The organism is Haoranjiania flava (assembly GCF_025631005.1).
GTDB classification, from domain to species: Bacteria; Bacteroidota; Bacteroidia; order Chitinophagales; family Chitinophagaceae; genus Haoranjiania; species Haoranjiania flava.
The window spans coordinates 1-115,343 of the sequence record NZ_JAOTPL010000003.1 but is presented as its reverse complement, the minus strand read 5'-3'; the positions used below and the strand labels follow the sequence as shown (position 1 = coordinate 115,343).

The following is a 115,343-nucleotide window of genomic DNA, read 5'->3' as shown; positions in this document are numbered from 1 at the left end:
CAAAGGATATTATTACTTTAAACGCCATGATAAAAGATTATGCGCAAAAGAATAATATTACATATGTAGACTATCACAGCGCCCTGAAAGATGAGCGCGACGGGTTACCGGAAAAATATGCCGGGGACGGTGTGCATCCGAACAGCGATGCATATTTAATCATGGAAAATCTTGTGCAGAAAGCGCTGGCAAACAAACCGCCCGAGAGCACAAAAAAACAGAAAAAAGAAAGGCAATATTTATTTCAAAGAAATAACCATAAAGATTAAGTATCTACACCACCGGCGATAAGTATAAAATATAAAATACAGGTTATTCCATGTGGGCAATTCTAAAACAGCTGCGAAGCAGCGTACTGAAATTTATACACATACAATAACCATAAAGATGAAGCATCTTTACGAACCGGGAATGATAATAAAGAATTAAGGTTTTGGCTACTCCATGTGCCAACTCAAAACCAAATAAATATATACACGTGAATAGAGAAATAATATATTTCAATGGATATAGCAGTCCTATGGAACGCACCAGCTAACCTGTTTTCTACACACATACGATTCCTGCGGAATCATACAACAAAAAAATCATTTCTTAGCCAACGATACATTATCAATAACACACGCTCAATTTTGGGAATGGTAAAATACCAATGATATTTTAGTAAGCAACCTTTCAAGCAATGCATGATAAAATTCATAAAAAACAGAGTTGAAATCTGGCTATTTTTGTCCATAATTTTTCCGCATGAATAACCCTCAACCTGCTGTCGTAAATAAAAAAGCAATTGCCACAGAAGACTGGGCTGTAGTGCTATTAGGATTTATGCTTATTGCACTGGCATTGTCGGGCCTTGTTTTTCCAACTCCTTCTTTTTCGTGGAAAGGCAATAGTGAACTTTTCAGTAAGGTTCTATCGCAGGACAACCTGTTAAAGATCGGGTTGCAGTTTTTTATAGTCATGCTTACTGCCATACTTGGCGGATGGCTCACAGGTAAACAGGTAAAAAAGATAGCCATTGTTTTTCCTGTGATTTATTTGCTGACAGTAGTCGCCCTGATCATTGCAGGCAGCAGTGTTATGAAAAGCCTCAACCTCGAGGCTGTGATATTCAGCCTGGGTATTGGGCTGCTCATCAGCAACACCATGAAACTTCCTGGATGGTTTAGCAAAGCACTTACTTCAGAAATGTTCGTGAAGATAGGCCTTGTGCTGCTCGGCACCACCATTATTTTTTCCGATATCCTGAAAGATGGCGGCCTCGGGCTTCTTCAATCCCTGATCGTTGTTCTGTGCGTGTGGTACTTTGCTTTTTATGCATGCAGGTTTTTGAAGATTGATAAGGAGATGGGGCTGATGATCTCAAGTGCAGTTTCCATTTGCGGCGTATCTGCCGCTATTGCTACATCAGGAGCTATCAAAGGCGACAATAAAAAATTATCTTACGTAATATCCTTAGTGCTCATTGTGGCCGTACCGATGATGATCTTTATGCCCTACCTTGCTGAATGGATGGGCCTCTCACAAAAAGTCACAGGCGCATGGCTGGGCGGAAGCATTGATACAACGGGGGCTGTGGTAGCATCGGGTTCCCTGGTTGGCGATGAAGCGCTGAAAACCAGCACCATTGTTAAGTTCTCACAAAATGTATTGCTGGGCATAGCAGCTTTTGCCATTTCTGTTTACTGGACCTACATCAATACACAAAAAGGTGAAAAGCAGGAAAAGCCAACTTTGAAAATTATCTGGCAACGCTTCCCGAAATTTATCCTCGGCTTCGTGGCAGCCTCCCTTTTATTTTCGTTTGCGCTCTCCGGTGAGCAGGTGGCCCTGGTAAAAGAAGGCCTGAAAAACCTGCAGGGCCTTTGGTTTGCGCTGGCATTTACCAGCATAGGGCTGGAAACAAAATTTTCAGAATTGTTCAGGCAGGATAATAAAAAACCGCTCTATGCTTTTTTAATTGCCCAGCTTTTCAACGTAGTGCTTACACTGCTCATTGCGTGGTTGTTGTTTAGCTGATCATGGCAAATGATTGTAGTCCTGCAATAAAATATACAAAAACTGCGCTGGTTCCTCTTTGCGGTGTATGTTCAGCACATTTTCTATTTTCCTGGCAGCTTCTGCCGGCAGGTAATAACCTTCTTCACGGTGCTGCATCTGCAGAACTTCTTTTATCAGCAGCATATCCTGCGCAGACAGGTTAGCTACTTCCGGATAGCTGATCACATAATCATTGGCTACGGGCACAAACAAGGTATGCTCCAATCTTCTCGGCGGCCGCATGTTAACTACAGTAGTATTGGCTACCATATCGCCCAGCCGCTGGCCTTTATTGCTGATGGCCACGGCAATTACCGCGATCACTCCCTGCGAAAACGTTACATCTATTAAACGGAATATCCACCGTAGCAGGTATTGCCGCAGCGAGGGTTGCCCGCCATCGAGGCTTATGACTTTTATATGCATCAGCTTCTTCCCGATACTCTGCCCATTCATGAATGTTTCTGTAAGCAGGTAATACAAAAACACCGGCAAAATCACGATGACAATAAAGGCTGTTTCAGAAATACGCTCATCTATACCTGTAAATCTTAGTACATAAAATGCTACCAGGAAATATGCTATAAACAACAGCATATCTACCATGCAGGCCACTATACGATGACCTAAACCTGCCAGTTCGTACTCCACATCAATATTCTGTGCTGTTTGTATAGATATAAAAGACATGACTATTTACTAATAAATTATTCGTTATAATGCAAAAGAAACTAAATTTACAATACCGGTTGATTATTCACTTATATTTTTTACCGAAACTTATGCGGGAAAGTATTTTTTTAAAACAAAATGCCGACAAATGGAAACAGATGGAAGCGAATGCCCGCAACCCGCAGGGCTCAGCTGATGAGCTTGCTCAGCATTTTATGGAAGTGACCGATGATCTCGCCTACGCTAAAACATTTTTCCCGAAAAGTAATGTTATCGGCTATCTCAACGGGCTGGCCTCTTTGTATCACCAAAAAATTTACCGCAACAAAAAAGAAAACAAAAAACGCATAGTATGGCTTTGGCTATATGAACTGCCCTACCTTTTTAAAGTTTATCAAAAAACATTTTTATATGCGTTCCTGTTCTTCCTGGTATTCTTACTCATAGGTATTTTTTCCGCCAGGCACGATCCGGATTTTGTACGGCTCATCCTGGGAGACAATTATGTAAACATGACTTTGGAAAACATCCGCAACGGCGATCCCTTTGGCGTTTACAAACAGGCAGATCCTGTGAAAATGTTTTTGGGCATAGCTTTCAACAATATACGCGTTACCTTGTTTGTGTTTGCCAGCGGTATATTTTTTTCGGTAGGATCGCTGGTGATAGCATTTAAAAATATCGTGATGCTTGGCGCATTTGAAACGTTTTTCTTCCAGCAGGGCCTGGGCCTGAAAAGCATTTTGGTTGTCTTTATTCACGGCACACTGGAGATTTGGGGAATCATTATTGCCGTGGCTTCAGGGATGATCCTTGGCAACAGTATATTGTTTCCCGGCACTTACAGCCGCAAAGATGCTATGCTGCGCGGCGCCAGGGACGGGCTTAAAATTGTTTTCGGGTTAATACCTTTATTCATTGCCGCCGGTTTTCTGGAGGGCTTTGTAACGCGGCATACGCACATGCCCATAGCATTAAGCATAAGCGTTCTTGCTGCCAGCCTTGCTTTCATCGTATGGTACTTCATCGTTTATCCAAACATCATTTACAAAAAAATAAATGCCGCTGAAAACGGCAACAGTATTGACATTCATCCAAATTTAAAAAGATGGTTAAGCCAAAAACAGAGTTAAGAAAAGTAAGGTATTTCGGAGACATCATCAGTGATGCGCTTACGTTTATAAAGCAGGAGTTTAAGCCGCTTACCAAAAGCTATATCCTCATTGCAGGCATTGCTATATTGTTGTTTGCCGTATTATTCGGGCTTACGCTTGGCAAATTTTACGGCGGCATTTTTGATACAGCCACGAAAGGCGGAGCAGATGTGCTAAGCAATTACGATAATTTTTCTATTCCGCTACTGGTGTCAATGTTTATCGTGGCAATTTTTACTTCTGCTGCAATCATGACAGTGCCTAACGTGTATATGAAATTGTACATGCAGAAACAAAATCAGTCGCCTGCATTCAACGAAGTGTGGGAAGGCACAGTAAAGTATATATGGAAAGTGCTTCTCTTCCATGTATTGTTTGGCTTGTGCCTGGCGCTGGTTGCAGGCCTGCTGATCGCTGGCGGCATGCTGATTTCACCAATAGTGGGGGCAGTGCTTATTGTCTTATTGTTGATACCCTTGATCTACATCGGCATCTGCATGACCATTGCATCGCAGGTGATCATCTTCGAAGAAGAAACCTCATTCATAAAAATATGGCAACGATGTTTTTACCTGGTGAAAGACAACTTCTGGAGCAGCTTCCTGGTTTACGTATTATCCTCAATCATCATCAGCTTTGCATCGGGCGCCATCGGGTTGATCACAGGCGCGCTGTTCGGCGGCGCCATGTACCTTACCACCAAAGAGATCGGTTCGTCGATAGGTACGCTTTATTCCATATTTTATTTATTCACTTATATTTTTTATGTGTACTTTGTAATAACCGTATCGCTTAACTATTTTTCTTTAGTGGAGAAGAAAGAAGGTACCGGCCTGCTGCAAAGAATACAAAACATTGGCAGCAGCGCTGATAGGGGCCTGCACGATACCGAAGAAAGATATTAATGAGGCTGCTGCTGATCATATTGTTGTTGCTGCCTTTGCAAAAAACATACGCGCAGGCAAAATCTGTAAGCGACACCACTTCCGTTATCCATGTGCGTGCGGTAGCCGCAAGTAAAATGGCCGGTTGGAAAAATTCCAAAGCATTCAGGTATGACAGGAATGAAAGCAAACTCTCCTGGTGGAGCAGGTTAAAGATGCGCTTCTGGCAATGGCTACACTCTTTTTTCAGCAATGAAAATAATGAGCGCGGCTTCTGGATAGGACTGCTAAGCATCTGTGCCATAGTTATTGCTTTTGCTGTTTATAAGCTTTCGGGCATGAACAGATCGGGCATGTTCGAACGGAGAGATATGGAAGGCAAGGCTTATACAGAAGGTGAAGAAAATATTCATGAAATAGATTTTGCGGATGAGATAAAAAAGGCTGAGCAATCAGGCAACCTCCGGCTGGCCGTACGTTTCAGGTATTTGCAATTATTAAAATTCTTATCAGACAAGGAGCTGATCCGCTGGCAACCCAACAAGACCAACCATGCGTACATAGCTGAGATGCAGGCAGCGGCTTGGTTTGCAGACATTACCCATTCTTTTGAATACATCTGGTATGGCGAACATGGCATAGATACAGAGGCGTATGAAAATATAAAATCTAAATTTGAGCAACAACAAAAAGCAAGCACAAACTGAAAACATATAAAGCATTTATAATAATTTTTGTTCTGCTTTTAGGCATTTACATTTATGCAGAAGTTACTACACCCAAGCCGGTTGACTGGGAAGTCTCTTTGAAGCAAAGTGATAAAAACCCTTACGGCGCTTATATCCTGTACAATTCGTTGGCTGATTATTTCCCCGGTGCCACCATCAACTCTTACCGGAAGCCGCCTTATAATGTGCTAACAGAAGCGCATGCTCCAGGAAAAAATACATCAGCCTATTTTCTGCTGGCGCCCAAACTCAATCTCTCCAAACAGGACATCAACGAGTTGCTGCGGTTTGTAAAAAGCGGCAATTATATTTTTATCGCTTCCCTAAATCCCGGCAAATTGCTTTTAGATACCCTGCAGTTGAAAACTACTTTTTATCAAGCGCTGCAAAAAGATTCTACGGTTATAAACTTTACCAATCCTGCGCTCCGCAGAAACGGCGGCTATACATTTACCAAATACACTATCGATGATAGTTTCACCTGGATCAACAAAAAAGATTCCGCAACCGTGCTGGGCATTACCCAACAAAACACCAGCCCGAATTTTGTACAATTCCGTATGGGCAAGGGCGCGTTGTTTATACATGCCGCGCCGCTCTGTTTCAGCAACCATTTTATGCTTACCGGCGATAATGCTGATTATGTAAACAAAGCTGTCTCTCATATTCCATCAAACATACAAACTGTTTATTGGGATGAATATTACAAACTCGGTCGCGAAGGCGCTGCTACACCATTGCGTGTGCTGCTCTCCAACTTCTGGACAAGGTGGGCTTTGCGTATAGCCTTACTGCTGATGCTCACTTACATTTTATTTGGCATGAAAAGAAAGCAACGCATTATACCCATCCTGAAACCGCTGGAAAATAAATCGCTGTCGTTTGCCGAAACGGTTGCTGCGCTTTACTATAACAGGAAAGAAAATGAACTGATCGTGCGTAAGAAGATGAACTTCCTTACAGAATTTATCCGGCAACGCTATGCGCTCTCAACCAACAAACCGGATGATGCGTTTGTAGAAACGCTTGCCCGGAAAAGCAATGTAAATAATGAACTGATCAGCGCTATTTTTTCACGGGCTGAACATTTACAGCTAACCGCCACAGACGAAGCGCTGGTTGCATTCAATAAACAATTAGAACAATTTTATCAACAGGCAAAAGCATAACTATGGAAGAAAAAAATGAATTAGCTCCACTGAACACCGCCATGCAACACATAAAACAAGAGATCGGCAAAGTGATCGTGGGACAGGAAGCAATGATAGAACTGTTGCTGGCAGCCATTCTCGCAGAAGGGCATGTGCTCATAGAAGGTGTACCGGGTGTAGCCAAAACGCTCACTGCAAAACTGCTGGCACGCTGTATTGATGCACCTTTCTCACGCATACAATTCACGCCGGACCTGATGCCGAGCGATGTGATCGGCACTTCTGTCTTTAACCTGCAGCAGGGAAGTTTTGCATTCAGGCAAGGCCCTGTATTCAGCAATATTGTGTTGATAGACGAGATCAACCGCTCGCCTGCCAAGACACAAGCCGCGTTGTTCGAGGTAATGGAAGAGCGGCAGGTAACCTACGACGGCATTACACATAAACTGCCGGAACCATTCATTGTGCTGGCTACACAAAACCCTGTAGAGCACGAAGGCACTTACCGCCTGCCTGAAGCACAGCTCGACAGGTTCCTGTTTAAGATCACCGTGAACTATCCGTCCCCTGAAGAAGAAGTAAAGATCCTGGAGCATGCACACAAAGGCTTTACCACACACTTCAATGAAACGGTTCATCGCGTAATTTCCGGGGAAGCAATTGTAGCATTCCGCCGGCAGATAAAAACAATCCACGTAGAAGAAAAAGTATTGAAATACATTGCAGACATTGTGAGTGAAACCCGCAACAATGCCTCTCTCTTCCTCGGCGCCAGCCCGCGTGCATCGGTGGCTGTGCTCAACGGCAGCAAAGCTGTTGCAGCCCTGAACGGTAAAGATTTTGTTACGCCTGATGACGTGATACGCGTACTGCCATCCGTGCTGGCACACAGGATAATCCTGACGCCGGAACGCGAGATGGAGGGCGCCACACCGCACGACGTGATTGAAGAGATCATTAAAAAAATTGAAGTTCCCAGGTAAGCAGCGTGAAAAACTTTTTTAAAAATTATATAGCCGCACTCTACTTTACGACCCGCTTTTTTATGGCAGGTGCAGTGGTCGTCAGCCTCATGGTGATTCGATTTTTTGCGTCGTGGCTGAGTATTATCCCTTTTATTGCCCTGTTGTTATTTGCCGGTATTTTTATTGTGGAATATATACTGCTGTTCAGAAAAAGAAACGCAGTTTATGCACAGCGTGCACATGCAGAACGCTTCAGCAACGGCGACGAGAACGAGGTAAAGTTATTCATAGAAAATAAATACCCTTTTCCTGTATACGCAGATATAATAGATGAAATACCCATACAATTTCAAAACAGGAACGTACATTTTTACACCCGTATTCATGCGGGCAAAACATCGGTAATTGATTACACACTCCGCCCTGTAAAGCGCGGCAGCTATGACTTTGGCAAGATCAATATTTACATCTCTGCATTTGCACGCTTCATCGAAAGAAGGTTTTCATTGGACCGTGCAAACAGTGTGGCGGTCTACCCATCGTACCTGCAGATGAGAAAGTACCAGCTCATGGCTATCAACAACCGCCTTTCGGAAGCCGGCTTAAAAAAGCAGCGCAGGCTTGGCCACAGCATGGAGTTTGAACACATCAAAGAATATGTTACCGGTGATGATTACCGCACGGTAAACTGGAAAGCTACGGCCAGGCGCGGCAGCCTGATGGTAAACAATTATGTAGAAGAAAAGAGCCAGCCCGTGTACTGCGTGATTGATAAGGGCAGGCTGATGGAAATGCCTTTTGATGGCTTAAGCCTGCTGGATTACTCCATCAATGCATCGCTGGTATTGAGCAGCATTGCTGTGCAGAAAGAAGACAAAGCCGGCATTATTACTTTCTCCGACAGGATGGGTACACTGTTGCCGGCAGACAAGCGTGCCTACCAGATGCAAAAAATTCAGGAAGTGTTGTACCGCCAGAAAACAAGATACCTGGAAAGTGATTTTGAAAAACTGTATATTACTATACGCAATAAGATCAGCCAGCGAAGCCTGATAGTATTATTCACCAACTTTGCTTCCCTGAACGGCATGCAAAGACAAAAAGCCTATCTCAAAAAAATTGCAGAGCGGCATTTGCTGGTAGTGGTATTTTTTCAAAATACAGAAATGAAAAAAGCATTGGAGAAGGAAGCCGCAAACCTGAAAGACATTTATATACAAACCATCGTAGAGCAGTTTGAGTTTGAAAAAAAACTAATCGTGCAGGAATTAAAACAGGAAGGTATATTTACCATACTTACACCGCCGCAGAACCTGACCGTGCAGGTGCTGAACAAATACCTGGAAATCAAAGCCAGGCAGTTGTTGTAATATCTTCAAACCTCATTGCCACCTTTAGTTATTTTCTTTGAGCCACAGCAAGGCATGCTGCAGAAGATTTGGCGGCGAGGGCTTTTCTGGGTTTTGCTTTTGAAGAAATTCATTAAAAAAATACTTTGCTCTTGCTTTATCTGCCGCCTTGGTTCGTGCGTACATCATACCATTCCAGAAAAGGCTTACAGGATTATGAAATAAATAATAGGCAGTATCCCTGTAACTTTTTGCCAGCTCAAATTTGCTTGTATGCTCAGCATATTTGGCAATCTGCAGCCAATAAGATTCTACATTAGGCGATAACCCAAACTCTATAGCCCTTTGAATAAAATACCTGCTGGAATCGAAATTTAATTTTTCTCCATAAGCTATACCGAGAAAATAAAACACCTTTTCGTTTAGTATACGCTTATCAAGCAAGCTGTTAGCAAGCACAATTGCTGAATCGGTTTTATTAGAATAAATATACGCTTTTATAATAAGGGCATTGGTATTAACCAGAGAACCGATCTTACCAAAATATTTACCGGAAAGTTTTGTAATGGTGTCATACCGGCTTCTTGTATCTGCTACTTTTATCATCTTATCTATGATCTCTGTATTCATAGAGTCCACGGCAAAGTAGGCATACAATATATCTTCGCATGCATCATATTGTTCTGTTTTGATAAGGTAGTCTGCATAGCTTGCTACAACAGCAGGAATCTTTTTGCCATTGTTGTACGCTTTTTCCAGGTACACTTTTCCTGAATCAATATCATCCTGCGCCAGGTAGATGTTGCCTAATTCCCTGTAGAGTAAAGCATTGTTTGCCAAGGTGTCTGCCAGTCTGCGTAAATACGGTATGGCGTTTACATAAGCGTTTTGCAGTTCATAGATATTTGCCATAAACCTGTTCGCTGTTATATCATAAGGGTTTTTCTTCAGGGTGTTTTCCAGCAGCTTTGCGGCCCGGTTATAGTCTTTCATAAAGTAATAAGAGCGCGCCAGGTCATTTGCCAAACCTGCATCAGCAGTATCTTTCAGTATCTTCTCCAGATAGCCGGCTGCCTGATCATAGAGCTGATTATCCAGCCAGAAATATACTTTGTAGCGGGAAGTATCCTGGGCTTTCAACAGAGAGGGAACAAAAACAATGAGCAGGAATAATATTGTATAGTATTTTTTCAACATGATACAGTTTTATTTCAATTGCAATATAAACTAAGTTTTTAATTTGACAATTAATTTTTTAATTTTTATGCTGTACCTATTGTAAAAGATTTATAAGAATTTGATTTTTGTTTTTCAGAGCAGGTAAATATTCCGAAATTTACACCTCAATTTTTAGACATGATTTTACAAAGAAGAAACAGGATTCTGAGGCGCAATGCCGCTATCAGGAGCCTGGTAGCAGAAACAACTCTAACAGCCAACGATTTTATTCTACCCGTTTTTATTGATGAAGGAAAAGATGTGGAGATTGAAATCCCTTCCATGCCAGGCATTTACAGGAGGTCGCTTGATAAAACCGTAGCCGAAGTGAAAGATTGCCGGAACCTCGGCATTAAAAGTGTACTGCTGTTTGTAAAATGTGATGATCAGCTGAAAGACAATACCGGCAGGGAAAGCTGGAACAAAGATGGGCTGATGCAGCAAAGCATCAGGGCTATAAAAGATGCAGTGCCTGAAATGGTAGTGATGACCGACGTAGCGCTGGATCCTTATTCTGAATATGGCCACGACGGCATTGTAAAAAATGGCGAAATTGTAAACGACGAAACCGTGGAGGCCCTTACAAGAATGAGCCTCTCTCATGCAGAAGCAGGCGCAGACTTTATTGCACCCAGCGATATGATGGACGGCCGGATCGGCGCATTACGTATGGCGCTGGAAGAAAACAATTACAGCCACGTAGGCATTATGTCTTACAGCGCTAAATATGCCAGTTGCTTTTACGGCCCCTTCCGCGATGCGCTCGACAGTGCACCGGGTTTTGGCGATAAAAAAACTTACCAGATGAATCCGGCCAACAGGCTCGAGGCCATCAATGAAATGCTGCAGGACGAAGACCAGGGCGCTGATATTGTGATGGTAAAGCCTGCCATGGCTTACCTCGATATTATCCGTGAAATACGCGAAAACACTACGCTTCCCGTAAGCGCCTACCACGTGAGCGGAGAATATGCCATGATAAAAGCTGCCGCAAAGATGGGCTGGCTCAATGAAGAAAAAGCTGTACTGGAAAGTTTACTGTCCATCAAAAGAGCGGGAGCAGGCCTCATTGCCACTTACTTTGCCAAATATGCAGCAAGGTTGCTGCAGGAATAAGGCAACGCTTATTTTTCCTTACTTTCCCTCTCTATTTCGTGCATCACAGATGGCGGAAGCTGCAGGGATGGCTTCTCTGTAATGATGGTATTATCACCACGTTTAGAAATGATCACGGTAATATTGTCATTGGGAATATCGAAGAAAATATTTGTTTTATAAATGTTGCAGCGCCGTGTTTTGCATGCGCTTACATTATAAATGTTTCCTTCCTTTACTTCAAAAGGCTCTTCCACTATCCAGTTTTCCTGCAGGTTTGCCATCTCGGTCTTGCCAAGCAGCGTTTCAAGCCTGTTCCTGATTACAGCGAATTTAAATAGCTGCACATCGCTGGCCTTCTTACCTATAAACCCTTTCAGGAAGCCCATTTGCTGTTTAGTGCTGTCGAATGCAGCCGAGGGTGTGTCTGTCATTTCATAGCTGCCGATAATAGATGCCTTGCCGATACAGAATTTAGCAAGCACATCTTTATCCCTGAACCTTGTGGAGAAAACATCTAACGTTCTTCTTTGTTTCTGCGGAAGCATAGCTATGTACATCTGGGCCGTATCTATACCGGTGGTGATGTAGGTAAAAAGCGTATCGTTGCGTGTAACTGCTTTGGTGGTGAGTGAACAGCTATCCTTCCCGCCGGACATCACGGTAATGAAGTTGAGTAAATACCGGCCTTCCACGCTGTCTTTTCTTATTTCCAGTTTTATCCTGAGCCCTTCTGGGGTAGTCTCTGTAATGCTGGGGTTAAAATATTCTCCTACAAAATCAACCGGGCCTTTCGCTTTCGGGGGCAATGTATCGGTAACCACTTCGTCAGTTGAAGGTACATCGTTGTCTCCGCAACTTGTGAAGTATAGAGCCATAAGCATTATCAGGCAAAGCTGTTTCATTTTATTTATCTGTTTAACCGGCCGTATGGAACAGATCGCGCGTAGCGAGTACACTTTGTACGATTATTCCTGCGACACTATTTTTCTCCGGCAGTTTTGAAGAAATAGTTTACTAAATCCGTTGTTCTTCGGAATAGGCTAAAATAATAAATTAATCATATACCTCAATACATTTTACCCGTCTTTTTTTCCAACTCTATTACCCGGCAGTTTTTTACCTGCCTGGCGTCGATTTCAAACTTCACCAGCGTCTGCACTTTATGCCATCCCTGTATGCCGCATGCACCGGGATTTATGTGCAGGCATTGCAACTTATCGTCGTACATGATTTTTAGTATGTGCGAGTGGCCGCTGATAAAAAGCAAGGGCCTTTCGCGGATAATGGTTTCTTTAACGCCCTGCGCATATTTGTTGGGATATCCTCCGATATGCTTCATGTAAACTTTTACCTCCTCACACATAAAAATATTTTCCAGCGGGAACTCAGTGCAAATTTTCGGGTTGTCTATATTGCCACACACGCCTCGCAAGGGCTTGAAGTCTTTCAGGGCATCTATCAGCCCCGGGCTGCCGAAATCGCCGGCATGCCACACCTCATCACAGTCTGCAAAATGCTTAAAAACACCGTCAGGCAAAAAGCTATGCGTATCCGATAATAAGCCAATAATTTTCATCAAACGAAGCTACGCAATCTGAATAGTAAAGTGGAAGGTGGAGAGAGAAAAGTGGAGAGAGGAATGTGAAATGTAGGGAGTGAGAGGTGAGAGGAGGAGTAAATAGTGAGAAGTTAAGCGTGAATCGTGATTAATAATTTATGATTTGTGAGAATTTGCAACCTTAATTTGAAATCTGAAATCTGTAATCGCAATTCCTCTAAAGAAAGCCTGCCTTTTTGGCGCAACTAATTTTTTTGCATAAAATTTGAGTTGTAAGTTTGAATATATTAAAAATGAAGCCTGCCTTCATCACAAGATAAAAAAACAATCATATGGATTTAGGAAAAGAATTTGAAAAATATGCAGTGAAAGAACGCCGCATCAGCAGCGCTACCCTGCATAACTATGGATATAATTTCACCAACCTTACACCGTACATTATTGAGGAACGTCCGCTGAACGTGGCGTCAATGGATGTTTTCAGCCGCCTGATGATGGACCGCATCATCTTCATGGGAGAAGCGGTGAACGATTATGTAGCCAATATTGTTACTGCGCAGTTATTGTTTTTAGACAGTACTGACAGAACACGCGATATTCAGATGTACATCAACAGCCCCGGCGGCAGCATCTATGCAGGCCTGGGCATTTATGATACTATGCAGTTTGTAAGCCCGGATGTGGCCACCATCTGTACCGGCATGGCAGCCAGCATGGGCGCGGTGCTGATGGCAGCCGGCGTAAAAGGCAAACGCAGCGCACTGAAACACAGCCGCATCATGATACACCAGCCGAGCGGCGCCATCGGCGGCCAGGCATCAGATATACAGATACGCGCACAGGAAATCAAAAAGCTGCGCAATGAACTGGATGAGATTATCTCCTTCCACAGCGGACAAGACGTGGCAACCGTGGCTAAAGACCGCGACCGCGACTTCTGGATGACGGCGCAGGAAGCTAAAGAGTACGGGTTGATAGACGAAGTGCTGGTAAGCAACCCGAGGAAATCTCAAGAGTAGAAGAAAGAATTTAATGGATAATGGATAATGGAGAGTCAAGAGTGGGGAGGAGAATGTGAAATGTAAGAAGTGAGCATGGTAAATGGTAAATGGTAAATAGAGCGAGGGGAATTATCCGTTTATACGCTGTAATCTGTAATTTATAATCTGCAATTTGTAATTTTAAAAAAATAAAAATGAACCTGTTATATAAAAACCCGTTTCTGAGTGAAGGCGATGACGACGACAATGAAGACAATCCCGATGAAATGGAAAGCAATGTAAAACCCGATCCGCAATCTTCCTTTATCTTAAAAAAGCAGGAAGAACTTTTCCTTAAGAAAAGAGATGTGTACCTTTGGGGCCCGGTAGATGATAAATCTGCCAGGGAAATTGTAGCTAAATTGCTCCTGCTTGATGCGGACAGGCCCGGCGAAGAAATAAAGTTTTTCATCAACAGCCCGGGAGGCATAGTTACCAGCGGCATGGTCATCTACGATACCATTAAAATGCTGCAATCGCCTGTAAGCACCATCTGCATGGGACTGGCTGCCAGCATGGGCTCCATCTTACTCAGCGCCGGCGAGAAAGGAAAAAGGTATATTTTTCCTCATGGCGAAGTAATGATACACCAGCCGAGCATTGGCGGTTATTTCCAGGCAACCTCTGCCGATATTGAAATTCAGGCAGAACAAATAGAAAAGACCAAGCAATTGAGCGCAAGGATATTGGCGGAAAATTGCGGCAAGCCGGTAGAACAGATACTGAAAGATTTCGACAGGGACTTCTGGCTTGATGCAGAGCACGCGATCAGCTACGGCATCGTAGACGCCGTGCTCGAAAAATTATAAAATAAAAAATGGCAACGAAAAAAAATATTTCCTGCTCCTTTTGCGGAAGGCCGCGCGCAGAAGTAAAAATACTTATTTCAGGCATGGACAATGCCCATATCTGCGAGAACTGCGTGGAGAATGCATCGGAGATCATTACCCAGGAACTGGAACTCAACAATAAATTAAAAAAATCTTCTTTAAAGCTCACCATACAAAAACCGGTAGAAATAAAGAAATTCCTTGACCAGTATGTGATTGGCCAGGACGATGCTAAGAAAATACTTTCCGTGGCCGTCTACAATCACTACAAAAGAATATTGCACAAATCTACTGAAGATACCGATGAGGTTGAGATTGAGAAATCAAACATCATCATGGTGGGCGAGACAGGCACAGGAAAAACATTGCTGGCAAAAACCATTGCACGCTTACTGAACGTGCCCTTTGCCATTGCAGACGCTACCGTGTTTACAGAAGCCGGATATGTGGGCGAAGATGTGGAGAGTATGCTTACCCGCTTATTGCAGGCATGTGATTATGATGAGCAGGCAGCCGAGCGCGGCATCGTTTTCGTAGATGAAATTGATAAGATTGCACGGAAGAACGACAACCCGTCTATCACCCGCGATGTAAGCGGCGAAGGCGTGCAGCAGGGGTTGCTAAAAATGCTGGAAGGCACCGATGTGCTGGTACCTCCGCAGGGAGGCAGGAAGCATCCCGAGCAAAAAATGATCAAGATGAACACACGCAACATTCTCTTTGTTTGCGGCGGCGCCTTCGATGGCATCGAGAAAATTATTGCAAGAAGAATTAATACCAACGCTATAGGTTTTGGCGTAAACAAAGAACAACAGGAGCAACAAAAGAAAAACCTGCTGCAATTTGTAAACCCTACCGACCTGAAATCCTATGGCCTCATACCTGAATTGCTGGGCCGATTACCGGTAGTAACACACTTGGACCCGCTCGACAGGAACGTCCTGCGCCGCATCATCACCGAGCCAAAAAACAGCCTGATAAAACAATACACCAAATTGTTTGAGATGGAAGGCATTAAGCTTACCGTAGAAGATGAAGCCTTGGATTTCATGGTAGAGAAGGCGCTGGAATTTAAACTGGGCGCACGCGGCCTCAGAAGCATTGTAGAGTATACGCTCAACGATGCCATGTTTGACCTGCCCGGTACGGATACCAAAGATTTCCACGTAACTTACGACTATGCCAGGCAGCAGTTTGAAAAAAGCAAGCTCGGCATGTTGGGCGCGGCATAAGCCATATAAATACGTATTATCCTGCGAAGCGCATCCCTGCTTCGCATTTTTTATGTATTGACTTTGGGCAGCGTGCTGTAGTTTGATAAAGCTTAATGCCGGACAGCATCTCCGTTACCCTACTCAAAAAAGCATGGGATTGCCATGCTTTTCTTTTTAATCATAACTATCCGGATGACAAGCAACCGAAAATATGTATCCGGGCCCATTATTAAAAACCACAATCATCCAAGCCTGGCGTAAGTTTGCCGGCCCATCTCTTGTTTCATATGAAATCTATAGTACCATTGTTAAACTTTTATATCTTAATAGTTGCTTCCTTAGTAGCCCGGATTCTGTTTAAGAGCAGGATTTACGGCGATTTGCTGACTTGGGAAGGCATAAACCAACTCTTTCGGCTTGCCCGACTCTGGCTTAGTCTCCCAGCTGCCCAAAAATTTATTGTATCTGATAAGGTCTTGTCTTCTCCAACCTTCCCAGTACAATTCGCGTCCTCTTTCGTCTAATAAATTGTCTAAGGTAAGAGATAGCAATGCTGCAGCACCCCTGTTATTTCTAATACCATTCACAATAGCCAATGCCTCGGCAGCGGTACCCGCACCGCCCCTAAGGATAGCTTCTGCTTTCATCAGTAATACATCAGCATAGCGGTATATCACCCAATCATTATTTTTTTGACCTGCTTTTGAAGCATAATCATATGCATATTTCAAAACTCTAATACCTGCCGTTTCTAAAGTGCTTCCAGATGTTCTCAAAGTAATTTCCGGAGTGAAACTAAGGGTTTGCGTTGACGGGTTTCTGGCCATAAGCGGCGCTCCTGTTGTTAAGTTGTATTGCTGTCCGACTAAAAAACCGACTGTCTTATTTTTCGCAGGATTTGGTTTATCGAAGCCTGTATAACGGTAGTCAAAGCCAAGCCTTTCGTCGCCGGCACTGAATTTATTGTAGAAGGCGCTTAAAGTGGCCCAACCATTCCAGCCTCCGGGATTCATATTGTAATGCGCAATTGTGTTGTAGGTATTTCCCACACTTCCTCCCCGTACACCTTCTTTATTATAGAGTGTAAAGATATTTTCGGTAGATTTTTCGTCGTTGTCTGGGGCAAAGTTATCAAAATACTTTCCCGGCAGAGAGATGGTGTATCCGGTAATTTGGTTTGCTAATTCAATCACTTTGTTCATGTCATCCGGTAGAAAACTTGGAGACTCACGGTTTAAAAAAGCTCCCCGGTTCAAGTATACTTTCATCAAAAGCACTCTTGCAGCGTTTTGACTTGCTACAAATGCAGGGACGCCTGATGGCAGGTCAGGCATTATCTCGTTCACTTCTTTTATTATAAAATCCAAGCCCTCTTTAGCCTCTAAGATTATAGGATCTAGTTTGAAGTTTATAAGGTCTTCGCGGTAAATAGCCTTTCCCCAAAGGTCCACCATATCAAAGAGTGCTAATGCACGAATAAATCTTGCTTCCGCTGCCTGCTGCTTTGTTGGATTGTTTCTTAAAACGTTGGATGATTGGAATACTGCTGCTCCAAAAGAATTAAAACAACCACTTAAATAATCATTATCTGCATTCCACGTATGCAGATGTATTGCGCGGTGTCTTCCGTTATCGTCCCAATCGCCACCTCTTGTTGGCGCAATAGCTTCATCTGATGAAAGCTCTTGCAAACACCAGCGGCTTCCCTGCTGATAGGGGCTGTTCAACATATTGTATGCTGTCACTAATAATTCTGCTGCAGCAATATCATCGCCTTCTTCCAGGTTGCTTCGAAACTTTTCATTGAGTTTGGTGCATGAAAAAAATAAAAGAAAAATCAGCAAATAGCTATATAAGTTTATATATTTCATAAATTCAGTCTTTATCGGTTAAAGAGAAAAATTAATTCCAAGTAAAAAAGTTCTTGCTGAAGGGTATGGAATGTATTCTATACCCAAAGATGGAATACCATTTGTTTCACCATTCGTATTAACTTCAGGATCAAAACCACGGTATTTGGTGAAAACCAACAGGTTTTGGCCTGTAAGCGATATGCTTAAATTCTTAATAGCTCCGTTAGCAATATTACCAACATTATAGCTGAGCGTAGCATTTGCCAGTTTTAAGTAATCGCCTTTTTCCAAATAACGCGTTGATGGCGCAGCCGAATTAGAGGTAGACTCTTTTAGTTCGGGTTTAAAGTAAACGGGAGATATATTTTTGCCAGAGAGATTGTTGATGCCTAGTACCGTCGCTAAAGTGTTATTGAATAAATAATGCCCGAATGCACCATTCATGTTAATCTGCGCAGCAAATTTTTTATACGAAGCCTGTGTTGAAATACCCAGCAATGTTTTGGGATTGGGGCTATGAATGTAGAATTTATTTTGCGCAGGATCAACATCCGAACCTGAATGGCCGTCTTTACTCAGATACATGCTTCTTCCGTTTGCAGGATCTATTCCTTCAAATATGGCGAGATACCAAACATTAAGCGGGTGCCCGGTAACCATACGCTGACCTACTACATTTGAAAACCCCTGGCCGCGCAGAACAGCTGTTTCATAAAACCCCGGCAACCCGGTTACGTTATTCTCAAGAAATGTAGCATTAGCTGCAAGGTTCCATCTCCATATATTGTTTCTGATTATATCTCCGCTAACAATTATCTCAAGGCCTTTGTTGACTACTTCACCATCAAGGTTCACCCAAATTTTGCCGGCAGGGGCGGGTTGTGCAATAGTCCTTTCAAATAAAGCATCTTTTGTTGTTTTATAAAAATAGTCAATTGAACCTGTGATCCTGTTATTTAACATCGCGAAATCAATACCTGCATTCAAGGTAGCAGATGTTTCCCATTTGAGATCGGGGTTTCCAAAATTTGTTTGTTCCTGGCTTTGCATCCCAAATACGTACCGGTTTCTGGAAGCTCCGGAAGGAAATTCGCTATTCCCGGTTTGTCCGTATCCCAAACGTAATTTCAGAATGTCCAGAAATGTTTCTCTGAGAAATTCTTCATTAGATATGTTCCAGGCGAAAGCTAAAGAAGGAAAATTTGCATATTTATTGTTTTCACCAAACTTTGTGGATCCATCTCTCCGTATTGTACCAGTTAATAGGTATTTGTCTTTGTAATTGAAACCCAAACGTAGAAAAACAGATTGCAATTCATTTACAGGCGACCGCTCTGAATTAATATTACGGTTTGAAGCCACCGAGTACCCCAGATAGTCATAGAAATCAATTCCCTTATTGGTAAAACCAGAGCCCAATTGGGAATTCCAGCGTGAATCATAACTTAAATATTCGTACCCGGCCACTGCATTCAGGTTCAAGTCATTTGTCAGATCTTTATTAACGTTTAAGGTATGTGTAATTTGCTGATCGGTATTGGTATTATTATTAATAAATGCCATTCCTTTCTCATTATGCGTAGGATTTATCTGCAACCTGTCGTACATGCCTGTACGCAGCCCCGTTTGCCGGGTTAAACTGTAAGCGAGGCGATACTGTAGCCAGTCAGTGATTTTATAGGATGGAGCTATATTAGCGATGATGGTGTTAACGTTAGTCTTATCTTTGAAAGCTTCCAAAGAAGTAAGAGGATTAATGATTGTAGGGCTAACCCAGGTAAGTTTCCCATTTTCATCTTTCAAAGTCCTGGTCGGGTTCCAGTTCAATGCCTGTGATACCACGTTACCTTCAAAACCTACTGCCACATCAATGGGAGCTACTCTTTCACGCGTTTGTGTAAAGAAGAGGTCCACATCCAGGCCCAGACGCTTGCTTTCAAGAAATTTAAAGCTTGAGCTTAAGTTTGCTGTTAGCTTGTTGAGCTCGCTGGTTTTGATAATGCCTTCCTGGTTCAAATAACCCAGGGATAACCGGTATCTGCCACGATCTGTGCCGCCGGTAATAGCTAAGCTGTGATTATGGATCATTGCGGTTCTTAATATTTCACTAAAAGCATCCACATCACTACCAAAATCTGCACTAGTTGTCTCACCGGGAGTATACGTTTTTAAAGCTTCTCTAAACTGTGAGGCTGACAATACTTCCGGCTTCCTTAGCAAATTGGATATTCCTACAGACGAATTAATATTAAACGTGGGTTCTCCACTTGCACCTCTTTTGGTGTTAATAATTACCACTCCATTTGCCCCGCGCGAGCCGTAAATAGCCGTAGCAGAGGCGTCTTTGAGAATATCTATGCTGGCGATATCATTGGGATTAAGATAGTCCAACGGATTTCCTCCGTCAGATCCAAATCCTCCAGAACCTCCAGGACGCGCTGACTTTCCGGATAAAGCTATACCATCAAGCACAAATAATGGATTATTACTGGCTCTTATTGAAGAGTTTCCACGTATGCGTACAGTAGTAGACCCCCCTGGCTGCCCTGTATTATTAATAACCATTACACCAGGTGTTTTACCCTGGATAAGCTGGTCCGGAGCCACGTTTATGCCTTGATTAAAGTCTTTGGACTGCAATGTTACAATAGAGCCTGTAACATCTTTCTTTCGTACAGTTCCGTATCCCACAACTACCACATCTCCCAGGCTTTCATCATCTGCTTTCAAGCTTACAATAATGGTGTTGGGAGCATTTGCTTTCAAGGTATAGCCGGAAATACTTCTTTTTTCGTAGCCGACTGCACTGAAGTCAAAATTATACTGGCCGTCAACAGGCAGGTTACTGATGGTGAAATTTCCGGCCGAATCTGCAATAGCCTGGTACGTTTTCTGTGTATTGATGTTTTTTGCAGATACGGTGACAAAACCCACAGGGTTGCCTGTTCCATCGGAGATCATACCTTTAACCGTTGCATTTCTTTCCTGTGCAAATAAGCCGGCGGTACTGGTTAATAATACTACATACAGTATTATAAAATGCAGGTATTTTTTTAGCATATTTATTAACTTAAATTTATGTGAATATGGTATAAAACGTACGTAAGTAAGCTTATCCCCTAATCAATTGGCAACTTATCTGTAAATAATATATTTATTGGCATCTATATTACTGATTACGAACCCGTTAAGCTTGGTAATATTTTTCAGGATTTTTTCAATGGGTAACCTGAATCTACAAATATGTGGTCGCCTTTTGGGTATTCTTGTATTCTCTGGCAACAACACTTTTTCTGGGCTTTACAGGAGGCATCGTGGTATTGTTCACAGATTTCAATCCATCGTCCAGCCGCAAAAATGCCTGTTGTACCCAGTAAACCGTTGCAAGGGCCGGCGGAACCTGGCTAGAATATATAGCAAAGCGTTTGCCTTCAAATATTCCAGAATGTCCTGCTGAAAAAATCCGCTGTCAAACGTAGGAGCCCTACCGTTTTTATTGCCTGTTTTGGACAGGGTGCCGTCCTGAAAAGATAGAAAATGTTTTGAAGACGAACTAGTGCCACTTCGCAGCCATATGTTGTCAACACTACATACACGTCATTGATAAGCAATGAGCGGGTGTCAGAAGGCGACGCACCTTGCTGATTTCCGGCACTGGGTAGTCATTATAGAATTAAAATCCAGCACAATTCGGTCAAATTGCCTTTCTCCATCAACCAGCAATAGAATGTTGGCAGCGGCCATTTGATCGGACTGCATAAACTTGCCAAAAAACCGTTTGTAAGCATCCTGCTTTTGATTTATTTCTTTCCCATATCCTTGTACATGAGGAACAAGTGGGCAGCCGACCAGCTGAAATGTGATGCTTTAAGCCGTTGGCCCGTATGAACATCATAATTTTCATGAATAGGGGCATCGCCATCCAGTCCCTTAAGGCGGCCGAATACCTGCCGGGTATAAGTATCTGCCTCCTGAGTATAGCCATACTTTCTCAGACCCGCTATGGCAAAGTAGACCTGATCAAGCCATATAGGACCTCTCCAGTAACCCCGTGAATTAAACTTAGGATTATCGGCCGCCGCAGTAGGGAAAGGTATATAGGTAGAAAACTTTTTAGGATCAAACATGATTTTTGCAACCCGTTCAGCCTGCTGTTTGTTCGCCAGCCCAGTCCAGAGCGGCGTCCATCCTTCGGGACCATACACCTCAATAAAATCTCCCTTTAACGTCTTATCGAAGAAATAGCCGTGCCGGTTGCTAAAGAAGTATTTTTGCAGTACTGCTTTCCGGTCGATTTCCTTAAAAGGAACAGACAGCACTTTGGCGAACTTCTTCAGCAGTTCATACTCAAGATGCAGGTAGGCGTTTAAATCCACCGACTCCTGATCCATACTCCATGCATTCGGGCTATTTTTAAGCATCATCGTTCTGTCAAAGCGAATGGCATTATCCATCCCGCTTTCCCATTTAGCAGCTTCCAGCGTGCCGTCGGTAGCGCCATATTCACAAATGCCGTTTTTGTCATGATCGCGATAGGTATACCACCATTGATAGTACTTCAGCAGTTTAGGGTACATCTCCTTCAGGAACGCTTTGTCGCCGTCTGCTTTATAGATAGCGTCCACGGCCCACGCTGCCAGAGGAGGCTTTGAGTCGCGGTAGTTGTTTTCGGCAGAATCCGTATAGATACAATCGGCAATCATGCCCGTCTCATCCTGATAGTCAAACATCGTGCGCATCTGATCTTTTGCAAGCTTATTATCGATAGACGACAAGGCAACCGCATGTTTCCAGGAGTCCCAGGCCCAGAAGCCTACAAAATAGTCCATTGCATGCGAGGGTACCAGGCCCGCATGATACAGGGCGCCTTTAGGACTACGCCAATTGCTGATAAGCGTCATGATGCTTTTCACCATTACTTTATTGTTTTTCAGAGGCATATCGCTGCGCAGGTTGGCACGGATGTAGCCATTCCACCTGTTGCTGTTAGCATCGAATTTTTCATTAGCCCTCTTAAGTATCCCTGCAGCTTCAGCCTTACGCCGGGAATGCTCCTCACTGCTGTTGAAATAAGAAACAACAACATTTAACTGTCTGACACAGTTTTTTGAGCTAGCCGTATACGCCTTGCCGCTCACATCCAGACTTACATTTCCAGGGAAACTAAGCATGATGATCTCTCCCTTTTTTAAGGTTGACAGTAGAGAGTTACCCTGCCTGGTCCATACCATCGGTCCAGACAGACTTCCTTCAAGTTTGAAGTATACGTCTTTTGCCGAACTACATTTAAGCAAAGCATGATTGGCGGTTATGAATACAAGCGCCTGGTCAAGCTTTTCCAGGCCAGACGAGGATTTCATTAGCAGCTTGCCTGGATAATAAATCGCTGTATCCGGCTTATAAACAAGCTCCTGCCTGTTTTTGTTCAGAGCCGATAGCTTAAATACAGATTCGCTTACCCAGGTACGGTTGTCAAGGTCAAAAGGGCCGCAGAATCCGTTATAAGAAGCTCCCCTGGCCGGTATGGTAAAGCCCATCCATGAGCCCATATCCGTAAACATGCCCTGCCCCTGCAGCCTTCCCGAATTTGGCGTGTAGACCACATTCAGCAAATTGGGATAGTCCATCCTGTAATCTTTCTTCCCCTGCGCAGGGTTCTGCCCCGCCTTGCACGACTGTAAGAGTGCAGTTGTACCAAGCAGGAAGGCCACTGTCAGGCCAAGTTTTTTCGATTTGCTTATAGTTGCTGGCAGCATTAAAATTTCTTGTTTAAATCGGCCGCACTAATACCCTTTCCAAAAGGAATGATAGTAAAGCCATAGGTCATATCAACCGGTGTAATTGTATATTCAGGATGCGTTTGGGCGCCCCAGGTATTATCTCCGCCAACACCCATTTGCAGGTAATCAATGTTAAGCCACACCATATCCTGCTTCTGTATACTGCCTCCATGCTTGCGTTGTATCTTAAACGGGACGTACATAAGCTCCGACATCGGAAAATTCCAGGCGCTGATGTTTAGGGGTTGCTTACCCTTTACCAATATACCTTCGCCCCTGGCATTTGCCAGTTTAAACCAGCGCACGTCCGACTTATTACCCGTTTCCTGAGGCCGCACATAAGGGTGAAACTGGCTCCATACATCGCTTTTGTACAAGTCAACCAAAGCCGAACTCTTTCTGTCCCAATAGTTTTCGTGAGGTCCCCTTCCAAACCACTGCATCTGGTCGTACTCCCCTTTAAGCACCATGTGCATGCCTACTTTGGGTATTTCCGGAAGCGGCTTGCTGCCGGTGAGTAGCTTATAATTCACATCGATCACTCCCTGAGCATCAATTGAAAAGTCCATATGTACTTTTGCATCCTGTTTAGCAAGGTCATACACCACATTCACCAACATTTGATTGCCGCTTTTCGCATGAGTGATGCGTTCAAGTGTCATATCCTGCGTTGCATCTCTCCACGTTGCACAGCGCTGCTGCAACCCGTTTGATACATCATTATCCGTCAGAGGCCGCCAGAAATTAGGCACTAAGCCTTCTTTTAACAGCTCGTTGCCTCCCTGTTTCATAGAAAACAGCTGCCCGTTCTTTTTAGAAAAAGCGACTTCAAAGCTATTTCCCGATATCACAATCCTTTCCTTGTGATCACGTACGTTTAAAGGCCCTTGAGCCGGCTTTCTTGCCATAAGCAATTTTTCCACCGGCAGTAAAAACTGTTCATAAGCCTGCAGATGTCCAGCCGGGATGAGCGGATGATTACCCTTGTAATAAGCATTAATATGTAAAAAATACTCCCTGCCAGGAGCAGGAGTCAGCGAAGGCAGGTCCAGTATAACCTCGCGCGACTGATGTGCTTTTAACCCTTTTATGGAAAACGGCTTTTTACGCAAAACTTCACCGTCGGCCTTAATCTGCCATTCAAAATCGTAGTCGTCCAGACTACTGAAATCAAAACGATTGGTTACACGGATCTTCCTGTCAGACAAGGAAACCGGCTCAAAATGCACAGGTTGGTACACTTTTTTTACCTCCCATATATGCGGATGCAGTGAGCGATTCGCTGAAACCAGTCCGTTTGCACAAAAATTCGAGTCGTTGGGCACACCCACATAGCCCATATCGCCTCCATAAGCCCATATGTCATTGTTCTTTTCATCTTTTATCAGGAAAGTCTGGTCTACCCAGTCCCATATAAAGCCGCCCTGAAGTTGATCATACTTCCATATAAGGTCCCAGTAGTCATTCAGGTTGCCTACGCTGTTGCCCATGGCATGTGCATATTCGCAAAGGATGAGAGGCTTCGGCTGACGCTGGTTCACATGCTCTCGCAAATGATATACCCGGGCATACATGGGGCAGTAAATGTCTGAAATACCCGTTCTGCGCGCACCCTCATATTGAACAGGGCGTGAAGAATCATACTTTTTAAGCCAGTGGTACAACGTTTCAAAGTGCTTTCCATAGCCAGATTCATTGCCAAGTGACCAGGTAACAACCGAGGTGTAATTCCTGTCGCGCACGGCCATGCGCTCCACGCGTTCCTGAAAAGGTACTATCCAGTCGGGATGATTGGCCAGCGTTTCCATTTTGGTTGATTCCATTCCATGCGATTCAAGGTTGGCCTCATCAACCAGGTAGAGGCCATATTCATCACACAGTTCATACCAGTCTTCAATATTCGGATAGTGGCTGCAGCGCACCGCATTGATATTGAACTGCTTCATCAGTTTAATATCCTGGATCATGCTTTCCTTTGTAATGCTTCGTCCGGTAAGCGGATTGAACTCATGCCGGTTTACACCCTTTATTTTAACCGGCACGCCATTGATTAAAAACAATCCGTTCTTCATTTCAATGCTTCTGAAGCCAAAGCGATGAGAGAAGGCTTCCGTTACCCGGGCATTCTTATCCAGCGTGCTTACAGTAAGTGTATATAAATGAGGCGACTCAGCTGTCCAAGATTTTACATTGCTGAATGAGCTTTCCATATCAAAAGCCATATCTGCCTTTCCTTTCAGTTGCCGGGTATTTGTATAAATAAGTTCGTCTCCGTCAGAAACTTCCACTTTAACCGAAGAGCCTTCAAAAGAAGGCCCCTTTTTCATTTTAATGGCCAGTTTAAAAAGCCCGTCTTTATAGCCATTGTTCAGCTCCGCTTTAAGACCAAAGTCTTCAACCCGCGTTTTAGGGCGGGCAATCAGCGCAACATTGCGTTCAATGCCGCTAAACTTCCAGTAGTCCTGTCCTTCCAGGTAAGAGCCATCGCTGTAGCGGTATACTTCAACAGACACGTCATTTAAGCCGGGTCTCAAATGTTTGCTTATATCGAAATCTGCCGGAAGCCTGCTGTCTTCACTATAGCCTACATACGCTCCGTTCACCCAGCAGTAAAAGGCCGATTCAACCCCGCTGAACCGTAAGATGACGTCCATTCCTTTCCAGTCGGCAGGAACAGTGAAGGTACGCTTGTACGAGCCTACCGGATTATAATCCTTAGGTACATGAGGAGGGTTAGGAGGGAAGGGATAGGATACATCCGTATAGATCGGTGCATCAAAGCCCTGTAGCTCCCAGCTTCCGGGTACAATGATCTTGCTCCAGGCTTCCATTTTAAAGTCTTTTTTGTAAAACTCGGCCGGGCGCGATGCAGGATTTTTGGCATAATGAAAGTTCCACGTTCCGTTCAGCAGCAGCTCCCTGCTATTTTCCTGCAGCCTTTTCATAGCGGCTTCTTTAGCGGCATACGGTTTGAAAAAGGCATGCATGGGCAAGCGGTTTACCTGGTTTACCAGAGCATTTTCCCACTCCTTAGGCTTTTCCTGTGCATACACAAGCTGCGTCAGGATAGACAGCCATATAATAATGTTCAATTTTTTCATTCCTAATCAATTATAAATAGCAAAAAAAAGTAACCAGAAAAGGCACCAGCAGGTCCAATGTTATGCCATGAAAAATAGCTATGATCACAAATTCCGAACCCGAATACCTGCTAATTACAGGCAGCGTAGTATCCATAGTGGTAGCGCCTCCGGAACATACAGGAGCCAGTTTTCCAAAACAGGCAACCAGCAAAGGTGCAGCAAGCAAGGTGAAGAGCTCCCGTATAATGTTAGAAACCAAGGCAATGGTACCCAGTTCGGCACCTTTATACTGGGTGATGAAAATGCTTGACAGGGAATAATAGCCAAAGCCCGATCCCACAGCCATGCATTCAAATATAGTCCACCTGGGAATAAGAAGTCCCGTCAGTGCCGACCCGATCAGCGTACCGGCAAGGGTTGCCAGCGGCACCAGCATGATCCTGAATTTATTGATCTTCAGCGAAGCCAGTGTTTGGCTGTCATAACCAATATTGATACCTACGAGAAACATTAGCACATACAAAACGTACACACTAAAGTCGTTTTGCAAGATCACTTCAGGCAAGATGCCCGTGTAGCCTGCCAGGGCTCCGGCAATAAAAAACGAAAGTATAATCAGGCTTCCTTTCATGCTGTATATAAAAAAAGTGCAATTAATTTATTCATGTTCCTTCGTGTTTTCCGTTTTTGTGCTCTTTCCCTTTATAAAGACTTTAGCATAGAGCCACCAGCTAAGCAGTACGCTGCCTGCAATAGCGCCTATGGTTATAATAAGGGCCTGGAGCCCGATGGTATCAAGATTGTTAACAATTTTTTCATTTGTGCCTACAGAAATCCCCAAAAAGAAAAGCAAGATGAAAATAAAACACGAAATAAGCTTACCTATAAACTTAATATCAGGAAAACGCCTCAGGAAATATCCTGAGGCAATTCCGATTAGCATAATAATAAATACAGTGAACATACAATAAGGGCCTTAAATCAATTTTTTAGCGTGAAGTTATTAAAACATTAATTAATCTGGTCATTTGATTTTACTTCCAGCAGCGGCACCGGATAGAAGTTATTTTTCTCGGGATTAAAGCCCGTGCGCCCAACAGCGGCCAGCGCCTGTTTGGTCTTGCCCCAGCGTCTCAGATCGTAAAAGCGCGTATTTTCAAGTGCAAACTCCAGTATACGTTCATGTTCTATCTGCTGCCTTACAGCCCCGGCGCTCGAAGAAGCAGCGATGGAAGGCATGTCTGCCCGTGCCCGAACCTGATTGATCAGCGGAACAGCTTCAGCAGTTTTACCCTGTTCGTTCAGTGTTTCGGCCAGCAAAAGCAGGACGTCGGCATAGCGCATCAGTGGAATGTTAATAGCAGTCCTTGATTTTTCCATATCAGCCCAGGTGGGCGGGAGAAACTTTCTGAACGAAGCCTTCTCAGAACCTTTTCCAAAAAAATCATCATAAGTAGATCCATACACGCGCCCGGCATTGTCATTAAAATAAGGATCGTTAAAGAACATAGTTTGATACATACGGGAATCATACATTCCTTTTGAAGATGTGCGGCCCTCCTTTTTAAATTCCTCTATAAGCATAGTGCTTGGAGCAATTTCATCCCATCCGCCTATCTCGCCGGTAGCTATCCACTTATGAAGCGCTGTACGGTATGATGCTCCATTGGATGTATTGTCTGTAAACTGGAGTTCAAAGATAGACTCCTCGCTGTTTTTGTTGGTACCGTCAAACATGGAAATAAAGTTAGGCACCAGCGAATAACCGCTTACGTTCTTAAACGCTGCTTCAGCTCTAGACAGGTAGTCGGCTTTCTTAGCCGGTTCTTCATAAGCCCTGGTAAGCAGACAGTAACCCAGATATGCGTAAGCAGCATTTTTATTGGCTCTTCCCTTACGCTCAGAAGGTTGTTTGGCCGGCAGGTTAGCAATGGCGTTTTCAAACTCCTTAACGATAAAGTCCCAAGCTTCAGTCCTCCCGGAAAGAGGTTTGCTTATTTGCGCCTCATCGGTAATGTATTCATTCCGTATAATGATTTTTTCCCAATTAAGAATCAGCTTCATATGGTAGTAGGCTCTCAGAAAATGCGCTTCGGCAAGTATCTGGCTACGAAGCGCCTGATCCATATTGATAGCAGGCACCTTAGTCAGCACCTGGTTGGCATACGAAATACCGGTATAGTGGTTTTGCCAGAAAGACGAGAACTGACTGTTGCCATTTGTATACGTAAAATTATACAGCTCTACCCAGTTGGGATAGTTAAGCGCATCAGTGCCGATGGCGCATATATCTTCCCGGTAAGCCTCTACAGGATATTTAACCTCGGCAAATTCCCAGATATCTGTAGCACCTTCCAGTTTCGAGTATACAGCTGCCAGGCCCGACTCCGCATCAGCCTGCGTGCGCCAGTAATTTTTGGATGTAAGCTTATCGGGTGCATCCAGGTTCAACTTATCATCGCATGCTGTAAACAGGCTGGCCGTAAACAGCAGAAATCCTATTATTAAGATATATTTTTTCATATCTGTTAAGTTTTTATAATCAAAGGCTTGTTTAGAAACTAAATTGAAGACCAACAACATACGAGCGGGTAAACGGAAAAATAAGCCTATCTACTCCTGTACTTAGTACGCCCGATGGTGCAAACTCCGGATCTATACCTTCATATTTTGTCCAAGTGAGCAGGTTTTCTCCGCTTATATAAATACGCAGCTGATCAGACTGTATCCTGGCAAGCGCCCATTTAGGCAAAGTATAGCCCAGCTGTATATGGCGCAGCCTTACAAAATCACCTTTCTCAAGAAATCGGTCCGACTCGCGGGTATTTCCGTTCGGATCCTGCAATACAGCCCGGGGTATTTTAGAGTTTCTGTTCTCAGGCGTCCAGGCATCAAGGGTAGAAGCCAGGAAGTTTGAGCCTGAGTTCATGCCTTCGTAAAAGTAGCGGTTACCATTATACAGCTTGTGTCCCCATCCGCTGCCGATCAGTGCCGAGAAGTCAAAGCCCTTATACGAAGCTCCCAGCTTAAGATTGGCCTCTATCTTAGGCATACCCGTACCACAATACTCTTTATCTTTATCGTCAATTACACCATCGCCATTTGTGTCCACAAAGCGCAGATCTCCTGGCTTTGCACTTTCCTGCAGCAGATCTCCATCCTTGTTTTTATGTGCTGCAACCTCCTGTTCGTTCTGGAAAATACCATCTGTTTTATACAGGAAGAAAGCGCCAATAGGATAGCCTACCCGCGTTTGATTGGGAAAGTGTTCGGTGCCGTATTTAAGCCCTACACCCATCAATACCTGATCTTCATTGGCCAGCGAAAGTATTTTATTGTTTAGCGTAGACAGGTTCATGCCCACATTATAGCGAAAATCACCGGCGTTCCTGGTATATTTAAGCTCAACCTCAAGTCCGCTGTTCCTTATTTGGCCAACGTTCAGGATTGGATCCTCTAGGCCAGAAGAAAGCGCAAGTTTTTTAGTGATCAGCAGGTCCTTGGTGGTATTATAATAATAATTTATTGTACCCGACAGCGCATTGTTAAGGAAGCCAAAATCCAAGCCCAAATTCTTTGAAGTAGTAGTTTCCCAGCGCAGTATCCTGTTTTCCAGCCCCATAGCTATGCTGCCCGGCCAAGGATTGCTTCCGCTTCCCTGTACATAGCCCATGAACAGACTATTGTACCGTGTAATCAGCGCCTGGTGGTCATAATAACCCAGCGCTACCTCATTGCCAAGCCGGCCCCAGCTCGCACGAAGTTTTAAATTAGATATTACTGTTTTTTCAGGAAAGAACGGCTCGTCATTGATCTTCCACCCAAGAGCCACAGAAGGGAAGTTACCGTAGCGGCTGTCCTCGCCAAATTTAGAAGAACCGTCCCGGCGAATGGTAAACTGAAGAAGGTAGCGGTCGTCATAAGAGTAATTCAAGCGGCCGAAGTAAGACATGCGGTTGTATTCGTACCTTGATCCGTCGGCCGAAAAAGTACCGCCATTACCGGCATCAATGGTCATAAAATAGGGGTCCAGAAAGCCTTCCGGCAATTCGTTGGTAACAAGTACTCCGTTCTTTACAGAATAAACCGTTTTTTTACCTTCAACACCCACCGAGTTCCAGTTAGACGATTGCAAGGTAAGCGAAGTTCCTGCCAGGGCATTCACCGAATGTTTGTGAAATTTGTTGGTATAATTAAGCAAGTTATCAATTACCTGCTCTTCCCAATAACTGCGACTTTCAGAGTAATAAGGGTACTCATAAGGATTCTTTACATCCGAAACAAAGGCAGGGCGGTGGTAGTAATACTGGTAATTATTGCCACGATAGGAATAGCTGGACTTAAAGGTAAGGCCCTTAATAATATCTACCCCTACCGATGCACTACCGGTAACATTCTGGCGCTTTGTCCAGCTACTTTTAAAGTGCTCATCGGCAACAACGTTCACGTTATTGGGGATACCGCCCCAGTTTGTAAGGCCAAAGCCGCCTTGCTGCTCAGAATCATAAACCGGTACCAGCGGCGAAAGCATATATACCTCCTTTAAGCTAAAGTTTGGCGACATGGTTTTGGAGCCTGTGAAAGACATATTTCCGTCTATGGTGAATATGTTCTTCTTAGTACTCACCTTGATGCGCGCATTTTGCTGCTTAAGTGTATTAGAAATTACTACTCCCTTTTCATCTGTAATATTAGCCGAAAGGGACATGCGGGTATCATTCTGACCTGCACTCACAGCCACACTCTGTGTGGTGGCAAAACCCGTTCTAAATACTTCGTCCTGCCAGTTGGTATTATGGATGCCGGGGTTGCTCAGATAGCCTGGCAGGCTTACCTTTTTGCTCTCATACTTATTGTACTCATCATACATGCGCTTATGAACGGTAAGATATCCCTGCGCGTCAAGCATATCCAGCCTTTTGGCAGTCTGAGTGCTGCTGGCATAGCTGTTGATATCAACCTGTACTTTTCCGCCTTTACCCCGGCGGGTGGTTACTATAATTACACCATTGGCGGCCACCGAACCGTAGATGGCCGCTGCCGCAGCATCTTTAAGTACTTCCATTGACTCAATGTCATTAGGGTTTACACTGCTTATAGAGCCCGGGAACCCGTCGATGATGTATAAGGGTTCGTTGCTTCCAAAGGTGCTTACTCCTCTTATCTTTACCGAAGGAGCCGAACCGGCAATGCCACTGCTTTTTTGCACGTTAACACCGGCCACAACACCTTGTATTGCTTCAGCAGGGTTGCTGGTGGCACGGGAAGCAATTTCCTTAGTATCAACCGAAGACAATGCACCTGTGAGATCGCTCTTTCTCAGCGTTCCGTATCCCACAACTACTACATCTCCCAGGCTTTCATCATCTGCCTTTAGGCTTACTATTATTGAATTTGGCCCGTCTGATTTTAATATATAGCCGGAGATGCTCCTGCTTTGATAACCGACTGCACTGAAGTCAAAATTATACTGACCCTCCACAGGCAGGTTACTGATCGTGAAATTTCCGGCCGAATCTGCAACAGCCTGGTACGTTTGCTGTGTATTCATGTTTTTTGCAGATACTGTTACAAAACCCACAGGGTTGCCTGTTTCGTCAGAAATCATCCCTTTAACTGTTGCATTTTTATGTTGTGAAAACACATCAGTTGAGCTGATTATTAATAGTACTAATAATGTTACTAATTGTATATAGCTTTTTAGCATATCTATTAACTTAAAATTATGTAAATATGCTATACAACGTTTGTGAGTATGTATATCCCCTAAGTGCCTGCTAATTATTTTTTTATGATATATTTATTGCTGTCAACTTTGCTGATTTCCAGGCCGTTAAGGGATGTAATATTTTTGAGGATTTTTTCAATGGGTTGCTTGGAATCAACAGACATATAGATATTTATGCAAGATATGTCAGTGGGATAATTGATTTCTACATTATACAATTTCGACAGCTCATTGATAACCGTCTTGAGTTTTTCATTCTGAAATTTAAGGTAGGCAGGTCCTGCTTTAACATTCAATTCTGTATGTTTTACAATCCTGTTCTTCTGTATTATTTCGTTACTGTCTTCTGTACCCTCGGAGATGCGGGTAATTTCAGTCTCTACTGCTTTACTTGCAGCTATCTTATATTCAGGCCGCAATATGGTTTCAAAGATATTCTTATCTGTGTTAAAAGCTGTTCTGTCGCCTGGTTTCAGAAAGGTGCGTACTTTTTCATTTTCAATGTTTTTTACAACCACTTTGCCTTCAAATAAAATAACGGCTGTATTTTTTACGAAGCCGTTAACCTCAAATCTTGTACCTAATGCACGGGTAGCTATTTTTCCGCAAAAAACAGTAAAAGGCCTTTCTTTATCACGAGCTACATCAAACTCTGCCTTACCCTGCAGGTAAATGTCACGTTTAGCAACATTGTATTCTGTATGGTATTTTATTTCACTGCCTGGTGATAATAAAACTAAAGTTCCATCTGGCAGGTTTATCCGTTGCAGCGACTTGGTGATATTTATATGCCTCTTTGTAGCTAAGACCACCTTGGATTTGACAACAACAGGCATTTCGGGTAAAGCTGTTTCTGCATAAAAGAGTTTGATGCCAAAAAATAGAACAATTATTGCCGCAGCTGCTCCTGCCCACTTTACGAGCGTGTGTATCTTTTTTTTCTTCCGGGATATAGAACCATGGATTGCCGCGTACATTTTACCGGAAATATCTTCAGTAACCCGGCTGGTATTTTCCATGAGGTGTTCTCTCCATTCATCATCAGTAAAATAACGCTCCAACTCCAAAGGATGCTCTTGGAAATACTGGCGTATGTAGTGAGTTTCATGTTTGTTACATTGCCCCTCAAGATATTTATCTACCAATTCTTTATTCATCGCACAAGCTATATTGTACTTAAAAGCAAAATTAAAGTAAAAAAGGGCCTTATAAACTTCAGTGCAAGACTGATGTGGTTCTCCACTGTTTTAGGAGATATTGAAAGCATCTGCGCAATCTCTTTATGGCTATAATTGTTTATACGGCTGAGGTAGAAAACGCGTTGGCGCAATGGAGGCATTAAGCCTATTAACCGCTCCAGTTTCTTACGGGTATCATTGTAAGATATTGTTTCTTCCAACTCTTCTGTCTGGGTCTGAGAATGAGAAAGATTTTCTATACAATAGTTTGACTGTATTTTCCTTAGCTCATCAATCATAGTAGTACGGACTATTCTGAACAATTGATACGAGATGTCTACATTCTCTTTTAGATTGTGCCTGTACTTCCAAAGTTTAATAAAAGAAAGCTGCACCACCTCCTTAGAGCAATACACAGACTTAGTTTTATCAAAAACATAATAATAAACCGCGTGCTGATATTCATCAAACAAAGACTTCAGTGCTTTCTCATCACCAGCTTTCAATTCTGTAATTATGCACATACCATAACTTTTAAAAATGAAAGTTACTTTGAAATAATTGTAAAAACAATCATAAATATAACCAAAATTTCATTTTGAGTAATTACTATGCAAAATATATTTGCTGAAATATTTTGCGGAATATTTTCTAAATGCCTATATGCTTCGCGGTGTAGGCTATAAGCATAGATCAAAGATGCAAAGCAAAGAACATATCTACCGATACGGCATGTGCACAAGGAGCAGGAACCTGCTTTAGGCCTCTTTATAAAAACAAGAAACAGAGCCGTCATGCTTAGGTATGCTGTTGTATATGGTAAACTCTTTCGCATGCACGTTGAGATCAGCTGTTTTTAATACGTGCTGCATTGCTTACATCTGTCGGTTGCCCGTTTACAATTACCAACTTTAATTTCCAGTTGCCTAGAATGGATCAGTGGAGTTGTTTTGTGGATCAGCTTCTTTTTTACAGGCAGGAAAAAATACTGTCAGCGTTATTGTCAGCAACAACAATCTGTAGAATAATGTCTTTGCAGGATGCATAATAGTTGATGGTATGTATTTAATAATGTATTGCAGCACAAAAATATTTGTGTCCGAAGGGTTTGTCAATTCACTCAAACAGGGAACTTTTTCTATCATTTCCGGGTAAACAAAAATTAAACTAATTTTTTAATTTTAAATTTCTTTTCTTTAATTTTACCATAGCATGTAATTAAGCACCAAAAATCGTATGAGGATGCAAAAAAACTCCAAGCTTTATTTACTGTACCTCTTATGTATGGTATACACTTTTTCAAATGCACAAATAAATATATCAGGTACTGTACATAATGAGATGAATGAGCCGGTAATCAATGCTGATGTGTTTATTGCAAATACAACAATCTTTACAAAAACCAGTAACGACGGCAGTTTCAGGTTGCAAAATATGGCAAAGGGTACAGAGCTTATATTGGTTGTTTCTTCTTTAGACTATGAAACTTTTTATAAAAATTTGGCCCTGAACAATTCTTTGGAAAATTTCCAGATAAAACTACGCGATAAAAAAGATCTGAGAGATGTAGTGGTTTATGCTTTCGGCCAGGAAAGCTGGAAAAAGTGGAAAGAAATATTTACACGCACATTTATTGGTACAGGGAAATTTGCAGACCAATGTAAAATCATTAACCCGAAAGACCTTTTATTACAATACAACGACAGAACAAAAATACTTCGCGTCCGTTCTAAAAAGCCATTACAAATCAGCAATAAAGCATTGGGCTATGATATTGTTTTTGATATTGTAAACTATAATTACAATACAGAAACACAAGAACTCAGTTACATTGGCTTTCCTTACTTTCAAGACAGCAAAGGCAGCAAAAAGGCGATTAAACGACACAAGCAAAACAGGGCAATTGCCTACAACGGTTCCATCATGCAGTTTATACGATTGCTGTACAACCATCGTTTGCAGGAAGAAGGATATATTTTATTGAATGAACAGCCGCGGAAAGAAAAGATATTTAACCCGCTAAAAGCCAGGTATATCAACCATCTGGCTAATTCTAAAAATAAAATTCCCAAAGACAGTTTGGCTTTTTATGAAAGCATTAAAAACCAGCCTGACTCTACTTACAAACTTGTAAGAGACAGTGTCTCAGTTTCTGAAATCCTGAAAACAGAAAATCATAATAATTATCTTCAATTAAAATCAAGGATTTTAGTTCAGTATCAACGCGTAACTTATAGTGACCTGGAAATGAAGACAAAACCACAGCTTTGGCAATACGGCAGCAGCATTTCCGGACTTGAGCTTAGAGACCATACACGCATTACGATCTACCCCAATGGAAGCTACAGCGATCCGGATAAGCTAATGATGTCGGGCATTTGGGCGAAAACAGAAACCGTATCAACATTGTTGCCGCTGGATTACAAAGAATAATTTTCTTATAATTTGTTCCGTTTAAAATTAGTGCCTATACCGGAAAACAGGGTAAAAAATTCCTTTTTTAAAAAGAACTTTGATGCGCCACAATGAACAATATTTTCGTGTACTGTTTAAAAATTTTTTAAGGACTCCGCAGGTAAATACATCACCGCCCTGGAAGACGGCACCATATCCTTTGAGAAAAAAAATAATTTATTTACCATTACAATTAAAAAATGCGAAGCAGTTCAGACTTCGCATTTTTTGGTGTGGATATTAGATATATAACCATCAGTCTAATACTTTAATACTTGCTGCTGTAAACCTTGACCGCATTTCAGGTTGGGTAATAGCATCTATTTCCGATTGCGGCTTCTTGGCATCTTCAGCAAAATGTTTCAATTCTTTTACGCTCATCATTTGTTTATAGGCTTCTCCTGTCAGCAATACTTCTTTGCCGCGAATATCTTTGGGAACAAAAAATCCATAATCCTTCATTTTTACAAAAATCTGTTCACCATTTTCGAGGTCAACATTCATCCAACAGCCTTTGTTCTCGCATACGTTAACTACCCTTCCTTTAACCTGCATAGCAACAGGCTTATCATTCGTTACTGTTTTATTGAATTGCGCGGCAGTTACCATTTGCGCTTTAGCTGATTTATTTCCATAAATAGTTCCCTGTACAGCAGGATTGATATTTTTTGTTTCCTGCGCATTTGCATTGAAGCATAATGCTAAAATAAATAGCGATGATAATATAGTATGTTTCATGTGTGTATAATTAATTTTTTCTGTTTGCCACATGGAATAACCAGCTTTTTAGATTCATACTCATTCACGGTTGGTATAGATGCCTAATCTTTATGGTTATTTCATGTGTATTTATTTAGTTCGCCGCTTTGCGGCTGTTTTTAATGGTCACATGGAATAGCCTTTATTCATCCGCGGTTGGTATGCACCTTTGCTTATGGTTATTTCATGTGTATATATTTAATTTTTTCTGTTTGTCACATGGAATAACCAGCTTTTTAAATTTAATACTCATTCCCGGTTGGTATAGATTCTTAATCTTTATGGTTATTTCATGTGTATATTTTTATTTGTTTTTCAGTTGTCACATGGAATAGCCTTTATTCATCAACAGTTGGTATGCAACTTTGCTTATGGTTATTTCATGTATTAATATTTATTTGTTTTACCTGCCGGGATTGTATAAACTTACTGGAAACTTTTTATTTTATACACAAATATAATTTTTAGCACGTAAATCAATTGATAATTTTTTTTGAATCAGGCATATCGATTAAATATTTTTATAGGCTCTTATATCTATTACCTCTTTACAAAAGCTATACTCATTTTTATCATTGCTCGACACAATCACTGTCCGCTGTTTGCAATAAGTATTGATGAGGTAGTGGTACAGCTCATATCCTTCCTGGTCTAAGTTGGTACATGGCTCATCCAGCAGCAATACAGGTACATTCGAGAATACAGCCTGCGCCAGTTTCAGCCGTTGCTTCATGCCACTTGAATAGTAGCGTATCTGTTTGTCTGCGGCTGGCAAAAGCTGCACTTCGTCCAGTATATTTGTAATGGAAATATTTTCCAGGAACGGTTTAAAAGAGCCGTGGAACCGTAGCATTTCCAGGGCAGTCATTTCTTCTACCAACTCCAGGTAAGGCGCTACAATGGCTATGTATGCGTAAAAGTTGTCGGGGCTGATGGCTGCACCGGATTTTGTAAATGCAACTTTACCCTCTTTTAATTCTATAGCGCCGCTGATACATTGCAGCAACGTGCTTTTACCACTACCGTTATTGCCGGTGATGGCACAGGCTTTCGCCGGGAAGAATGTGTGATTGATGCCTCTGAATATCCAGTCGCGATTATATCTTTTGCCGGCATTTTCTAATGTTATTTCAAGCATCAGATCAATAAAGATTTTGAGAACATTATTCTCCGTTTCGTACGGCATCGCCTGAACGCTTGATAATGCCTACCTCACTTCTCCTGATAAAGCCTACGATCTCATCTCTTTCGTCGGTGGCTTTTATTTCGCGTTCAATGTATTCCAGCGCCTGCGATACGTTTAGCTTCTGGTTGAAAATAATGCGGTAAACATCCATGATGGCGTTGATCCTTTCTGTACTGTAGCCTCTGCGTTTAAGGCCTACACTGTTTACACCGCCGTAGCTCAAAGGGTTGCGTACTGCTTTTACATAAGGAGGCACATCTTTGTTTACCATGCTGCCGCCCGCAATGTAAGCGTGCTTACCGATGTGCGTGAACTGTTGTATGGCAGCCATACCCGCAATAATTGCCCATTCTTCCATTACAACGTGGCCAGCCATCTGGCAGTTATTGCTCATGATGCAATGATCTCCTATAAAACAATCGTGGGCTATGTGCGAGTAGGCCATAATAAGGCAATTGCTGCCTACATGGGTTTTCCATCTGTCTACAGTGCCCCTGTTGATGGTAACAAATTCGCGGATAGTAGTATTATCGCCGATCTCGGCAACTGTTTTCTCTCCCTGGAACTTCAGGTCCTGTGGAACAGCAGAAATAACTGCTCCTGGAAAGATGCGGCAGTTTCTACCGATCCTGGCTCCATCCATAATAGTTACATTACTGCCAATAAGCGTTCCTTCTCCTATCTCTACATCGCCATGGATCACTGTAAACGGATCTATCTTTACACTTTCGGCAATCTTGGCATTAGGATTTATATACGTATGCGGGTTTATCATAAAAACAATTCAAACAATATTAACGGAATTTCGTTAATAATTTACAAAGTGCAAAAGTAAATATATTTACCCGAATCCGGCACTTGCCTTTAAAATTTTATTCAAGAGTAATTTTTGTCCATTAGGTCACTGCAATGGAAAAGCCTATAAGAGCAAATCTTACCTTTCTTTTAAAGCTATATGGTCAGCAGTTGCCTTTAACTGGAAGAAAAATTCTTCGCCGTATCTCCTGATCAGCGGTTCTTTTAAAAATTCAAACACCGGCACTTTAAGGGATGCGCCCAGGTTGCATGCTGCCTTGCAGATGTCTGTGCGTGGTTCGTAATTGAGGTATTCAATACTTTCGTCAGCGCTGCTTTTTTCTGTCTTTATCGGGAATAGATGGCAACTGATAGGTTTTTTCCATCCCAACCTGCCGTCATTATAAGCTTTTTCAATAGCACATTTGATGATGCCATTCTTGTCCCTGATGCCGTAAGCGCAAATGGCATTATTAATGGTGGGCGTTACATTACCAAAGCTTTCATCATACACGTACTTGCCCTGAAGTTCTACCTGTGCAATGCCTTCAGGCGTCATGTACTCTTTAATTACAGCATAACTATTTTCGAGTTCAACGAGCTCATCATCTTCAAGCGGGGCGCCGGCATCGCCGTCTTCACAACAGGCGCCTTTGCATCTGGCAAGGTCACAAACAAATTGTTTTTCTACGATTTCGTCGCTTATCAACAGATTATCGATAACGATCATGTTTAAATTTTATCTTTAGAGCAGATTTGCCGGTCAGGGTTTAGTGTTGAAAATAATTTTTTAGTGGCTAATCCTGTAGTTCAATGCTGACTTTTACTTTCTGAAGCCTGTTTTTGTTTACTTCCAGCACAGTGAAAACAAAATCGCCCGAAACAATTTTTTCTCCCACAGCCGGGATTTCACCTGCAATTTCCAGCACCAGGCCGGCAACAGAGTCACTATCGCCCTTTACCAGGTCAAAAGTATCTAACGGCAGGCTCATTACTTTACAGGCATCGCTTATTTTCACTTTGCCATTGAAGATATAGTTATAGTCGTTTAGCCGTTCATAGGTTTTTTCATGCGGATCGTATTCGGTTTTTATTTCCCCAATTACCGAAGCGTGTATATCGTCTAAGGTTACCATTCCACTGGTTCCGCCAAATTCATCAACTACAATAGCCAGGCTTATGCTTTTGTCTACAAACTCTTCCAGCAGTTCTTCAATAAGCTTGTATTCATGCACGTAGTATGCAGGCTCAATCACGGAATGCCAGTCAAAGTCTTTGTCTTTGAGGTGCAGCAGCAAGTCGCGCACATTAATGACACCAACCGTTTCATCCAGGTTATTTTTATAGACAGGCAATTTGGTATAATGTATCTGCTGCACTTTTCTGATCACTTCAGCAAACGAAAGGCTATGCTCGAGCCCCACCACATCCAGCCTGGAACGCATCACCTGCTTTACAGGAATTTTGTTGAAGTTTAATACGCCTTTCAATATCTTCTTTTCTTCCTCTGATGCCTCATCGGTTTTTACCTTGTTGATGACGGTATCTATTTCCATATTGCTGAGCGCGTTGTTGTTTCGCTTAAACATAGATGCTTCCAGTTTTCCGGCAGAGAAAAGCATCCAGGCAGAAGCCCTGTGAAAAATATAATAGATAAACTCTGTAATGATGCCGAAATCTTTTGAAAAACGGATATTTTCCTGCGCAGCATAAGCTTTAGGCAGGCATTCACAAAAAAGAAAGATCACCAGGATAAGCGTTATAACCTTCAGGCCAAGCATTACACCATGCCCGATACTCGGGTCGGGAATCAGGCTGTCTATCAGCAGGTTTGAGGTAAGCGCAATGCCCAGGTAAAAAAATATACTGGCCACCTGCATGGAGAAAAGCAGCTCCTGTGGTTTTTCCAGCAGGTCTACCACCCGCTTGTATGCGGGCTGCGGCTTGGTTTTTATGAGATTGATATCTTTTTGTTCTAATGATAAAAATGCTACCTGCGAACCGGAAGACACAAAAGCAAGTATCACCAGACCCAGCAAAATGATCGCCAGCACAGTAGACGACTGTGGATTGGGCAGTTGCAGTATCACGGTCAATAGGTTCATATGCTTACTGATGATTAATGATTAAAAATGCATCCGGCATTCAAGTGATGAAGATAAAACTTTTATTTTTTTTACGGATAATTTTCTATCCTTTAAATGCATTCCAGCCTTGAGCGGTAATGTCGTAAAGGTTGCCGCCTTTGGTTTTTATCCTGGTGCCTTCTTCCGGGGCTGTGGTATAGCCGATCACAGCGATATCTTCATTGAGTGTGATCTTTTCATAATCTTCCTGTTTCAGCGTAAAGATCAGTTCGTAATCTTCGCCGCCGCTCAATGCACAGGCTGTAGGGTCAAGATTAAATTTATAGGCTGCCATCCTTGATTTTTCATGAATGGGCAGCTTCTCTTCAAATATCATACAGCCCAGGTTGCTTTTTTTGGTGATGTGCAGTATCTCACTGCTGAGCCCGTCGCTTACATCCTGCATGGAAGTAGGCGTAATATTATTCTTTTCAAAAAACGCTATGATATCTTTCCTGGCTTCCGGCATCAGCAATTTTCCTACAATGTAGTCTTCGCCTTCCAGGTCGGGCTGTACGCCTGGGCTCTGCATGTAAATAGCCTTCTCTCTTTCCAGCAATGTCAATCCCAGGAATGCGCCGCCCACATCGCCTGAAACGCAGATGAGGTCTCCCTGCTGAGCAGTAGAACGCTGTACAAACTTATCCGGGGCTACCTCGCCCAGAGCAGTAACTGATATAATAAAACCTTTACCGGAAGAGGAGGTATCGCCGCCCACCAGGTCTACTTTATATTTTTTGCAGGCAGCATAAATGCCTTCGTAAAATTCATCCAGCGCCTCCACCGAAAACCGGTTGCTGATGCCGATGCTTACTGTGATCTGCGTAGGTTGTGCGTTCATAGCGTAAACATCGCTGAGGTTTACGATCACAGATTTATAGCCCAGGTGTTTCAGCGGCGTATAAGAAAGATCGAAATGAATGCCTTCTATCAAAAGGTCGGTGGTGACTACGGTTTGCTTGCCGAAATGGTCTATCACAGCAGCATCATCGCCCACGCCAATGATGGTAGATGCATTGTATATTTCAAAGTTTCTGGTCAGGTGGTCAATAAGGCCGAATTCGCCCAAATCCGATATTTCCGTGCGTTTTTCCATCCGGCAAAGATATTACAAATTGCAGATTACAGATTACAAATTGCGAATCACCATTCACCATATCACATTCTCCATTTATCCATTCATCATTCATCAAACAATCACTAAATTTTCCTCTTCAATTAACGGCAGATTGTGAAAGCGCATCACCAGGTTGGCTACCACAGCTACATCTCTGCCGCAATAGCATACAATTCTTTCCAGGTCGTTTTGCTCGTAGTACACGTTGCGTACATCGCTGCCTTTGATGTCTGTTTTTGAGGTGGGCACATCCAGCACATTAGCCAGCAGGTCAAGCGATATATAACTTTTATAGTCGCCAAAGCGCCACCAGTGCAGCGTATCGATGGTTTTTGTTTCCCACGGCCTGGTAGCATAAGAAGGCAGGAACGCCGGAAGCGTGAGGCCGTTTGCCAGTATCCTGCGGCAGATGTAGGGTATATCAAACTCTTTGATGTTGTGGCCTACAAAATAAAAGTCGAAGAATTTTTTTTCAAACCTGTGCACGGTAGCAATAAAATCAAGCAATATTTCCTTCTCATCGTGGCCGGAAATATTTTTGATCTTGAGCATAATTTTACCGTCATCTCCCGGGTAAATATATCCTACCGTGATACAGATGATCTTGCCAAACTCTGCAAGAATGCCGGCGCGCTCGTTATAGAATAAATTTATATCTTCGTCATCGGAAATAATTTTAGCATTTTTTTCAATGAATAAGCTTTTCCATTTTTCGTTCATATCTGAGAAACATTTACTTTGTGGTATTGTTTCAATATCTATAAAAAGATATTGGGAGATATTGTATAATAGCTCGTTCATAAAACGGTGTTTGGTTTGAGTATTAAAGTTAATTAAATATTATGGCATATTCATCTAATCCTACTACGGCCAATCCTGTTCCTGAGACGCCGGAAAGCAATGGAGGAAATACCAAAATGTGGTACATTATCCTGATTGTGGCGTTGATAGGTACATGGGGATATTTATTTTACGATAAAACAAAAAGCAACCGGCGTGAAAACGAATTAAGAACACAGGTAGAAACCACAGACTCCCTGAGAAGCGCGGTACAAATGCAGTTTGATGCCGCTTCAAAGGAATTAGACGCTGCACTCGGCCAAAACACCCAGCTTCAGGGTACACTTGCCCAGCAGAAAGCAGAGATAGACCGTTTGAAAAATGAGATACAAAGTGAGATCAATAATAAAAACGGGGATCTCAGCCGCGCCCGCGCCCTTATTGAAGAGCTGCGCGGAAAAGTTACCAACCTGGTAGCTCAGATAGAAGTGCTGAGGAAACAGAATGTGCAACTGGCCACGGCCAACCAGTCGCTAACCCTGCGCAATGATACGCTGGCACAGGAAAAAGTAGCCATTGCAGATACACTCATCACAACCAGGACCGAAAAAGCAAGGATTGAAGACGAGGCATCCACCTTACATATATCTGAAATACAGATCAGTCCTATATCGGTGGCAAGAAGCGGTAAAGAATCGCAGACATCCCGCGCCAGCAAGGCAGATTATTTACGCGTAAGTTTTACCATTGATGAAAACAGGGTAGCTTCTTCGGGTCCAAAATCCCTTTATGTGATTGTAACTGACCCCGACGGAAATGCCGTATCGTCGCCGGCTATGGGGAGCGGCACTTTTACAACCAGGCAAAATGGCGAAAAAGTATTTACAAAGCAGCTTACTGTAAACTACACTACAGGGGAAAGCCTGCCCGTAAGCTTCAACTGGTCGCAACAGAATAGTTATAAAGCCGGCACTTACCACGTAGAGATCTATCATAACGGCTACCGCATCGGCAATGGAAATGTGTCGCTGAGAAAAGGATTGTTTTAATCAGCCGTAGCCGCCATTTGCGTATACGCTTTTAACAGCCATTGAGCAGCTGCCATCGTGATCAATGTTTTGCGCGGCACACAAATTGAGGCTTTACAATCAAATGCAGTATGATGATATTTATTACATCAATACATCTACAGTAACCATAAAAAATTAAAATTTTACGGATGAAAAAGATTCAGATTATATTTTGCACACTATTTCTATTGGCGTTCTGTTCTTGCACTGACAGGAATCCCCAAAACCGCACGGCAAACAGGACAGAGAAAATTATCCGCAACCAGATAAAAACTACTGCTACCGGCGGCCTGAATGTGTACCAGGCATTTCTTATACACCAGGATGGCTCATTGGTTGGCAGGGACAACGCCATTAAGGTAGATGAAAACGCAGAACTCAGGCTGTACATCCGCGGCTGGGTAGGGCCTGACGGGATCATTTCCCTGGGCGCTTCGCAGAACTTTGTATCCGACAAAGGTACCGTACTTTGGGAAGAGCCTGATATTTTTTCAAGCCAGGGGCCCGTAACGGTTGATGATGCACAGGTGCTTCGCCTGATCATCAATGTAGGCATATTTCAACCCGAGATAAAACATTATACAACGCAGATAAAAGTGTGGAATAAAGTAAATCCTACACAGTCTGTGACTGCTGATGTAAAATTTACGATTGTGAGATAAGTATCTAAAAACTACAACCAGATTAATTTTCCTGAACAAAAGATAGGCTGCCCGTTTTGGACAGCCTCAGTTCTATATGGTAAGTTATCAGTAATTAATTCCACACAGTCCAGCCTTTCCACCAGTTGTCGCCTGCGCCAACAGCGCCTTTGTAATTAACGGTGGCAAATCCTGTAAGGCCTGCGAATGAAGCGCCAGACAATGCGGGAGAACCGGCCTGCGGCGTAAAATCAGGTGCAGCAAAGTTAAATGGTGCGGCAAGTTTTACATCTTCTACTGTAGACAATATGCTATTGCCGTATGCGGCAGTGTTGAACCAGTTAAGCGTTTTTTCAAGATCCCAGTTTACTGGTTTGTCTTTAGGGCTTGCATATGCTAAAGGCTTTGTGCATCCTGCCAATATGGTATTTTTGATCTGCAGAGTTCCGGCAGCCATATTATTGGTGGTGGGAGTTCCCTTGCTATCATCAATTAAAATCCCGGTATTCCAGCCAACAAATATTGAGTTATGAATGCTAATGGTGGAATTTCTGCGAATCTGGGCGCCGGCAAGGTAATATTTTTCAATAGCTGTAGTAGGAGTAGCTAAGGGACCAACAGAAGTAATGTTGCTGAAAACGGCAGAAGTCTGGGGTTTTCTGTCAGTGCCGTTACCATCGTTGTCGCTTTCAAAGCTTTCCACGTTAGAAGCATCTGCTCTTTTTGGATCGCGCATTACAATACCAAACTGTACTTTACCGGAATAACCATTGTCTGAATCAAAATCATCATCCAATGTTTTGTAAGCAATCAGGTGAGAGCAGTTTACCGTACCGCCAAACCATTCAAAAGCATCATCATTGGCATAGGTTACCTGAATGTGGTCTATCTTAGTACCTGCGCCCACACCACCCATTGTAAGGCTGTTGAGCTCTTTATCTGTATATTGTGCATATCCTGCATATTCAATACGCACATATTGCATCACGCCCGAGCTATGGTTAGGATCTGTGCCACCGTACAGTCCATTTCCTTCTGCATCGTTTACACCACCTTCAATTTCACTTTCGCCAATTTTTCCATTGAATTCTCCATTTACAGGCGCTTTTCCCAGCAATACTATACCGCCCCAATCGCCGCTTTTAGGCGTAGCAGATCCGCTGGTAAACACGATAGGTTTTGTTGATGTGCCCGCGGCATTTATTTTACCTTCCCTGGTCACAACCAGCGCTGAAAGCTTGCCGGAAGAAGCCTTTACAGTAACGCCCGGCTCTACGGTAAGTGTGGCGCCGTTTGTAACATACACAATACCATCCAGCGTATAATCGTTTCCTGCTTTCAGGGTTTTATCCGATGTGACTTTCCCCTTGATTATCAGTTCGGAGGGGTCTACCGGAGGCGTTGGCTCATCACCGGTATTTTTTCTGCACGATGTGTAAGCTGTGGCCAATACTGCCATCATCAATGAATAGAAAAGTATTTTTTTCACTTTTTTGAATTTTTAATTTTATAATTATTTGAGGCAAAAGTCCTTTTTATATGTTAACTGGATGATAAGTAAACATGAACAAATTGTTATGTTCCCCGCTACTTTATTTTATAAGAAAAGCTCAGCGAGTAGTTGGTACCGTTGTTCCTGTTGACCTGTATCACATCTCCGTTGCTCGGATCGTAGCCGCCACCATCACTTTTAATATCATAATAATACAATGCAGGGCGGTTTAAGATATCGCTTACTGTAAATTTAAATTCCCCTTTGTTCTTCATTACTTTTTTGCTGAGGATCAAATCCCACAATGGGCGCGACTTTTCATAGATATTAGGAATACCGCCGGTTTCAGAAGATCCTACGTAAGCAATCCTTTCTCCGTATTGGTTAAATAACGTAGTGGCTGAAAATCCTGCATCAGGCAGATCAAACTGCAGGCCCAGGTTTACCAGGTAAGGCGATTGTCCCTGCATAGGCCTTTCGAAAATCTCACTTCCTTCGAAGGTGACTTTATTATTAATATAAGAAAGATTTCCAAAGGCTGTGAAGTTGCGCAACATTTCTACCATATCTAATTTTTTCCTGAACTCGAACTCTGCACCATAGCTCTTGGCGCCTTTGGCATTGTTGAAATTAAATGAATAAGTAAATACGCCGGACTGGTTTAATATCTGCTCAATCGGGCTGTCGAAGTTTTTATAAAACACGCCAAATGTAAACAACTCGCCAGCCCTGGGATATAGTTCATACCTTAAATCAAGGTTGGAAATCTTTGTTCTTTTCAGGATGCTGTTGCCCATGACTATCGCTCCCAAGTCAAAATCGTAAAAAGTAAAGTTTGATAACTCTCTAAATTCGGGGCGCACAACAGTTTGAGAGGCAGCCAGTCTCAGGTTGCTCAGGTTATTCAGTTTGTACACCAGGTTCAGTGCAGGAAGGAAGTCGCCCTTTACAGATGCAACTTTTGTGGGATCATCATTTAAATATCCTTTCAGCAACTGATCGTAGTATTCATAACGTACACCCCATATAGCTCTAAGCCTGTGCGACAACTGGTTGTCAAACTGTATGAATGGTGCGTGCAGAATATTTGAAGCAGCATAACCGTATTGTTTAGTACTGAACTCTTCCATTTCCAGCACGCCGGATACAAAGTTTTGTGCTGCAAAGAAATGATCTTCACTTAAAGTCCTGTCAATGGAGGAGCCGCTTGGCGGGTAGATACTGAATGGCCTCGCGTTAAACAAACGGTCTTTGTATTGATAAGCGTAGCCTGCTTTCACAGTTTGTGCCAGGTCGAACATCCTGAATTGTTTAGTAATATCTGCACCGGCATTGTAAATATAATCGCTGAGATCGGAATATAAAACGCTGCCCGACTTCTGGCTTTTGGTACCGCCACCATGAAATTCGTAAGGCCCCTGATTATTAGGTTGCCTGTACACCAACCGTCTTTGCATAGGAAGGTTTTGATGCAAATTAGCGAAAGCGCCGTACCATTTGAGTTTCAAAGGATTTGCCTGCCTGCCGATGCTATGTTCGCCCAGCAACTGGCCGTTGTAAAGCAGGTTGGTTTTAAAAGAGAATTCCCTTGCCCTGATATTCTCAGGTTCAATAGAATTTAATTCTGCATCTTTACCAGTGCGCAGGTTTACATAGTCGTTGCCGATTACACTCAACAGGTTTTTAAACGTAATTTTATTGTTGTTGTTGATCTTTAATGCAAGGTTGATAAGTCCGCCAAGATTTACATCTTCATTATATTTCGTGTTGTAGTAATCCATACCAAGAGAAGGAATATTATTAGCCACACTGTAAAATCTTGTGTTATTTGCTAATATCCTGTTGGTCTTTGCATAGTTAATGCCAATAATAGCGCCCAGCTCTTTTCCAAACAGCCTGGTGTTGAAGCCGCCGCTTCCCTGGAAGCTCACATTCATGGGAGCTGTTTTATTTTTATAGCTCCATTGGTCGGCAAAAACTTTTTTGCCCCATGCCAGTTTTTGCTCATCGCTCAAAGCCCTGAAGCCCGCGCGGCTGGGAAAGTCGTTTGGCAACGCGCGCGTGCCGTCATCAAAGCCAAGAAAATCAAGCTTCCCGCCGGGATAGTAGGCAAAATCTTTTCCTATAGTCTGGGTATTAAATCCTGTACCTACCTGTACTTCTAAAAATCCTTTGGATGGGATGTCTTTCGTATTTACCTGCACCAAACCACCAGCCCATTCACCGGATAATTCAGGCACAAAAGTTTTATTGATAATAATATTATCTATCATGTTGGAAGGGAAAATATCAAAAGAGAAAGTTTTCCTGTCGGGCTCAGTGCTGGAGAGCAACACCCCGTTGAGCATTGCCTGGTTATACCTGTCTGCCAGGCCTCTTACTATCAGGAATTTTCCTTCCTGTACGCTGGCGCCCGGTGTTCTTTTTAGCACCTCGCCGGTGTTCCTGTCGGGAGAACGTTTGATGGCTTCTGCGCTCACCACCTGTGCAACTGCATTGGTATTTTTCTGAAACTGTATCATGGCATTGGTAGACTCCCGCCTGCGCGATGTAGCCTGCACGACTACTTCAGCCAGGTTGTCGCCGCTGCTTTCTTCCATAACCACATCTACATTTTCCAGGAGAGAGCCGTTAACTACAATTTCAGATACTTCCTTTTTCTGATAACCTACGGCTGTAAAAACAAGCGTAACCGATTTGATATTTGCAGGTAAGGATATTTTATAATTGCCGTCAATGTCAGACACCGCACCCCCTTTGATTCCCTTCACCTGCACGCTGGCGCCGCTTACAGGCGAATTCTGCGCATTCAAAACTTTGCCGGAGATCAGGCCCTGTGCTATAGTAGCGCTGCTGATAAAATTAAAAACCAAAAACAACGCTAAAGAAAATGATACAATTTTTTTCACATTATAATTTTTTGCAAAAGAAGCTTTTACATGTTACCTAATTGTAAAGCCTGTATTAACGAATTGTTTCCTGGACAAGCAAAGTATAAGGATGTTGCTTAAGGCTATCTTCATCTGCCGCAAAAGCTCCGGTAAAAAATATGGATAGATCAATCAGCACATTTCTATAAAAAAATGAAATACTTTCGCCGCGTTAACTGTTATTATTTATGCGATATTTTATTGTGTTGTTTGTGAGCCTGCTCTCTATCAGCAGCTACGCCCAACAAAAAACATTGATTGAACGGTTGTACGATAAATTTTTATCGCAGCAATCAGACACTTCGGGCAAAAGCTCCCTGCTGGTATTGCCAAGCGGCGGCTATGCTCCCGAGACGGGCCTTTCAGCCGGCGCACAAGCTATCTATTCTTTTTATAGAGGTGACAGGCACAGCACAAACCCCTCCATGATCACGGCAAGCGCTACTTATTCCACCAAAAAAATGGTGAATGGAAAACTCGTTGCCGATGTGTGGAGTAAGCATAATGACCTTCACGGCAATGCAGAGATCCGCTACAGGAAATACCCGCTGTCTTTCTTTGGCACAGGCAACAATACACGTGAAGCCGACCTGGACCGGCTGACTGAAAATAAGTTTGTGTTCAAAGGCTTTATCGACAAAAAGCTTGCGCCCGGCTTCTACGGCGGTATTCGTGCAGGCTTTGAAAACTATGAGTACACCGACCAGGAAAGCGGGGGCATTTTTACACAGATGTTGTATGATAAATTCAGAACCGGCAAAGTGATCTATGCCGGGCTGCAACAAACCATTGATACCAGGAACAGTATTAACTACACTACGCGCGGAAACTATTTCAACACAAGTATTTCTTACGCGCCCCGTTTCTTTAAAGGCAATCATTTTTCAGGCGCTATACTCCTGGCAGACTATAGAAATTTTCTACCCGCTACAGATAAAATAACCATTGCCTTCCAGGCTATTTCCCGTCACTTTTTCTCACAGGGAAGTATGCCTTTTTACCTCATGCCCGAAATGGGCAATGATGAAATTATGCGCGGCTACTTCCAGGGGCGTTTCAGGGATAAATATTATACCGCAGCGCAAGCAGAAATAAAATACCGCCTTACTCCGCGCTTTGGCCTGGTAGCTTTCGGAGGTTTGGGAGAAGTGTACGGCCAAAGGCCTTTTGCTGTGAATGGTGTGAAGCCCAATTATGGTGCGGGATTGCGCTACTTCTACGATCTGGAGAAGAATATTTCCATCAGGCTGGATTATGGTTTTGGCGAGAAGCGTGCGGGTGAAAAACGGCAGCGGGGTTTTTATATTTCGCTGAATGAAGCATTTTAAAAACAGTACTTACTTTGCTTTATAATAGCCGTTATCTGCTATCTCCCGTGCAACAGCATCTGCTACGAGGTAACGGATCGAGTTTCCTTTTTTAACCTGTTCGCGTATAAAGGTGGAAGATATATCCAGCAGCGGCGCATTCAGCAAAATAAAGTTTTGTGGCAAGGCGCTATTGTCTACAGGGAATGCAGGCCGCTCATAAATAATAAAATTATAATCCCTGATCAGCACCTCGTAGTTCTTCCACCTCTGAAGGTTCAGGTAGCTGTCTGACCCCATGATCACCGTAAAGCTGTGCTGCGGGTATTTTTCTCTAAGGTAAGTAAGCGTATCAATAGTGTATGAAGGCTTGGGCAATTTAAATTCCACGTCGCTCACTTTTAGTTTCTCGTTGTCTTGTATGGCGAGGTTGGCCAGGTTCAGCCTGTTGTATTCATTCAATAAACTTGCAGAAGGTTTTAACGGGTTTTGCGGCGATACCACCAGCCATACCTGGTCCAGCGGCGTGTTGGATACCACATGCTCGGCAATGATCAGGTGGCCGGTATGTACAGGATTAAAAGACCCGAAGTAAAGCCCGATTTGCATGACGGTAAGAAGCGTTTTTTAGTTAAGCGATTCAATTTCTTTTACAAAGATATGATCTGCTTCGTTAAGCCGCAGGCTAAGGTTGTAGCCTACTACGCTGATGGATATCGGGTCTCCCAGCGGCGCTTTCTGCTCCACTTTGATGATCTCACCGGGAATGCAGCCCATCTCCATAAGTTTTATGAAAATATCGCTGTTTTCAAATTCTACAATTTCAACAAATTGTCCTACTTTTATCTCTGACAGTCGCTTCATCAATTATTCTTGGTAATTGAAACAAAAGTAAAGCATATACAATTGAGTTAACTACTATTTCGGATTTTTGACAAATAAAAAACAACCAGTGCAAAAGATTAAATTTAATTACGCAGACAGACAATTAAATATTAAAGGTAAGAAAGAGATTCAGGCGTTTATTCCGAAAGTTTTTACAGACGAAAACAAAAAACTCAAACAGGTAAATTACATTTTTTGCTCAGACAATTATCTGCTTGATATCAATAAAAAACACCTGAACCACAATTATTACACAGACATCATCACTTTTGATCTAAGTGAAGATGATAATATTACTGCCGAGATCTACATCAGCATTGATCGTGTAAAAGAAAATGCTGAAGTGCTTGATGTTCCTTTTTTCAATGAATGCCTGCGTGTGATCATTCACGGTGCATTGCACCTCTGCGGCTACAAAGATAAAACAGCGCACCAGAAACTGGTGATGCGCGATATGGAAGATCAGTATATGGATGAGTTTTTACAAAACAAGAGATAAGAGAGTTATGATGATTGGTGAAAAGTAAGAAGTGAGATGTACTGCAGTGTTAAGTATGTTACCTGACATCCATGCTTTGCGTCAAATAAAAAATTATGCTTTTTGCATGCCGCAAAAAGGACCGAAGGTATGGCTGCTGAGGTGACCTGCGCACATTGGCCTGGCCGGAAGCAATGGGCTTCAGGGTACGCGTTTGATCTGAGCGATCCAATTATTTTAAACTTCCAAAGAGAGTCGTCTGCTGCTAACCGACTTAATAAGCTGTATTATTTAATGCATGCCAAGGTTAGGCTATGCCGGCATGCCAGTGGAAGGGAAAACTGTGCGTAACAGTGATTCCTGCTGCGCGGCATATAAATGGGATTCAGTAGTTGATGACAGTCAGCAGGAATTGTACCGGGAGCACAAAGTTTTCCCGGGCAGAACTTGTGCGCAGGCCACCTCATGCCGGCTTGATTTTTTTGTAACTTTTTTATCAAGAAATAACCATAAAGATTAGGAATCTATACCAACCGGTAATGAGTAAAGGCTATTCCATGTGTCCATAAAGAAAAAATAAATATACACACATGGGAAAAAAGTTAGAGAAGACGCCTTAATTATTCATTATTCTTTACTACGCTGCAAAACAACCAAAAAGGTTTAACCTGCAACACTTTTGAAGCACGCTTAGGCTATGATTCGCCGGCATGGCAGAGCAGGAAACCATAAGCGCTTACTCCATCTCATCGGAGAGAGCGGTCGCGGCGAGTGGCGGCTTATCAAATATTCTTCAAAGCTGTTTTAATAAGCTCTTCCACCCTGGGATTGTTTAAAGTTTCTTCAGCTTTCTTCACGGCGTTCTCAGCCATCAGCCGGTTGATACCCAGCGCTATCAACGCGGTTACTGCATCTGCGCCTACGTTGCTGAAGCTCACGGATGCTACATCACTTACGCCTGCAACATTTTCATTGTGTTGCTTAGCCAGCTTATCTTTGAGCTCCACGATCAGCCGCTCGGCCGTTTTTTTACCGATGCCTTTGATGGTTTCAAGCTGCTTTACGTTTTGCTGCACAATGGCTTTTACAATCTCTTCCGGCTTCATGCCGGACAACATCATGCGCGCGGTAGAAGCGCCCACTCCCGATACATTGATCAGTTGCAGGAATAATTCCTTTTCCTGCAAGGAAAAGAATCCATAGAGTGTCTGCGCGTTTTCCGTAATCTGCAGATGCGTGTACAGAAGCCCGCTGTCAAGCTCTGCAATGGCTGAATACGTGTGCAGGCTGATGTTTACGTCGTAGCCCAGATCATTCACATCAACTATCACATTGGCCGGCGTTTTATTCACAAATTTCCCCTTCACAAAAGCAATCATAACCGTATATTTTTAGCGCTTAAAATTAGAATATTGTTTTAAATGTAATGCAAACTTTGGTAAATAGTTGCTATTTTTGCACCCGTCATTTTTATTTTACAAAAATAAGGAAATCATTATGGGCAATATAACTGCTGCTATCACTGCTGTTGGCGCTTACGTACCGGAGAGAATACTTTCCAACAAAGACCTGGAAAAAATGGTGGATACCACCGACGAATGGATTCTTACACGCACCGGCATCAGTGAACGGCGCATACTGGAAGAAGGCAAAGGCAGCAGCGATATGGGGGCCAAAGCAGTGGAAGACCTGCTGAAAAGAAGGGGCATTGCTGCTGATGAAGTTGAGTGTGTGATCTGCGCCACAGTGACGCCAGATATGATGTTTCCTGCCACCGCAAATATCATTGCAGACAAGGCAGGCATTAAGAATGCTTTCGGCTTCGACCTGGAAGCCGCCTGTAGCGGATTTCTTTATGCACTGGCTACCGGCGCTGCCTTTATTGAATCGGGCAAATACAAAAAAGTAATAGTGGTGGGCTGCGACAAAATGAGCGCCATTACCGACTATACAGACCGTGCTAACTGCATTTTGTTTGGCGACGCTGCTGCTGCGGTATTGCTTGAGCCGAATACCGAAGGACTGGGCATTGTAGATTCTATCTTAAAAAGCGATGGCTCCGGAAGAGATTACCTGCACATGAAAGCCGGTGGATCTTTAAAGCCGCCGACGCATGAAACTGTTGATGCCAAAGAACATTATATTTACCAGGAAGGAAAAACCGTATTTAAGTTTGCCGTGGTCTCCATGGCAGATGTGAGCTACGAGATCATGCAGAAAAACAACCTTTCCTCGGAAGACGTGGCATGGCTGGTGCCTCACCAGGCCAACCTGAGGATCATAGATGCTACCCGTGAAAGAATGGGACTGCCCAAAGAGAAAGTTATGGTAAACATTGACCGCTATGGCAACACTACCGCTGCAACCATTCCGCTTTGCCTATACGAATGGCAGGATAAACTTAAAAAAGGCGACAACATAATCCTGGCTGCATTCGGCGGCGGATTTACCTGGGGCTCGGTCTATGTGAAGTGGGCAATTTAAAATAATTTATCAGCCGATACCTGAAGCTTCCGTAGTATTTCTATGGAAGCTTTTGATTTATAATATTTATTAACCAATTATTTATTGACATTCAGGCTAAAATGGCATAAATTTGGTTAAATATATTTGATAACCGGGTGAAAACATTTAAGTAGTGCTTTTTACCTTTTAAAATTTGTAATCATGTCAAACAAGAAATTTGTAAGCGGTTTGGCGCTTGGCATCCTTGCCGGTTCTATGATTTCATTATTTCTCAGAAGCAGGAAAGGACAGGAGCTTGTGGAAGAAGTTGAATCATACATCAACAAGGCTTTTGAAGAAGTAAAATTTGGAATAGACAACATAGATATAACACTCGAAAGGCTTTTTCACAGGAGAAGAAATCTTTTAGGCGAACTGGATCCTGAAAAAGACTTTACCGATTACGACGAAATATTCTCTTAATGGCTTAAAACTAAAACAATGTCAGACGAAAAAAACCCGAACTTTTTTGCAGCCTATGCTGATGATATAAAATCCCAGGTAGAGGACCGGCTTTTGCTTTACCGGCTACAGGCTGTAAAGATTACCTCTAACCTGTTGTCGAATATTTTAATGTTTTCGCTGGTAGCGCTATTCGGTTTTTTTGTGCTGGTTTTTTTAAGTGTTATGCTGGCCTTTTACCTCAGCGAGGTGCTCGATAGTTACTATTGGGGATTCGGCTGCGTGGCAGGTCTGTACATTCTGCTGCTCGTTATCTGCATCGTGTTTAAGAAGTCCTTGTTCGGCAAATTCATAATGGGAAATATTGCCAATATTATTTTTGATAAAACTGAAAAAAAAGATCCTGATGATGGAAAGTAAAATACAAAAAAACGCGGATGGTTCATGGGATCTGTCTGAAATAAATAATGTGGCAGATCTTGACAATGAAATTGCTTTTCTCAAGAACAAGGTGAATACCGGCTTCCAGAGAATAAAATCCAATACGACCCAGATACCCAGGCAGGCCGTGAGGACTACGGTGGGCAAGGCCTTCCCTTTTCTGAACAAAAACGAAGAGGTGGCTGCCGGCACAGCGGGTGTTGCTACATCACTGCTGGGAGGCCTGGTTGGCATTATCCTCAACAAAGAAAAAGGCGCTACACCCAAAGCAAGGCTTGCTAATACCGCAAAAGGAATCGGCATCACTGCTGCCATACAGGGAGGCATGTTCCTTTTTAACGTGATCAATAAATGGAGCCAGCGAAGAAAGGCAAGAAAGGAAATGCATGAGCTGAAAGTAAAGACAGAAGTACTGAAATTACTCAAAGAAGACCTAGAGCAAAAAAAGAAGTCTAAATAAGTGAAAATCTGCTTTTTACATACGCTCTCTCAATATTTATAAATACCTTTGCCTACAAGGTATTTTTTGTTTGTCCTAAAAAAATTCTAGTTGCAAAGAGGTCTCAAGATATTTCTGAAAACTATCGGTTGGATTTTATTATCTGCCCTGATACTGATAGCCATTGCCTTTTTTGCCATTCAGGTGCCCGGTGTACAAAATTTCGCCAAAAATAAAGCAGTAAATTATTTAAAGAAAAAAACAGGCACCGAACTTTCCATCGGTTCTTTCCGGTTCAAACTTTTCAACAGCGTGGAACTCAACGAAGTGTATGTGGAAGACTTGCATAAAGATACACTGTTGTATGCCAAAAAGCTTGAGGTGCACCTTAACATGCTTGACCTGCTGAAAAATGATGCCAATGTAAAGTCGCTTGAACTTACCAATGCCTATGTAAACATGAACCGCACGGCGCCGGATACTGTTTTTAATTTTCAATTTATTATTGATGCCTTTGCTCCTGCCGATAAGGTGCAGAAAGATTCTACGGTTGCAGACTTTGTTGCCAACATAAAAGCGCTGGATCTTAACAATACCCGCCTGCAATACAGGGATGATGTTGCCGGTTCTGAATTTGCCTTTAAGAGCGCCAACCTCTCAACCGAACTGGAAAAATTTGACCTGAGAACACTTACCACCATCTTCGGCGACCTGAACCTGGAAGATGCACATGCCAAAATCCGACTATACAACCCTACTGTTTTTCTCAAGTCGGCCAATATTCTTGCTACGGGTACCAAAGAAACAAAAACCACCGGCCTGCCGCTTGGCGTGGGAGATATAAACTTTAAAAAGATCTCCGTAAACTTTGTAGATGAAGTGGCCAGCACAGACCTGGATTTCAGCCTGCGTACTTTGGTAGCTAAGCCAAAAGAAGTTGAGCTTGATAAAATGCATTTTCATTTGAGCGATTTGATTCTTGACAGCTCTAAGATCATTATTGCGCGAGGCAAACCTGTACCCTCTACACGCAGGGAAGAGCCCACAGACGATACGGCAAAAGTAACGCAGTGGAAATTTTTATTTGACAAGGTGGATGTTTCCAACACAAACTTCAGCTTTGATGATAAGACAAAACGCAGAACCAATAATGGCATAGACTATGCTCACCTGAACATCAAAGATTTTAATTTATTTGCCAGCCAAGTAGACCTGGCGCCTGTGGACTTTAAAGGAGTGATAGATTCGCTTTCTCTTAAAGAACAGAGCGGTCTTGTGTTACGTAATGCGCATACAAGGTTTGCTCACAATGATAAATTTACATCTCTCGGTAATCTTTTATTGCAAACAAACAAATCCATTATCAGAGACTCTGTGCACCTGAGCTATAAATCATTGAATGACCTGGGGAAAAATCCCGGCAACGCTTACATCTATGCAAGGCTGCCAAACAACCGCATAGCCGTGAGCGACATTCTGCTCTTCGCTCCTCAACTGAGGCCGCAGCTGGGCAACTACTCTAATTCGATCATCAGGTTAAATTCTACCCTCAAAGGTTACCTGCGCAACCTGGATATTCCCACCCTGGAATTAAGTGGTATTGGCAATACAGAGATGAATATCTCCGGCGTAGTGCGCGGCCTGCCTGATTTTACAAATGCTTATTTCGATCTGAAAATTAATAAACTGGCAACTACCAGGAACGATATTTTAAACTTCCTGCCTAAAGGCGCTATTCCACCCAATACAGTACGCATTCCCAGCAACATCCGGGCAAACGGTTTTATCCGCGGCAATATGAGGGACTTTGCCACGCAGATGAACATCCTTACTACAAACGGTAATGCAAACATCACAGCCAACCTCAATGAAAACGGGCGCTACAGCGCAAGCATAAGAACCACCGGCCTTGATGTGGGGCACCTCTTCTACCAGGAAAAGAATGTAGGCCGGATCACCGCCAATATCCGCGCCAACGGCTATGGATTAAATACCAAAAAATTTAACCTGGGAAACCTGTATAGCAAATTCTCCGGCAATGTCAGCAGCGCATATGTGAAAGGTTACAACTACAACAACTTTACCATCAACGGTACACTCTCCAAAGGTATTGTACAATCCGTATCAGACATACGTGATGAGAACCTGGCATTCAACCTGGTATCAACCATTAACCTTAATTCCAAGTACCCTGCTGTGCAGGCCGAGCTGGTGCTTGATACACTGAATGCCAAACAACTCGGTTTTATAAAAACGGTGTTGAATGCTAAAATGAAAATGAAAGCTTCATTTACCAACACCAACCCCGACTACCTCAACGGGACTATGACCATCACAGACATGTTCTACAGAACGGATTCTACTTCCGGCTATGCAGACAGCCTCGTGATCACAGCCATCAACCAGGGAGAATACAACCAGCTTTATGCATCGCTGGACAGCAGCGTGCGCATAAACCTGCGCGGCAATTACAAGCTTACGCAACTGCCCTCAGCATTGCAAGCTACCATTAATAAATATTACCGCCTGCCCGATTACCGCCCAAGCCCATTCTCCCCGCAGCAGCTTGAGCTGGACGGCATTATAATTCCCGACGCTACGCTGACAACAGCCATTCCCGCAATAGCAGGTTCTGATACGCTTACCTTCAGCGGCTCCTATGCATCTGCAAAAGATTTTATACAGTTCAATGCGCGTAGCAATAAAATTGTTTTTAATGAAAACAATCTTGCCAATCTTGCTATAAACTTAAACACCGAAAACGACAGCATAAAGCTGGCCGCTAACGTTGACAACATCTCTACCGGCAATCTTAAGTTAAACAAAACCGGCATTACCGGCAGCCTTGCCAACAACAACCTGGTGTTTAATGCTGCCACCAATGATGCGGAACAAAAACCCTGGTATGCAGTAGGCGGAACTGTAACTACAGATGGCAATGCCTATAAGCTTAGCCTGAATCCTGACGGGCTTATGCTGAACTACGATCAGTGGAATATATCGCCGGATAACTACCTGCGCTATAGCAAAACAGAAGGCGTACATGCACACAATTTTACCATGAGTTCCGGTGAACAATCGCTGTCGCTTAACAGTGCAAACTTAGGTGTGAATGCGCCGCTGAATGCTACTTTCAAAAACTTTCATATAAGCACTATCACCCAGCTTGCGAACCAGAATTCCCTGCCGCTGGAAGGTACTATCAACGGCACGGCCCAGGTAAGAGACCTGATGAAACAACCCTTGTTTGTTTCTGACCTGCGCATAGATAATCTGGCATATAATAAAGACACTATCGGCAACCTGGCCATTAATGTAGATAACAACAAGGCTTCCAATATTTACTCGGCAAATATTGTACTCACCGGCAAAGGCAATGACGCCTCTATCACCGGCGACTATTATGCTGCCACGCAAAGCCTTGATATGCTTGTGGACTTGAGAAGGCTAAATCTTGAAAGCCTGAAGTCATTCGGCGGTGAGCACATCTCCGACATGGGCGGCTTTGCTACTGCCAGGCTGAAAGTAGATGGAACAGTCACAAAGCCGGAAGTAAACGGGAACATCCATTTCGACAGTGCCTATGTTGTTCCGTTTATGACGGGCGAAAGGCTTACCTTAAAGAACCAGACCATCAATGCTACGCCGCAGGGCTTCCGTTTTAATAAGTTCACACTGACAGACACACGCAACAGCGATCTTACCATTAACGGCTATGTAGCAACGAGTAACTACAAGGAATTTAATTTTGACCTGGATATCAATGCTGATGATTTCCTGGCTGTGAATGCAGAGGCTGCTGCCAAAAGATTATTCTTCGGCCAGCTGAATATAGATGCTTCCATGAAGTTAATGGGCAATATTGAATCGCCGTACCTCAGGGGAAATGTACGTGTAAATGAGAATACTGATTTCAGCATGGTGCTGCCCGGCCGTGATCCGGAGATCGAAGACAGGGAAGGCGTGGTTGTTTTTGTAAAAAAAGAAGACCAGCTCTCCTACCTTCAGGATCTGATTGCGAAAGATTCTGCAACCAACGCTACCGCGCTCAAAGGCCTGGACCTGTTTCTGAACGTAGAGACCGACACCGCCGCACAACTCTCACTGGTAATAGATGAAAGAACCGGCGATGCACTCACGCTCAAAGGTTTGGCAAGTATAGACTTCGGTATAGACCGCAGCGGTAAGATGAGCATGACGGGCAACTATGTGCTTACCCATGGCTACTACAATTTATCCTTTGCCTTTATCAGAAAGAAATTTGAAATTTTACCCGGCAGCTCCATTGTATGGACGGGCGATCCTTTAACAGCTAATATTGATATTGATGCTTCACTGCCTGTGCAGGCTGCCGCTATTGACCTGATCGCTGCCGAGTCCGGCGGAAATGTAGATGCAAAATATAACCAGTTATTGCCGTTTGAAGTTATGCTTGACCTTAACGGCGAATTAATGAAGCCAGCAATAAAGTTTGATATTGTATTGCCCGAAGAGACTTCTGCGCAATGGCCGCTGGTAGAAACCAAACTACAGGAAATAAGAGCCAATTCTTCCGAGATGAACAAACAGGTTTTTGCATTGATGCTGCTCGGCAGGTTCGTTGGCCCTAATCCGTTGCAAAGCGCCGGCGAGGCTATGAACATCGGCGCCATGGCCAAGCAGTCGGTAAGTAAACTGCTCACCCAGGAACTCAACAAGCTGGCCGACGGCCTGATCAAAGAAGTTGACCTGAACTTTGGTATCAATACCGGGCGCGACTACAGCACAGGCAAAGCTATTGACAGGACAGACCTTACCGTAGGCATTTCCAAGCGCCTGCTCAACGACAGGCTCACCATTAATGTAGGCAGCAGCTTTGCACTCGGCGGCACGGCGGGCAACCAGGCGGCCACCAACATTGCAGGCGATGTATCTGTAGAATATAAACTTACTGATGATGGCAAATACCTCATCAGGGCATACAGGAAAAATATTTATGAGGGTGTGATAGAAGGCCAGGTAGTACGTTCGGGCGTTGCCTTTGCGCTTACGCTTGACTACGATCAATTCAGGGAAATATTTGAAAGGCCGGAGAATGCTAAATTCTACAGGAAGAAAAGAAAAGCTCAGCAGAAAGAATTAAGAAATAAAAAGACAGAAGCAGAATACCTGCTCAACGAAGAGAAGAAAGAAAAAATGATGGAGTAAAAATAAACCCATGAACAAATTATTCAACATACTTGTTTTACTTTCAGTAATTGCTTCACTCACCACTTCGTGCAGCGTTACCAAAAGCCTGAAACCGGGGCAGAAACTTTATATCGGCTCAGATGTTGATTTAAAAAGATATGACAGCTCAAAGATTGTGAACAAAGAGCTGCAGGAAGAGCTCAAAAGCCTTATCCGGCCGCGGCCCAATTCGCGCGTACTGGGCGTGCCATACAAGCTGATGATATACAACGCCATCGGAGAACCTAAAAAGAAAGACGGCTTCTGGGCAAGGATGCGCAATAAATACGGCGAAGCGCCGGTGGTGATCTCGGATGCTGCACTGGAAAAAAACCGGCAGATACTTGGCAACAGGCTGGAAAACAGGGGATATTTTAAGAATACCGTGCTGCTGGATTCTGTAGTAAAGGATAAAAAGCTCAAAGCTAAATACACAGCGCTCCTGGGTGAACAATATACATTCAGGGAATATAATTTTGAAACTGACTCATCGCAGATAGGCAATGATATTGAAGATGTAGCCAAACGCATGCCAGAGCGCAGGAAAGGCAATGCCTACAGCCTGGAAACAATTACCCGCGACCGCGAGCGAATAGATGACAGGCTGAAGCAGAGGGGATACTATTATTTCAATCCCGATTATTTACTGGCTTTCGTAGACTCAACGGTAGGCAACCACCAGGTAGATGTTGATGTGAAAATAAAACCATCCACACCGGAAAAAGCTTTGCAGCAATACAGGATCCGGGACATCTATGTGTTTACCAATTATGATATAAAAACAGATACCACTTATTACATTGATGCTGCACGCCTCAACAGTATGAACAATACTGATACAGCACAGCATTTGCATATCATTGATCCTGACAGGAATTTCAGGACCGTAGTATTTGACAGGACACTGGGCTTTAAACCGGGCGACCTGTACAACAGAAGCGCACATAGCCTTGCACTGAACAGGCTCACCAACCTCGGCACTTTTAAATTTGTACGGGCCAACTTCCAGGAGGTGGATACGGTTTCCACAGGCGGCAACTGGCTGAATACCTTTTATTTCCTTACTCCTGCACAAAAAAAATCTATCCGTTTTGAAGTTTCGGGTTTTGTAAAATCAAACAACTCAAACGGCGCCGAGCTTTCGGTAAACTGGCGGCACAGGAATCTTTTGAAAGGTGCTGAAAAATTTACGGCAAGAGCTTACGGTAGCGTGGAGCAGCAGGTAATGAAAGGTATAAAAAACATCGGCACCCGCAAGATCGGTGGAGAAATGTCGCTGGAGATCCCGAGGCTGCTCGGCCGCTTCAGTTGGGATACATCCAATGCATTCCTGCCCAAGACACTCATCAGCGCAGGCTATGAGCGTTTTATAAGAACCGACCAGTATAGTTTAAATTCTTTCAACGCCAATTATGCCTACATCTGGAAGCCAACGGTGAACAAGGAACACAAGCTGGATGTGGTGAATTTTGTGTACGTGCGTCCGAGCAATATAGACAGCAATTTTCAGAAAAGACTGGATACCAGCGTGATACTGAGACGCAGCCTGGAGCAACAATTTATACTGGGTTCCATACACAACTTTACCTACAATACCCAGGCATTGCCCAACCGCAGAAGACACAATTTTTACCTGAATACCAACCTGGATGTGGCCGGCAATATTTTAGGATTAGCCACAGGCGCCAACATCCGAGAGGACAAAGAAAAACATATTTTCAAAACACCTTTCTCGCAATACATCCGCGGTGAAGTAGATTTCAGGCACTACCTTCGTTTTTCAAACACGCTTAACCTTGCAAGCCGCGCCATTGTAGGTGCAGGCTATGCGTACGGCAACAGCTATACCTTACCCTTTGTAAAAAGCTTTTTTGCAGGCGGGCCTAACGATATCCGTGCATTCATGATACGCTCACTTGGTCCCGGATCTTACTACGCAGGCAATCCCAGGCTGAACAGAATTTACGTAGGAGACCAGCCCGGTGAAATGAAGATAGAATTCAACACAGAGATCAGGAAAAAATTTGCCAATATATTTGAGTTCGCATTTTTTATAGATGCAGGAAATACCTGGTTGCTGCGCGAAGATAGCACCAGGCCGGGCGGAAAAATATCATCCAACTTCCTGAAAGAATTTGCTATCGGCGCAGGCCCGGGCATCAGGTTAGACCTCAGCATTCTTTTACTACGGCTCGATGTGGGTATCCCTGTAAGAGGCCCAGTGCACGGCGAAAACCGGTTCGACTGGCATTTTAAAAGAATGGAGTGGGAATGGCTGAAGAACAACTGGGTATGGAATATTTCCATCGGCTACCCGTTTTAAGGCTGTTTCCTCCTCAGGCTTATTCCAGGAACAATTCATCTGCATCTTCCAGCAGGCGCATGTCTACTGTATCTGAGCCCGCAATACCTTCTATTGATCCGCGGATGTGGGTAGCATTGAGCAGTACTTTTTCTAATTGTTTTTCGCGTTGTTTCCAGATCCGTTCCATGGCATCGCGCTCTTTCTGGATATTTATTTTCATGGCCATAAAGCCTTCGCGAATAGCTTTCCATTGCTGTACAAACTCATTGCCTGTAAGATAGTCGTAAAGCATCACCATCTTATCGCCCTTATTTTCTTGGCTTTTGCGTGCATCTGCCACTTTCAGTATGCCGCTGCGCAGCAATAAAACCACGCTGCGCACTTCTGCAAACGTGCAGATATACACACCATCGCGCTCGCCGAAACGCTCCATATCTTTGGGTAAGACCTGTGTAACTATCAAACCAATATCAGCATTCAGGCTGCGCATGTCGGCTTTCAGTTTCTCTACCCATTCATTGGCAAACGCCTTGGTGCGCTTGCTTTCAAAAATAATTTTACCCGCTTCCTGGCCAAATTGGTTGCGCACAACCAGCACACAGTCTGCGCCTACAACTCCTTTGCCAATTTCTTCCACTCGGTCAAAGGGGAATGTGGTGCGTAATATTTCTTCCAGCTCCAGCTCCTGCACTTCGCCCTGTAATTGCATGCTGCCCTGCTCGGCCTTACGTTTCATTTCTTCAGCCAGTTTTTTCTGGTCTTCCAGCTGTTTTTTTAGTTCTTTTATCTGCAGATTGTGCTGCTCGTCTTTCAGCGCGTTTTTTTCCAGTTCTTCTTTTTGCAACTGTTCTTTCAGCAGCTCGCGCTCCTGCAGCAACTGACGCTGTACCAAGAGTTCCAGTTCTGCTTCTTTTATTTTTAAAGCTTTTTCTTTATGCAAAAAATCCAGCTCTTTCTTGCGCGATTCTTTCAGCTTTTCTTCCTGTTCTCTGGCTGTGACTTCCAGCATTTTTATTTTATGCTCATAGTCGGCAAAGAACTCTTTACGCAGTTCTTCACGCTGTTTTTCCTGTTGTTTAGTAAGCTCCTCTTTCAACATTTTTTCAAAAGATTCCTGCTGTTTTTCAGCCTGCTTTTTCAATGCCTCTTCCATGTCGCGGTATGCTTTTTCCTTTTGCTTAAACTCTTCTTCTTTTCTTTGTTTAAACTTCATCATTTCCTCGCGGTAAGTTTGCTTTTCTTTTTCCAGCAGGTCCTTCACTTCATCTTTGAGTGCATCTTCCAGGGGAAATTCAAAAGCGCAGGTTGGACATTTTATTTTTTTAGGCATAACTTTTCTTTGCTGCAAATTAAATCAATTTTTGCTAAATAAATTAGCGAGCCGCACGGGGTGCGGTATTTTATTTTTCTTTATAAAATTTGAATGGTTGGTTGTATTTTTTTGTTAATAACCTTTTACCGTATGCTAATGTGGCTATATTGCATATGCTTATTAAAGAAAAACTATAAAAAATTTCCCGGAGAGAAGCTTACCAAAAAGCTTATTCTGCTATATGTTTCAATTAAATGCTTGTTTATGAATCGTAAGGCATACTGCATATACAGGTATGATTATTTGGCGCTTCCCGATAACTACGGGAGTCATTAAAAACATAAATAACACATAAAATCATCATACAGTATTAAGTATCTATACCAGCCGACATATGCGTATTCAATCTAAAAGATCTGTGAGAACTGGAAAAATAAATAATATACACACATGAAATAACCATAAAGATTAGGAATCTATACCAACCGAGGATGATAATAAAGATTAAGGTTTTGGTTATTCCATGTGACAAACAGAAAAAATTAAATATTAACACATGAAATAGCCATAAGCAAAGTTGCATACCAACCGCGGATGAATAAAGGTTATTCCATGTGACCATTAAAAACAGCCGCAAAGCGGCGCACTAAAATAATACACATGAAATAGCCATAAAGATCAAGAATCTATACCACCGCGAATGAATATGGAATCTAAAAAATGGCTATTCTATGTGACAACTGAAAAACAAATAACTATACACACATGAAATAGCCATAAGCAAGGTTGCATACCAACCGCGAATGAATGAAGGCTATTCCATGTGACCATTAAAAACAGCCGCAAAGCGGCGAACTAAAAAATATACACATGAAAAAAACTTTACAGGCAGAAAATAGCATTGACACCTGGTTTAAGCAGTACTACGATGAGCTGTATGCATTCGCTGTAAAGCAGACCAATTGTACATCTCAGGCTAAAGACCTGGTGCAGGAAACTTTCATAGCTGCCATTCAATCATTAGATTCCTTTAAAAATCTCAGCGCTCCGAAAACATGGCTGTATTCTATTTTAAAAAGAAAAATAATTGACAGTTACAGGGCCGGGAATAAGTATATACTTCAGGAAAATGTGGAAGATGATATTGATACCCAAGAGGCACACCTCTTAGACAACCATGATTTCCTGCGCTGTCTGAAGCGGGCGCTGGCCTCGCTGCCAAGGCAATGGCGAAGAATTGTGGTAGCTAAGCACTATCATGGTAAATCTCCAGAGCAAATATGCGAAGAATTTGACATATCTATGCAAAATTACTGGCAAATCATGCATCGCGCCAAATTGCAGCTTAAAAAACAGATCAGTAAGTTTTAGTTTCTTTTGCATTAAGTCTAATTTTTAAATAAAGCTTATAAACTTATCTCAAACTTTAAAAACAGCTGTCAGTATTACTTTCAGGGTGCGTCTAATTAAGGTAGACAGGCTGCTTTGCCTTATAGCAAAGTAGAAACAAATTTAAAACGCAGATGCTGCTGACAGATCAAAAGCATCTAAGTAAACAAAAAGGAAAAACGATGAAAAAGACATTTAAATTATTATTGGCAGGGTGCTTATTGACGGCCGGATTTGCCTTCGCGGGAGAAAATTACACAGATCATAACAACAACATGATGGTAACAGATACAATTATCCCTGTAGAAGAGGCTCCTGATACAACAGGCCTAATTCCCGACACAACAGTGACACCCATTGACACAACACAGGCTTTACCAGTAACAACAGAAGAAGTTGAAGAATAAATATTCTTCATTTCCTGTCGGAAACGGTTATTTACCTTAGTAAATAGCCGTTTTTTTTATTTGTAAATATTTATTTCCACCTCACCGTTTTCTGTGATAGCTGCCCTGTACATACCCGCGGTATTAAATGGCATAGCCATATTACCGTCTTTGTCTAAAGCAATCATACCTCCATCTCCGCCCATAGCTCCGATCTCGTCTATCACTTCCCGGGCTGCAGCCTGTACACGCTTGTCTTGGTATTGCATTTTAGCTGCCACTGTACGTGCAGCAGTTGAGCGTATAAAAAACTCTCCCCAGCCCGTGCAGGAAATACCTACCTGTTCATTGGCATACGTGCCTGCGCCGATTATCGGGCTATCGCCGATTCTGCCGTACCTTTTGTTGGTCATGCCGCCGGTGGAAGTACCTGCTGTAATATTGCCGTGTTTGTCTATGGCAACGGCGCCCACAGTGCCAAACTTATTGTCTGCCGGTGGTTGCAGTTGCTGATGGGTTATTTTCTTTTCGCGCTCTGCTTTTAGCACACGCTGTAAAGCATTCCAGGTTTTTTCTGTACGAAAATAATCCGGCTTCACAATTTGCAACCCTTTTGCTGCTGCAAATTTTTCAGCGCCTGTACCGCTCAGCATCACATGGTCTGATCGCTGCATAACTGCTATGGCTGCTTTGATAGGATTTTTTATAGTATGTACGCCGGCCACTGCTCCGGCTGTCTTGTCTTTACCGTACATTACAGAAGCATCCAATTCATTTTTACCATCATGTGTAAACACGGCGCCTTTACCCGCATTGAACAAAGGGCTGTCTTCTAAGATTACTATAGCTGCGGAAACCGCATCAACACTGGTTTTGCCGGCTTGCAACTGAGCGTAACCCGCAAGGATTGCTTCTTGTAATTTATCTGTATATAATTTTTCAACCTGCGGCGACATTTTTTCTTTAAGAATAGTACCTGCGCCACCGTGAATCACCATCACGTATTTTTTCTGTGCAAAAATATGTACGGTAAGCAGCAGCCCTGCAAACAAGAGTATAGCATTTTTAAGCAGGCAACGACGAGGGAAAAAAGTGCGGTAAAAGTTCATAGTAATTTTTTATGAAGTTACTAAACAGGTGCTGTTGATAAATGAATCGGGAAAGAAAGTGCGGAGGAGGAGACTCGAACTCCCATGTCCTGAGGACACTACATCCTGAATGTAGCGCGTCTACCATTTCGCCACCTCCGCATAAAAAATTGTATAAGAGCATAAAAGCAGGGTGCGGAGGAGGAGATTCGAACTCCCACACCCTTTCGGGCGCTACCACCTCAAAGTAGTGCGTCTACCAGTTTCGCCACCTCCGCTACTTTTATGGAAAGGCAAATTTACGCTATTGATTTTATTTTAAAAAACAAAATAAATAAATTGTATATTTGGTCAGATATATCAACCTATATAACTGTAAAACAACCTATTAAACCTGATGGAGAAACTGTCTGCGCCGGCTCGTCTTTTCGATATTGTAGATATACAGCTACAAAAATTTCCGAAAGATGATATGCTTTGCCTTAAGGAAAAAAATAAATGGCGGTACTACAGCACCCGTGAGGTGAAGGAAACTGCGGCAAAATTAAGCGCGGGCTTATCGCAATCGGATATCGGCTTTAAAGACAATACGCCCGAAGGTGTTGATAAAGTTGTAGTCATCAGCAACAACAGGCCGGAATGGATCATACTAGACCTGGCCGTGCAGCAAATAGGCGCAGTTATCGTGCCCGTTTACCCTACAACAAATCCTACAGAGCTGAATTTTATCCTGCAGGAGTCCGGGGCAAAACTGGTATTTATTGATGATGAAGAAATGCTGGACCGATTTGATACTGCCATTTCTGAAGTTACTACCGTGCAAAACGTATATACTTTCAGTAAAACGAGGGCCAAACACTGGACAGAATTACTGGTAGACCTGACTCCTGAAATTTCACAAAAGGTAGAAGAAACCAAGGCATCCATAACCTCCGAAAGAATTGCTACCATCATCTATACATCAGGCACCACGGGCCTTCCAAAGGGCGTGATGCTTTCGCACAGCAATATTATATCCAACCTGCTGATCGATAAACAAGATCTGCCGTTTCCGGATGCACCGGAATACAAAGCGCTAAGCTTTCTGCCACTCAACCATATTTTTGAGCGCGTAGCCAATTATTTTTACATGATCAGCGGTGTAAGTATTTACTATGTAACTGATATTTCCCGGATCGGCGATTACCTGAAAGAAGTAAAGCCCGACGTATTTACTACCGTACCTCGCTTGCTTGAAAAAGTATTCAACAAAATCATGGCCAGCGGCCACAACCTGAAAGGCATTAAGAAAAAAATATTCTTTTGGTCTATAGGCCTTGCCCAGAAATACGATAACGTGAAGAAGCCGGGAAAGCTCTACAAGTTGCAACTGCGCATTGCAGATAAGCTTGTCTATTCCAAATGGAGAAAGGCTTTGGGCAATAATTTAAAATTTATTATCGCCGGCGGCGCTGCATGCCAGGAGCGGCTTTTGCGTATATTCCACGCGGCAAAAATTCCTGTATATGAAGGCTACGGGCCTACAGAAAACAGCCCGGTAATTTCGGCAAACAGGAGAGTTGATAATGAAATGAGGTTTGGCACAGTGGGCGTGCCCTTCGGCGGTCAGAAAGTAAAGCTGGGTGAAGACGGAGAGATCTGTGTAAAAGGCCCGTGCGTAATGATGGGCTATTATAAAAATCCCGAACTTACTGCCGAGACGATCATAGACGGGTGGCTGCATACCGGCGACATTGGCATATGGGTAGAAGATAAATACTTAAAAATTACGGATCGTAAGAAAGAGATATTTAAAACCAGCGGCGGTAAATACGTGGCCCCGCAACCTATAGAAAACAAACTGAAAGAAAGCGCGCTGATAGAACAGGCCATAGTGGTAGGTGAAGGTGAAAAGTTTGTGGGGGCGCTGATTGTGCCTGCCTTTGAGAACCTTAAATCTTATATGCTGCACAAAGGGCTTACTTACACTACTAATGAAGATGCCATTAAAGATAAGGACATTATCAACGCTTATACCAAAATAATTACGAAAGCCAACAAAAACTTCAACAAGGTAGAGCAGATAAAAAAATACAAGCTGCTCACGGCGGAGTGGGGTGTGGATACGGGTGAATTGTCTCCCAAACTCAGCCTCAGGAGAAAAATTATTATGGATAAGTACAAAAAAGAAATTGAAGAGATCTACGCTAGTTAACCCGGGAGTTCAGATCCTTGTAGCGAAGGTTGCTGTAACCCATCAGGTCGGCTTTTACGCTGCCTACAGATAAAGCGCTCTCAATCCTCAGGGGCACACGGTTGCCGTCGTCGCTGAACCAGATAGTCATTTTTTCACCTCCTGAAAATGTATTGCCTTTTACCAGCAGGGGCTTTACCTTAATGGCCTTAAATTTCCCAAATTTGGTAGAAACAGTTTCTTTACCTGCATAGCGGATGTACAGGTTATGCACTTTCTCATCTATGACAATGGTGAAAGGGATCTTCTGGCCGGCGCTGTATTTTGCGTAATCGATATTGCGTGCATTGTAAACGGCAGCTACCACATCGAGCGTGCAGTCGGGCACTTTAATTGTTTTATTGGAAGAGGTTACTGTATTGGCTGTATTGTTGAATGTGTAATTTTCGTTGCTTGTATATTTCCCCTCCTGTACGCTTCTTACAAATTTCTGTGATTGCAGGTCAGTTGTGGTCATATAAGTTTCGTAGGAATCTCTTACCTTGAATATCCAGTCGTAACTTGAGAGTGTTCTGCCATACGCTTTTGCGTGGTATACAGGCTTTCCGTTGAGGGTAGTCTGGTTGGTAGTAAGTGTGAGTGTGCCGGCCTGTACATAAATGCCCAATGCGGAATAATACACTTTAATGGTCAGTGATTCTCCGTCAGAAAAAGCAGTATTTTTCATGCCGCAGAAATTAGCGGCTTCCAATAGGTCGGCAGCAGGAATGCTGTCTTTTTGGGCCACCTGTAATGCAGATAAAGCCGTAGCAGCAATTAAACAAAGTATAGCCAGGTTTCTTTTCATCCGTGTATCTTTTAATATTTTCATTTGTTTCCCGATAGTCATCGGGAGTTTCATTTTCTTGTATCTTTTGTTTCCGCAGCAACCCCGGAAAATACCTGTAAGAAATTATGAAACGCTTATTATCAGTAGTTGCTAAATGTCCTATCATTTTTGAACATTCTAATATATAATAGTTTAAATGCCATTTTTTTTAAATATCCTTACCGTAAGTACAAAGAGGCTGCCAATTATAGCAGGGATAATAAGATTTATCAGCCAGATAAAAACGGTGGTGCTTATAATGCCGATGGCATTTTTACTAAGCATCCCGAATATCCTCAGGCTGACTTCTCCCCGTACGCCAAGCTCTGCAATGGGAATCGTAGGCACAATAGCAATCAATAAAAACATCACGCAAATGCCGGCCACAGCATTCATTAACGGCATTTCTACTTTAAAGATCTCGAACATTAAGATATACTGTACTATAAAAACAGCATACCGTAACAGTGATAAAAATAATACTTTAAATAAAGTTTTATAATCAAATTCTGTTAAAGCTTGAATAAATACGCGGTGCCGCTTTACAAAAGGAATGTAAGAGAAAAGGCTTGTGACCCAGCCTATCTTGAAATAAAGAAAAAAGAAAAACAGCGTGGCCAGAATCAATACGTACATGAGCGCGCGAAACCAAAAATCAGACAAACCTGTAGACGCAATTACCAGTACATCATGATTGATAAAATACACCAGCGCTGCCAGCCCCGTGACCAAGGTAATGAGCAACTGCGACAAGCTGCCCATAATGCTTACCGCTATGGATTTTAGCCTGTTGCCCTGGTTGAGATAGAGCATCCTGCCAAGGTATTCGCCCATGCCGTTGGGAATAAACAAACCAAAGGACAGGCCAGACAGCACTGCTTTAAAGCCTGTATAAATGCTTACCTGTTGCACGGGCCGTATAAGCACCTGCCATTTCCTGGCTTCCAGCGTCCAGTTTACAATCATCAGCAATACCATGAGCAGCAGCAGAAGCCATTGGTCGGCAATGGAGTTTTTTATGATCTTCCAGGTTTCGGGTAAATTTTCCTGTTGCTTTATCTTATTGAAAATAGAGAAAGAAAGTATTACAAACAGTAGCGGCCCCACTACGTAGTTGATCCATATTTTGTATTGCTTCTTCAGGAAATTTTTTTGCAAAAATAGGTTGTTTATATGAATGAAACTGCTACCCGATTCATAAGCAATAATTTAAGGAGTATAAGATCCCGGGGAAAAATTAAAAACTACAACTTACATGTTTCTATTTTTGGAAACTTTTTGTACCTTTTTATTATTATTAACTGCTGTGAAATATTTTGAGATAAAATTTTTAAAAGAAGCCAGGTAGTTTTTAAAGTATCTTGACGCTAAAGTCAGGAGAAAAATATTTTACAACATTGATTTATCCGGCCGCGCACAATGATCCGAACTTATTTAAAAACTTAATGAACATATATGGGAACTTAGAACCAGATATGGAGGGGCGCAGATACAGGCTTCTGGCATTTTGGGACACATCTGAAAGGTGAGCAAAGCCCCTGCGAGGGAAACTGCAAGCAGCGCTACAATAGATACCATTCTCAAAGTATGTAAAGCTTTGAAAGCCGATATTAATTTTAATGTAAGAATTGAAAACGATTATATACAATAGGCATAGCGCTTTTTTAAGCGCTATCTCACACCCGGCAGGGATGGCAGCGGCATCCTTTGCGCAACGCAGTGGAGCAAAGATACAGCGTACAGCCCGCCCGCCGGCAACAAAATTTACATTTCAAACACACGACTTACTTTTTGCCTGTTGCTAAATTTTGTACCTTGCAGCCCTATGCGCAATTACCTGAAAGGACTGAATGAGAATCAATATCTGGCGGCCACACACATGAACGGGCCGCTTATGATTGTGGCCGGCGCCGGCAGCGGTAAAACCAAAGTACTTACCACCCGTATTGCTCACCTGATGGCCGAAGGCGTAGATGCATTCAACATCCTGGCGCTGACTTTTACCAATAAAGCCGCCGCCGAAATGAAGGAGCGTATAGAGCATATGCTGGGCAATAACGAGGCACGAAACCTGTACATCGGTACCTTTCACAGTGTGTTTGCGCGCATCCTGCGCGGCGAAGCCCACAGGCTGGGCTACCCCAACAGTTTTACCATCTACGATACAGACGATTCCAGAACGGTGATCAAACAGGTGCTGAAAGAAATGCAGCTCGACGATAAACATTACAAGCCCAATACCGTGCACTCCAGGATCTCGCAGGCCAAGAATGCGCTGGTAGGCCCACTGGAATATGCACAGGACTACTACATACAGCAGGAAGATATGCGCGCCAATAAACCGGCGCTGGCCAAGATCTATAAAGCCTACTGCGACCGCTGTTTTAAAAACGGCGCCATGGATTTTGACGACCTGCTGCTGAAAATGTATGAGCTGCTGAATACTTTCCCCGAAGTGCTCCACAAATACCAGAAAAAATTTAAATACATCCTGATAGACGAGTACCAGGATACCAACCCCGTACAGTACCAGATAACCAAGCTGCTGGCTGCCATGTACGAAAATATCTGCGTGGTGGGCGATGATGCACAAAGCATCTACAGCTTCCGCGGCGCTACCATTGAAAACATACTGCAGTTTCAGAAAGACTATGACGATGTGCAGGTAATAAAGCTGGAACAAAACTACCGAAGCACCCGCAACATCATCAGCGTGGCCAACTCAGTGATCCAGAAAAACATTGGCCAGATACCTAAACAGCTGTGGACAGAAAATAATGACGGTGAGAAAATAAAACTGGTACGCACACTCACCGACAACGACGAAGCCAAGTTTGTATCCAACACCATACAGGAAGAAAGGCTGCGCAACCACTTCAACAATAAAGATTTTGCCATCCTGTACCGCACCAATGCGCAAAGCCGTGCCTTTGAAGAAAACCTGCGCCGTATGGGCATACCCTACAGGATCTACGGCGGCCTGAGCTTCTACCAGCGCAAGGAAATAAAAGACTTTATTGCTTATCTGCGCGTAACGGTGAACCCGGCAGACGAGGTGGCGCTGGAGCGCATCATTAATTACCCTGTGCGCGGCATCGGGAAAACCACCATTGAAAAACTACAGACACAAGCCAGCAACAATAAAACCACCGTGTGGGAAATATTGCAGCGGGCAGGCGAGTTTGGCTTCCGTGCGGGCACGCTGGATGCCATTAATAATTTCGTGGTGATGATAAAATATTTTCAAAGCCTGCTGGAAGACAAATCTGCCTACGATGTGGCCATGCAGATAGGCAAGCATACCAACCTGGTAAAAGAACTGTTTTCCGATAAAACCCAGGAAGGGCTTCAGCGCTATGAAAACATACAGGAGTTGCTCAACTCCATAAAAGAATGGGTAGATACACAACAGGACCTGTCTCAGATAGACGAAGAGGGCACTGTGCTGGAAGAAGTAGATACAGAGATAGCTAAAAATGCCACTTCGCTTGCTGCCTACCTGCAACAAATCACGCTGCTGACAGATGCAGACGAAAAAGATAAGGACGGTACGGGAGATATGGTAAAATTAATGACGATCCACGCAGCCAAAGGCCTGGAGTTTCCGGTGGTGTTCGTAGGCGGTGTGGAAGAAAGTATTTTCCCCAGCGGCTTAAGCATCAATACCCGGGAAGAGCTGGAAGAAGAACGCAGGCTCTTTTACGTGGCTGTAACCCGCGCCAAGCAAAAGCTCTGGCTGTCTTACGCCAATACGCGCTACCGTTTCGGCAATATCATCAACAACGAGCCCAGCCGTTTTATCAGTGAAATGCCCGACGAGTTTATTGACCGTTCCTATGCCGGCGGCAACTCTTCTAACTTTGCCGGCAATGCATTTGAACGCATGAACCGCAGCGGCTTCGGCGGCTATAACAATGCCACCCAGGCAGAAAAAAGATACGGCCCGCCACCCAAAAAAAACGTATTGCCTACACAGGCGCCCAAAGCCAATAAAATTGTAGAACACAGGCCTTCAGCCGATTTTGTCCCCAGCGATACATCCACCTTACAGGAAGGTCACAAAGTAGAGCATGCTAAATTCGGTTTCGGTACAGTACAGAAAATGGAAGGCGCCGCGCATAACCGCATTGCCACAGTGATGTTTGAAAACAACGGCGAGAAAAAAATTATGCTGAACTATGCCAAGTTGAGGATTATTGGTTAGGGAGGCGTTGGACGAAGTGCGCAGATCATAGTGAGATTATTTGTGTAATTGTGTATTTGTGTATTAATCTGTTCTTCCGGAATTCGCTCTTCGGGATTTTTACAGCCATGTCTGGTGTTATTACCTGACACCTAAGTTAACTATTGACCTCCATGTTGTTTGTTGCACATTTTACAGCAGTGTCACGTGTTTTTCTAATACTTAGCCTTCTCTTCGGAATTTGTGATCCCAAAGCAGTACCGGGATTTGAAATCTCCTGTAGACTGAGATAATAATTCCAGAAAATATCACAGCATGACAACAAATAATTCTTTTGCCTTTTTTTGTGGCAAAACCAAAAGCTTCATCTTTTACCGGGGTCACAACTCAACTCCGACCGAAAAATCTTATCTTAACCGAGTGAAATTGAGGTAAATTTGTAGATGAAAATCTACTTGGCATTCTTGAATATTAATGAAACAATAAACAGCCGTGAACATTCTAAAAGAATTGAAACCAAGAAAGGCATTGAATAAAGCCTTCTTAAAAGTAAAACCAAACAGGACTGAAATTGAAAGTTTCAAAGCCAATCTCATAACTTTACTTGACAGGACAAATGACTCAGAAAGCGAAGAGTTTCATAAAAACCTTGTCATTGACTTTTTAAAGAAAACCTATTACGACCCAAACCATTTTATAAATACCAAAGGTAGAAACGACCTTGTTATTCACAGCGGACAAAATGCAGGCTCAACAGTTGGAGTGATCATTGAAGCCAAAAAACCGACCAATAGAGCGGAAATGATTACCACCAAACGAATAAATGCAAAAGCATTTCAGGAATTAGTGCTGTATTACCTGCGTGAGAGAATTACACACAAAAACCTTGAAGTAAAACATCTGGTGGCTACCAACATAAACGAATGGTTCATTTTTGATGCTACCCTATTCGACAGGCTTTTTGCTCAAAACAAAAATCTTGTAAAACAATTTGTCGACTTTGAAGGCTTGCGCTTGGCAGATAAAAAAACCGATTTTTTCTACAAACAAATTGCCGAACCGTTTATCCACAGCACTACTGCTGAAATTGAATTTACCTATTTCAACATTCAGGATTTTCAAAAACCGTTGCGCAATGCCGACAAAGCAGACGACAATTCGCTGATTGCTTTATTCAAATTGTTGTCGCCGGAGCATCTTTTAAAACTTCCGTTCGCCAACGACAGCAACAGCCTTGATAAACGCTTTTACAGCGAGTTGTTGCACATCATCGGCTTGAACGAAACCAAAGAAGGAAGTAAAAAACTGATTGAACGAAACAAAGCAGGTGAACGACACACAGGAACAATCTTGGAAGATGCCGTCATTCAGCTTGACAGCTTAGATAAACTCAGCCGATTGGAAAAACCAAACCAATTCGGCAACACACAACAAGAGCGACTTTTTAATGTTGCTCTTGAACTTTCGATTACCTGGATAAACCGCATTTTGTTTTTGAAGTTGTTGGAAGCACAACTCATTACCTATCACAAAGGCGACAAATCTTTTTCGTTTCTCAATCTTGACAAAATCAAGAACTATGACGACCTGAACAGCTTGTTTTTTCAGGTATTAGCTCGAAAATTTGATGAACGAAACGACGATGTAAAAAAGGCATTTGAAAAAGTACCGTACTTAAATAGTTCGCTTTTTGAACCAACCGATATTGAACAGGTTACTTTGTTTATCAGCAATTTGAAAGACGATAAAACCATTCCGATTTTTTCGCAAACTGTGCTGAAAGACCAGCAAGGCAAAAAACGGACAGGCAATATTTCTACGCTTCAATATCTATTTGAATTTTTAGATGCTTATGATTTTGGAGCCGAAGGCGGAGAAGAAATTCAGGAAGACAACAAAACGCTGATTAACGCTTCGGTGCTCGGATTGATTTTCGAGAAAATAAATGGCTACAAAGACGGTTCGTTTTTCACGCCCGGTTTCATCACCATGTATATGTGCCGTGAAACCATTCGCAAAGCCGTTGTGCAGAAATTCAACGAAAGCAAAAAATGGAATTGCACAACGCTTGAAGAACTTTACGACAAAATAGAAGACCGAAAAGAAGCCAACAAAATTGTAAACAGCATCAAAATATGCGACCCTGCCGTTGGTTCAGGACACTTTTTAGTTTCGGCACTCAATGAAATGATTGCCGTTAAAAACGACTTGAAAATTCTGCAAGACCGTGACGGAAAACGCCTGAAAGAATATCAGGTAGAAGTGGTAAATGATGAATTGATTGTAACAGACGAAGAAGGAGAACTTTTTGAATACAACCCAAGCAACAAAGAAAGTCAGCGCATACAGGAAACACTTTTTCATGAAAAGCAAACCATTATTGAAAACTGCCTTTTCGGTGTGGACATCAATGCCAACTCGGTAAAAATTTGCCGTTTGCGTTTGTGGATTGAGCTTTTGAAAAATGCGTATTACAAGAACGCCACCGAACTTGAAACTCTTCCGAACATTGACATCAACATAAAATGCGGTAACTCTTTAGTAAGCCGTTTTGCCATTGATGCCGACTTGAAACAAGCCTTGAAAAAAAGCAAGTGGACGATTGACAGCTACCGAATAGCTGTTGACACTTACCGCAACGCTGAAAGCAAGGAACAGAAAAGAGAAATGGAACGGTTGATTGCCGACATTAAATCGGATTTCAGAAGTGAAATTTCGTTGAACGACCCGAAAGTAAAGAAACTACGTAAACTTTCAGGCGACTTGTATCAAATGACCAATCAGGGGCAACTTTTTGAAATGAGCAAAAAAGAAAAAGCGGATTGGAACAAGAAAGTACAGCAGCTCAGCGCAGAAATCAAGAAGCTCGAAACCGAAATTGAAGAAATAAAAGCCAACAAGATTTTTGAAAATGCTTTTGAGTGGCGTTTTGAATTTCCCGAAGTGCTGAATGATGAGGGCGATTTTGTGGGATTTGATGTGGTTATTGGAAATCCGCCTTATGGTCTATTTAATAAAAAACAGAATAAGAAAGTTGCTTTAACAACAGACGATTTAACAATAGAACTACTTAAAAACAAATATCCTGAAGCTACAGGTGGCGTAATAAACGCAGCAAGAATATTTTTAGCATTTAGTTATACAATAAGTTCAGACATTGGATTTCAATGTATGATTATCCCTTACGGAATTTTAACAGATACAACATCAGTAAATTTAAGAAAGCATATTTTTTTAAACCACTCTTTAATAAAAGTAGATGCTTTCCCTGAAAGAGACAATGCAAGCAGAAGGGTTTTTGAAGATGTTAAAATGTCAACAGCAATCCTATTAACATCCAAAAGAAAAGCGGATAATTTATTTGATATTGGAATTTCCTACGACAGAACAATAAGTAATAATCGTTCTAATTTTAGTGCAAACGACTTAATAAAACTAAACTCAGACTTAGTTCAGATTCCGTTAACTGACACCAAATCTTTTAATTTATTGGTAAAAGTTTATTCCACAAACAATGTAGTTAAACTTGGTAGCATATCACCTTGTTTAACAGGAGAAATAGATATGACATTTGGCAAACCTGCAATGACACAAAACCAATCAGATGCTATGTTGTTAAAAGGAGTTCAATTAGACAGGTTTATCGTTAAAACAAAAAAAGAACAAATCTCTCAAGGCGAAATTGAATTCGTCAATTTGAAAAAATTATCAATTATTATTTCGGACAAAAAACTTTCTGATACTTCAAAACGAAGAATTGCATTGCAAGGTTTAACGGGAGTAAATGAATCAAGAAGGATTAAAGCGAATATTGTTGATAGTAATATATTTTTAGCCAATTCTTGCAACTACTTATTGGAACCTTCAAATTGCAAATTAGAATTATTGCTTTGTTGGTTAAACTCTAATCTTCTAAATTTCATTTTTAAAGCACGTAGCACTAGTAGTAACGTAAACGGATACGAAGTTGACAACTTACCATTTTGTTTTAGTGAATATGATAGCGAATTAATTGAAATTACTAATGCCATAATATCTAAAAAATCAATTAACATCAATTCAGATACTTTTGACTTAGAAAGAAAAATCGACCAAATTATTTATGGTATTTTCAAATTGACGGAAGAAGAAATTAAAATAATTGAGAACGCATAAATGATAACAGCTTTAATCATATTAGGAATTCTGACAGTGTTTATCATTGGCTTTGTTCAGGTTTACAATCGACATTCGAGAGTTGTAAAGAAAATTGATTTTGCAGGAGAATACAGAAATAAATTTGTTGAGTTTGCTAACAAGTATTTTCAAACTTATGACCGCTACAGCCGTTCAGGAGACTTTGATGGTGAATTATATGTTTGGTTAACAATGAACGTTAGCAAAATTCAAAGCAACTTAGGAACATTTGGTGTAATGGACTACATAGCACCATTTCAGACATACAGAGTTTCTAATTATCAAATCGTAATTAATACAATACCGAAATTTAGAGACGGCTCTGTAAAGGACTTTGACACTAATTCTGTTGACGATTGTTTGTTAAGATATATCGGCTATTTAAAAGAATACAGCCAAGCCACCCAAAAGAACTTGAGAAATCCGATTGTTTGGTTCCGTGAAGGTTTCAGGGAGATTTTAAGCGTTCCAATTTTTATACTCAGTTGGTTTGGCATCATCAGTAATCGGACAGTTAACTCAATAAAAGACAGTTTGATTTACAAAGTAATTGCAGGTCTTATTGCCTTGGTGACACTTGTAAGCGGACTTGTAACAATTGTAGTTGGTTACGAACAAGCATTAGAGTTTGTAAACAGACTTTTAGGAAAATGAGTATAGACATTCACGTTACGCAAGGCAATTGTTGCAGGTTGGATATTCGGTCGTGAGTATTCAGAAGGAACAGCAAAGGATTTGCTTTCACTTCCTACATCAAGAACAAAAATTTTGAATGCTAAATTCACCTTGTACATAATTTGGTGCCTGCTGCTTGTACTTTCAAATTTGTTACTCGCATTTTTTTTTTGGTGGCTTCTAAAACTATCCCTTTTGGACACAACTTTGCTGGCACAATCTCTGACAGCATATTTATTACAACGATTTTGACCATATTGGTTGGAGTGCCAATTGCATTTTTGCCATCTGGGGTACGGGCTTTCTTGAACCACTGGGTTTTTTTGCATAGACTTTAGTTTTTGCACAAATTATTGCCGCAAGAGGTTACGGCTCTTATATTCCGTGGTCCTTTCCCGGACTTACAGCGGATCTGGAGGGGAATACAAAATTTTGCTGGATAATTATAGTTACATAGTTTTAATACGCACAAGCATTGCCGGTTATATTGCACCGATAAGTTATTGGAACAATACAGGCCAAACAAAATAAACATGCACTACAGCGCTCTACCCCTCCTCCCCGCTGGCATAAGGTTTGCACTTATTCATTATTATTCACACATAAAACTAAACACTATGTCAAGAAAAATTTCTTTTATGCTACTGGCGGCTATGGCTTTTGTACTTACCAGTTGCGAAGCTATCGGCACTATTTTTAAAGCAGGTATGTACTGGGGCTTCATCGTGGTGGCATTGGTAATAGGGCTTATTATATGGCTTTTTACCAGAAGCAGAAAATAAAAACAGCAGTTTATTTATACACAAAAACTGTTAACAACATACTTTTTCTGTTAATAAACGGCAGTTTCAACCATTTTAAAGTGAATAATTTTTTAACTATTCCGGCATTTTCAGATTCTACCCGGCCACCGTTGAAATTATTCACTTTTTGACTATGTTATCTTAACGTTACGAGGCTGTGAATTGAAGATTTGAATAAAGTATCAACCCTTGTAGGTGAATTTGTGGATATACTTGGCTTTTCAACTAAAATCAATACTTTTGAGTGTAGAAAACTATGTGGATTAATGTATATAACTACTGCTTTATTCAATTCCAATATTGTGCATAAGTAAGTTATCCCGAAATTCACACTCATAATAGTAATAGCTTTTTTAAATAAATAAGTATAATATTTTTATTACAACGGTTATGAACATTGCATTTGAAAACGCGAAAAAAAATCTGCCGATCAAAGGTTTCCTGGATATGCCGGTCGATCCTTCACTGGATTTGTTTGTGGAGATCAAAAAACTGAAGGAAGAAAAAAATGCCATCATACTGGCGCATTATTATCAGGAAGCAGATATACAGGATGTGGCAGATTACCTGGGCGACAGCCTGGGTCTGGCGCAGCAGGCGGAGAAAACCAATGCAGACATGATCGTGTTTGCCGGCGTGCATTTTATGGCAGAAACGGCCAAGATATTAAACCCAACCAAAAAAGTAGTATTGCCGGACCTGAAAGCAGGATGCTCCCTGGCGGACAGCGCGCCCGCTGATGCTTTTAAAAAATTTAAAGAAGCGTACCCCGATCATATCGTGATCACTTATATCAACTGCACGGCAGAGATCAAATCGCTGAGTGATATTATCTGCACCAGCGGCAACGTAGAAAAAATTATTGAAAGCCTGCCTGCTGACCAGAAAATCATCTTCGCGCCGGACAGGAACCTGGGCGCTTACATCAACAAGAAAACAGGCAGGAATATGCTGCTTTGGGATGGCAGCTGTATAGTGCACGAGATTTTCAGTTTGGAGAAGATTTTGAGCCTTAAACAGGCCAATCCGGACGCAAAAATCATAGCCCACCCGGAATGCGAAGAAGTACTGCTAAACCATGCCGATTATATCGGCAGCACCACACAATTACTGAACTATACCAAAACAGATGCTGCACAAGCCTATATCGTAGCTACAGAAACCGGTATTCTGCACCAGATGGAGAAAAATTCTCCCCACAAAAAATTCATACCTGCACCGCCGGACAATGCCTGCGCTTGCAATGACTGCCCCTATATGAAGCTAAATACGCTTGAAAAATTATACTTGTGCATGAAGTACGAGCTGCCGGAAATTGCTATGGATGAGCAATTGCGCCTCGCTGCCAAAAAGCCTATCGACAGAATGCTGGAGATCAGCCGCCATGCGGGTCTTATCAAATGATCAGCTTTTAGTATCTTCCAGGAAAATACCTTGTTTTAGTTTTTCCCTGAAGGTGGGAGCTACATTTTTAGAAGAAAAATGGCTCAGGCATTTCTTAATGTACACGCCCAGTTCCACATCGCTCATGTAGAGCAGCGTGGTAAAATCCGGGCGGTATTTTTTTACAAACACATCCAGGTCATTTCCCGATAGGTTTATCAGGTTGGCAACATCTCTTTTATTGAAACGGTGATCGATATATTTTTCCTGCTCCAGCCATACGGCAAAGTCGCGGTAATGTTCTTTTCGCTTGTTTTTCCTGAATTGAAAGCTTTCTGCCAGCGTATTTACATCGAAATAAACGCCTACCGGTATAGGTATATTGCCGATTTTGGGTACGGAAGCTATATCTTCCAGTGCCGGCTTTTTGTAATTGAAAATATCTGCATAGTCGCGCCTGTTCTGAATACTGTCCAGCCGGTAATCTTTAGAATAAACAGTGATATCCGGGAGGTATCCCGGCGGGTTTTTTCTTTTTGCCAGGATATTGAGATGAATGGCAATTTCAAAGTTTTCCGGGTTAATGATGGTATCTACAGGAAATATTTTAGAGTTTCTGGTTTTATACCTGAAGTATATAGAATCTTTATTACCTGATACGGGAATTGTAAAATGCCCAAGGCTGTCGGTATAAGATGTGCTTCCAGAGGTAGTGAATACGCTCACATCAGGTAGCGGTGTCCTGAATGCATCTTCATACACAAAGCCGCTGATGCTTTTCTGTGCATAAGCGGTTGTAGTAAATATCAGCAATAAAAGGATAAAGGAATAGTACTTCTTCAAACCGGTAAATTATGTTAGTAATATTACTAAATAATCCTGTAAAGGTTTAATATACAATAAAAATTAACAAACTACATCACCTGCCCATATGTATCATCAATATTTGTATATCACTGGGATTTACGCCGCTGATACGGCTGGCCTGTCCCAAAGTCTGCGGACGGATTTTCTTCAGCTTTTGCATAGATTCCATGCTCAGCGCTGAGATCCTTTCGTAATCGAAGCTTTCCGGGATTTTCAGGTCTTCCATTTTATTGATGCGATCGGCTATTTCTTTTTCCTTTTCAATATACCTTTCATACTTCAGTTGAATCTCTGCCTGCTCAATATATTCTTTTTTATTATTTAAAATTTCTTTTAAGTGAGGTGCAGCCTGTATAATAGCGCCCAGGTTAACGGACGGACGCAGTATTAATTTCGTAAGTTTTTGTTTTTCAATAAGTTGCGATGAGTCAATGCTTGCAAGATAGGAATTTATTTCACCAGGTTGTATGAAAATGCTATCCAGTAGCTTTATGATCCGGCCCACTTCTGCTGTCTTTTGTTGCACCAGTGCATGTCTTTCCTCGCTCGCCAGGCCAAGTTGATAGCTCATTTCAGTCAGCCTGAGGTCAGCGTTATCCTGCCTGAGCAGGGTTCTGAATTCTGCCCTGCTGGTAAACATCCGGTAAGGCTCATCTGTACCCTTGCTGATGAGGTCATCTATTAATACACCAATGTAGGCTTCATTCCTTTTCAAGACCAGCGGTTCTTGTTGATGTATTTTCTGGTGCGCATTGATGCCTGCCATCAATCCCTGGCATGCAGCCTCTTCGTAGCCTGTGGTACCGTTGATCTGCCCGGCAAAGAATAAGTTTTCTACCAGTTTTGTTTCGAGCGAATATTTGAGCTGTGTCGGGGGGAAATAGTCATATTCAATAGCGTAGCCGGGGCGGAACATTTTCATATTTTCAAAACCGGGCACGCATTTCAATGCTTTGTATTGCACTTCTTCCGGCAAAGAGGTGGAAAAACCGTTTACATAAATTTCGTAGGTATCAAAGCCTTCAGGCTCTACAAATAACTGGTGTCGTTCTTTGTCTGCAAACCTGTTGATCTTGTCTTCTATACTTGGGCAATACCTGGGGCCTGTGCCCCCGATACGGCCGGTATACATGGGGCTTCTGTCAAAGCCTGTCCTCAGTATATCGTGAACTTTGCTGTCTGTATAAGTTATATGGCAACTAAGTTGTTTTTCTTTGGTGAGTTTTTCAATAGGCAAATAGGAGAAACCGCTGATGACCTCATCGCCGGGTTGAAGTTCCATCTTCGAGTAATCCAGGCTTCTGCCATCAATGCGTGGCGGCGTACCGGTCTTTAACCTGCGGCTTTCAAAGCCTTCTTGTACCAGTTGTTCCGTAATACCTGATGACGCTTTTTCAGCGATCCTTCCACCCCCCATTCTCTTTTCGCCAATATGGATTACGCCATTCAGGAAGGTTCCGCTGGTAATGATTACTGCTTTGGCTTTAATCTCATGGCCTAAACCCGTTTTTACCCCATAGCATAATTTTTCCTTGATCAGCAATCCGGTTACCGTATCCTGGTAAAAATCTATATTGGGTGTATTTTCCAGCATTTTACGCCATTCCATGGAGAAAAGCATCCTGTCGTTCTGCGATCTGGGCGACCACATGGCAGGGCCTTTGCTTTTGTTAAGCATACGGAATTGCAACATACTTTTATCTGAAACTATGCCGCTGTACCCGCCCATAGCATCTATTTCCCGCACAATTTGCCCTTTGGCTATGCCTCCCATTGCCGGGTTGCAGCTCATTTGAGCAATTGTATTCATATTCATGGTAATCAGCAGTACTTTGTTGCCTAAATTAGCCGCAGCTGCAGCTGCCTCTCCGCCTGCATGCCCTGCTCCGGCAACAATCACATCATATTCTATAAACATTTAGTCTTTTAAATTTATGCAAAATTACATCAATTATCACAAAAGCATTGTTCCACGTGGAACGTATCGGTTAATTTATAGAAAAATGTTCCACGTGGAACGCTGAAGTTTAATTGAACTGTATTGCTTAAATTCTTTATTTTTACCCTTAAAGATATATACAATGTTAAGTGAACTAACTATACAGAACTACGCAATAATAGACCATATACATATTGAGCTGCATCAGGGATTAAATATAATCACTGGAGAAACCGGGGCTGGTAAAAGTATTATTATGGGAGCTCTTGGTTTGGTACTGGGTAACCGTGTAGACAGCTCTGTACTGAAAAATAATAGCGGAAAGTGCATAATAGAAGCTTTATTTAAGATAAAAAATGACGATATACTGAGATTTGTAACGGATAATGACCTGGATGCAGAAGATGATACAATTTTAATACGCAGAGAAGTAACTGCTACCGGAAAATCAAGAAGTTTTATCAACGATACGCCTGTAAACTTGTCTGATTTAAAAACAATAACCTCTTTTCTCATAGACCAACACCAGCAGTTTGATAACCTCTTATTAGGAAAAAATACTTTCCAGCAGAAAATTGTAGATAGCCTGGCCAAGAATGCTACATTGCTCACTCAATACCAAGGCTATTTTCACCGCTGGCAGAAAGCTAAATCGGAACTGGAAATATTGATGCAAAAGAAAAACACTTTCAACCGTGAGCTGGATTTTATACAATTTCAGTACAACGAATTAGAAGAAATTAATCTAAAGGAAAATGAGCTGGAGGAACTGGAAAATGAAATTAAACTATTGGAAAATGCCGGTGATATTAAATCTATCCTGAATAAAATAAGCTTTAACCTGTATGAAGATGAAAACTCTGTAATAAATATATTGAAGAATCTGAACCAGGAACTGAAGAATTACCTCATTACCCAAGAAATAGAAAGTATTGCAGAAAGGCTGAAAAGCGCCGAGATAGAGCTCAAAGACCTTGCTTTAGAATCTGCTTCAGCAGGCGATGCGCACAACTTTGATGCGGAAAAGCTGGAAATTATCAACGACAGGTTATCGGCCGGCTATAAACTATTAAAAAAGCACAATGTACTTACAACCAATGAACTTTTATCAATCAAAAACACCCTCGAACTCAAGTTACAGGATGTCTTGAATATTGATAGTGAAATAGAAAAAGTAAAGGAGCAGGTTTCCGCGCTTGAAGCACAAAGTATGGATTTAGCCATTGAGATCTCCGGCAGAAGAAAAGAACAGGTAAACAGGATCGAAGAAACTGTAAATGCTTTATTAGTATGTGTAGGCATGCCAAACGCGCGTTTGCAGGTGCAGGTTGTTTCTAATAATGAATTGAAAATAAACGGTTTAGATGATATTTTGTTTCTATTCGATGCAAACAAGACCGGTAATTTCGAATCTGTCGATAAGGTGGCCAGCGGGGGAGAGCTTAGCAGGCTAATGCTTTGTATAAAATCTATGGTGGCTAAGGATATTGATATGCCTACCCTTATATTCGATGAAATTGATACCGGTATCAGCGGGGAAGCTGCCAGGCAGGTAGGGATCATTATGCAGGAGCTGGCCGGCAACCTGCAGGTAATATCCATTACACACCAGCCACAGATAGCAGCGCTTGCAGACGCGCATTATTTCGTCTATAAAAAAGAAAATGAAAAACAGGAAATCAATACCCGGATAAGGCTGCTTGAGACCCAGGAACGCATAGCACAAATAGCACAAATGATCAGCGGGGCCAATCCGTCTGCGGCAGCCATTAATAACGCAAAAGAATTATTGGCCAAATCAAAATAATGGCAGATATTTGTTGTTTAAACAGTAATCAAAACTAATTATGACCGGGACCGGATGTCTATTCGGTCTCTTTATATTTCTGCAACGGGATGTTTTCTACTTCTTTTATACTTTTAAATCCACCTGAAATATTACGCAGGTTGTGAATGCCTTCCCGCTTTAGCAGCGATGCAGCTATAACACTGCGGTAGCCGCCTGCACAATGTAGGTAAAGATTGTCTTCATCCTCAAAATTAGCCGTTATTGCCGGGTCATTAACCTGTTCAACCGGTATATTCAAAGCATTCTTTACAAAACACTGGTTGTATTCTTCGGGTGTGCGCACATCTATGATCACCATTTTCTCATCAAAAGGTATATCCATAGCTAATTCATCCGCCTCAATATCTATGATCATATCTACAGGTTCATGCGCTTCTTTCCATACGGCATAGCCGCCTTCTAAATATCCTGATACGCTGAAACCCGCATCCTGCAACTGTTTCAAAGAGGTGCTCTCTTCGCCTTCATTAGTTACCAGCAGTAATTGTTTGCCCGCAGGTAAAATCTTTTTTGCCCATTCCTCAAACTTTTCACCCAAGCCTATAAACACAGATCCGGGAATAAAACCTCCTGTAAATTCGGTTGGCTTCCTGGTATCTATAATCAGCACATTCGTTTGTTGTGAAAGAGCTTTAAAAGCTGCAAGGGTCAGGGATTGTGACATAGTATTAATTTTATGTGGATGTCAGATGCAAAAAGTGTATATATACAGATTTTTTGAGCTGCATATATACACTGTTTGAAAAAATATTTTAAAGATTACTTTAAAAGTTCGTCTACGATTCTGATAACAAAGCCAAGACGATCGTGATTGATGTTGTAGTATATAAACTTACCATCTCTTTTGGTGGTTACAAACCCCGCTCTTCTTAAAATTGCCAGGTGCTGGGAAACCACAGATTGCTCCAGTCGCAGCTTTACGTATATTTCTGTAACCGTAATTTTTTCTTCGGTCTGTATAAGTTTTAATATTTGCAGCCTCAGTTTGTGATTGATTGCTCTTAGGATAAGTGAAGCTTTTTTTAATTTCAAAATATCAATCAGTATGGGTTCGCCGGACTCGTTGTTCTTAATTTCTATAACGTTGTTTGTGGATGTCATGAATAGTAAAATTTGATTGTGTATTGATATTAGGTTGATAAAGTTAATGTTATAATTATAATTATTCTCTTAAATGTTTACAAAACTTTCATAAAAATTATTTGGTTGCGGCTTTGGTGTAGAAAGATTTGATGTAATATGGTTCAGCGTAAGCCACATCTGCAAATTCTTTTTCATGGAATTTATTAATAGCTAATGTATTTAATCCTTCATGAATGTGTGATACCGTAGTATAGCGCGCATTGGGCCTATTGGCTGCAGCTTTCCATTTAGGCATACCGCTGCCAAAAAACAGAATATCCTTATTGCTGAATTCTTGAAAAGTATTTTCAGTAAGCACCACGGCCGCTGCAGGATATATATTTTCCAGAGATGCGTTGTAAACCGCTGTAAAGACTTCCATTCTGCGTGCATCTATCATGGGGCAATACAGCAAATCTTCCTGCCTGAATTGCAGTATGGCGTTTTTTGCCATCACATCCAGTGTATTGAGCGCTATGAGTGGCTTGTTTAAGGCATACGCAATTCCTTTGGCAGAGGCCAGCCCTACACGCAGGCCGGTGTAGCTTCCGGGGCCGATACTTACTGCAATGGCATCTACCTGCAGTAGAGCAATACCGGTTTCGCGTACCATAGCCTCAATAGCAGGCTGTACAAAAGATGCGTGACTTTTTTGATCCGCATTTTCAGTAAAATAAATGATTTTTTCATCATCTCCCATACAAACTACTGCCCTTTCAGTTGCAGTATCTATAGAAAGTATCAATGCCATTTTTAAGGTTTAAACATACAAATATAATATAAATAAAATTTATTTTTTTGACCGGCATGTAAGGCAATATTTATTATATTCGGGCAAATTTTTCGTATGTCAAAAGAAATTATCAATACTTCTAATGCCCCGGCTCCTATAGGCCCGTACAACCAGTCAGTGAAAGCAAACGGTTTCTTATTTGTCAGCGGCCAGATAGCCATTATCCCTGAAACCAATGAACTGGAAATGCGTGGCGTAAAGGAAGAGACCAGGCAGGTGATGGAAAATATCAAAGCAATCTTAACTGAAGCAGGGCTTGGCTTTGAGCATGTGGTTAAGTGTTCTATTTTCTTGAACGATATGGGATTATTTACCTATGTAAATGAAGTTTACGGAAGCTACTTTACAGAGGGAGGCGCTCCTGCCCGTGAAACAGTGGCTGTACAGACATTGCCTAAAAACGTAAATGTGGAGATCAGCGTAATAGCTGCTTATTAGTTTATAACAAAGCTGTCAGCATCCTGCAGGAAGGGAAAAGAGGACCTTACTTTTTCAAGAATATTCTTTTCAAGCGTTATGGTGAAGATATCTTCTGCATCTTCTTTCGTGTAAATTATATCACCGAAAGGTGAAATAATACTGCTGCTGCCTGAATACGCAAGCCCGTAATTGGCATCAATGCCCACGCGGTTTACACCCACTACATAGCATTGGTTTTCTATGGCACGCGCCTGTAATAAGGTATTCCAGTGCATTATCCGTGATTTGGGCCAGTTGGCTACATTCAGCAGTATATCATATTCTGGCTGTCCGTCTTTTATATTTTGCCTGGTCCATACAGGAAATCTGATATCGTAACAGATCTGTGTATTGATCTTCCAGCCGTTTACAGAAAAAATAAAACGTTTATTGCCGGGCGCATAGTGCTTATGTTCATGCGCAAAAGAAAACAGGTGCCGTTTGTCGTAGTGCCCGAACTGCCCGTTGGGATACATGCAGATGAGCCTGTTGAAAAACTTTCCGTTGTCTTCTATCATCAGGCTGCCGATAATAATGATTCTTTCCTGCTGCGCCATGGCGCGCATCCACTGTAATGCAGAGCCATCCATAGTTTCAGCCATGGATGTGTTTAAAGAAAAACCTGTGGTGAACATTTCAGGCAATACTACTATTTCTTTCTTTTCCCGTACAGAGCGTATTTTTGCTGTAAACATTTCCAGGTTAGCCGCAATGTTTTCCCAATGAATATCAGATTGTATGGTGGTAATGGTGAGCGAGGCCATACGCTAAATTAGTTCTATATTCGGATCCCAGAACATTTCTTGGAAGTTTTTTATACAGTTGTTTTCAATTACAGCGCCTTCCTGCTGCAGCAGTCTCTCCATCTTTTCCGGCGGATCAAAATGTGCTTTGCCGCTTAGCATGCCGTTCCTGTTTACCACACGGTGCGCCGGCACATCTTCAATTGCACCCGCTGCATTCATTGCCCAGCCAACCATGCGCGCGGAAGAGCCCGCCCCCAGGTACCTGGCAATACTGCCATAGCTTGTGACCCTTCCTTTTGGTATAAGTTTTACCAGCTCCCAAACATCTTCAAAAAAGTTTGTCCTGTTTATATAGGTATATTTTCCCGGCATCAGGTAAGGTGATCGTTTTCTTCAATGAATTTTTCTTTGAGCGCTGTTTCCTTTTCTACGGGCAAAGGCTTATTGAGCTTAAAAGCTATATGATGCACTGTATTTTTGCCGGCTATATCCATTTTTTCATAGTGTGTTTGAATGGTTAGATCCTGCGGGATGCTGGCTGAACCGTACACATTATCATTATCTTCTACAAGCGCTAACCCATACAGATCAATGATCATGCGGGTAAAGAAATACAGGTTGGGGCTGTCGGTTTTCAGGTGTACAATGCCCTCAGGCTTCAGGAATTGCTGGTAGAGCCTCAGGTAGCGCGGATGCGTCAGCCTCTTTTTCATTTTAGAGTTGCGCAATTGCGGGTCAGGAAAGGTGATCCATATTTCATCCACTTCATCCTTTGCAAAGTAATTGGTTACTTTATCTATGTGCGAACGGATAAAAGCCACATTGCCCAAACCCTCTTCCAGCGCGGTTTTGGCGCCTACCCATATCCGGTTGCCTTTCAGGTCTATACCTATAAAATTTCTGTTTGCATACAATCTTCCCAGGCCGACCGCATACTCGCCTTTGCCGCAGGCAAGCTCCAAAGTAAGCGGGTTATTATTCTTAAAAAAGCCGTTCCAGTTGCCCTGCATGTTTTCCGGGTAGATAAGCACATTCGGGAATGTTTCTATCTCTGCAAAACGTTGTAATTTTTTTTGTACCATTTGCCAAAGATAACCTGAAAATATTTCGGTTACAATGGTTTCGGCGGTTTTGTTCCCTGGATCACATCAGGGTCAGCCAATACATCTTCATCAGGTATTCCGGCAGGCTTTGCCGTGGTATCTGTTAATGGCAACGAAGCGCCTGCAGGGGCATTCGTTATTTTGGAAACTGCATTCAGGAATTGCAGTATAGCTGCCAGGCTATTCTGGTTATTGTTTATCAAACGTAATGAGAATGCCCCTTTTGAGCTGTTGCCTGCAAGCTTATCGCTGTACAGGTAGAAATCTCTGAAGGTGGTTTTTGCCAGCGGGTAGCTGCTCTCGGCAGGAAATTTTGTATGCAGTTGCTGAAAAATCGTCTGACCGTCAAGATAAAAAGCCAATACCTTGTTTTGCAGCTTAGGCTGTATGTCCTGCGGTAAAGCAAATCCTGTAGCGGCTTGGTAAAACCTGTTGATAAAATCAGCAGACGAGCCATAGACCAGGTTGCTGTCAATTTTCATAACGCCCGGCGTACCTGCGTTTCCGAAGAATGGAACTGTAATGAAACCCGTAGTATTATTTATAAACCCTGTTGTGCCAAGCACGCTCACGATCTTATCCAGCGCGCTGCGGTTTTGTATGCCAGCAGACAGGATATAATTTCCTGAAAGCAATGATTTAAAGTTTGCCTGGGTAAGTTTATTCAATGGCATATTGGGTGTAATGTTGGAAGAGGCCAGTGCAAAATTTCCGCCTAATGCGCTCAAAGCCTCATCAGCCGTAATCCCCAGGGATCCCAGGTATTGCTCCGCCAATGCTTTGATGCCGGCGTATTCTGCCAGCGCTTTTAAAAGGTTTGGATTGACGGACAAAGAAAAGATACTCCCCGGCTGTTCAGGATACCTCTGTATCAGGTTCAGTGCATTGGCCGGCGAAGGGTTGTTCTGAATCATTGACTGGAATCCCTGACCGTAAACTGTTTGCATATCACCATCAACGCTGCCATTGTTGAAATTTATATTGCCGTAGGTATACGTATCTTTCAGCAGGATAGATAATTTAGATACTGCCAGCGTTGGATTGGTCAGCAGGAATGCTGCTGTGTTCATAAAGAAAGTAGCGTCTGCTGAGGGGTTCAGCGATTTATTAAAAATATCTTTCGCTCCCATAGACAGCTCTTTATTCATGGTAAAGAGCGTGAGCAATTGTTGCTCATCAGGGCTGCCGTTGATGAAAATAATGGTGTTATCATTCCATCCTACGGAAGAGTTATCGCCCGTGGTGAATGTAAAGTTTTCCGTGCGTTTTACCTGCGCGCCGGGCTGGAACTTAGAGAGATAAGCCAGTACAGCATCTTTGTTTTTCAGGGAAGCTACTGTGGCTGTCACAGATGTTTTACCGGTGGTGATAGAAGCTTTGGATTTCGTAAAAACATAAACGGGCTTATCAAGGTTTACCGCCTGCCGGGTAAGTTCCAGTTTTTGCCTGGCTGTTTCATCGCCGCCGGCTAAGGATGAAAAATCCATGTTGGCGCTTTGCAGCTTTTTCAGGATGTTATTCGCGTTGAGCGTAAGCACAAAGTTCGCATCAGCAGGAATATGCCTGGTCTGGTCGGTGGCTTCGTTTGGTTTACACGAAAATAAAAGGATGCTACAGAATATGATCGAAAATAATAGTGATAAGGTTTTCATTATTAATATCATTTGTGTTTAATAAAGGTAATCATTTTTAACGCCGGCAAATGTTGGCGTTCTATTAAAAGAATATTACCAAAAACTATGCAAACGTTTTACGTTTCAATCTAATGATATACATGGAAATATTCACTAATTTTATAGCTCAACAGATTTTCATCAAAAAAATTAAACGTATTTCTAATGAATAGATTCCACAGTTTATTTGTTGCTTTTATTATAGCTGTATTATTAACAGGATGCTATAATACAAAACCTGTAGCACAATCTCAAAGCATACCTGCCGGCAACAGGCAGATAGTTTTAGAAACTCCGAAAAGGCCCGCAGGCCAGCAGGACATGATCAACTTTGAGGCTCCCAAATTAGAGACTGTAAGGGTTGGTTTTATTGGCCTGGGTATGAGAGGCCCCGGCGCTGTAGAACGTTTTACGCATATTCCCGGAACAAAGGTAGTTGCGTTGTGCGACGTGCGTCCTGAAAGAGTGGAGGCAACCCAGGAAATTTTAGATAAAGCGGGTGTAGCGCGTGCAGCAGGATATTCCGGCAGCTTAGACGCCTGGAAGCAGCTCTGCGACAGGGACGATATTGACCTGGTATACATTGTTACCGACTGGGTACACCACGTGCCGATGGCGCTGTATGCCATGGAAAAAGGCAAGCACGTAGCGGTAGAAGTACCGGCTGCTATGAACATGAAAGACATCTGGGCGCTGATCAACACCTCTGAAAGAACGCGCAAACATTGTATGATGCTGGAGAACTGTGTATATGATTTCTTTGAATTAACCACGTTGAACATGGCACAGAACGGCGTATTCGGAGAGATCCTGCATACCGAAGGATCTTACATCCACAACCTGGCTGATTTCTGGAAGGCTTACTGGAACAACTGGAGACTGGATTACAACCAGAAGCACAGAGGAGATGTGTACCCTACACATGGTATTGGCCCTGCCTGCCAGTTGCTTGACATTCACCGCGGAGATAAAATGAACTACCTGGTTTCTATGGATACCAAAGCAGTAAACGGCCCTGAAGCCTGGAAACAAATGAAAGGAAGCTACCCCGATAAATTTGCCAACGGCGACCACACCATGACCATGATCCGCACGGAAAACGGTAAGACCATACAGATACAGCACAATGTGGTTACGCCACGACCTTACAGCAGGATGTACCAGCTTACAGCTACCAAAGGTTTTGCCAATAAATATCCTGTACAGGGCTATGCGCTTGAGCCATCCCAGGTATCATCTGACGTTACACCAAACCATGAAGATCTGAATTCGCACGGCTTTGTACCGGAAGATGTAAAGAATGCATTGATGAAAAAATATAAGCACCGCATACACCAGGAACTGGAAGAGCAGGCCAAGAAAGTAGGGGGCCACGGCGGCATGGATTTCATCATGGATTACCGTTTGGTTTACTGCCTGCGAAACGGCCTTCCGCTGGATATGGATGTGTATGATCTTGCGGAATGGAGCTGCCTGACAGAGCTATCAGCCATCTCCCTGGAAAACGGAAGCGCACCGGTGCAGATACCTGATTTCACCCGCGGAGGATGGAACAAAATAAAAGGTTACAGGCACGCCTTTGTAAAATAAACACCAACAACTAGAGCATAAATTAAAAAAGATCGGAAACTTCCCGATCTTTTTTAATTGGATATGCAGTAAAAATTTATTGCATTAAATCATACACTTCTTTGGCGATTTGTAATTCTTCGTTGGTAGGTATGATCAGGATTTTTACACGGCTGTTTGCAGACTGTATCTCCACTGCTTGTTTAGCGTGGTTCAAAGATTTATTCTTTTCTTCATCCATTTCAATACCCAGGTAGCTGAGTTCGCTACAGGCCATGCTGCGCATAAGCTCATCGTGTTCGCCCAGGCCGGCGGTAAATATCAGGGCATCCACGCCGTTGAGTACAGCGGTGTAGGAGCCAATGAATTTTTTTATGCGATAGGCATACATATCATAACAAAGCTGTGCATTAGCATCTCCCTTTTCCAGCATGTCGGTTACGTCTCTTGCGTCGCTGCTGCCTGCAATACCCAGCATGCCGCTTTGCTTATTGAACAATGTCTTTATTTCTTCGAAATCCATTCCCATCACCTGTCCCAGGTAGAAAACCACGGATGCATCTATGCTGCCGGTTCTGGTACCCATCATCAGCCCGTCGAGCGGCGTTAAGCCCATAGAAGTGTCTACGCAATGGCCTTCGCTGTTTACGGCCGACATGCTGGAGCCGTTGCCCAGGTGAATGGTAATGGCTTTCAGATCGTCTTTCTTCAGGTAATCGCGTGCAGTTTCGTACACATAACGGTGGCTGGTGCCGTGGAATCCGTAAACACGTAAGTGATGTTCTTTATAATATTTTTCCGGGATGGCGAAGCGGTAAGCTTTTGGCGGCATTGTCTGGTGAAAGGCGGTATCTAATACGGCAAAGTGTTTGGCTGCAGAGAATATCTTCATGCCCACTTTAATGCCTGCCAGGTGCCCGGGGTTGTGCAATGGCGAAAGCGGAATCGTCTCTTCTATCTTACGGATAATATCATCATTGATCAATTCTGTTTTTACCAGCGATTCACCGCCATGTACTACCCGGTGGCCTACAGCCAGTATTTCTTCAGGATTGTGAATTACCCCTACTTCTTTATCGGTGAGCAGTTCAGCAACCATTTTCATGGCGTCTTCATGGTTGGGTATGTCCTGCTCTATGATCTTTACTTTTTCTTCACCGTTAATTTTCGCTTTGTGTTTAATGTTTCCCGCGTCAATACCTATTCTCTCCACCAATCCTACGGCAAGGACTTCTTTTGTTTCTGTATTCAACAGTTGGTATTTGATGGAAGAACTGCCGGAATTGATTACTAAAATATCCATATAAAAAATTGTTTTTAATTGCTTGCAGCCTGTATAGCTGTGATGATTACTGTATTATAAATATCGGGGATGGTAGCGCCTCTGCTGAGGTCGTTTACGGGTTTCCTCAAGCCCTGCAATACCGGCCCGATTGCCAGCCCGCCCGACTCTCTTTGTACCGCTTTGTACGTATTGTTGCCCGTATTCAGGTCCGGGAATATCAGCACGTTGGCCTGCCCTGCCACCGGAGAATCCGGCATTTTACTTTTGCCCACGCTCGGGTCTACGGCCGCATCGTACTGGATGGGTCCTTCCACTAAAAGATCGGGGCGTTTTTCTTTTACAATGGCGGTAGCTGCACGTACTTTGTCTACATCTTCGCCGCTGCCGGAGGCGCCGGAAGAATAAGAAAGCAAGGCTACTTTAGGTTCTATACCGAAAGCTTTGGCAGAGTCTGCTGAAGATATAGCGATTTCTGCAAGCTGCTCTGCTGTTGGGTTTGGTACAATAGCGCAGTCGCCATAGACAAGCACCCTGTCGTCCAGCAGCATGAAGAATACGGAAGAAACGGTGTTTACGCCGGGCTTAGTTTTTACGAACTGCAAAGAGGGGCGTATAGTATGCGCGGTAGTGTGCATAGCGCCTGAAACCATACCGTCGGCGTCGCCTTTGTACACCATCATGGTGCCGAAGTAAGACACATCCAGCATCAGGTCTTTGGCCTGGGTCTCATCCATGCCCTTGGATTTTCTCAGTTCGTATAGTGTTTGAGCATACTCGTTGTATTTGTCGCTGTCGGCCGGGTTTACAATGCTTATTCTTGCTTCGTTCCAGGGAAGTTTCAGTTTCTTGATCTTATCTCTTATGTCTTCGGGATTGCCTAAGACTGTAAGTTTTACCATTTCGTCCTGTGCAAGCATGGAAGCGGCGGTAAGCACCCTGTTGTCGCCGCCTTCTGGAAGTACAATATGTTTCTGAGCTTTTTTGGCAGCAATAAACATCTGGTACTGGAACATTTTGGGAGTGATGGCATCGCTTTTGAAAGAAGCGATTTTTGTTTGCAGTTCTTCACCGTCAACATATTCATCAAACAGGTCAAGGTACATTTTTATCTTGACGGTGTTTTGAGGGTAAAGCTTAGGCTTTATAGCATCTACTTTGGTGATGGTTTCAAAGGTGCCTGTTTTTACAGTTAGTATAGGCACACTGTTTTCAAACCCATGCAGAATATCCAGGATAGATTTTTCGGGCAATAAACCGCCGGTTAAAACAAAGCCCGCTACATGCGGGTAAGTAGATGACATGTTTGCAAGCAGCGCACCTACGATAATATCGGAGCGGTCGCCGGGCAGGATCACTACGCAGTCTTCTTCCACGCGGGTAAGGAAATTGTGCAGTTGCATAGCACCGGCAACAGAATGCCTGGCGATCACTTCCAGCGAATTTCCTTCAATCAGGAAAGAGGCTTTGGTGGCTTCGGCAATTTCCCTGAGGGTAGGCTTTGCCAGTTCATTTTTCCGAGGAAAAACATTCACCAGCATATCGGGGGGAAGTTTTTCTGCAACCGCCTTCTTCACCTCTTCCACGTTTTTAGTGGTTTTATTGATGAAGTTGCCAATCACTTTAATTTCGTTTTCGCGTAAGGCAGCATTTTCTACTGCCACATGGTTGGCAAGGTCGTCCAGTGTATCGTGGTTGTCTCTGAACACCATGAGCACAGGTATGTTGAAACTTTTGGCCAGGTAGCCGTTGAGGCTTGCTTCAAAATGGGTTTTCTCTTCAAAATTGTCCATACCTTCAATCAATACGAAGTCGTATTTTTCTTCCAGCATTTTATAATGCCTTACGAAAGTATCGTAGAGTTCATTGGTTCTGCCTGTATTCTTGTACGCCAGTACTTCGTTGCGGGTAAATGAATAGGCATCTTCGTAATTCATATTGAGGTTGAAGTGGCTGATAATGGTTTCTATCTCATTATCTTTTTTGCTCTTCTCTTCAATAATGGGTTTGTAATAAGCAATGTTGGTGGTATTGCGCATAACCATTTGAATTACGCCAAAGCTGATAAGCGACTTGCCACTGTTTGCGTCAGGCGTATAAATGTAAACGGAATGGTTCATTTTCTTGATGAATTATTAGGCAGGTACAGAAGCGGTGCGTGGTGTACCGTGCACATTTTAAGAATAAATTATCCGGCGCAAAGGTAATTTTTTATAAGTTAAAATAAAATGATTTTTCGCATGAAACGCTCGTTTTTGCCTGGTAAAGACTGCCGAAGAGCGTCTATTTATACTGGCTTTTTATGCTTGATCAGGGGTATTTGCAAACCCAGGCAGACAGCGTTGTTACGGCCTGCCGAATACCTGTGTCCAATACCTGCCGGATTTGGCAGCGCCCATCTCTGTTACATGCCTGTTCATGATATTTTTTAAATGCGCGGGGCTGTTTACCCAGGTGGTCACTACTTCGCGTACGGTCTGCTGGCCCATTGCAATATTTTCGCCGTAAGCGCTCCAGTTGTAGCCGGCAGCTTTTATTCTTGCTCCCGGGTCTGAGCCGTTCCGGCCGGTATGGCTGAGTATGTTATTGCTGCTCATGTAGTTGCTGTGTGCTTTGGCAGCCGCTTCCAGCCTGGTGTTCCATCTCAGCGGCGGCACTGCCGGGTAACCTCTGTAACCCTTGGTCCTGTAGCTGTTTATAAGATTCAGCATTTCCCTTTGCAGGTTCACAGGTTGGGATGCTGAATTTGATGTATGTATAGGGGATGTTTTTTGCACCGGCGCGCAGGAAGCTGCAGATGCAATGATCAATACAATCAATATGTTTTTCATACGTTGGTATAAGGGGTTAATAAATGGAGTTCCCTAAGCATTGGATTGCAAAAAAAATGCCGGGCGCGCATGATAAAGTATGGTTATTGTTCTGGCAGGTTACCATTTTGGTACATTCAGGATTTATCATATTTTCAAGGCGGCTGTTATGGCTTGCAGTTGCTTGCCAGATCAAGCGCCTATGCTTTCTCTCTTTCACTTCGTGTAACTGTTTAACAGGGATATATTCTATTAAAAAAATCTGCCGGCTGATCTCAGAGCGGGGTGCTACAAGAGGATTTGTGCTTGCTCAAAAGTACATACATAGAATTACTTCATGCAGCTACAAATACAGCAGGATCGCAGCATGCCAGATTTTTATATATCTACTTTCATCTTACGGCAAACAAAATACGTGCTGCTTGAACTATACTGTTGAGATTTGGCAACAAAAGGATCAGGCGTTATTGTTTTCAAACTTTTTGACAATTTTTTCCAGTGTTTGCATATTCCTGCTGGTGAACATGGATTTCATGGTTTTGTTGCCAAGCACTTTGGAGAAAGCCGAACCAAGCGTATCTCCTTTATTTATTTGCCAGTAAAAATACCCGTTGCGGATGGCTGCCTTTTCGTTGTCATAAGGAATAGCCTTTTCAAAAGCTTCCATCAGTGTATGCTCTACGGCGGGAATGCCTATAAAAACATACAGGTGCATTTCTGTATTTTTGTTGAAAGGGCTGCTGTCGATAATCCGTTTACAATCTTCAGCCTGCAATATAAATAAATGTGCGTCATAGCCGAAAGCCTGGCTCATGGCGGCTTCCAGCAGCTTTTTAAGTTCCGGCTTTTTTCTGTCTGACAGGAACAGGATGTTCCCGGAAGCCAGCACAGATGTCACGTGTTGCATACCGGCTTCTTTAAAGACAGCGCACACATCCTGCATCTTCATGTTGGTACCCTTTACATTTACACCGCGTAAAAAAGCACAGTATTGCATAGGCTATTTATATTTTTTCATTTTATCGTCAATAAAGACTTCTTTGTTTTTGCTTCTCTGCAATTTGATGTATACCAGCAAATCGGCTGCTCCTGCATTGAAGGCAGCCTGCTGTGCAGCTTCCACGGTCTCCATTACTTCCGTATATGCTCCTTCTATTACGGTTTCGAATGGACATACCATATATTTCAGACCCGATTCGGCAATCACTTTTATAGCTTCGTCTACAGCGTGGTAGGCCTTTTCTTTTTCTAATCCTGAAGGCAAAATTTGCAGCGCAACGTTTACAAGGCTCATCGTATGAGATTTTATGTTAAAAATTTGAAATGTAAAGTTACACAATAAAGTTGCATGATTTTTTTGAGTATTTTTGTGTTGTGAAAAAATTTGTTGTATTTATAATGGCGATGGTATACGGCTTTTCCTCTATGGGAATGTCTGTGTCCCTGCATTATTGTTGCGGCAAGTTGAAAAACATTGAATGGGTTGCCACCAAAGAAAAATGCGGCATGGACCATAAAATGGGTTCTGAAAAATGCTGCGACAATAAAGCTTTTGAGCACGATGGCAACGAACCACATGATTTTGCGAAGGCGTCTCCGGAGCAGGTAAAATCAATGGCATCTTTTCTTTATTCCTTTGTTTCGGTTTTCTTTATGCCTGCTGCCTCATGTGCACAGGTATATGCTGATGCCCGGCCGCCGGACGGTTCACAAACTCCCCTGAATATACTTTATTGCACCTACAGAATTTGATCTAAAGGATAATTACAGCACGAAAATTATTCTTTTACTATCAAAATTTTGTATATGAACTTTATATACCGTACAACGTTGCTTGTACTTATACTATTTGCATCTGTTTATGCAGGGGATGCGCAAACCCTTACTGCATCATCATTTCAGGTTAGCGGCGCCTGTGGCATGTGTAAAGCCAGGATTGAAAAAGCTGCTAAGATCAGCGGCGTACAGTCTGCTGTGTGGGATATGGAAACACAACAATTACAACTATCTTACGATGCGGGGAAAACATCTGTGCAACAAATTCATCAGGCTGTTGCAGATGCCGGCCATGATACGGAGCTGAAAAAAGCAGCGGATGAAGTGTACAATGCTTTGCCCGCGTGCTGCCATTACCGGAATGCAGACAACCCGCACAAGCAGATTGCTGCATCAAACGGTTTATCGGAACAAGCGCTTATCTACGGCATTGTGGTTGCTGAGGACAACAAAGGCAATTTTACACCGCTTACCAATGCCGGCGTTCAATGGCTGGGGACTACACAGGGCACTTTAACAGACAGCCACGGAGTATTTAGTATTCCTGCAAACGACCAGACAAAAAAGCTGATTGTGAGTTTCTCGGGTATGCAGTCAGATACGCTGGATGTAACAGATATGAATCACATGCAGATAGTGCTCGCTTCCAACGGTGAGCTTAAACAGGTTACGGTAAGTTCATCGCGCAGGCTAAGCTCCTACATCAGTACCCACGATGCTTTCAGGCAGCAGCTGATGACGCCCAAAGAACTGCTGAAAGCTGCCTGCTGCAACCTGAGTGAAAGTTTTGAGACCAACCCGTCCATAGACGTTTCTTCTTCCGATGCGGTTACGGGCGCCAAGCAAATACAGATGCTGGGCCTATCCGGCATCTACACACAATTGACCAACGAAAACCTGCCCGGCCCGCGCGGCCTGGCAACAGCTACTGGCCTGGGTTTAATACCCGGCCCATGGATAGAGGGTATACAGATCATCAAAGGTACGGGATCGGTCGTGAATGGCTTTGAGAGCATTGCTGGACAGATAAACGTGGAACTCATTAAACCCAACTACAAAGAAAAATTGTATCTGAATGGTTATATAAATAGCATTGGAAAAACAGATCTGAACCTGAACCTTACCCAACGTGTGAATGATCAATGGTCCACAGCGCTGCTGCTGCACGATGATTTTCTTTTAAACAAGACAGACTACAACAAAGACGGCTTTAAAGACCTGCCTACAGGCAACCAGTTTAATGTGGTGAACCGATGGATGTACGACAACAGTAAAGGATGGACCGGACAGCTCGGTGTAAAATATTTACAGGAAAGAAAAAAAGGCGGTGAGCTTGATTTTACGGATACAGACCAACTTTCCACCAACCGTTACGGCATCGGCCTAAATACCGACCGCTATGAAGGCTTTGCCAAGCTGGGATATATTTTCCCTAACAAAAGATACCAGAGCATCGGTTTGCAGCTATCTGCTTTCCGGCACAGTCAGGATGCGTTTTTCGGAACCACTCCTTACAAAGGCAACCAGGACAATGTATATGCCAACCTGATCTATCAAAGCATTATCGGCAATACCAACCATAAGTTCAGGACCGGCGCCGGTATTGTATCTGACAGGTATAAAGAAACTTTTAAAACATCGGATTTCGGCAGAACGGAGACTGTACCGGGAGCTTTTTTTGAGTATACGTATACCATGAACGCAAAGTTTGATGTGGTGGCAGGCATACGTGCAGACCACAACAGTTTATACGGCTGGTTTACTACGCCGAGACTTAATCTGAGGTATGCACCGCTGCCCGGCACAACGTTCCGGCTAAGTGCAGGAAGAGGTCAGCGTACCGCCAATGTACTGGCCGAAAATATGAGCTTGATGGCCAGTGCAAGGAATTTTATCTTATCCGGAAATTCAGGAGGCAAAGCTTTTGGCTTAGACCCGGAAGTGGCTTGGAATAAGGGCATCAGCTTAGACCAGCAGTTGAAGCTGTTTTCCCGCAATGCCATGCTTAGCCTGGATTTTTTCAGGAATGATTTCAGCAACCAGGTAGTTGTTGATCTGGAAAATCCGCGTGAAGTACATTTTTATAATCTTGAAGGGAAGTCTTATTCCAATAGTTTCCAGGCAGAGCTGACTATGGCGCCTGCAAAGAATTTTGATGTGCGCCTTGCCTACAGGTATTTTGATGTAAAGGCAACGCAACAGGGCGCCTTGCTTGAAAAAGCTTTCACAGCTAAAAACAGGGCTTTTGCCAATCTTGCTTACCACGTTAACGGATGGGCATTTGATTACACCATAAATTATATCGGCAGGAAAAGAATACCATCCACACTTGCAAACCCGCAACAGTACCGCATGGAAGCCTATTCGCCGGATTATTTTATGATGCATGCGCAGGTGAGCAAAACTTTTGGAAAAAACAATAGCTTTGAATTGTACCTTGGTGCGGAAAATTTAGGTAACTTTATACAGGACAAATCAATCATAGCGCCCAATGAACCTTTCGGGCAATATTTTGACGCGTCAATGATCTGGGGGCCTGTTAATGAACGCATGTTTTACGGAGGCTTCAGGTACAAGATTTTCAATAAATAATTTGATAAAAAATGTAACAGCCATCTCCCCTAAGGCGAGGCAAACCGAAGATAATGATTTGGCGTATTTCTCCCCGGAACTATTGGGCAAAAAGAAAAATAAAGTACACATAGGAAACTTGGTGGCTTTCGGAAACAATTCAAAACATAAAAATATTTACTGATGAAAGAATTTAAATTTAAAACAAATATCAATTGCGACGGCTGTAAATCAGCCGTACAGCCATTCCTGGATGCTAAGGCCGGCATAGAACAATGGCATGTGGATACAGACAGCCCTGATAAGATACTCTCCGTACATACAACTCAGTTGTCTGCAGAAGAAATTATGTCTACTGTACAGGAAGCAGGCTACACAGCAGAAAAAGTTGATGAAGCATAGCTCCGGAAAATGAAAACGATCAGAACAATACTTACCAGAATAGGCAAACTGCTCAGCGGCATTTTTAAAAAAGAATGCTGCAGGTAGTTTGCTGAATTTAATTTAAAAGTTACATGGTGCATACGGTTGATTGGCCCGCGGCTATACAGCCTTTGATAAAAAAATACAAAGGCAACAAGTTTCCGCTGAATTACGGAAACCTGTACCAGCTTGTGGTAATGGTACTGCTTGCTGCCCAGGACAGTGATAAACACATCAATGAAGTGTCAGAGGAACTGTTTAAGCATTTTCCCGACATGACTGCTTTGTCAAAGGTGGAAGCCGAAGACCTGCACCCGTTTTTAAAGTCTGTGAGAAACTTTGCCAATAAATCCAAATGGCTTACCACGATGGCCAAAACGGTAAAAGCAGATAAGCACATTCCACAGGCGATGGAAGCGCTGGTTGCCCTGCCCGGCATTGGCAGGAAATCTGCGAATGTGATCCTGCGCGAGTCAAAGAAGCCTGCACAAGGCGTGATTGTAGACTTACACGTAATGCGCGTAGCGCCGCGCCTGGGTATAGCCACAGGCAAAACTCCTGATAAGGTGGAGAAAGAGCTGATGCAGCAACTGCCGCAAGAGCAATGGGATGCAGGCATGTGCATGTCTTTCCTGGGGCGCGAGATTTGCCGGCCTACCAATCCCAAATGTGAAATATGCATAATGAATAAAGTGTGCGCTTATTACCTGAACCTGAAAAAAGTTTCCTGATACAACAGGACAACACTGGCAATAAATATGAAGACAAGTATTTTAATAGCATTATTTGTATGTTGTATAAGCGCTGCTGCTCAGCAGCAGCCGTTTAGTTTTGCGCAGATTACCGACCTGCATGTAGGCGGCGCTACAGGCGCTGAAGACCTGAGGCGCACAGTAAAAGACATCAACCAGATCGATTCCATCAGCTTTGTGGTGGCAACCGGCGATATTACTGAGTTCGGGTCTGATAGTGAGCTGTTGCTGGCTAAGCAGATACTGGATTCATTGCAAAAGCCGTGGTACATTGTGCCAGGTAATCACGACAATAACTGGTCTGAAAGCGGCACGAACTCTTTTTTAAAGATTTTCGGTGCAGAGACTTTCGCCTTCAGCCATGGCGGCTATTATTTTTTAGGCAACAACTGCGGGCCCATGATGCGCATGAGCCCCGGCCAGGTGCCTTATGAGCACATCGTCTGGATGGATTCTGTGCTAAACACCATACCCGCCGGCGCTCCCATTATTTTTATCAACCATTATCCCCTGGACTCTTCGCTTAACAATTGGTACGAAGTAACCGACAGGCTGAAAAAGCACAACATTCAAATGGCTATGTGCGGGCACTTTCACCAGAACAGGGTAATGATCTGGGACGGCATTCCCGGGGTTGTAGGTCGCTCGGTACTACGTGCAAAAGATACCACTGGGGGCTATAATATTATTACCATAAAAAACGGCAAAGCTTTTTACAACACAAAAAAAACACTTGCCAACGAAACGGAGCATTGGGCAACCATTGAGCTGAAGAATTATTCTTTTAAAAACGATACAACTCAATACCCACGCCCCTCTTATGAGGTAAATAAAGCTTTTCCACAGGTAAAAGAGATATGGCGCCATCAGTTAAAATCAGATGTTGGCAGCGGCTTCGCTTTAAAAAACAACCTGATGATTACTCCCGATACAAAAGGAAATGTGTATGCATTTGACCTGGTAAAAAACCAATTGAAATGGACTTTTCAAACAGGCGGTAAAATTTATTCCACACCGGCCATTGCTGCAAACAGCGTAGTAGTAACTTCCACAGACGGTAATGTCTACAGCCTTAGTTTACAGACAGGTAAGCTATTGTGGAAATATACCACTCACTCCCCTATCGTGGCTTCGCCGGTTGTTGTTGGTAATGCTGTATATACCGGGTCTTCCAACGGGAAATTCAGGAGGATCAATTTGCACAACGGTAGACAAAACTGGGTGTATGACAGTGTAAAAGGTTTTGTAGCATCCAGGCCTGTGTATGATAAAGGCACGCTGTATTTTGGTTCCTGGGGCAATGAATTTTATGCGTTAAATGCAAATACCGGCCGTGAAGTATGGAAGTTTAAAGACGGCTATACCAACCGGATGTATTCGCCCGCATCCTGCGTGCCGGTAGTGTGTGGCGATAAAGTTTTCTTTGTGGCCCCGGACAGGAGCCTGTCGGTTTTAAATACTGCTACTGGCAAACTTTTACATAAAAAGAAATGGGAGAAAGATTGGGTGCGTGAATCCATGGGCATTTCAGCAGATAAGAAACTGGTATTTGCCAAAACCATGCAGGGCGACGTGATAGGCGTGCCTGCGGATGCTGACTCGCCGGAGTATGCCTGGAAAACCAATTACTCACTTGGCTACGAGCTAAACCCTGCGCCTGTTACAGAACATAACAACCTTATTTTTGCCTTGAGCGACAAAGGCATGGTGGCTGCTTACCAGCGAAAAACAGGCAACGTAGCATGGGTACATAAAGTATCCAATACGCTCGTTAATATGATACAGCCATTATCAAAAAACCGTTATGTGCTTACAACCATGGATGGAAAGATCATCATTCTGGAAGAAAAAAAATGAACAACGAGTTGTTAGTGTAAAAAAATTCTGCTATTTTTGTATTGTTGATATGTCTTAAATAGTACTTAGGATTTAAATTCGGATGAATTTACGAGAGGCTGATCTTACACAGGTCAGCCTTTTTGTGTATAATGATCAATGTACCTTTAGTTACGGCTATGATTTTTTAATAAAAATGTTGGGAAGCGGAAGTTTCATGCTTAAGAATATCATTGAATTGTAATAGCGGGTCACTACTTTCTTCTAATAGCTTTCCACTTTTTCGCTTTATCTTTATCTTTTTCTATGCCATTGCCGCCACGGTTGTACATCTCGATAAGGTTATCAATATAGCTTTCGTTTTTCTTTACCTTGTCATAATACTTTTCATAGTACATAGCTGCCTTGGCGTAGTTTTTTGTAATGCCCCCTTTCCCTGAAAAATAAATATTAGCGGTTTCTAATGTGCTACCTTTATGACCATTTTCAGCTGCTTTTTCATAATATTCCAGGGCTTTTTGTGGAATATCATTATCAGATAAGCTATACATTTCTCCTAATAAGCTATAATAGTTCGGATTAATAGCCCCGGCTTTTAAATACCATTCTTCTGCCTTAGCATAATTTTTCTTTTTTTCATACGCTCTACCAATATAATACATAGCTTCTATAGTTCGGTTTTCGGTAGCAGCTTTTAACCAATATTCCATAGCTATTTGTTCATTTTTGGCTGTTCCCAGACCATAAAAATTCAGTGCACCAGATCTTACCATAGCGTCCCAATGTCCTTTTATAGCGGCTTTTTTATAATAAGGAAATGCTTTGTCATATTCTTCTTTATCTTCATAGACTTTTCCGGTCTTGTGCAAACCAGCTGCACTCCCTAAATCTCTTGCCTGCCGGTAATATTCCATTGCTTTTGTAAGGTTGTTATCTTCATTTTCTGCAAACAAGCCTATTACATACACACCATGGGGGTGCTCCATTTTCGCTGCCTTTTCAAACCATTTCCGGGTATTGTTCCTGTCAATGTTGGCGAGCTCTACTGCTGCTTCGGCATTGCCATTGTCCGTTGCTTTTTGGTACCATTCCTTGGCTTTTGCGGTGTCTTTTTTCTGTTGTGCATATAGAAGGCCCAAATTGCGCATTGCCCAGCTATTGCCTTTTTGTGCTAATTTTTGGTATAATGGCGTAGCAATATCGTAGTTTTTAGCATCATGTGCTGTTTTAGCTTTTAGGAACTCAGCACTTTGGCGTTCGTCAAACTTTAGAGCTTTCAATGTTTTTTCTATGCCGTACACTACTTTGTATTTTTCCATAGGTATGTCGTCGCTGTTTAGTTTGTTGAAGTGCGCCATATATTTAGTTACTTCTTCGTAAAGCGGCTGCATCGTTGGTGCGCCAAAATTTCCCATATCGGTCAAGGCATACAAACATTCTATTTTAAGATACGATACATTTGGCGTCCATTGGCCTAATTCTTTTTCGGGTTGGTTTAGATGCTTTAGGGCAGTTTCGTAGTTTTCTTCTGTATAAGCTTTTTCGGCTTCTTCAAATTCTAAACGGGCTTTTATATCGTTTTGCGCTTGGGCAAATGTAAAAGCGAATAGTAATACTAAAAGTGTGTATAGTTTTTTCATGTGTATATAATTTATTTGTTTTTCAGTTGTCACATGGAATAACCATTTTTTTAGATTCCATATTCATTCCCGGTTGGTATAGATTCTTAATCTTTATGGTTATTTCATGTGTATTTATTTATTTTTTCTTTATGGTCACATGGAATAGCCTTTATTCATTCGCGATTGGTATGCAATTTTGCTTATGGCTATTTCATGATGTTGTTTTTTTACATAGAGGGCTTCTCCACTTTTATCGCATACAAGGCTACTTACTCCAAAAATCAACTTCTTTTTTTGTTTCCTTTTTAGCTTCTGTTTTTTTATTGTTTGTTGGCGTGCCCCAAAAATCGGTTTCGGTACTTTTGGAGTTAGCTGGCTTTTTATTTCCGGTTTTAGTTCCCCAAAAATCAACATCAGATGAGTTGTTTGCGGTATTTGCGGTTTGCTCTTTTACTTTTACTTCAACCTCATTCACGGTAAATTTGGCATTGGGCGCTACATCCATCAACGAACTTCGGTAGTTTTCGGCTTCAGCCTGATCTGTAAAATACCCTATTAATACAGGATTGCCGATACAGGCGATTTCAAATGTGCGCTTTACGTTAGAGGTATATGGATAAGTACCATCGCTGTACCGGTATACCGGGATAACATTGCTAATGCTCATGGGTATATTTTGGTTTTTGTTCCAATCGGCTTTTTTGCTGCTATAAGCAAATACATACAACACCGGGGCTGTAATTTTGTGCGCGCTTAAAGGCATTCCGCCTTCGGTAAACATTTTACCAATTTCGGTACGTATTGCGGTTAAAGCCTTTAATTGTGCCTCTTTAATTTTTGCCTCTTCCGCCGCCCGCTGCCTTTTTAGTTCTTCCCGCGCATCTTTTTCAGCTTTATTAGCGCCGATGGCAGCTGCAATACCTCCAATTGCGCCCAATGCTCCTGAATAGTCGTATCCGTTAGCGCCCCTCCCTACAATATTAGCATAAGCCTGGGCCCCCTGTGTAGAGGCAGCTTGCATCTGGCTGCCCATTGCCGATATCTGGAGTAATTTCTGCCGGTAAGCAGCATTCAGCTCTTCAATATTTGAAAAACCACTGCCCAAACTGCTGGCATCCCGCAACCCTTCTTTGGCCATTGACATGGCATAAAAACTGGTACTCACATTATCCCAATTTTGTTTAAATGCTGCATCACGTTGCTGGCGTTCTATTTCCTTCAGCTCCATTTGCTTATATATTTTGTTTGCCGCATGCCTGTCGTAAGCTGCCTTGTCTGCCTTATGTGCTACGCCATTTTCCTTACGGTAATAATTCCCTTTATCGTCTTTAAAATAATCGCCTTCCTGAATATCGTCCAAACCACCTTTAAACTGTGTGGATGTGCTGATATTATCATCCTGCTTAGTATTTGCTGTAGTTTTATTAGTAGAAGAAGAACCCGTCGTGTTGCCGGGAGTGGGATCTGGCTGCAACTTATCATTAGCGCTTTTGTTTAATCTGGCCTGATGATCTTTATTACTACCTCCTCCGGTAATAACAATCGTAGAGGATTCTTTCTTTTTATCAATCTGTGCCATATCAGCTTGAAATGATTTTCTCAATGACTCTAAATTTTTAATATATCCATCAAAATTATGCTGATCACGAAACCTGGGCGACACCTGATACCCTGCCGATTGCTTTCTGATCTCGGCAATCTTATAATCAATAATTTTTATCTGCTCCTGAAGGTGTTGTTTATTGTTTCTATCAACCTCCTTTCCTATCTTATTGATGGCTTCATATAGTGTATTGTAATAGGTCATATAACTATTGTAATTCGTAGCAGGATAACCATCAATCAATACTTGTGCATGCTGCAATTTAAATCCGGTCGGCAACGGATGGTCTTTTCTTATAAAGCGCTGGCCCGTCAATCCTTTTAAGGTAACTTGTGTGCCTTTATAATCAAATGATACCACATGTTCAGGCAAAGCTTTGGTGAACGCCCAGTCAAAGCCGCCTTCGGAACCTTCATACCTTATAACTACCCCTATCAATTCATTCCGATATACTTCGTTTGGAAGCTGGGCATGGGTGTGGTTTGAAATAAACAAGCATATCATCCCGAAAATGCTTGCTAAAAATTTAGCATACGCATTCATGATTTTAAGTTTTGGTTTGGCGCCAAAATTATTTGAGAAAAATATATCAGACAATCACCAGCAATGGGTATTTTTTGATAGAAAAAGGATTATATTTGATAAAAACCCGATATAAGTTAAGGACTTGTTTATTTCAGCAGCCATGAAATAACCATAAAGATTAGGAATCTATACCAACCGTGAATGAGTATGAATCTAAAAAGCTGGTTATTCCATGTGGCAAACAGAAAAAATTAATTATACACACATGAAATAGCAATAAGCAAAGTTGCATACCAACCGCGAATGAATAAAGGCTATTCCATGTGACAACTGAAAAGCAATTAAAATATACACATGAAAGATTACAATGATATAGAACAAAAGCTTTTCCAGATAGAGAGAAATCTGTGCAAAAACGCGTTTGAAATACCTGACATTTCAGAGGTCATCCCGGCATCTATTATGGTTCACAGTCTCGCAAAAGGCGTTCCACAGCAAATTGTTTACATGAACACATGGGGTTGCCATAATCTTGGTGTAAATTTGGAAGAGCTTAATGTGCTGCGTGAGCAATATTATGAAAGGTTTTTTTTACAGGAAGATTTGGAAGATATTTACCCCAAAGTCATTAACTACTGCAATGAAGGCGATTACTCCAGACAGCTCAATTTTTTTCAGCGGGTAAAGCTGTATAAGGCAGATAAACACGAGTGGTTCTATACGGTTTGTAAATTGTTGGAACAAAAAAATGCCGGTGAGCAGAAACTAATTATGCTTTCTTCGCCGGTGGGCGGTGTTGGGGCATTAATGGAGAAGGTGAAGAAAGTTCTGGACGAAAACCAATACATCTCACATAACTACAGAAAATTTGCATCGCTTACTAAACGCGAAAAGGAAATCCTTGGTCTCATTAGTGCCGGAAAGTCTTCTTTAGATATTGCCGACCTGCTTTTTATTTCAAAAGAAACCGTATCTACACACCGCAAAAACATCATCAGAAAATTAGGTTCTAAATCTTTTGCGGATCTTTTGCGCTTTGCATTGGCATTTGATATGGTGGATTCTCATGAATATGAATGACCAACTTAATTTAAACACTGCATATCAATCCCGGTACAAATATTTAGCGCCGGTATTGAGCTTCTTTTTCTTTGTCCTGAAATAAACAGGCTATCTTCCTGTCACGGATTGATAATTTTCACCAACTCATCATGCACCAGCCCGTTGGATGCTATAAGCCCGTGCTGGTAGATGTCAAATGTACCGCCCTGCAGGTTGGTACATTTGCCGCCTGCTTCTGTGAGTATTAAAATGCCTGCCGCAGTATCCCAGGGTTGTAATAAATGCTCGTAAAAAGCTTCGAACCTGCCTGCTGCCGTCCAGCACAAGTCCAGCGCTGCGCTCCCCAGCCTTCTCACTGCAAAGCCTCTCCTGATCAGTCTTTCAAACACCTGCAAAGGGCCATTTTGCTGGTCAAGGTATTGGTACGGAAAGCCGGTGACAAAGCAACTTTTCTCAATCTCCGCCTTTTTGCTCACGCTGATGCGCCGGTCGTTCAGAAATGCGCCTTTATCTTTTTCTGCAAAGAAAAATTCATTTGCCAGCGGATTGTAAACGGCGCCTAAAATTATTTCGCCATGGTACTCCAAGCCTACAGACACGGCGCAGATGGGTATGCCCTGTGAAAAGTTGACAGTGCCGTCTATAGGATCTATGATCCATTTGTAATCGGAGTGCGAGGGGATGGCGCCTGTTTCTTCACTTAAGATAAAATGATCGGGAAATTGGTTTTTTATGGTATTAATAATTGCTTTTTCGGCAGCCTGGTCGGCTTCTGTAACCGGGTTGTTCACCCCGTCTTTGTTATAGATCTTAAATTCTTTATCAAAGAAATAGTGCAATTGCTCTGCGCCCTTCTTAACGGCTTCCAGTAATGTCTGCTTAAGCATGAAGTGTCTTTTTAAATTTCAGTAAATACAATTGCACTACCAGCGCAATCATCAGGAACATGGCTACAAGCTGATGCATTTCGGCAATGGTTTCAAACCAGCCCCACTTGTTTGCATGCACCCGTACACTGCTTAGCACAGTGAGTATGCCCAATGCAATCTGTACTATTACCAGCATTAACGGCACATGGCGCCATTTGCGGTACATAGCAGATGTGTTGCTGATTTTTAAGGACAGCACGGAGTACAGCAATACCGCCAGGGCAAGCAGGTAGGCCAGCCCGCGATGCACAAAATGAACGGTTATCACATTCTCCAGCATGGGATGCCCGCTGGCAGATTGCAACATGTTGCCTGGGATCCACTGGCCATTGATCGTTGGCCAGGTAGCAGCAGCGGGCGCAGCCTTGTGCCCTGCCATCAATGCTCCGTAGGTTAGTTGCACAAATAATAATGCCAGGATAAAGACCACCAGCCATTTGAGCGAACTGCTTGCCAATTGCTGGTTTTTATTTACCAGTAATTTCAGTGCAAACCACAGCACATAGCAGCACAATACCATCGCAAACACAAAGTGCAGCGCCAGCCTCGTAGGGCGCACGTACACAGCATCTCCGCTAAGCCCGCTAACCACCATGATCCAGCCCACAGCTCCCTGGAGCGCACCCAGGATAAACATAATGGTAAAAGGCAGCAGCATCTCCCGGGTAAAATATTTTTTTATCCAGAAATAAATAAACGGAATGATGAATACCACGCCTATCAACCTTGCCCACAGCCGGTGAAACCATTCCCAGAAAAAAATGAATTTAAAATCATTGAGCGTGAAGTCTGCATTGAGCAGGCGGTATTGTGGTGTTTCCCGGTATTTATCAAATTGTTCAATCCATTGAGCCCGGTTAAGCGGCGGAAGTGTGCCGGTAACTACGTTCCATTCCGTAATAGACAGGCCGGAGCCTGACAGCCTGGTAATGCCGCCGATGAGGGTCTGAATAATGATCATGGCTACACCCAATAGCAGCCAGTAGCCGATAATTTTTGTTTTTTTATGTTGTGAAATGCCTGCCGTCATTATGTTTTTGCTTCTTCTAAAAATTCTGACAAAGATAGTCTTTTGGTTTTTTAATGAGTTAAGTATATTTGCTGCTGATGCTGCTGAATTATTTCCATAAAGATCTTACAGAAGCCGGTTGCGATGAAGCAGGCAGAGGATGTTACGCAGGTCCGGTATTTGCCGCGGCTGTTATAATGCCCAAAAGTTTTTTCCATCCCTTACTTAACGACAGCAAACAGGTAAAGGAATGCGACAGGACTATTTTGCGCGCGATCATAGAGCAGGAGGCTATAGCCTATGCGGTAGCACAGGTAGATTGTGAAGAGATAGACACCATCAACATTTTAAAAGCATCTTTTAAAGCAATGCACCTGGCAATAGCACAGCTAAAGCCAAAACCCGATATGCTGCTGATAGACGGCAACCGCTTTGTGTCCTATAAAAAAATTCCGCATCAGTGCATTATTAAAGGTGATGGCAAGTATACTTCCATAGCTGCTGCCAGCATCCTGGCAAAAACTTACAGGGATGAATACATGCAAAAACTTTCTGTAGATTTCCCGGATTACGGCTGGAATACAAACAAGGGGTACGGCACACCGCAACACCGGGATGCAATTGCACGGCTGGGGCTTACGCCTTTTCACCGCAGGAGTTTTAATATTATGCCGGTACAGCCTGAACTTTTTGAAGTAGAATATGCATATGAAGATAAGACGTGCTGAAAAAAAAGACTGCCAGCGAATGATGGAGCTGGTACTCGAACTTGCAACCTTTGAAAGAGCCCCGCAGGAAGTTACCGTATCTCAACAACATTTTGAAGACAGTGGTTTTGGAGAAAACCCCGTCTGGTGGGCATTTGTAGCTGAAGACAACGAAAAGATCGTTGCGCTCGCGCTATATTACATCCGCTATTCTACCTGGAAAGGCCAACGTATGTACCTGGAAGATATTATTGTTACCGAAGCATACAGGGGCCAGGGCATTGGAAAAATATTATTTGAAAGACTGGTGCAGGAAGCAAAAGAAAAAAATTTCTCAGGCATGATGTGGCAGGCGCTGGAATGGAATGCGCCGGCATTTGATTTCTATAAAAAATTCGGCGCCCGGTTTGACCATGAATGGGTGAACTGCAGCATTGATTTTTAATATTTCCCTACATCTTTTCCCGTTATCTTTGCAAACTAACCGGCACATTTGCGCTAATGAAGATAATAGACTGGTACATAATAAAAAAGTTCATCGTTACTTTTTTCTTCTGCATATTCCTGTTTACAGTAATCGCTGTGGTAGTGGATATTACAGAGAAGACCGATAATTTTTTAAAAAGCGGCTGGAGCACTTATAAAATTTTCACGGATTATTACCTGGCTTTTATTCCGCATATTATAGCCCTGCTTTTCCCGTTGTTTGTGTTTATTGCAGTAATATTTTTTACTTCAAAAATGGCTAACCGTAGCGAGATCATTGCCATTCTTGCAAGCGGCACAAGTTTTAACCGCATCCTCCTGCCTTATTTTATTACCAGCATCTTTCTGAGTGTGGGCCTTTTTTTTGCAAGTTCATACTACGTGCCTAAAGCTGAGGTAAAGCGCACTTATTTTGAGGATGCGTATGTGAATGCTAATTCAGGCTACATGCAGATTACCAGGCAGAACCCCAGCATGTATTACCGAGTGGACTCATTTTCGTATGCAGGCATCAGGAGCTATGATACGGCAAGCAAGCGCGGCGGCCCGGTATATTTATATAAAATAAAAGATGGCAAGCTTGTGTACAATATGCGCGCCACCAATATTGTGTGGGATACAGCAGGCGCTGCCAAACAGAAGATGGGAGGCAAATGGAAGTTTGAAAACGCATTTGAAAGAAAGGTAGACAGCCTGAAAGAAACCATCACCATTGATTCTAAGAAAGAATTTAATTTCAACTTCACGCCCGCAGACCTCAAGAATGATATGTTTGCCAAAGATAAAATGACGTCTCCCGAACTGAGACGCCACATAGCCATAGAACAGCAACGTGGCGGCGAGAATATAAATACTTACCTGATAGAATTGTACAGGCGCGTAGCTACACCGTTTTCCGTGATTATTCTTACGCTGATAGGCTGCATCATTGCTGCACGTAAGATCAGGGGCGGCAGCGGCATGCACATCGCTATCGGTTTTATATTAGCAGCAGCTTACATTTTGATGGACAGGTTTTCTACTATTTTCTCTACAAAAGGAAACCTGCCGCCGATGATTGCGGCATGGATACCCAACATCATCTTTGTTTTTGTGGCCATCTATCTTTACAAGAAAGCCCCGAAATAGCCAGTATGCTTTTTACCCGGAGAATTTTACCTACATTTTTTATATTTTATAAACAGCGGCATAAGGTTAATTCATCTAACTTTAATAACCATTAAAACACGCAGAGATGAGAAATATTTTTCTGTTGATACTATCAACGTTTTTGCTGGTTGCATGTATTAAGAAGGATAATGTACAGAACTCCGGCACCCTTACAGGTACAGAATGGCAATCCATACATATGGATCAGCCTGTGAGGTTGATATTCAATACAAGCCACACTGCCATTATGAGGTCTCCTTCGGGGTTTAGCAATGTTTCTTACTCTTATGATGCATCGACCGGTATGGGCATGCTATCCGGCGAGAAAGTAAATAATGCCAGGTTTGAGGTGAGTGGAGATAACTTAAAAATATATATGGACCACGTGCCACAGGTATACACCAGGTTGAAGTAAATGCATCAGGTAATATATAAAAAGAAATCTATGCGAATAGTCAGGTACCAGGTTGCTGCAGTAGCAGCATTGTTTCTATTGAATGTGGCACAAGCCCAAAAATACCGCGCCGTTATCTACACGGATCAGGGTAATATTACGCTGGAGCTGTTTGATAAAACACCGCTGCACCGTGACAACTTTATAAAGCTGGCCAGGCAACGTTTTTACGACGGCCTGCTGTTTCACCGGGTAATACCAGAGTTTATGATACAGGGCGGCGACCCTGATTCCAAAACTGCCAAACCAGGCCAGCTATTGGGCGATGGCGACCTGGGTTACAGGCTGCCTGCAGAATTTGTGCCGGAGTATTTTCACAAGCGCGGCGCGCTGGCGCAGGCAAGAGACGACAACCCTGCCAAAGAATCCTCTGCCAGCCAGTTTTATATTGTGGTGGGTAAAAAGTTTGATGAGGAAGGTTATAGGAAGCTCAAAGAAAAACGCAATGTGATTGTGCCGGAAGACAGAAAGGAAACCTACAGTACCATTGGCGGCGCCCCTCACCTTGATGGCAACTATACGGTGTACGGGCAGGTATTAAAAGGCATGGAGATAGCTGACTCCATTGTTGCAGCCCCACGCGATAAAAACGACCGCCCGCTCAAAGACCAGCGCATAAAGACCATTAAAATCAGGAAAAGATTTCTGGGGTTGTGGTTGTGAGGCGGGGGTTATTCTGATTAACCCAAATATCTATATTTGGTATTGTACTCCATTTTCCGAAGCTCTTTCAATTAACAACTCCAGCCCGTGTTCGTCATAGTTAGGATTGTATGTAATGTAATCAATCAGTTTCAAGTCGAAAGGTTTCCCATCAGCAAGGTTTTTGTTTGCATTTTGCACGAACTCCGTATACTTTAAACAGACATTTTCCACCTACCGGTCACAGGCGGAGATTTAGCACAAAAGTTCAATTGGGTATGAAATTGAATTTGGTATAAAATGTTC

The 115,343-nt window shown here is 42.7% G+C and carries 95 protein-coding genes and 2 tRNA genes (1 of these 97 running past the window's edge); 47 read left to right on the top strand and 50 right to left on the bottom strand.

Going from position 1 to position 115,343, the window contains the following annotated elements; genetic code table 11:
• Both OD355_RS03400 and OD355_RS03395 read left to right on the top strand, forming a co-directional pair.
• On the top strand, positions 1 to 269 hold the 3' end of the coding sequence (locus tag OD355_RS03400) for an SGNH/GDSL hydrolase family protein (RefSeq protein ID WP_263037045.1). It extends 466 nt beyond the left edge of the window; 269 of the gene's 735 nt are visible here — the last part of the coding sequence; its start codon lies beyond the left edge, outside the window; it ends in the stop codon at positions 267 to 269.
• A 478-nt stretch (positions 270 to 747) separates the two neighbouring features.
• Complete coding sequence (locus OD355_RS03395; protein ID WP_263037044.1) at positions 748 to 2,019, top strand: YeiH family protein; 1,272 nt, start codon at positions 748 to 750, stop codon at positions 2,017 to 2,019.
• Here OD355_RS03395 and OD355_RS03390 read toward each other — a convergent pair whose 3' ends face one another.
• Positions 2,020 to 2,730 (bottom strand): RDD family protein, encoded by a 711-nt coding sequence (locus OD355_RS03390; RefSeq protein ID WP_263037043.1) that lies wholly within the window; start codon positions 2,728 to 2,730, stop codon positions 2,020 to 2,022.
• Positions 2,731 to 2,759: 29 nt separating this feature from the next.
• Between OD355_RS03390 and OD355_RS03385 the strand changes: the two genes are divergently transcribed.
• The 6 genes from OD355_RS03385 (at position 2,760) to OD355_RS03360 (ending at position 8,964) form a co-directional block, all read left to right on the top strand.
• Positions 2,760 to 3,845 carry a stage II sporulation protein M gene (locus OD355_RS03385; RefSeq protein ID WP_263037042.1) on the top strand — a complete coding sequence of 362 codons (1,086 nt, stop codon included), beginning with the start codon at positions 2,760 to 2,762 and terminating at the stop codon, positions 3,843 to 3,845.
• Complete coding sequence (locus OD355_RS03380) at positions 3,821 to 4,771, top strand: hypothetical protein (RefSeq protein WP_263037041.1); 951 nt, start codon at positions 3,821 to 3,823, stop codon at positions 4,769 to 4,771. Before OD355_RS03385 ends, OD355_RS03380 begins: the two co-directional genes overlap by 25 nt.
• Complete coding sequence (locus tag OD355_RS03375) at positions 4,771 to 5,457, top strand: DUF4129 domain-containing protein (RefSeq protein ID WP_263037040.1); 687 nt, start codon at positions 4,771 to 4,773, stop codon at positions 5,455 to 5,457. Before OD355_RS03380 ends, OD355_RS03375 begins: the two co-directional genes overlap by 1 nt.
• Positions 5,458 to 5,555: 98 nt before the next feature.
• Positions 5,556 to 6,647, top strand: a complete 1,092-nt coding sequence (locus tag OD355_RS03370) for a DUF4350 domain-containing protein (RefSeq protein WP_263037039.1) — start codon at positions 5,556 to 5,558, stop codon at positions 6,645 to 6,647.
• 2 nt (positions 6,648 to 6,649) lie between these two features.
• A complete protein-coding gene (locus tag OD355_RS03365; RefSeq protein ID WP_263037038.1) occupies positions 6,650 to 7,612 on the top strand; it encodes an AAA family ATPase in 963 nt (320 codons plus the stop codon).
• A 5-nt stretch (positions 7,613 to 7,617) separates the two neighbouring features.
• Positions 7,618 to 8,964 carry a DUF58 domain-containing protein gene (locus OD355_RS03360; protein ID WP_263037037.1) on the top strand — a complete coding sequence of 449 codons (1,347 nt, stop codon included), beginning with the start codon at positions 7,618 to 7,620 and terminating at the stop codon, positions 8,962 to 8,964.
• Between the two features lie 24 nt (positions 8,965 to 8,988).
• On the opposite strand, the gene OD355_RS03355 is transcribed toward OD355_RS03360, so the two are convergent.
• Entirely contained in the window at positions 8,989 to 10,140 is a 1,152-nt protein-coding gene (locus OD355_RS03355) for a tetratricopeptide repeat protein (RefSeq protein WP_263037036.1), read from the bottom strand.
• A gap of 159 nt (positions 10,141 to 10,299) precedes the next feature.
• Here OD355_RS03355 and hemB point away from each other — a divergent pair, with 159 nt between their 5' ends.
• Positions 10,300 to 11,277 (top strand): porphobilinogen synthase, encoded by a 978-nt coding sequence (gene hemB, locus OD355_RS03350; RefSeq protein ID WP_263037035.1) that lies wholly within the window; start codon positions 10,300 to 10,302, stop codon positions 11,275 to 11,277.
• A gap of 8 nt (positions 11,278 to 11,285) precedes the next feature.
• Here hemB and OD355_RS03345 read toward each other — a convergent pair whose 3' ends face one another.
• Together OD355_RS03345 and OD355_RS03340 are read right to left on the bottom strand one after the other, a co-directional pair.
• Positions 11,286 to 12,134 (bottom strand): hypothetical protein, encoded by an 849-nt coding sequence (locus tag OD355_RS03345; RefSeq protein ID WP_263037034.1) that lies wholly within the window; start codon positions 12,132 to 12,134, stop codon positions 11,286 to 11,288.
• Between the two features lie 191 nt (positions 12,135 to 12,325).
• Positions 12,326 to 12,835, bottom strand: coding sequence for a metallophosphoesterase family protein (locus tag OD355_RS03340; protein ID WP_263037033.1), 510 nt, complete (start codon positions 12,833 to 12,835; stop codon positions 12,326 to 12,328).
• A 314-nt stretch (positions 12,836 to 13,149) separates the two neighbouring features.
• On the opposite strand from OD355_RS03340, the gene OD355_RS03335 reads away from it, so the two are divergent.
• The 3 genes from OD355_RS03335 (at position 13,150) to clpX (ending at position 15,919) form a co-directional block, all read left to right on the top strand.
• Entirely contained in the window at positions 13,150 to 13,836 is a 687-nt protein-coding gene (locus tag OD355_RS03335; protein WP_263037032.1) for a ClpP family protease, read from the top strand.
• Between the two features lie 176 nt (positions 13,837 to 14,012).
• Complete coding sequence (locus OD355_RS03330; RefSeq protein WP_263037031.1) at positions 14,013 to 14,666, top strand: ClpP family protease; 654 nt, start codon at positions 14,013 to 14,015, stop codon at positions 14,664 to 14,666.
• Between the two features lie 8 nt (positions 14,667 to 14,674).
• Positions 14,675 to 15,919 (top strand): ATP-dependent Clp protease ATP-binding subunit ClpX, encoded by a 1,245-nt coding sequence (clpX, locus tag OD355_RS03325; RefSeq protein ID WP_263037030.1) that lies wholly within the window; start codon positions 14,675 to 14,677, stop codon positions 15,917 to 15,919.
• Between the two features lie 320 nt (positions 15,920 to 16,239).
• On the opposite strand, the gene OD355_RS03320 is transcribed toward clpX, so the two are convergent.
• The 10 genes from OD355_RS03320 to OD355_RS03275 form a co-directional block, all read right to left on the bottom strand.
• The gene (locus tag OD355_RS03320; RefSeq protein ID WP_263037029.1) at positions 16,240 to 17,772 is read right to left on the bottom strand and encodes a RagB/SusD family nutrient uptake outer membrane protein; all 1,533 of its coding nucleotides are present in this window, start codon (positions 17,770 to 17,772) and stop codon (positions 16,240 to 16,242) included.
• Positions 17,773 to 17,790: 18 nt separating this feature from the next.
• Positions 17,791 to 20,814, bottom strand: coding sequence for a SusC/RagA family TonB-linked outer membrane protein (locus OD355_RS03315; protein ID WP_263037028.1), 3,024 nt, complete (start codon positions 20,812 to 20,814; stop codon positions 17,791 to 17,793).
• 740 nt (positions 20,815 to 21,554) lie between these two features.
• Positions 21,555 to 23,510 carry an MGH1-like glycoside hydrolase domain-containing protein gene (locus OD355_RS03310; RefSeq protein WP_263037027.1) on the bottom strand — a complete coding sequence of 652 codons (1,956 nt, stop codon included), beginning with the start codon at positions 23,508 to 23,510 and terminating at the stop codon, positions 21,555 to 21,557.
• Positions 23,510 to 26,635, bottom strand: a complete 3,126-nt coding sequence (locus tag OD355_RS03305) for a glycoside hydrolase family 2 TIM barrel-domain containing protein (RefSeq protein ID WP_263037026.1) — start codon at positions 26,633 to 26,635, stop codon at positions 23,510 to 23,512. Before OD355_RS03305 ends, OD355_RS03310 begins: the two co-directional genes overlap by 1 nt.
• 10 nt (positions 26,636 to 26,645) lie before the next feature.
• Complete coding sequence (locus OD355_RS03300; protein WP_263037025.1) at positions 26,646 to 27,248, bottom strand: lysine exporter LysO family protein; 603 nt, start codon at positions 27,246 to 27,248, stop codon at positions 26,646 to 26,648.
• Positions 27,249 to 27,275: 27 nt separating this feature from the next.
• Positions 27,276 to 27,560 (bottom strand): lysine exporter LysO family protein, encoded by a 285-nt coding sequence (locus OD355_RS03295; protein WP_263037024.1) that lies wholly within the window; start codon positions 27,558 to 27,560, stop codon positions 27,276 to 27,278.
• A 68-nt stretch (positions 27,561 to 27,628) separates the two neighbouring features.
• On the bottom strand, positions 27,629 to 29,140 hold the full coding sequence (locus tag OD355_RS03290; protein ID WP_263037023.1) for a RagB/SusD family nutrient uptake outer membrane protein: 1,512 nt from the start codon (positions 29,138 to 29,140) through the stop codon (positions 27,629 to 27,631).
• Positions 29,141 to 29,171: 31 nt separating this feature from the next.
• Complete coding sequence (locus tag OD355_RS03285) at positions 29,172 to 32,225, bottom strand: SusC/RagA family TonB-linked outer membrane protein (protein ID WP_263037022.1); 3,054 nt, start codon at positions 32,223 to 32,225, stop codon at positions 29,172 to 29,174.
• A 173-nt stretch (positions 32,226 to 32,398) separates the two neighbouring features.
• On the bottom strand, positions 32,399 to 33,502 hold the full coding sequence (locus OD355_RS03280) for a FecR family protein (protein ID WP_263037021.1): 1,104 nt from the start codon (positions 33,500 to 33,502) through the stop codon (positions 32,399 to 32,401).
• Positions 33,503 to 33,510: 8 nt separating this feature from the next.
• On the bottom strand, positions 33,511 to 34,047 hold the full coding sequence (locus OD355_RS03275) for an RNA polymerase sigma factor (protein WP_263037020.1): 537 nt from the start codon (positions 34,045 to 34,047) through the stop codon (positions 33,511 to 33,513).
• Positions 34,048 to 34,807: 760 nt separating this feature from the next.
• On the opposite strand from OD355_RS03275, the gene OD355_RS03270 reads away from it, so the two are divergent.
• Complete coding sequence (locus tag OD355_RS03270) at positions 34,808 to 35,956, top strand: carboxypeptidase-like regulatory domain-containing protein (protein WP_263037019.1); 1,149 nt, start codon at positions 34,808 to 34,810, stop codon at positions 35,954 to 35,956.
• Positions 35,957 to 36,232: 276 nt separating this feature from the next.
• On the opposite strand, the gene OD355_RS03265 is transcribed toward OD355_RS03270, so the two are convergent.
• From OD355_RS03265 to OD355_RS03235, 7 genes are all read right to left on the bottom strand, one after another.
• Positions 36,233 to 36,715, bottom strand: coding sequence for a DUF4920 domain-containing protein (locus tag OD355_RS03265; protein ID WP_263037018.1), 483 nt, complete (start codon positions 36,713 to 36,715; stop codon positions 36,233 to 36,235).
• Positions 36,716 to 37,247: 532 nt separating this feature from the next.
• Positions 37,248 to 37,874: an ABC transporter ATP-binding protein gene (locus tag OD355_RS03260; RefSeq protein ID WP_263037017.1), complete on the bottom strand. Its 627-nt coding sequence runs from the start codon at positions 37,872 to 37,874 to the stop codon at positions 37,248 to 37,250.
• 25 nt (positions 37,875 to 37,899) lie between these two features.
• Positions 37,900 to 38,697, bottom strand: coding sequence for an acyl-ACP--UDP-N-acetylglucosamine O-acyltransferase (gene lpxA, locus OD355_RS03255; protein ID WP_263037016.1), 798 nt, complete (start codon positions 38,695 to 38,697; stop codon positions 37,900 to 37,902).
• Positions 38,698 to 38,856: 159 nt separating this feature from the next.
• Positions 38,857 to 39,447, bottom strand: coding sequence for a DUF3109 family protein (locus tag OD355_RS03250; protein WP_263037015.1), 591 nt, complete (start codon positions 39,445 to 39,447; stop codon positions 38,857 to 38,859).
• A gap of 67 nt (positions 39,448 to 39,514) precedes the next feature.
• Entirely contained in the window at positions 39,515 to 40,822 is a 1,308-nt protein-coding gene (locus tag OD355_RS03245) for a CNNM domain-containing protein (RefSeq protein ID WP_263037014.1), read from the bottom strand.
• Positions 40,823 to 40,907: 85 nt separating this feature from the next.
• Entirely contained in the window at positions 40,908 to 41,939 is a 1,032-nt protein-coding gene (thiL, locus tag OD355_RS03240; protein ID WP_263037013.1) for a thiamine-phosphate kinase, read from the bottom strand.
• A 93-nt stretch (positions 41,940 to 42,032) separates the two neighbouring features.
• Entirely contained in the window at positions 42,033 to 42,761 is a 729-nt protein-coding gene (locus OD355_RS03235; RefSeq protein ID WP_263037012.1) for a ribonuclease H-like domain-containing protein, read from the bottom strand.
• A 41-nt stretch (positions 42,762 to 42,802) separates the two neighbouring features.
• Here OD355_RS03235 and OD355_RS03230 point away from each other — a divergent pair, with 41 nt between their 5' ends.
• Both OD355_RS03230 and OD355_RS03225 read left to right on the top strand, forming a co-directional pair.
• Positions 42,803 to 43,789, top strand: a complete 987-nt coding sequence (locus OD355_RS03230) for a hypothetical protein (RefSeq protein ID WP_263037011.1) — start codon at positions 42,803 to 42,805, stop codon at positions 43,787 to 43,789.
• Positions 43,790 to 43,959: 170 nt separating this feature from the next.
• Complete coding sequence (locus OD355_RS03225; RefSeq protein WP_263037010.1) at positions 43,960 to 44,472, top strand: hypothetical protein; 513 nt, start codon at positions 43,960 to 43,962, stop codon at positions 44,470 to 44,472.
• Between the two features lie 94 nt (positions 44,473 to 44,566).
• Here the strand turns inward: OD355_RS03225 and OD355_RS03220 are convergent, their stop codons facing one another.
• The gene (locus tag OD355_RS03220; protein ID WP_263037009.1) at positions 44,567 to 45,940 is read right to left on the bottom strand and encodes a hypothetical protein; all 1,374 of its coding nucleotides are present in this window, start codon (positions 45,938 to 45,940) and stop codon (positions 44,567 to 44,569) included.
• Between the two features lie 98 nt (positions 45,941 to 46,038).
• Positions 46,039 to 48,852 (bottom strand): TonB-dependent receptor domain-containing protein, encoded by a 2,814-nt coding sequence (locus OD355_RS03215; protein ID WP_263037008.1) that lies wholly within the window; start codon positions 48,850 to 48,852, stop codon positions 46,039 to 46,041.
• A 209-nt stretch (positions 48,853 to 49,061) separates the two neighbouring features.
• Here OD355_RS03215 and OD355_RS03210 point away from each other — a divergent pair, with 209 nt between their 5' ends.
• Positions 49,062 to 50,201, top strand: coding sequence for a BamA/TamA family outer membrane protein (locus OD355_RS03210; protein ID WP_263037007.1), 1,140 nt, complete (start codon positions 49,062 to 49,064; stop codon positions 50,199 to 50,201).
• A 9-nt stretch (positions 50,202 to 50,210) separates the two neighbouring features.
• Here the strand turns inward: OD355_RS03210 and nadD are convergent, their stop codons facing one another.
• Both nadD and OD355_RS03200 read right to left on the bottom strand, forming a co-directional pair.
• Positions 50,211 to 50,789, bottom strand: coding sequence for a nicotinate (nicotinamide) nucleotide adenylyltransferase (gene nadD / locus OD355_RS03205; protein WP_263037006.1), 579 nt, complete (start codon positions 50,787 to 50,789; stop codon positions 50,211 to 50,213).
• An 18-nt stretch (positions 50,790 to 50,807) separates the two neighbouring features.
• Positions 50,808 to 51,044, bottom strand: coding sequence for a FeoA family protein (locus OD355_RS03200; RefSeq protein WP_263037005.1), 237 nt, complete (start codon positions 51,042 to 51,044; stop codon positions 50,808 to 50,810).
• An 88-nt stretch (positions 51,045 to 51,132) separates the two neighbouring features.
• Between OD355_RS03200 and ybeY the strand changes: the two genes are divergently transcribed.
• Both ybeY and OD355_RS03190 read left to right on the top strand, forming a co-directional pair.
• Positions 51,133 to 51,564: an rRNA maturation RNase YbeY gene (ybeY, locus tag OD355_RS03195; protein WP_263037004.1), complete on the top strand. Its 432-nt coding sequence runs from the start codon at positions 51,133 to 51,135 to the stop codon at positions 51,562 to 51,564.
• A 277-nt stretch (positions 51,565 to 51,841) separates the two neighbouring features.
• Positions 51,842 to 52,063, top strand: coding sequence for a hypothetical protein (locus OD355_RS03190; RefSeq protein ID WP_263037003.1), 222 nt, complete (start codon positions 51,842 to 51,844; stop codon positions 52,061 to 52,063).
• 262 nt (positions 52,064 to 52,325) lie between these two features.
• Here the strand turns inward: OD355_RS03190 and ruvA are convergent, their stop codons facing one another.
• Positions 52,326 to 52,922: a Holliday junction branch migration protein RuvA gene (gene ruvA, locus OD355_RS03185; RefSeq protein ID WP_263037002.1), complete on the bottom strand. Its 597-nt coding sequence runs from the start codon at positions 52,920 to 52,922 to the stop codon at positions 52,326 to 52,328.
• A 118-nt stretch (positions 52,923 to 53,040) separates the two neighbouring features.
• Between ruvA and OD355_RS03180 the strand changes: the two genes are divergently transcribed.
• The 6 genes from OD355_RS03180 (at position 53,041) to tamL (ending at position 62,861) form a co-directional block, all read left to right on the top strand.
• The gene (locus OD355_RS03180) at positions 53,041 to 54,027 is read left to right on the top strand and encodes a beta-ketoacyl-ACP synthase III (protein ID WP_263037001.1); all 987 of its coding nucleotides are present in this window, start codon (positions 53,041 to 53,043) and stop codon (positions 54,025 to 54,027) included.
• Between the two features lie 183 nt (positions 54,028 to 54,210).
• Positions 54,211 to 54,471: a hypothetical protein gene (locus OD355_RS03175; RefSeq protein WP_263037000.1), complete on the top strand. Its 261-nt coding sequence runs from the start codon at positions 54,211 to 54,213 to the stop codon at positions 54,469 to 54,471.
• Between the two features lie 18 nt (positions 54,472 to 54,489).
• Entirely contained in the window at positions 54,490 to 54,870 is a 381-nt protein-coding gene (locus tag OD355_RS03170; RefSeq protein WP_263036999.1) for a phage holin family protein, read from the top strand.
• Complete coding sequence (locus OD355_RS03165) at positions 54,857 to 55,351, top strand: hypothetical protein (protein WP_263036998.1); 495 nt, start codon at positions 54,857 to 54,859, stop codon at positions 55,349 to 55,351. Before OD355_RS03170 ends, OD355_RS03165 begins: the two co-directional genes overlap by 14 nt.
• A gap of 90 nt (positions 55,352 to 55,441) precedes the next feature.
• Positions 55,442 to 60,517, top strand: coding sequence for a translocation/assembly module TamB domain-containing protein (locus tag OD355_RS03160; protein ID WP_263036997.1), 5,076 nt, complete (start codon positions 55,442 to 55,444; stop codon positions 60,515 to 60,517).
• Between the two features lie 10 nt (positions 60,518 to 60,527).
• Positions 60,528 to 62,861, top strand: a complete 2,334-nt coding sequence (gene tamL / locus OD355_RS03155) for a translocation and assembly module lipoprotein TamL (RefSeq protein WP_263036996.1) — start codon at positions 60,528 to 60,530, stop codon at positions 62,859 to 62,861.
• Positions 62,862 to 62,880: 19 nt separating this feature from the next.
• On the opposite strand, the gene OD355_RS03150 is transcribed toward tamL, so the two are convergent.
• Positions 62,881 to 64,173, bottom strand: coding sequence for a DUF2130 domain-containing protein (locus tag OD355_RS03150; protein WP_263036995.1), 1,293 nt, complete (start codon positions 64,171 to 64,173; stop codon positions 62,881 to 62,883).
• Between the two features lie 852 nt (positions 64,174 to 65,025).
• Here OD355_RS03150 and OD355_RS03145 point away from each other — a divergent pair.
• On the top strand, positions 65,026 to 65,526 hold the full coding sequence (locus tag OD355_RS03145) for an RNA polymerase sigma factor (RefSeq protein WP_263036994.1): 501 nt from the start codon (positions 65,026 to 65,028) through the stop codon (positions 65,524 to 65,526).
• Between the two features lie 152 nt (positions 65,527 to 65,678).
• Positions 65,679 to 65,951, top strand: coding sequence for a hypothetical protein (locus tag OD355_RS03140; protein ID WP_263036993.1), 273 nt, complete (start codon positions 65,679 to 65,681; stop codon positions 65,949 to 65,951).
• A 56-nt stretch (positions 65,952 to 66,007) separates the two neighbouring features.
• On the opposite strand, the gene OD355_RS03135 is transcribed toward OD355_RS03140, so the two are convergent.
• The 3 genes from OD355_RS03135 to OD355_RS03125 form a co-directional block, all read right to left on the bottom strand.
• Positions 66,008 to 67,039 carry an isoaspartyl peptidase/L-asparaginase family protein gene (locus tag OD355_RS03135; protein WP_263036992.1) on the bottom strand — a complete coding sequence of 344 codons (1,032 nt, stop codon included), beginning with the start codon at positions 67,037 to 67,039 and terminating at the stop codon, positions 66,008 to 66,010.
• Between the two features lie 59 nt (positions 67,040 to 67,098).
• Positions 67,099 to 67,180: transfer RNA gene (locus tag OD355_RS03130), tRNA-Leu, on the bottom strand.
• A gap of 32 nt (positions 67,181 to 67,212) precedes the next feature.
• Positions 67,213 to 67,296: transfer RNA gene (locus OD355_RS03125), tRNA-Leu, on the bottom strand.
• Positions 67,297 to 67,415: 119 nt separating this feature from the next.
• Between OD355_RS03125 and OD355_RS03120 the strand changes: the two genes are divergently transcribed.
• Positions 67,416 to 69,212: an AMP-dependent synthetase/ligase gene (locus OD355_RS03120; protein WP_263036991.1), complete on the top strand. Its 1,797-nt coding sequence runs from the start codon at positions 67,416 to 67,418 to the stop codon at positions 69,210 to 69,212.
• On the opposite strand, the gene OD355_RS03115 is transcribed toward OD355_RS03120, so the two are convergent.
• Both OD355_RS03115 and OD355_RS03110 read right to left on the bottom strand, forming a co-directional pair.
• Complete coding sequence (locus OD355_RS03115; RefSeq protein WP_263036990.1) at positions 69,205 to 70,092, bottom strand: DUF3108 domain-containing protein; 888 nt, start codon at positions 70,090 to 70,092, stop codon at positions 69,205 to 69,207. The two genes, OD355_RS03120 and OD355_RS03115, sit on opposite strands and share 8 nt — an antisense overlap.
• 120 nt (positions 70,093 to 70,212) lie before the next feature.
• The gene (locus OD355_RS03110) at positions 70,213 to 71,217 is read right to left on the bottom strand and encodes a flippase-like domain-containing protein (protein ID WP_263036989.1); all 1,005 of its coding nucleotides are present in this window, start codon (positions 71,215 to 71,217) and stop codon (positions 70,213 to 70,215) included.
• A gap of 640 nt (positions 71,218 to 71,857) precedes the next feature.
• On the opposite strand from OD355_RS03110, the gene OD355_RS03105 reads away from it, so the two are divergent.
• From OD355_RS03105 to nadA, 6 genes are all read left to right on the top strand, one after another.
• Entirely contained in the window at positions 71,858 to 74,263 is a 2,406-nt protein-coding gene (locus tag OD355_RS03105; RefSeq protein ID WP_263036988.1) for an ATP-dependent helicase, read from the top strand.
• 471 nt (positions 74,264 to 74,734) lie between these two features.
• A complete protein-coding gene (locus OD355_RS03100; RefSeq protein WP_263036987.1) occupies positions 74,735 to 78,397 on the top strand; it encodes a DUF7149 domain-containing protein in 3,663 nt (1,220 codons plus the stop codon).
• Entirely contained in the window at positions 78,398 to 79,072 is a 675-nt protein-coding gene (locus OD355_RS03095; protein ID WP_263036986.1) for a hypothetical protein, read from the top strand.
• A 27-nt stretch (positions 79,073 to 79,099) separates the two neighbouring features.
• Complete coding sequence (locus OD355_RS13920; RefSeq protein ID WP_396327192.1) at positions 79,100 to 79,345, top strand: ABC transporter permease; 246 nt, start codon at positions 79,100 to 79,102, stop codon at positions 79,343 to 79,345.
• Between the two features lie 365 nt (positions 79,346 to 79,710).
• The gene (locus tag OD355_RS03090) at positions 79,711 to 79,875 is read left to right on the top strand and encodes a phosphatidate cytidylyltransferase (protein ID WP_263036985.1); all 165 of its coding nucleotides are present in this window, start codon (positions 79,711 to 79,713) and stop codon (positions 79,873 to 79,875) included.
• A gap of 411 nt (positions 79,876 to 80,286) precedes the next feature.
• A complete protein-coding gene (gene nadA / locus OD355_RS03085; RefSeq protein WP_263036984.1) occupies positions 80,287 to 81,300 on the top strand; it encodes a quinolinate synthase NadA in 1,014 nt (337 codons plus the stop codon).
• Here the strand turns inward: nadA and OD355_RS03080 are convergent, their stop codons facing one another.
• Complete coding sequence (locus tag OD355_RS03080) at positions 81,301 to 82,122, bottom strand: hypothetical protein (RefSeq protein ID WP_263036983.1); 822 nt, start codon at positions 82,120 to 82,122, stop codon at positions 81,301 to 81,303. It lies immediately after the preceding gene.
• A gap of 76 nt (positions 82,123 to 82,198) precedes the next feature.
• Positions 82,199 to 84,064 (bottom strand): tRNA uridine-5-carboxymethylaminomethyl(34) synthesis enzyme MnmG, encoded by a 1,866-nt coding sequence (gene mnmG, locus OD355_RS03075; protein ID WP_263036982.1) that lies wholly within the window; start codon positions 84,062 to 84,064, stop codon positions 82,199 to 82,201.
• Between the two features lie 163 nt (positions 84,065 to 84,227).
• On the opposite strand from mnmG, the gene recN reads away from it, so the two are divergent.
• Complete coding sequence (recN, locus tag OD355_RS03070) at positions 84,228 to 85,892, top strand: DNA repair protein RecN (protein ID WP_263036981.1); 1,665 nt, start codon at positions 84,228 to 84,230, stop codon at positions 85,890 to 85,892.
• A gap of 58 nt (positions 85,893 to 85,950) precedes the next feature.
• Here the strand turns inward: recN and OD355_RS03065 are convergent, their stop codons facing one another.
• The 3 genes from OD355_RS03065 to tsaB form a co-directional block, all read right to left on the bottom strand.
• Positions 85,951 to 86,598: a rhodanese-like domain-containing protein gene (locus OD355_RS03065; protein ID WP_263036980.1), complete on the bottom strand. Its 648-nt coding sequence runs from the start codon at positions 86,596 to 86,598 to the stop codon at positions 85,951 to 85,953.
• Positions 86,599 to 86,693: 95 nt separating this feature from the next.
• The gene (locus tag OD355_RS03060) at positions 86,694 to 87,035 is read right to left on the bottom strand and encodes an ArsR/SmtB family transcription factor (protein WP_263036979.1); all 342 of its coding nucleotides are present in this window, start codon (positions 87,033 to 87,035) and stop codon (positions 86,694 to 86,696) included.
• 97 nt (positions 87,036 to 87,132) lie between these two features.
• A complete protein-coding gene (tsaB, locus tag OD355_RS03055) occupies positions 87,133 to 87,807 on the bottom strand; it encodes a tRNA (adenosine(37)-N6)-threonylcarbamoyltransferase complex dimerization subunit type 1 TsaB (RefSeq protein ID WP_263036978.1) in 675 nt (224 codons plus the stop codon).
• Positions 87,808 to 87,903: 96 nt separating this feature from the next.
• On the opposite strand from tsaB, the gene OD355_RS03050 reads away from it, so the two are divergent.
• Positions 87,904 to 88,287 (top strand): Rid family detoxifying hydrolase, encoded by a 384-nt coding sequence (locus OD355_RS03050; protein WP_263036977.1) that lies wholly within the window; start codon positions 87,904 to 87,906, stop codon positions 88,285 to 88,287.
• On the opposite strand, the gene OD355_RS03045 is transcribed toward OD355_RS03050, so the two are convergent.
• Genes OD355_RS03045 through OD355_RS03030 form a run of 4 tightly spaced genes read right to left on the bottom strand, consistent with a single transcriptional unit; the run spans position 88,284 to position 91,809 of the window.
• Positions 88,284 to 89,072: an amidohydrolase gene (locus tag OD355_RS03045; RefSeq protein ID WP_263036976.1), complete on the bottom strand. Its 789-nt coding sequence runs from the start codon at positions 89,070 to 89,072 to the stop codon at positions 88,284 to 88,286. The genes OD355_RS03050 and OD355_RS03045 overlap by 4 nt on opposite strands.
• Positions 89,073 to 89,075: 3 nt before the next feature.
• Positions 89,076 to 89,426, bottom strand: coding sequence for an MGMT family protein (locus tag OD355_RS03040; protein ID WP_263036975.1), 351 nt, complete (start codon positions 89,424 to 89,426; stop codon positions 89,076 to 89,078).
• Positions 89,426 to 90,136: a tRNA (guanosine(46)-N7)-methyltransferase TrmB gene (gene trmB, locus OD355_RS03035; protein ID WP_263036974.1), complete on the bottom strand. Its 711-nt coding sequence runs from the start codon at positions 90,134 to 90,136 to the stop codon at positions 89,426 to 89,428. The genes OD355_RS03040 and trmB overlap by 1 nt, the downstream gene beginning before the upstream one ends.
• A gap of 29 nt (positions 90,137 to 90,165) precedes the next feature.
• On the bottom strand, positions 90,166 to 91,809 hold the full coding sequence (locus OD355_RS03030) for a DUF4836 family protein (protein WP_263036973.1): 1,644 nt from the start codon (positions 91,807 to 91,809) through the stop codon (positions 90,166 to 90,168).
• A 186-nt stretch (positions 91,810 to 91,995) separates the two neighbouring features.
• Here OD355_RS03030 and OD355_RS03025 point away from each other — a divergent pair, with 186 nt between their 5' ends.
• Positions 91,996 to 93,420, top strand: a complete 1,425-nt coding sequence (locus OD355_RS03025) for a Gfo/Idh/MocA family protein (RefSeq protein WP_263036972.1) — start codon at positions 91,996 to 91,998, stop codon at positions 93,418 to 93,420.
• A gap of 76 nt (positions 93,421 to 93,496) precedes the next feature.
• Here the strand turns inward: OD355_RS03025 and OD355_RS03020 are convergent, their stop codons facing one another.
• From OD355_RS03020 to OD355_RS03000, 5 genes are all read right to left on the bottom strand, one after another.
• Entirely contained in the window at positions 93,497 to 94,702 is a 1,206-nt protein-coding gene (locus tag OD355_RS03020) for an acetate/propionate family kinase (RefSeq protein ID WP_263036971.1), read from the bottom strand.
• Between the two features lie 14 nt (positions 94,703 to 94,716).
• The gene (gene pta / locus OD355_RS03015) at positions 94,717 to 96,801 is read right to left on the bottom strand and encodes a phosphate acetyltransferase (protein WP_263036970.1); all 2,085 of its coding nucleotides are present in this window, start codon (positions 96,799 to 96,801) and stop codon (positions 94,717 to 94,719) included.
• A 225-nt stretch (positions 96,802 to 97,026) separates the two neighbouring features.
• Positions 97,027 to 97,512 carry a CAP domain-containing protein gene (locus OD355_RS03010; protein ID WP_263036969.1) on the bottom strand — a complete coding sequence of 162 codons (486 nt, stop codon included), beginning with the start codon at positions 97,510 to 97,512 and terminating at the stop codon, positions 97,027 to 97,029.
• A gap of 436 nt (positions 97,513 to 97,948) precedes the next feature.
• Positions 97,949 to 98,488, bottom strand: coding sequence for a DUF1697 domain-containing protein (locus tag OD355_RS03005; RefSeq protein WP_263036968.1), 540 nt, complete (start codon positions 98,486 to 98,488; stop codon positions 97,949 to 97,951).
• A gap of 3 nt (positions 98,489 to 98,491) precedes the next feature.
• The gene (locus OD355_RS03000; protein ID WP_263036967.1) at positions 98,492 to 98,785 is read right to left on the bottom strand and encodes a thiamine-binding protein; all 294 of its coding nucleotides are present in this window, start codon (positions 98,783 to 98,785) and stop codon (positions 98,492 to 98,494) included.
• An 80-nt stretch (positions 98,786 to 98,865) separates the two neighbouring features.
• Between OD355_RS03000 and OD355_RS02995 the strand changes: the two genes are divergently transcribed.
• From OD355_RS02995 to OD355_RS02975, 5 genes are all read left to right on the top strand, one after another.
• Positions 98,866 to 99,243, top strand: coding sequence for an HYC_CC_PP family protein (locus tag OD355_RS02995; RefSeq protein ID WP_263036966.1), 378 nt, complete (start codon positions 98,866 to 98,868; stop codon positions 99,241 to 99,243).
• 54 nt (positions 99,244 to 99,297) lie between these two features.
• Positions 99,298 to 101,859: a TonB-dependent receptor domain-containing protein gene (locus tag OD355_RS02990; protein ID WP_263036965.1), complete on the top strand. Its 2,562-nt coding sequence runs from the start codon at positions 99,298 to 99,300 to the stop codon at positions 101,857 to 101,859.
• Between the two features lie 162 nt (positions 101,860 to 102,021).
• A complete protein-coding gene (locus tag OD355_RS02985; RefSeq protein ID WP_263036964.1) occupies positions 102,022 to 102,240 on the top strand; it encodes a heavy-metal-associated domain-containing protein in 219 nt (72 codons plus the stop codon).
• A gap of 113 nt (positions 102,241 to 102,353) precedes the next feature.
• Positions 102,354 to 102,992 carry an endonuclease III domain-containing protein gene (locus OD355_RS02980; protein ID WP_263036963.1) on the top strand — a complete coding sequence of 213 codons (639 nt, stop codon included), beginning with the start codon at positions 102,354 to 102,356 and terminating at the stop codon, positions 102,990 to 102,992.
• A 27-nt stretch (positions 102,993 to 103,019) separates the two neighbouring features.
• On the top strand, positions 103,020 to 104,870 hold the full coding sequence (locus tag OD355_RS02975) for an outer membrane protein assembly factor BamB family protein (RefSeq protein ID WP_263036962.1): 1,851 nt from the start codon (positions 103,020 to 103,022) through the stop codon (positions 104,868 to 104,870).
• A 233-nt stretch (positions 104,871 to 105,103) separates the two neighbouring features.
• Here the strand turns inward: OD355_RS02975 and OD355_RS02970 are convergent, their stop codons facing one another.
• Both OD355_RS02970 and OD355_RS02965 read right to left on the bottom strand, forming a co-directional pair.
• Entirely contained in the window at positions 105,104 to 106,489 is a 1,386-nt protein-coding gene (locus OD355_RS02970; RefSeq protein ID WP_263036961.1) for a tetratricopeptide repeat protein, read from the bottom strand.
• Between the two features lie 247 nt (positions 106,490 to 106,736).
• The gene (locus OD355_RS02965; protein ID WP_263036960.1) at positions 106,737 to 108,671 is read right to left on the bottom strand and encodes a hypothetical protein; all 1,935 of its coding nucleotides are present in this window, start codon (positions 108,669 to 108,671) and stop codon (positions 106,737 to 106,739) included.
• A gap of 282 nt (positions 108,672 to 108,953) precedes the next feature.
• Here OD355_RS02965 and OD355_RS02960 point away from each other — a divergent pair, with 282 nt between their 5' ends.
• On the top strand, positions 108,954 to 109,679 hold the full coding sequence (locus tag OD355_RS02960; RefSeq protein ID WP_263036959.1) for a helix-turn-helix domain-containing protein: 726 nt from the start codon (positions 108,954 to 108,956) through the stop codon (positions 109,677 to 109,679).
• 101 nt (positions 109,680 to 109,780) lie between these two features.
• On the opposite strand, the gene OD355_RS02955 is transcribed toward OD355_RS02960, so the two are convergent.
• Both OD355_RS02955 and OD355_RS02950 read right to left on the bottom strand, forming a co-directional pair.
• On the bottom strand, positions 109,781 to 110,548 hold the full coding sequence (locus OD355_RS02955) for an inositol monophosphatase family protein (RefSeq protein WP_263036958.1): 768 nt from the start codon (positions 110,546 to 110,548) through the stop codon (positions 109,781 to 109,783).
• On the bottom strand, positions 110,541 to 111,620 hold the full coding sequence (locus OD355_RS02950) for a COX15/CtaA family protein (protein WP_263036957.1): 1,080 nt from the start codon (positions 111,618 to 111,620) through the stop codon (positions 110,541 to 110,543). The genes OD355_RS02955 and OD355_RS02950 overlap by 8 nt, the downstream gene beginning before the upstream one ends.
• Before the next feature lie 77 nt (positions 111,621 to 111,697).
• Here OD355_RS02950 and OD355_RS02945 point away from each other — a divergent pair, with 77 nt between their 5' ends.
• The 5 genes from OD355_RS02945 (at position 111,698) to OD355_RS02925 (ending at position 115,058) form a co-directional block, all read left to right on the top strand.
• Positions 111,698 to 112,327: a ribonuclease HII gene (locus OD355_RS02945; RefSeq protein ID WP_263036956.1), complete on the top strand. Its 630-nt coding sequence runs from the start codon at positions 111,698 to 111,700 to the stop codon at positions 112,325 to 112,327.
• The gene (locus tag OD355_RS02940) at positions 112,308 to 112,751 is read left to right on the top strand and encodes a GNAT family N-acetyltransferase (protein WP_263036955.1); all 444 of its coding nucleotides are present in this window, start codon (positions 112,308 to 112,310) and stop codon (positions 112,749 to 112,751) included. Before OD355_RS02945 ends, OD355_RS02940 begins: the two co-directional genes overlap by 20 nt.
• 56 nt (positions 112,752 to 112,807) lie before the next feature.
• Positions 112,808 to 113,920 (top strand): LptF/LptG family permease, encoded by a 1,113-nt coding sequence (locus tag OD355_RS02935; RefSeq protein ID WP_263036954.1) that lies wholly within the window; start codon positions 112,808 to 112,810, stop codon positions 113,918 to 113,920.
• Positions 113,921 to 114,026: 106 nt separating this feature from the next.
• The gene (locus OD355_RS02930; RefSeq protein WP_263036953.1) at positions 114,027 to 114,356 is read left to right on the top strand and encodes a hypothetical protein; all 330 of its coding nucleotides are present in this window, start codon (positions 114,027 to 114,029) and stop codon (positions 114,354 to 114,356) included.
• A gap of 30 nt (positions 114,357 to 114,386) precedes the next feature.
• Positions 114,387 to 115,058: a peptidylprolyl isomerase gene (locus OD355_RS02925; protein WP_263036952.1), complete on the top strand. Its 672-nt coding sequence runs from the start codon at positions 114,387 to 114,389 to the stop codon at positions 115,056 to 115,058.
• The last annotated feature ends 285 nt before the right edge of the window (positions 115,059 to 115,343 follow it).

Coding starts and splice junctions, on each gene's coding strand:
- OD355_RS03395 (WP_263037044.1), top strand. CDS start 748: ATGAATAACCCTCAACCTGCTGTCGTAAATAAAAAAGCAATTGCCACA.
- OD355_RS03390 (WP_263037043.1), bottom strand. CDS start 2,730: ATGTCTTTTATATCTATACAAACAGCACAGAATATTGATGTGGAGTAC.
- OD355_RS03385 (WP_263037042.1), top strand. CDS start 2,760: ATGCAAAAGAAACTAAATTTACAATACCGGTTGATTATTCACTTATAT.
- OD355_RS03380 (WP_263037041.1), top strand. CDS start 3,821: ATGGTTAAGCCAAAAACAGAGTTAAGAAAAGTAAGGTATTTCGGAGAC.
- OD355_RS03375 (WP_263037040.1), top strand. CDS start 4,771: ATGAGGCTGCTGCTGATCATATTGTTGTTGCTGCCTTTGCAAAAAACA.
- OD355_RS03365 (WP_263037038.1), top strand. CDS start 6,650: ATGGAAGAAAAAAATGAATTAGCTCCACTGAACACCGCCATGCAACAC.
- OD355_RS03355 (WP_263037036.1), bottom strand. CDS start 10,140: ATGTTGAAAAAATACTATACAATATTATTCCTGCTCATTGTTTTTGTT.
- hemB (WP_263037035.1), top strand. CDS start 10,300: ATGATTTTACAAAGAAGAAACAGGATTCTGAGGCGCAATGCCGCTATC.
- OD355_RS03345 (WP_263037034.1), bottom strand. CDS start 12,134: ATGGCTCTATACTTCACAAGTTGCGGAGACAACGATGTACCTTCAACT.
- OD355_RS03340 (WP_263037033.1), bottom strand. CDS start 12,835: ATGAAAATTATTGGCTTATTATCGGATACGCATAGCTTTTTGCCTGAC.
- OD355_RS03335 (WP_263037032.1), top strand. CDS start 13,150: ATGGATTTAGGAAAAGAATTTGAAAAATATGCAGTGAAAGAACGCCGC.
- OD355_RS03330 (WP_263037031.1), top strand. CDS start 14,013: ATGAACCTGTTATATAAAAACCCGTTTCTGAGTGAAGGCGATGACGAC.
- clpX (WP_263037030.1), top strand. CDS start 14,675: ATGGCAACGAAAAAAAATATTTCCTGCTCCTTTTGCGGAAGGCCGCGC.
- OD355_RS03320 (WP_263037029.1), bottom strand. CDS start 17,772: ATGAAATATATAAACTTATATAGCTATTTGCTGATTTTTCTTTTATTT.
- OD355_RS03315 (WP_263037028.1), bottom strand. CDS start 20,814: ATGCTAAAAAAATACCTGCATTTTATAATACTGTATGTAGTATTATTA.
- OD355_RS03310 (WP_263037027.1), bottom strand. CDS start 23,510: ATGCTGCCAGCAACTATAAGCAAATCGAAAAAACTTGGCCTGACAGTG.
- OD355_RS03305 (WP_263037026.1), bottom strand. CDS start 26,635: ATGAAAAAATTGAACATTATTATATGGCTGTCTATCCTGACGCAGCTT.
- OD355_RS03300 (WP_263037025.1), bottom strand. CDS start 27,248: ATGAAAGGAAGCCTGATTATACTTTCGTTTTTTATTGCCGGAGCCCTG.
- OD355_RS03295 (WP_263037024.1), bottom strand. CDS start 27,560: ATGCTAATCGGAATTGCCTCAGGATATTTCCTGAGGCGTTTTCCTGAT.
- OD355_RS03290 (WP_263037023.1), bottom strand. CDS start 29,140: ATGAAAAAATATATCTTAATAATAGGATTTCTGCTGTTTACGGCCAGC.
- OD355_RS03285 (WP_263037022.1), bottom strand. CDS start 32,225: ATGATTTCTGACGAAACAGGCAACCCTGTGGGTTTTGTAACAGTATCT.
- OD355_RS03280 (WP_263037021.1), bottom strand. CDS start 33,502: ATGAATAAAGAATTGGTAGATAAATATCTTGAGGGGCAATGTAACAAA.
- OD355_RS03275 (WP_263037020.1), bottom strand. CDS start 34,047: ATGTGCATAATTACAGAATTGAAAGCTGGTGATGAGAAAGCACTGAAG.
- OD355_RS03270 (WP_263037019.1), top strand. CDS start 34,808: ATGGTATACACTTTTTCAAATGCACAAATAAATATATCAGGTACTGTA.
- OD355_RS03265 (WP_263037018.1), bottom strand. CDS start 36,715: ATGAAACATACTATATTATCATCGCTATTTATTTTAGCATTATGCTTC.
- OD355_RS03260 (WP_263037017.1), bottom strand. CDS start 37,874: ATGCTTGAAATAACATTAGAAAATGCCGGCAAAAGATATAATCGCGAC.
- lpxA (WP_263037016.1), bottom strand. CDS start 38,697: ATGATAAACCCGCATACGTATATAAATCCTAATGCCAAGATTGCCGAA.
- OD355_RS03250 (WP_263037015.1), bottom strand. CDS start 39,447: ATGATCGTTATCGATAATCTGTTGATAAGCGACGAAATCGTAGAAAAA.
- OD355_RS03245 (WP_263037014.1), bottom strand. CDS start 40,822: ATGAACCTATTGACCGTGATACTGCAACTGCCCAATCCACAGTCGTCT.
- thiL (WP_263037013.1), bottom strand. CDS start 41,939: ATGGAAAAACGCACGGAAATATCGGATTTGGGCGAATTCGGCCTTATT.
- OD355_RS03235 (WP_263037012.1), bottom strand. CDS start 42,761: ATGAACGAGCTATTATACAATATCTCCCAATATCTTTTTATAGATATT.
- OD355_RS03230 (WP_263037011.1), top strand. CDS start 42,803: ATGGCATATTCATCTAATCCTACTACGGCCAATCCTGTTCCTGAGACG.
- OD355_RS03225 (WP_263037010.1), top strand. CDS start 43,960: ATGAAAAAGATTCAGATTATATTTTGCACACTATTTCTATTGGCGTTC.
- OD355_RS03210 (WP_263037007.1), top strand. CDS start 49,062: ATGCGATATTTTATTGTGTTGTTTGTGAGCCTGCTCTCTATCAGCAGC.
- nadD (WP_263037006.1), bottom strand. CDS start 50,789: ATGCAAATCGGGCTTTACTTCGGGTCTTTTAATCCTGTACATACCGGC.
- OD355_RS03200 (WP_263037005.1), bottom strand. CDS start 51,044: ATGAAGCGACTGTCAGAGATAAAAGTAGGACAATTTGTTGAAATTGTA.
- OD355_RS03190 (WP_263037003.1), top strand. CDS start 51,842: ATGCCAAGGTTAGGCTATGCCGGCATGCCAGTGGAAGGGAAAACTGTG.
- ruvA (WP_263037002.1), bottom strand. CDS start 52,922: ATGATTGCTTTTGTGAAGGGGAAATTTGTGAATAAAACGCCGGCCAAT.
- OD355_RS03180 (WP_263037001.1), top strand. CDS start 53,041: ATGGGCAATATAACTGCTGCTATCACTGCTGTTGGCGCTTACGTACCG.
- OD355_RS03175 (WP_263037000.1), top strand. CDS start 54,211: ATGTCAAACAAGAAATTTGTAAGCGGTTTGGCGCTTGGCATCCTTGCC.
- OD355_RS03170 (WP_263036999.1), top strand. CDS start 54,490: ATGTCAGACGAAAAAAACCCGAACTTTTTTGCAGCCTATGCTGATGAT.
- OD355_RS03165 (WP_263036998.1), top strand. CDS start 54,857: ATGATGGAAAGTAAAATACAAAAAAACGCGGATGGTTCATGGGATCTG.
- tamL (WP_263036996.1), top strand. CDS start 60,528: ATGAACAAATTATTCAACATACTTGTTTTACTTTCAGTAATTGCTTCA.
- OD355_RS03150 (WP_263036995.1), bottom strand. CDS start 64,173: ATGCCTAAAAAAATAAAATGTCCAACCTGCGCTTTTGAATTTCCCCTG.
- OD355_RS03145 (WP_263036994.1), top strand. CDS start 65,026: ATGAAAAAAACTTTACAGGCAGAAAATAGCATTGACACCTGGTTTAAG.
- OD355_RS03140 (WP_263036993.1), top strand. CDS start 65,679: ATGCTGCTGACAGATCAAAAGCATCTAAGTAAACAAAAAGGAAAAACG.
- OD355_RS03135 (WP_263036992.1), bottom strand. CDS start 67,039: ATGAACTTTTACCGCACTTTTTTCCCTCGTCGTTGCCTGCTTAAAAAT.
- OD355_RS03120 (WP_263036991.1), top strand. CDS start 67,416: ATGGAGAAACTGTCTGCGCCGGCTCGTCTTTTCGATATTGTAGATATA.
- OD355_RS03115 (WP_263036990.1), bottom strand. CDS start 70,092: ATGAAACTCCCGATGACTATCGGGAAACAAATGAAAATATTAAAAGAT.
- OD355_RS03095 (WP_263036986.1), top strand. CDS start 78,398: ATGATAACAGCTTTAATCATATTAGGAATTCTGACAGTGTTTATCATT.
- OD355_RS03090 (WP_263036985.1), top strand. CDS start 79,711: ATGTCAAGAAAAATTTCTTTTATGCTACTGGCGGCTATGGCTTTTGTA.
- nadA (WP_263036984.1), top strand. CDS start 80,287: ATGAACATTGCATTTGAAAACGCGAAAAAAAATCTGCCGATCAAAGGT.
- mnmG (WP_263036982.1), bottom strand. CDS start 84,064: ATGTTTATAGAATATGATGTGATTGTTGCCGGAGCAGGGCATGCAGGC.
- recN (WP_263036981.1), top strand. CDS start 84,228: ATGTTAAGTGAACTAACTATACAGAACTACGCAATAATAGACCATATA.
- OD355_RS03065 (WP_263036980.1), bottom strand. CDS start 86,598: ATGTCACAATCCCTGACCCTTGCAGCTTTTAAAGCTCTTTCACAACAA.
- OD355_RS03060 (WP_263036979.1), bottom strand. CDS start 87,035: ATGACATCCACAAACAACGTTATAGAAATTAAGAACAACGAGTCCGGC.
- tsaB (WP_263036978.1), bottom strand. CDS start 87,807: ATGGCATTGATACTTTCTATAGATACTGCAACTGAAAGGGCAGTAGTT.
- OD355_RS03050 (WP_263036977.1), top strand. CDS start 87,904: ATGTCAAAAGAAATTATCAATACTTCTAATGCCCCGGCTCCTATAGGC.
- OD355_RS03045 (WP_263036976.1), bottom strand. CDS start 89,072: ATGGCCTCGCTCACCATTACCACCATACAATCTGATATTCATTGGGAA.
- OD355_RS03040 (WP_263036975.1), bottom strand. CDS start 89,426: ATGCCGGGAAAATATACCTATATAAACAGGACAAACTTTTTTGAAGAT.
- trmB (WP_263036974.1), bottom strand. CDS start 90,136: ATGGTACAAAAAAAATTACAACGTTTTGCAGAGATAGAAACATTCCCG.
- OD355_RS03030 (WP_263036973.1), bottom strand. CDS start 91,809: ATGAAAACCTTATCACTATTATTTTCGATCATATTCTGTAGCATCCTT.
- OD355_RS03025 (WP_263036972.1), top strand. CDS start 91,996: ATGAATAGATTCCACAGTTTATTTGTTGCTTTTATTATAGCTGTATTA.
- OD355_RS03020 (WP_263036971.1), bottom strand. CDS start 94,702: ATGGATATTTTAGTAATCAATTCCGGCAGTTCTTCCATCAAATACCAA.
- pta (WP_263036970.1), bottom strand. CDS start 96,801: ATGAACCATTCCGTTTACATTTATACGCCTGACGCAAACAGTGGCAAG.
- OD355_RS03010 (WP_263036969.1), bottom strand. CDS start 97,512: ATGAAAAACATATTGATTGTATTGATCATTGCATCTGCAGCTTCCTGC.
- OD355_RS03005 (WP_263036968.1), bottom strand. CDS start 98,488: ATGCAATACTGTGCTTTTTTACGCGGTGTAAATGTAAAGGGTACCAAC.
- OD355_RS03000 (WP_263036967.1), bottom strand. CDS start 98,785: ATGAGCCTTGTAAACGTTGCGCTGCAAATTTTGCCTTCAGGATTAGAA.
- OD355_RS02990 (WP_263036965.1), top strand. CDS start 99,298: ATGAACTTTATATACCGTACAACGTTGCTTGTACTTATACTATTTGCA.
- OD355_RS02985 (WP_263036964.1), top strand. CDS start 102,022: ATGAAAGAATTTAAATTTAAAACAAATATCAATTGCGACGGCTGTAAA.
- OD355_RS02980 (WP_263036963.1), top strand. CDS start 102,354: ATGGTGCATACGGTTGATTGGCCCGCGGCTATACAGCCTTTGATAAAA.
- OD355_RS02975 (WP_263036962.1), top strand. CDS start 103,020: ATGAAGACAAGTATTTTAATAGCATTATTTGTATGTTGTATAAGCGCT.
- OD355_RS02970 (WP_263036961.1), bottom strand. CDS start 106,489: ATGAAAAAACTATACACACTTTTAGTATTACTATTCGCTTTTACATTT.
- OD355_RS02960 (WP_263036959.1), top strand. CDS start 108,954: ATGAAAGATTACAATGATATAGAACAAAAGCTTTTCCAGATAGAGAGA.
- OD355_RS02955 (WP_263036958.1), bottom strand. CDS start 110,548: ATGCTTAAGCAGACATTACTGGAAGCCGTTAAGAAGGGCGCAGAGCAA.
- OD355_RS02950 (WP_263036957.1), bottom strand. CDS start 111,620: ATGACGGCAGGCATTTCACAACATAAAAAAACAAAAATTATCGGCTAC.
- OD355_RS02945 (WP_263036956.1), top strand. CDS start 111,698: ATGCTGCTGAATTATTTCCATAAAGATCTTACAGAAGCCGGTTGCGAT.
- OD355_RS02940 (WP_263036955.1), top strand. CDS start 112,308: ATGAAGATAAGACGTGCTGAAAAAAAAGACTGCCAGCGAATGATGGAG.
- OD355_RS02935 (WP_263036954.1), top strand. CDS start 112,808: ATGAAGATAATAGACTGGTACATAATAAAAAAGTTCATCGTTACTTTT.
- OD355_RS02930 (WP_263036953.1), top strand. CDS start 114,027: ATGAGAAATATTTTTCTGTTGATACTATCAACGTTTTTGCTGGTTGCA.
- OD355_RS02925 (WP_263036952.1), top strand. CDS start 114,387: ATGCGAATAGTCAGGTACCAGGTTGCTGCAGTAGCAGCATTGTTTCTA.